Here is a 115,343-nt window from a genome sequence, read left to right on the forward strand (position 1 = left end):
CCATCCACAGGTGACAGATTGCTCCGTCTTTCCCGATCTCCCCATGCGAGGAAATCGATTATCCGGTATTAGCATTCGTTTCCGAATGTTATCCCAGTCCTGCAGGCAGGTTGCCTACGTGTTACTCACCCGTCCGCCGCTAAGCATCAGAGGTGCAAGCACCTCATCAACTCCGCTCGACTTGCATGTATTAGGCACGCCGCCAGCGTTCGTCCTGAGCCAGGATCAAACTCTCCATAAAAGAAGTGCTTGTTTAGCTCATTAAAAGCTGACTTACTTTATTCGTTTGGATCGACGTGATCCATATGTTCAGTTTTCAAAGAACTTGTCTTTCTTATATTCGCCACCGTTTCTTGCGGCGACATTTATATACTTTATCAGCTTTCGTTCTCAGTGTCAACAACTTATTTCATTCATTTGTGATGAAGTTCGTTGTTTTTCGACGCCGTCCGAAGCGACAAGAAATAATATACCACGTCGAAAACTCAATTACAACTTGTAAAATAAGACAATTGATATTCCGTCTACAAATTAGAAACCGCGAGACATAAGCCAGCATAGAGCCTGCCCATATCCCGCGGTCCATATCCTTTTATACCATTAGATGATTACTCCCCAAGCATCTGCTTGAACATCTCTTCATCTTCAATAACCGTAATGCCAAGATCCTTCGCTTTGGTCAGCTTGCTGCCCGCACTCTCACCCGCGATAACGAAGTCGGTCTTCTTGGATACACTGCCTGAAACTTTGGCCCCTAGTGCTTCCAGCTTCTTCGCAGCCTCGTCGCGCGTCATGGTCGGAAGCGTACCCGTCAGTACAACGGTCTTGCCATTAAAGACACTATCCGCTGCACCTACTGCCACTGCACGCTGTTCAGCCTCTGCTTTCACGCCATATTCGCGCATACGTGCGATGCTGCTCTTCACGAGTGGATCGGCGAAGAAGCTGACAATGCTGTCCGCAACAATCCCGCCGATATCCGGCAGCTGGACGAGATCCTCTTCGCTTGCCGCCATCAATGCATCGAGACCTCCGAAATGGTCCGCGAGCACCTTCGTCGTCGCTTTCCCCGTATTCGGAATGCCGAGCGCGAAGAGGAAGGCAGCGAGATCGCGATCCTTCGACTTCTCGAACGCTTCGAGCAGCTTCTGCGCTTTACGTTCACCGAAACGCTCAAGCTTAATCAGATCGTCAAAGGTGAGTGCGTATAGATCGGCTGGGTCGCGCACTTCACAATCTTCATATAATTGTTCCGCGGTCATAACGCTGAACGTCTCAATGTCCATCGCATCGCGGGAAGCAAAGTGCGTAATCCGTCCTATCAACTGCGGCTTGCAGCCTAGCTTATTGTTGCAGAACAGATGGGCGCCGCGCTGCTCGAGCTCCGTACCGCAAGAAGGACATTCTGTCGGGAACGCGATCTCTTGCCCTTCCTCATCATCCGCCTTCCCGAGAATCTCGGGGATGACGTCATTGGATCGACGAATGAAGACGCGAGTACCTAGCGCGTGCTTCAAGTTTTTGCGCTCGATATCGCCAATGTTATTAAGCGTACAGTTCTGTACCGTAACACCTGCGAGCTCGACAGCTTCAACACGTGCAACCGGCGTTATTTTACCCGTACGACCTACTTCCCAGGATACAGACTCGAGAACGGTTGTCGTTTCTTCCGCTTCAAACTTGAAGGCTACCGCCCAACGCGGGAACTTGTCGGTATAGCCCAGCGCCTCACGCGTGCGCATATCAACGAGCTTCACTACGGCACCATCAATGAGATAGTCGAGTGTTGGACGCATTTCGGTAATACGAGTCATTTCTTGTTCGACTTCTTCTATAGAATCGCAGTAGGTGACATATGGGTTCACCTTGAACCGATTGTCGATCAGAAACTGCTGCATTTGACGATGCGTCTCAAAGGACACGCCTTGTGCGTGACCCACATTATAGAAGAAAGCATCCAGCTTGCGCTCTGCCGTGATGCGTGGGTTCTGGTTGCGAAGTGCGCCTGCTGCTGCGTTGCGAGCGTTCTTCAGCGGGTCCTCCGCTGTTCGGTTGTAAGCCTCTAGTACAGAAAGGTTCATTATGCCCTCACCCTGCACTTCAATGAGCCCTTCTGTAAAAGGAATCGTGAGAGGCACGGAGCGAATCGTCTTCACCTGTGCTAGAATACCCTCGCCCACTACGCCATTGCCGCGCGTCGACGCTTGAACGAGACGACCTCCGTCATAGGTCAAATTGAGCGTTAAGCCATCATACTTAAGCTCAATGACATAAGAAGGTGCCGGAAGCGGCGGTTGACCCGGATTCTTCGTATTCCAGTCGCTTACTGCCTTCGTAACTCTTTGATTCCACGCACGCAAATCTTCGACGTTTTGTGCTTTGTCGAGACTCCATAGGCGGGATAGATGGCGGTGCGGGTCAAACCCTTTGAGCAACTCGCCGCCAACACGCTGCGTCGGGGAATGATCCAAGACGACGCCCGTCGATTGCTCAAGCGCAGTCAGCTCGTCGTAAAGCTTGTCGAACTCAGCGTCACTGATGGTCGGGTTATCGAGTGTGTAATAGTTGTAGCTGTGGCGTGCAATTTCGTCAGCCAGCTGCTTCATGCGCTCCAACTGCTCTGGCGCCGCGGCTCCTGCGTATTGATCCATCGATCATATCCCTCTTCCTATCGGATAGTCTTCCGTACCGTGCTTCTACTCTCTGCGTGCACGATACGGAAATGGATGTTTCCGTTCTCATCTATCTGATTAAACCTTGGTGATTGGAGCAAAAGCAGCCAGCAGCCGCTTCAGGCCGACTGGTGCCGGAAACGCGATCTGCAGCTCGGTGTCCTTATCGGTGCCTTTGACTGCAACGACGACGCCCTCACCGAATTTGGCGTGGGTGACCTTGTCCCCTGCCGCGAACTGCCGCGCTGCGCCGTCTGATGCGGCGCTTGCACCACCCGCTGCAGAACCGAGCGGCGTAGACACACGAACGCCGCTGCTGGTTGGCGCTGGCGCTGGCGTACCGCTCGGAACGACGCGCCCGGTGCCAGGCGCGCCGCCGCTCCGGTAGCCGAAGCCGCCGGACTGCGGGCTGCTAGCCGGCGAGCCGCCGGCGTTAGGCGCTGCGGCGCCCCCGCGGCGCACGGCGGACCATCCGCCTGCGGTGCCGCCGCTGAAGCCAAGCCCGCCGCCGCCGATGGTGCGGCCAGGCGAGGCGATCGTCTTCACGTCCTCCGGAATTTCTTGGAGGAAGCGTGAAGGCGGGTTCGAGTTGGTACGGCCGAAGAGCGTACGCATGCGAGCGCAGAGCAGGTAAAGCATTTTCTCCGCACGGGTAATACCAACGTACGCCAAACGTCTCTCTTCCTCCAACTCCTCATTGTCCATAAACGCACGGCTGTGCGGGAAGACGCTCTCTTCCATACCAATGATGAAGACGACTGGGAACTCCAGGCCTTTCGCGCTGTGCATCGTCATCAGAATGACTGCATCTTGCGGTTCATTATCTTCTTCATCTTTGTTCATCGAATCGATATCTGCAATAAGTGCGAGATCCGTCAAGAAAGCCACGAGTGATTTGTCTTCATTGTTCTTCTCAAACTCGAGCGTGACGGACAAAAACTCCTCGATGTTCTCGATACGCGCTTTGGACTCCAGCGTGTTCTCACGCTGCAGCTCCAAACGGTATTCGGACAGCTCGAGAATTTTCTCCGTCAGCTCCGTTACGGACAAGTAATCCACCATACGGGTTAAGTTAGCAATCATATCGCGGAATTGGATAAGTGCTGTGCGTGCCTTACCTGTTACTTCGATTCCACCGAACTCATCGAGCGTACCGAGCGCTGCAAACATGGAAATGCCGCGGCTTGCAGCATCATCTGCAATTCGGCCAACGGTTGTGTCGCCGATGCCCCGCTTCGGTACGTTCACGATCCGAGTCAAGCTAATGTCATCGTCCGGGTTGGAGATAAGACGCAGGTAAGCGAGCAGGTCCTTGATCTCTTTGCGATCATAGAACTTGATGCCGCCGACGATTTGATACGGTATATCCGATTTGATGAGAATTTCCTCGATTACACGGGACTGCGCATTCGTACGGTACAAAATCGCATGATCCGCATACTTGCGTCCTTCTTTCACATGCTTGCTAATCTCACCGGTTACGAAATAACCTTCATCGTGCTCCGAGTCCGCTTGATAGATCGTCAGCGGCTCGCCTGGTCCTTGGTCCGTCCACAGCCGCTTCGGCTTGCGTCCCCCGTTGTTGCCGATTACGGCGTTCGCTGCGTTCAAAATATTCGATGTCGAACGATAGTTCTGCTCGAGCAGAATCGTCTTCGATTCTGGGTAATCCTCTTCGAAGTTAAGAATGTTCGTAATGTCCGCCCCACGCCAACGGTAGATCGACTGGTCACTATCACCAACTACACAAATATTATGATGCTTGTCTGCAAGCATTCGGCACAGCATGTACTGCGCCCGGTTCGTATCTTGATACTCGTCGACATGGAGGTATCGGAATTTGTTCTGATAGAACGTGAGCACATCTGGCTCATCCTTGAACAATTTAATCGTCGTCATAATCAAGTCATCAAAGTCGAGCGAGTTGTTCGCGCGAAGCCGCTTCTGGTACTGTTCATACACATTGGCTGCGATCTGCTCGAAGTAATCGCCCACCTTCGCTGAGAAACGTTCTGGTGTGAGCAGTTCATTCTTCGCGCTGGAGATGGCTGCTTGTATAGCTTTCGGCTCGATTTTCTTCGTGTCGATCTTCTGTTCCTTCATAATGTTGCGAATGACGGACAGCTGATCGGCCGAGTCGAGAATGGAGAAGCTGGACGTAAAGCCGATTCGGCTAATATCACGACGCAAAATCCGCACACACATGGAGTGGAAGGTCGAGACCCAAATATCGCCGCCGGACGGGCCAACCAGCTTCGAAACACGATCCTGCATTTCTCGCGCTGCTTTATTCGTAAACGTAATGGCGAGAATGCTCCATGGAGCGACCCGCTTCTTTTCAATTAAATATGCAATGCGATGCGTGAGCACGCGCGTCTTACCGCTACCTGCGCCCGCCATAATGAGCAGTGGTCCGTCTGTCGCCTGCACGGCTTCTCGCTGCTGCGGATTGAGTTTCTGAACCGCTGCATCGATATCAATGGAATTAAACATATAATCGTTACTCCTCCGTCTATAGCTAGCTTTCCAAACGATCGATCCTACCTTCCTAAAATGATCGCTCAGAACATGTTGTTCGTATCGTTGTTCGCCTCTGTAAGTCTAGTCTAGACAACGGCGAGTGAAGTGTCAATTTCAGATTTTCCATTGTTCTGTAAGCTGCTGCGCACGAAGGACTGCCGCCTTTATGCACAAGAAAAAAACGATTCTTCCGGAACGGGAGAGCGTTGCAGCGTAACGATTGTATACGTTCTGACTGCCTGCACCTCTTGTTGTCTATCCATCCGAAAAAACCGTCTGTTGTCTTCTTTTATAGCTGCGGTCTATTGCCTATACCCCAATCTCAACAGCCTTCACCGCTTGTACAGTTGCCAGTGCAGCGTCTAAGTTGTCATAGATGACATTACCCACCACAACAGTACGGGCAGCGCGTGCCGCCTCAGCCGCTTTGTCCGGACCATCGATGCCGCCGCCGTATATCACATGCGCCTGAGACACCATCTCTGATGCCCGGCGTACGAGCGACATATCACCGAACTTACCGCTGTATTCAATATAAATAATTGGAAGACGCAATAATCGATCTGCCGCCTGTATATAGGCAATAGCCTCATCGCTGCTCAGGTTGGCATTCGCACCGCTTACGCGAGCTGCCGTAGCATCCCCGTTCATGATGAGATAACCTTCACCGACCGTAATCTCCCATGGAATGAGATGTCCAAACTCTTGAAGCGCTGCCGTCTGCCTGCCGATCAGCCATTCCGCTTGCTGCGCATTCAGTACAAGCGGGACCAAATAGTTGTCAAAGCCAGGCACTGCCGCTTCCAAACTCGTAACTTCAAGCACGCAATCGACCGCATACCTGCGAACCCGAGACATAAGCTCAACCGTATTATCATACGTAAGTCCGCTTGAGCCACCGACCATAATAGCGTCTGTGCCAGACATACATACGGCTTCAAGCACCTCGTCCGAAATTTCGCGATCCGGGTCCAGCTTGAACACATGCCGCCAGCCCGAGTACCACGCCCCGTTCATCCTGTCACTCTCCGCTTCTATAGCATAATGACATCAGTCTAGGACAAGGGGGATCCAAATGTCAAACCAAGTCAGCCTTCAGCAACCGCGGGTGAAGGGCACACCCTATCTTTCAATCAAACCCCCATTTCATAATGGGACGTATAAACTGCGTGATCGGTCTTACACATGCATCAAACATAGCCAGACTGGTGAGCTGCGATGCGACTACCCACTTCTGTACATAGGCAAATGTAATGACAAATGCCCAAATGAGCACACAGGCGTACCATATAAAATCTCTGTAATACCGCTTATGGAGCAGCGTCCTGCCTCCTATATAAAGCACGATAATGAATATCGAGGTGACTAGTATCGTCGTTGTATAGTACAAGCTATTATCTTCCCTTCTTCTGTCCCTGCTCCGTTAAGTATTGGAACGATTTGTTGCTTAGCCCCATTCGTGTAATTCGGAGGTGCACCTTCGTTTCAAGCGGAGCCTCTGCGAACACGCTGCCCCAATCCTGACTCCACTGCTTCCAAGCTTTCGGATATTTGCGATGGGCTTTCTCTGCTGCTCCGAAAACATCTGTTTTCATTTGCTGCCCCTGTTTCCATGCCCCGTCGATGATTGCTTGAAGCTGCTGTCCGCCGCTGCTCTCCAGCTTCTGAGTGACGCTGGTCTTGTACAAATTTTGAGCGCAATCCGACTCTGATAATGTACCTGAAGCATGAACCTCCGCCGTATATCCGAGTTTTCCTTCATTCAGCTTTGGTTTGAGTTTGGTTGACGACTGCTGAATGAGAATAGTGTCAAATCCGCTGTGCCCTTCCTCATCCGTGCATGGAATAGCTATCGTTGTCTGTTTCACTTCATTCCGTAAAAAACTAACCCCGAGCGACTGCTTGCGATTCATCCATCCAATCATATGGTCCTCACGCATAATGGCCAGTCTCCCAAGCTTCAGCTTGGAAGGAATGGTTGTATGGGTGAAAGCGTCCAGTGTGGACGTATCCTCTGTCCCCGAAATAAAAATTTCAGGAAGGACACCACTTTTCGCGTCACTCGTCAGGTCCATTGCCATTTGATAAACCGGAACGTTGGGCAGAATGGACGAGTTTCTGGCCTCGGACGTAATAATGTCTTTCATTCCTTCACCCGGAATGATCTGCAGCTGCATGAATTGCTCTAATATCCGCCGAGCTTTACCAGGTGTTACGAGCATACTGACCGTCTCACGAGGCCCTGAGTTACGAAAATAAACGTCCAGCAATTCATTGAAACCACGGCGTGCTACTTCCTCGCTTAGGATGACGACCCTGTTATGTGCGTAGAACAGCTTGCGCGGACTCTCGGAGTAGCTGTGCATCATGGCCTCACGAATCGATTTCCCCTTAGTCGAGTACACGATAACAGGAGATTGCGGTGTTCCTCCCCCCGTCGTTCCTACTCCGGCAGAAATCGCAGCAGGTATAAGAACCTGATAGGAAACGATCCAGTTGTGACCGTCCCAGTCAATTCCGGTTGCCGAAGTAATCGCCAGCTCATTCAGTTCGATCCGATTCCAGCAGCCCGTTGCCACAAGGCTAAGGCCCAATAAAGCGGCAGTCATCACGGCTCCACGCACGAAACGTATCATGAGGATTGCGCCCCTTTCTTGCTGTTATTCCCCCTTGTTACAAGCAAACAGAATCCGATGCATAGCGGGAGAATAATGTTGAACATGGACAAGAACGGAATACTGTCAACAATGACAAAGCGTCCGAGCTCGAGATTTCGCGTCCAAGTTACGATCGTGGTGACGATCGCAAGCAGACTGATTGAAAACAGGGTATGCCTTATGCTCTTCAGCCTGAAGGTGTATGTAATGCAATGTACGGACGCAAATAAAAACACTGACATTTTGACATACATGGTCATTCCCCAAACGGAAACTGTATAAATCTCGATTCGTTCCAGAAACTTGCCGACTTCTACAATGCCAACCATATTAAAAAGCGGATAGGACATCATACGAACGACCTCAGAGCCAAACACGCTAACGGCCATAACCGTGACGATCAGCAGCTGAGCTGCACTCCCTAGCGACCCAATGATTCCAGCTTTCATGACCGATTTCGGATTCTTCATATAAGGCTGAAGGATAAGCAGAATCGAGATTTCGGACAGCCAACCGATCGGGGAAATCGCCGCCAACCCAATTCGGGAGGTGCCCGCATCAAAGAAGGGCAGCAGCTTCTTCAGATTAATGTCGTCGAAGTTAAGCCCAACCGAGACCGGAATTACGAGAATAACCATAAACATGACTAGTGCTGCAGATCGCGCAACCGCTTCAATGCCATGAGCAATTGAGAATGCAGCTACACCAACCATAACAGCTATCAGCATGACAATTGGCGTCTCATCCAGTACCATGTCCGCAATGAAGTTAGCGAACTGTCTAACGATCATACAGAAGGAATTGAAGTAATAAACGCCAAGCAGTAAGCCCACCACCATGCCGACTATCCTGCCAAATCGATTCTCCATCCACTCAATAAACAAGAAACCCGGATTCGTTTTACATATGGCTGCAATTGTAATGGCGATGATGACACCTGCCACAGCAGCGATAAGGACAGATATCCATGCGTCGTTAGCGGCGAAACCAATCGTCACGCTAGGAATAGATAAGAGGGCTGTCGGCGTAATCGTATTGATCACAATGGCGACCGTCTGTAAGGTCGATATCTCTGGCTTCATCGCTCAAGCACCTTCCTGGTCTGGATCTGGCCGTTTGCCGCCGCCAATCCGATTCTGATTCGGAACTTGATGAGAGGACATACCGATCGGACGTTTGCGCATTGCCCACCATGGGACACGAATGAACGTGTCCTTGAGATTTGAAACAATCAATGGTGAAAACGGCAGCAGGTAAGGTTTGCCGAATGAACGGAGTCCGCACAAATGCGCCAACAACACCATTAGTCCCGACATAATGCCAAACAATCCAAACGAGCCCGCAAGGATCATGAGAACGAACCGAATGAGCCTTGCTGCAATCCCCATATTAACTGCAGGTATAACGAAGCTCGCGATTGCAGTGAACGAGACGACAATAACCATCGCCGCAGAGACAAGACCAGCTTGAACGGCCGCTTGACCGAGTACAAGTGCGCCAACGATTGAGATCGCAGGACCGATAATACGAGGCATCCGGACCCCGGCCTCACGCAATATTTCGAAGGTGATCTCCATTAGAAATGCTTCAACAAGCGCTGGGAAGGGAACCCCTTCACGCTGCGCAGCAAGACTAATGAGCAGGGAAGTCGGCAGCATTTCCTGATGAAACGTCGTAATGGCGATATAGAGCGATGGCAGCAGCATCGAAATAAAGAAGGACGTCATCCGAATGAGCCGGAGAAACGTCGATATATCATAGCGTTGATAATAATCCTCGCTCGATTGGAAAAATTTCACGAAGGTGACAGGCGTGATGAGAACAAACGGAGTGCCCGACACCATGATAACGACCTGCCCTTCTAGAATGCTCGCACAAGCTGTATCTGGCCGTTCTGTATTCTGAATCAGCGGAAACGGTGTAAACGCTTTGTCTTGAATAAATTCTTCTATGTATCCACTTTCTAGAATTGCATCAATCTCAATCTGTTCGATACGGCGATGCACTTCTTTCACAACATCATCCTGCGCGATCCCCTGCAAGTAAATGACAGCGATGTTCGTACGTGTCTCTCGTCCGACGATCTTATAGTCGACGCGTAATTTAGGGGATTTAATTATTCGTCGAACGAGTGCCGTATTCGTCCTCAAATTCTCTGTGAAGCCTTCCTTCGGACCACGAACAACGGTCTGGGAGGTTGGCTCTTCCACCGACCGACTCTCTCCGCCAGTCGTATCGATAATGATTGCTCTGAGGCTTCCATCTACAAGAATGACAGAGCTGCCCTCAAGCATCGCATATCCTACTTCCTCAACGGCCGTGGCTGGAAAGATTTTGCCGACTGCAATCGACCGCTCCATCAGATGCGTGTATAAGCTATCCGTCTCTTCTGTTGCTTGGCTGTTGGCATCTTCCAATAAACCAAGCAGCATCGTACCAATTGCAGTGCCATCCACAATGCCATCAATATAAAACAAGGCATATCGCTGATTAGGAAATGAACGATGGGTCAACGTTCGGCATACGATATCCGCTCCTCCGCCAAGGAATCGCTCAAGCCGCTCCATATTTTGTTCCAAGTCGGGAACAAGCAGCTGTTCGACATGCTGTTTTTGGTCATCGCCAGCTTGTTTATCATTGCCTGCTGTTTGCTTCTTGAACATCATCGGACTCCTTTCCTCGCTTCACGTATTGCTTCAACCTGTATTGCTGTTACCGCTGCCGCTGGCTAGCGCCGTTCGATTTGTTGCGAACTTTCTTCCGCAGTAACATGACAAGCAGCAGAACAATTGGAATGACGATTTGAAAAATCGGAAAATGATATTTCAAGTTCCTTTCAAACCCGACATTGACTTGATGCATATAACTTTTGAACCAGAAGGATCCGACATAAATGCCGATCCCAACCGGAATTGCTGCTATGCGCAGCGAAATACGGAACAAATAGGAGAATGCAATCGATGCTCCCAAATAATAAGCCGTAAGCTTCACGTATACCGCGGAAAACACAAGCAGTGACACAAGCGGATCGATTCTTTCCAAAAGATTGCTGATTTCTACGAATGTCGTTGCCTGCAACAGCGGTACGACACTCCAGCCTGCGAACTGGCCAAGTGAGGCAATCGTGATAATGTTCATCAGCGTAATAAAGAGGCCTGCGAACACGTAGCCCTTAATCGTCATCCTTATTACGACCCCATATTCATCCGCAGCGGTATAACGCCAGAACATGAGAAACAACACAACCTCCCCGAATGGGAAGGAGATAATCTCCGGAATAGCTGCATCCCACACGGGCTTGAATCCATGCTCAAGCATAGGCATCAACCGGCCCAGGTCGATCAACCCAGCGCTAAGCAGTAGAATGAACAGCACGACGTAGATCATAACTAGAATCGGAAGCAGCACTTCCACCATTCGAAAGAAGACGCCTGGTCCCCCGAGAACCGCATAGCCACCAATGAAGCATATGATCAGAATAACCATCGACAATGGTGTATCCGGCAGTAAATACATAATGGAAAGATCCGCGAACTCACGGACATTGCGAATACATTTGTAGCTGTAATAAATAACATAGATGAATCCGAACACGAAACCGATAATGCGGCCAAAATATAGCTTGAAGATCTCGATTAGATTTCGATCCGGTTCAAGCCTCTGAATCTGAAGCGTTACACAGCTAAGCAGCAGCAGCCCCGCCAGCGCGCCGACGAGTACGGACATCCATGCATCGCGATCTGCATTACCTCCCAACAGAAACAACGAGGAGCTTCCGATCAAGAACAGAATGACGGTCGAAGCCAGCTGTCTAGGGGTTATCACGGCTCGTCAGTCCCCCTCTCTGTCACGTCACCATTAATAGGGATGGCTTGTGTTTCTTACCTTCCCCCACTGATTGGAAAATGATGCACACGCAAAAAAGACAGGCAGATGTCCGTTAGAACATCTGCCTGTCTACGCTGCCGTTATTTAACCAGCTGACCGCGCGTTACTCCAAGCTGGTTGATTGCTTTCAAGCTGCGCCATACAGACGTGCCGCTAATGCGGCCAGCCAGCGCATCTTCATATAGATTCATGACCTCTTCCACTTTCTCAGCCGTTTCTTCAAGGAATTCGATTCGGAACGAGCGAACGCCCAGCTCGATAAAGTGGTTCAAGTATTCCGCACCGGATTGCTCAATTGCGTTGTAGACCGTATTACGACAGCCTTCATCGACGCGAACGGGATGGGACATCCCGATTCGGTCCTGCAGCGACGCACGCGACTCTTCGCATGGGCGGCCGCAGTTCGTGAAGTCTGTACCTTCACTCATGAATGTGCAGTATACGCAGTGCTCCGTATGGAACATCGGCAAGTGCTGATGAAGCACGACTTCCAGCTTAGAAGTATCGGAATTGCCAAGCAAATCCACCATCTGCTGAATGTTCAGATCGTAAGAAGGAGTAACTAGGTCACACCCTACTTCGGTGAACAGATTCACTGCTTTATGATTCGCGATGTTCAGCGAGAAATCACCAATCAACTGCGGGAACGGCTCGCCTGGTGGTGAGCTGGCCCGTGCACGCAGATAGTAGTAAAGCGCTCCTGTATTACGGATTAGCACAGCATCCGGCTTAAGCTTCAGGATATTGGCATGGTAGCCATTCTCTCCTGGCATATGAATACGTGGCGTAGCAAGTGCGATTGGCTTACCGGCATTGCGCGCGACTTCAATTGCTGCCGGGAACTGCTTGATGAACTCGAAGTCTGCATAAATCATCGTCGCGTTCGTCTTCACTGCTGCCTGTACCTGCTCGAGTGTTCGGCACAGCACCGTCAAATAAGGCTCTACATCATTGTCAGCGTTCGGTTTATTGCGAGATGCATCAGCGAATGTATCGACTTCATGTTTAATATAAACAGGAGGCTTCGGACGTTCTTCCGTCAGCTGCTCAACCGCTGCGCGGCGAATGCGATTCAGCTCACGAACGGGAATAATAAGCTCTCCGTCCAAATTCACTTCCAGTGTCTCAAGCTGATACAACGTTCCACCAAGTCGTCCGAGTTGATCTTCGAGCAGCGCTTTGTCCATTGGACGCTTCAGCGCCGTCTGAAGCGGTATCTCCGACACCACTTCAACCGTCGTCCCTTTCTGCACATCTGTCCACGTTGTAACCATCGGTTCGCCTGCACTGCCCGATACCGTTACGCGCATAGGGAACACACGATAAGGCTTGTCCGTCTCGAATGTAGCACGCAGACGTTTATCCAGTGCGGGATCGCTCGTCTTCCATACTTTGTCGCCAACCTTCACACGGCGAAGATCAACATCATTACGTCCAGGTACGATCTCCAGCACAACACCTTCTTGTGCTTCACCTTCAATCTTGACCCCTTGGCGGCGAAGATCATAGACGCGGCCGCCTTCTTCTTTCTTCGTCGGATCACCTGCATCAAAGACGATACCGTCTCCGCGCTTAAGCGGCGCATCAATTCGGCATATAACGGCATCACGAAGTACTCGCTCTACGCGTCCAAGATAGACACCACGGCTTTTCGGGAATGTACCATCGACGAGCTGTTTATTGTTCGTGCCTTTGAGGAAGCCATGCGTAAAGCCACGCGAGAAGCTCTGCTGCAGCTCGCGAACTTCTTCCTTCGAAGGTGCTGTTGGCAAACCGTCAAAGTAGTTGTCGATAACTTTCCGGTACTTGCTAACGACGTTCGCTACATATTCCGGACTCTTCAAGCGGCCTTCGATTTTGAAGGAAGTTACGCCAGCCTCGATAAGCTCTGGAATAATATCGATTGCAGCCAAGTCTTTCGGCGAGAGCAGATAGGCAACGTCGCCCATCGGCTTCTGTTCGCCGTCGATCATCAGATCATATGGCAAACGGCATGCTTGTGCGCATTCACCGCGGTTGGCCGAGCGTCCGCCCCACATTTCACTCGTCAAGCATTGACCCGAGTACGATACGCACAATGCACCGTGTACGAAAACCTCCATTGGCAGCTTCGCTTGTTCGCCAATCTTCTGAATTTGTTTCAGGTTGTTCTCGCGTCCAAGCACGACCCGCTCCATCTCGAACGGCTTTGTGAACTCTACCGCCTCAGGCGAAGTAATCGTCATCTGCGTCGAGCCGTGAATCGGGAAGTCCGGTGACATCTCGCGGATAAGCTTCACAAGTCCAAGATCTTGTACGATAACAGCATCTACACCTGCGTCGATACAAGATTCGATCAGTTGCTTCGCATCATTTAATTCGTCTTCAAAAACGAGAATATTGAACGTCAGGAAGCCCTTTACGCCATAGCTATGCAAGAACGCCATAATTTCAGGCAATTCATCCGTTTGAAAATTGTTTGCGCGCGCACGTGCATTAAACTTCTCTACGCCAAAAAATATCGCATCGGCTCCATTGGCCACTGCTGCCCGCATGCAATCCCAATCGCCTGCTGGAGCCAGAAGCTCAATGTCACCTCGCTGGATTTGTTTCGTCATTACGAGATCCGCCATCCTTTGTCTAACATTCTATCCTCTAAGTGTACCAGAGCAGACATACTGATTCCACCGGCAAAAAATAAGCGCCGTCCCAACTTGGAGTTGGGACAGCGCTATTGGTGAGCAAATCTTCTATTAAAGTATGCATCTCTACTAGATTAGTTGAACTTCAGCGACTCCAGCACCTTCGTTACTTCTTCTTGGTAACCTGCCGAATCATTCGCCTGACTTACCGTAAATTGAAGGACATACAGTCGGTTATTCCTCTCAATCATATAGACGGAAGACTTCAACGGTTGAGAAGCTTTTGGATAGACGACATCGATACGTTGGAACATACTGCCGTTAATGTTCACCATCACATTTTGTGAGATTTCAGCTCCTGCAGCTACCGCATCTTCATCGGTATTCAAATAGCTTGCAAGTGCCTTGTTATATTCAAGTGCGGTTGCATCTTCAATAACGTTCAAGAAAAATGTTCCATGATCCGTATAGTAGGATACAAGACTGGACTCGAAATCTTTCTCATCCGCTGTCCACGTTGCAGGCAGTTCGATCGAATAACTATACTTGTTGCTTGATTTCTTCAAGACTTGACCTTCTAGATCCGTAGCTTCTTCTATCTCGCTGAAGTTGCTGTCCACGTACTTCGTATCGATTGACAGCGAGTTTATGATCTGAGTAAACATCAATTTGGTCTTCAGCGAATCAGCCTTAATCAAATAGAAACTTACACTATATTTATGGTCACCCGCAATTAGGAAAACATCATATTCCGTAATCCAATTTTTCTTGTCCCACGTATATTCGTACTTCAGCACTTGTCCTTGACCGTTCTTCAACGTTATCGTCGATTCCTCGAAGTTACGAATGTAGTCACTTGCAAATTGCTTCTCCAGCTTCGCGCGTTCTTTTGCACGCCATTGCTCGGCTGTTTCGTTATCGACGGTCGACTTGATCGCAAAGTCGATTAATCCTTCATCAACATTAAAGAAGAGTGGTGTCGACGATTCTGTATCACGATGCCAGTTGACCGGAAGCTTCACTTCAATGCCATAATCTTCATCATGAACGGTAATGAAACCATTTACAACCTTCGTCACATCTTTCAAAGAACGATCAGATTTGTCGAATGAGAGCGTAAAGCTGTCAAGCAAGTCCTGATACTTGTTCAACGCATCACGTGAAGTTGCTTTAACACCAGACATTACGACGAAAACTCGCTTGTCCTTCTGAATGCCACGATACTCGAAGAACCAGCCGTCACGGCTCTTCGTTACCATTTTCTCATAGGACACGCCGCCTACGGAGATCGTCTTCTTCTCCATAACCAGCTCATTGTCGCCAAAGTACGTTTGGATTTGGTCGCGAAGCTCTTCCTTCGTCAGCGTGTCTTCTTCATCTTCGATACCAACGACAACCGTCGGATTGTTGGAACCGTCAGACCATACCGTCCAATCGCCATTATCGCTCTGATAAGAAAGCGACAGGTCCGTCGGATAGTTCATGCTCCAGCCATAATAGCTGTCGCCTACCTTCGTCTTGCCTGCATCCGTATCGATACCGGACGTGCCGCCTGTATTCGTGGAAGCGGCGTCACCTGCAACTTTGCCCGTAATCGTAATGAGGTTGCCGCTTGGTACAACTGTTGCTCCGAATGCTTGCGCAATGACACGCACTGGCACGAGGGTCACACTGTTTACGATCTTCGGTGCAGTCGTAAGCTTCGTCACTACACCGTTAACCTTAACTTCCTTGCTGCCGATCGTCAGAACGACAACCGTACTGTTATATTTGAGCGTAATGATCTTGTTCTTCTCAAGGTTCAGCTTAGCGCCAAACGCTTTCGTAATAACGCTAAGTGGAACAAGCGTCGTGCCATTCTCTTTCACTGGTGGTTGAATCTTCGAATCTACTCCGTTGATGTTAACGGTAGGGCTGCCGATCGTCAGCTTAATGACGACCGAATCCCCCGCAGCAGCACTTGCTGCAATAGGGAAGCATGCGAGCAGCATGCAAAGTGCAGTCATAATAACTAGCAAACGTTTGGTCATAGATAGGTATCTCCTTATAGAGGTTGTTCAAAAAGTCCGCTTTTGATCACGAAGCATCGCAGGAAGCGTATTCGGCATCGATTCTTGAATGAATCAGAGACTTCCGGTTCTCACGTAGCACATCACTACGCTCCGATCCTCATTCCCTGCTTCATCCAAGCTTCTCGGTGCTGAAAACCGACCCTTTTGAACACACACTCATTAATGAATTCAATTTACTTCTGGGTCCATGCGCTAAGCTTGATCTTCTTCGTGACGATATCACCGTCGGATAGTAACGTAATCTCGATGGACTGATCGGGTAAGTATGATTTCAACAGCTCGTTCACTTCGACAATCGAAGACACTTGGGTTCCTGCCACCGCATAAAGCTGATCTCCGTTCTGAATTCCGGCATTCTTCGCAGCATCGCTCGTTACCTTCGTAATCGTAAGCGGCTCATCTGTCGGTAATCCAACGATTGCTGACCAGCTTTCCTCCAGCTCTACACCAAGTGACGCGCGATTTACTTTACCGTACTTGGTAAAATGACTGAGGACATATTGCACGGTGTCCACTGGAATGGAGAAACCGAGATTATCCACATCATCACTGACGAATTTCATCGAGTTGATGCCAATAACTTGGCCTTTCATATTCACAAGCGGTCCGCCGCTGTTGCCCGGATTGATCGCCGCATCTGTCTGCAAGAGCTTGTAGTAGGACGAAACAGACCGATTCATGCCGCTAAGAATACCGCTTGTCGCTGTATTCCGAAGCGAGAACGATACCGGCGTACCGATTGCAACAACCTGCTCGCCAGCTTGAATCGTAAGTGGAATCGGTGCGAATGTTACAGGCTGCATTCCTGTCGCGTTAACTTTAACTACTGCAATGTCACTTGTTTCATCGATATACAGCGTCTTGCCATTGAATTGTTTGCCGTCTGCCGTAACGACGACAATGCTTGTCAAATCTTTCACAACATGAGCATTCGTTACGATTTGTCCATCTGCTTTCCAGACGAAGCCTGTACCGTGTGCAAGCGCATACCGATTGTCATAGCCCTTCACTTTGCCAATAATGCCCACAACTGAAGGTGATACTTTCTTCACAACATCCGGGATTTGATTTGCTGGCGTATAGGCATATTTGCCGCTCTTCGCGTCATAAGTCCCTGTACCTCCCAGCGCATTCGTCACTGCACTTGCTTTAACGTATACCTCACCGTTAATCATTTTGGCATCTAACGAAATTGTGTTGCTAGATGAATTGCTTCCCGCTGCCCACGCGCTGCCCGCTACGAAGAGCAACGCTGCGAAGCTTGCAAAAGCGATCCGCAGCACCGCTTTTTTCATCAAGTTTTTCCCCTCTCGCTCTCTACTTTCGCTCCTATTTTCTACCATATAACTCTACTATAACTAGGACTATTTTGACAATTAAATATATATTAAAGAATAGGTGGAAAACGAGCGTTTTCAATTCCATAATTCGACAAATGTAGGCGCAACGTCACAAACTTTCCTCTTAAATATGAAAACGCTTTAATTTATGGCTAAAACGGAGAGAAATGCAGCATTAGACAGGCTACTTCCTTACTTTGGGGCATGATATAATGGGGCCAGTTGTACGTATGACATATGAATCTACATAAATCCAAATATCGGGAGGCTGTACTTACATGAAACTTGGCGTATTCACTGTATTGTTCGGAGGCAAACCGCTGGAGGAAGCACTCGACTATATCGCTTCTAAAGGCCTTGATGCTGTAGAGCTTGGAACAGGCGGTTATCCAGGTAACGCTCATTGCGATCCTGACACTCTGCTCGCTGATGCCGGAAAGCTTCGTGACTTCAAACATGCGATCGAATCTCGCGGTCTGATGATCAGCGCACTGAGCTGTCATGCGAATCCTCTCCACCCACAGAAAGCGCTGGCTGAACCGGATGACGCTGTCATTCGCAAAACGATTGAGCTCGCTAACCGACTAGAAGTGCCAGTCGTCAATACATTCTCCGGCTGCCCTGGCGACCATGAGGGTGCTAAATATCCAAACTGGCCAGTTGCACCTTGGCCTAACGATTATCAAGATATTCTGAAGTGGCAGTGGGAAGAGAAAGTTATCCCGTACTGGTCCGAGATTGGCAGCCTGGCAGAAGCAGCTAATGTCAAAATTGGTCTCGAGCTTCATGGCGGTTTCTCTGTTCACAGCCCTTCGACACTGCTGCGTCTACGTGATGCGGCTGGCAAATCGATCGGTGCTAACCTTGACCCTAGCCATATGTGGTGGCAAGGCATTGATCCGGTACAAGCGGTTCGCATTCTCGGCCGCGCTGGCGCGATCCACCACTTCCACGCGAAAGATACGTCGATCGATCCGATCAACGTTAACGCGCATGGTATTACGGACATGCAGCCATACACGAATATGCTGGACCGCGCATGGCAGTTCCGTACAGTTGGCTTCGGCCATGACCTGAAAACGTGGGCAGACATTATCAGCGAGCTTCGCCTCGTTGGTTATGACTATGTGGTCAGCATTGAGCATGAAGACGGACTCATGTCGATTGACGAAGGCTTCTCGAAAGCCGTTCAGAATCTTCAGCAGGTGCTTATTCGTGAGCCGCTGGGCGAGATGTGGTGGGTGTAGGGGCGAAACCCCTACGGCCCCTGTTTTAAAACAGTTTACTTCAAGATTTCTACCCGCCTAAATCAGGAGTTCTACCCACCTAAATCCCCCCTGCTAGGGAGGACCCCAGGGGACTGCCGTCCCCTGGACCCCGGAAGGGGTCGTGGGATAGACAGAGACGTGATCGCGTACTTTAGTGGTAGGAGTCGCGTGCCCTCTGGGCAAGCTTATGGTTGTGCGTGGAAAGCTCATGATTTATTGCGGGACTAAGATGCGTATTATCTACAACGTGCTTGGAGTCGCGTGGGCAAGCTTATGGTTGCGTGAGAAGTGCATGAGTTAATAAAGCAAAAAGACCTCAAATTTCACTTATGAAATTTGAGGTCTTTTTGTTTGTTACTTATGTAGACCGGGCTGGTCTTATTTCATCCAGCTCTCCGTAATCATGACGTAGTCAGAAAACAGAAAAACAGCCAGCGAAACGAATGCGAATCCGATTGCAAAAACGTTCTTCTTTGGTCTTGCCATCAACAACCTTACGAATCCGATTGCAATTAGAATCGTGAATGCAAGCATGAACCAGTCGAACGCATTAATGTTGCTCGTCGACGCTGCAGCTGTTGCCGCCTCTTCTGCAAGATACATGGGATGACCTCCTTTTCGTCACACGTCACCTATCATATTCCTATGTTAGCGGCTGACGACCAGTGATGCAAGTCCCGACCGAAATCCGTAACAAGTTTGTCAACATTTTACCTCAATTGGATATAAGTTAACCATTGTTATTTCGACCCATTCTAACATTATTGTTATCTCCTGATGAAAAATCATTCAGTGTACCGACCTATTCGCAACAAAATCCGTGTATGTACAGGGCCGTTCCACTAGAGAATAGCCCCTTTTCAGGCTAGAAAATCAAATCAATCGTCACGTAGTCGAGATTGCGATACAGCAGCATCTCGGTACGACCGGTGGCTTCATCTTGAATCACAACATGATCCTTCCCGGTAGACACAATAACCCCTGTGAACGAGCGTGCATTCCACTGCGAGTTGTTCGGATATGTCATATAGAAAGTTGCCAGATTGCCTCGTACCGATTGAAGCCATCGTTGATAGCCCATCATCCGAATGCGATTGCGATTACGACGGCGTTTTTCATTCCGTCTGATCGTTCGCTTAGCCTCTCCCATCCTCCACCTCTCCTGCTCCTCCGAGTCCTCTGATGACAGCATATGAGCGCACTCCCCAACTCGTATGGACAATCCGAGCATAGCTGATGCACTTCCAGCAGATGCGGAGGTGGAATCAGTAGGCGTCAGTCCTTCAGTTCAATCCGATTTCCCTCGGGATCGATGATGACACCGATTGTTCCCCAATAGAATTGTCTAACCTTCACCTCAACGCCTCTTCGGGATAACTCTTCCACCGCAGCATCAAAATGACGTACATTGAACCGAAGAACCGTCGGGTTCTGTGATCTGAGATGCCCGTCTCATGAATATCCACAACTCATCACCTCTATTGTTCGTTGCAACAAGCATAAGCGCATTCGATTCCGAAATCGTCATCATTAAGAGGGAACTAAATTTACACTTATATACAACCTTAGTTATAGAATCTGACTGTCAGCAAAAAGAATAGCCAATCAGACTGCCGCTTCATAAGCTGCTGTCTGATTAGCTCTCGCTCATACTACTTTAACTTAATCCGCTGCACCTGCAGCTACCGATTGTTCCGTCTCACGGCGTTTGACCGTCCGTTCGCGATCGCGCTCCAGAACGGGCTTGAGATACTTGCCGGTGTACGAACCCTCCACCTTCACAAGCGCCTCCGGCGCACCGGCTGCAACGATCGTACCGCCGCCATTGCCGCCCTCCGGACCGAGGTCGATCAAATAGTCAGCCGTCTTGATGACGTCGAGATTGTGCTCGATAACGAGCACCGACTCCCCGCTGTCAACCAAGCGATGCAGCACCTGCAGCAGACGGTCGATGTCATCAACGTGCAGACCTGTCGTTGGCTCGTCAAGAATGTACATCGTCTTGCCCGTGCTGCGGCGGTACAGCTCGGCTGCCAGCTTCACGCGCTGTGCTTCACCACCGGACAACGTCGTTGCAGCCTGACCGAGCCGCATATAGCCTAGACCTACATCGAACAACGTCTGCATCTTACGATGAATACGCGGAATGTTGCGGAAGAACTCCACTGCATCCTCAATCGTCAGCTCTAGCACTTCGGCAATGTTCAGCCCTTTGTACTTCACTTCGAGCGTCTCGCGGTTGTATCGTTTGCCTTTGCACACTTCGCATGGCACATAGACGTCCGGCAGGAAGTGCATCTCGATCTTGATAATACCGTCGCCACGGCAAGCTTCACATCGTCCGCCCTTCACGTTAAAGCTGAAGCGACCCTTCTTGTAGCCGCGCACCTTCGCTTCGTTCGTGTTGGCGAATACATCGCGAATATCGTCGAATACGCCTGTATAAGTCGCTGGGTTCGAGCGCGGCGTACGTCCGATCGGCGATTGGTCGATATCGATGACTTTCTCGACATTCTCCAAGCCGCGGATCTCCTTATGCTCACCTGGACGTACCTTCGCCCGATTCAAGTCACGAGCAAGCGTCTTGTACAAAATTTCGTTAACGAGCGTCGACTTACCCGAGCCCGACACGCCTGTTACAGCCGTGAAGACGCCAAGCGGAATCTTCACATTCAGGTTGCGCAGGTTGTTCTCCTTCGCTCCTCGAATCTCGAGCCACTTGTCGGTTGTAGCACGGCGCTCCAATGGCACCTCGATAAACTTCCTGCCGCTCAAGTAAGCACCTGTAAGCGAGTTCTCATCCGCCATTACTTCAGCCGGTGTACCTTGCGACATGACTTGACCACCATGGATACCAGCACCTGGACCAATATCGATAATGTAGTCCGCCGCCATCATCGTATCCTCGTCATGCTCAACGACGATCAACGTATTGCCGAGGTCGCGCATATGCTCCAACGTCTGAATGAGTCGGTCGTTGTCGCGCTGATGCAAGCCGATACTCGGTTCGTCGAGAATGTACAGGACGCCCATCAAGCTCGATCCGATCTGCGTCGCAAGCCGGATACGCTGCGCCTCGCCGCCAGACAGCGTGCCTGCTGCACGGCTGAGCGACAAATATTGAAGGCCGACGTTCACCAGGAAGCCAAGCCGGCCATTAATTTCTTTCAGGATCAGGTTCGCGATCGTCAAATCCTTCTCGCTTAGACTTACTTCTTCGAAGAAACGCTGCGCCTCGCCAATCGAGAGTGACGTCACGTAGGCGATGTTCTTATGATCAACCGTGACAGCCAAGCTTTCCTTGCGAAGGCGGTCGCCCTTGCAGCTGCTGCATGGCTTCGCAGCCATATAGCCTTCGATGATTTCGCGCATCGCCTCGGAAGCGGTATCCCGGTAGCGGCGTTCCAGGTTATGAACGATGCCTTCGAACGCAACGAGCGCTTCCTTCCGATGACCGAAATCATTCTCATATTTGAACTTCACGAGCTCGCCGCCCGTTCCGTACAACAGCTTCTTCATCTGCTCGGACGTCAGCTCGCTAACCGGAACAGTGCGCGAAATGCCGTAATGCTGGCACACCGCTGCCAGGAACTGCGGATAATAGTTCGACGTACTGCCGGCCCATGCCTCGAACGCGCCATCTTCGATCGACTTGGACGGATCCGTCACGAGCAGGTCTGGATCGACAATCATCTTCGCACCGAGACCATCACACTCTGGGCACGCACCGAACGGACTGTTGAAAGAGAACATACGCGGGGCAAGCTCATCGATGCTAAAGCCGCATTCCGGGCAAGCCAGATTCGAGCTGAACATGAGCTCTTCCTTCTCCATCACATCGACGATAACTTTGCCTTCTGCCAGCTTAAGCGCCGTCTCAAGCGAATCGGCCAAGCGCGTTTGCACGTCGGACTTCACGACGATCCGGTCGACCACAACTTCGATGGAGTGCTTCTTGTTCTTCTCGAGCACGATCTCTTCGCCGCCGAGCTCGCGAATCTCGCCGTCAATCCGTACGCGCACAAAGCCCTGCTTCTGCACGTCCTGCAGCAGCTTCGTATGCTCGCCCTTGCGGCCGGAGACGATCGGCGCGAGAATCTGCAGACGCGTCCGTTCTGGATATTCCATAATGCGGTCGACCATCTGCTCGACCGTCTGCGACGTAATCTCAATGCCATGCTCTGGGCAGTGAGGCTTGCCGACTCGTGCGAACAGAAGCCGCAAATAATCGTAAATCTCCGTTACTGTACCTACCGTCGAGCGCGGGTTGCGGCTCGTCGTCTTCTGGTCGATTGAGATAGCCGGCGACAAGCCGTCGATGGAATCGACGTCCGGCTTCTCCATCTGACCAAGAAACTGCCGCGCGTAAGCAGACAGCGACTCGACGTACCGCCGCTGTCCTTCCGCGTAGATCGTATCGAACGCAAGCGATGATTTGCCCGAGCCGCTAAGGCCTGTAAGCACGACGAATTTGTCGCGCGGAATCGTCACGTCGATATTTTTCAAATTGTGGGCTCTCGCCCCCTTAATTACTATGCGATCGCTGGCCACTGCTGCTCCACCCTTCTATTCCCCTCTAGATAACCGTACGTCGTCCTACCCATTATATCTATCCAAAATCAGTCGCCTTCCGCACGCAGCTCCAGCAGCGCATCACGCAGCTCCGCGGCACGCTCGAACTGGAGATTCTTCGCTGCGTCTTTCATCTCGGCCTCTAGGCGCTGAATAACCGACTGACGCTCTTTCTTCGACAGCTTGCCTCCGGCACCTGTGCCGGTCAAGTAATCTGCCTTCTGCTCCGCGACCTTCGTCGCTTCGATAACATCATGTATCTTCTTGCGTATCGTCTGCGGCGTAATACCGTGCTTCTCGTTGTAAGCGAGCTGAATGGTACGACGGCGTTCCGTCTCTTTGATCGCCTTATCCATAGAGTCGGTAATCTTGTCGCCGTACATAATAACGCGTCCGTCTGCGTTACGCGCCGCCCGGCCGATCGTCTGAATGAGCGAGCGTTCCGACCGCAGGAAGCCTTCCTTATCTGCATCGAGAATAGCGACTAACGTCACCTCTGGCAAATCCAGACCTTCCCGCAGCAGGTTGATGCCGACGAGCACATGGAATGCACCCAGACGCAAATCACGCAAAATCTGCATTCGCTCCAGCGTCTTAATATCCGAGTGCATATAGCGCACCTTAATGCCAACGTCCTTGAAGTAATCCGTTAAGTCCTCCGCCATCTTCTTCGTCAGCGTCGTGACGAGCACGCGCTCATCCTTCGCAATCCGTTCCCGAATCTCGCCGAGCAGATCATCGATCTGTCCTTTCGTTGGACGCACTTCGATCACAGGATCGATAAGACCCGTTGGACGGATAATTTGCTGTACCATCTCTGGACAATGCTCAAGCTCATAAGGGCCCGGCGTTGCCGAGACATAAATCATCTGACCCGCCTTCTCCTCAAACTCCTCGAACCGAAGCGGCCGATTGTCCAGCGCTGATGGCAGACGGAAGCCGTGATCAACGAGCACTTCTTTACGCGCGCGGTCCCCGTTGTACATCGCTCGGATCTGAGGCAGCGTCACATGAGACTCATCAATAACGATTAACATATCATCGGGAAAATAATCCATCAGCGTATACGGCGTTGCGCCGCGTTCGCGGAACGTTAGCGGTCCCGAGTAGTTCTCGATGCCGGAGCAGAAGCCCATCTCCTGCATCATCTCGATATCGTAGCGCGTCCGCTGCTCCAGCCGCTGCGCTTCGAGCAGCTTGTTCTGCGAGCGCAGCTCCTCCAGCCGTTCCTCCAGCTCACGCTCAATGTTGACGAGCGCCCGCTTCATCGTCTCTTCCTGCGTTACGAAGTGAGAAGCCGGGAAGATCGCGATATGATCGCGTGTACCAACTATCTCACCCGTCAGTACGTCAATCTCGGTAATCCGCTCGATCTCGTCGCCGAACAGCTCAACCCGAATGGCACGTTCATTGTTGGCTACTGGGAAAATCTCGACAACATCGCCGCGTACGCGGAATGTACCACGGATGAAGTTAATGTCGTTGCGCTGATATTGAATATCGACCAGCTTATGCAGAATCGCATCGCGTGACTTCTCCATACCGACGCGCAGCGACAGCACAAGGCTGCCGTACTCAGAAGGCGAACCGAGGCCGTAGATGCAGGACACGCTGGCCACGATAATAACGTCGCGCCGTTCGAATAGCGAGCTTGTCGCCGAGTGACGAAGCTTATCGATCTCATCGTTAATGCTCGAATCTTTCTCGATATACGTATCCGTCGACGGAATGTACGCTTCCGGCTGGAAGTAGTCGTAGTAGCTGACGAAATACGATACGGCATTCTCCGGGAAAAACTCTTGAAATTCGCTGCACAGCTGCGCCGCCAGCGTCTTGTTATGCGCGATGACAAGCGTCGGCCGATTCAGCTTCGCGATCGCATTGGCAATCGTAAACGTCTTACCTGTACCGGTCGCACCAAGCAGCGTCTGAAACCGCTCGCCGTTCTCTACTCCCTCCACCAGCTGACGGATTGCCTCCGGCTGATCGCCCTGTGGCGTATAGCCCGACATCAGCTTGAAGGACTTATTCGATCGTTCTGCAAATTCCATGCGTATCGGTCCACCTCCCTGCTTTTTTTGCTTATAAAATGTATGGTATCGCTATAGTTAGCGAACGGGCACTCGAATGTGTGTTCCCATTCATTATATCGTTTTCCATATGCGGTTGCAATTTGAATGTGCGCATACGGGCGAATCGAACGGCATGAGAAAACCTCTATCGAGGCCTTTCGAAGATGAGCGACCGCGTTTAGATGTTGGTTTTATCGCCAATAAGAATTGGTATTTTCGAGAGACCCGAAAATACCAATTCTTATGTGGTAATAAAAGCGCGTGCCTTATGCAGCACGCGCTTGATTGATATTCGGAGAACTACTTCCCTTATTATACCGTCGAATCCTGTGCCCGCCCTGTGCCATGACTACCTTGACGCGGACCCTGACGCCCTTCCACAGATGTTCCCGGAAGATTCGAATGACCTGCATCTGCATCCGAACGACGCATGAACGGCCAATAGTTTGCTTCGCCGAACATCCGAACCATGACCGGAATGAACAACGGCAGCATAATGAGTGCATACATGAACAGTCCACATAGAACAATGGTTGCGATCTGAAGCAGCGACATAACCCCCGACGGTAGCATCGCCGCGAACGTGCCGCCCAGAATAACCGCTGCGGACATGATGACCGTCCCCATCCGTTTCATTGCCTCTAGAATTGCCTCTGTTGGCGGCAGATGACGATACTCCTTGAATCGATCCATCAAGAAAATACTGTAGTCGATGCCAAGCGCCACGAGCATAACGAAGCCGAAGAATGGCACGGCCCAGCTAACGCCCGTATAGCCCAGCCAGCGTACAAATATGATTTCCGTTACTGCCATTGCCGTATAGAACGTCACCATCAGCGAAGCGATCAAGTACAGCGGCATGACGATCGAACGGAACAGAAGAATCAATACGATTCCGATACCGATCAACATGAACATGACAGTCTTCGAATAGTCCTCATCGGAAATACCGTTCAAATCATGGTTGTAGCTCGTAACGCCGCCCACTTCATAGTGAGCCGACTCGAACGATGTACCTTGCAGACCACGTGCGACAGCCGATTTGAGCGCATCGATCTGATTCATCGTTTCCAGCTCATACGGATTGCCGTCAAAAATAACATCGAACTTCACCGTGCGGCGATCCGGCGACATATAGACGTCAACCGCTTGTTCGAACTGTTCATTCTGCGAAGCCTGCTCCGGAATGAACCAGCCCGTCAGCCCTTTGTTCGGGGAGGACGACAACTCTGTCAAATATCCTTCAGCCGAACCCAATCCGTCCGTTACCTGCTTCAAGCCGTCAACACTCTGATCGAGACCATCCGTCAGCTGCGTCAATTGGCCGTTCAGCTCCGAGAAGCCGCTTGCCAACTGCTTCTGGCCGTTAGCCAGCTGATCGAGTCCCGTCTGCATCTCTGGCAGTTTCGAGATGACAGCGCCCTGTCCTTGCGCTGCCTGATCCAGTCCGACCTGCAGCTTCGCAATGCCTGTGATGAGCGATTGCAGCCCTTGTACCAGCGCCTGCTGACCATCGGCTGCCTGCTTCAAGCCGGCATTCGCAGCGTCCAGTCCTTGCGACAAGCCAGCTAGCTGACCATTAAGCTGCTTCGTCTGCGTGCTCAACTGATCCGCGTCGGTTTGCAGCTTACGAACGGCGCCAAGCGCCTTTTGATAAGCCGCATCATTCGCGAGCTCTGGATACTGGTCGGTCAAACCACTCAGATCGGAGTCGACATCAGCAAGCCCGGATGCCAGCTTCGCCTGCTCAGATGCAATCCCAATGTAGCCAGTAGAAAGCTGCGTCACACCGTCGCCTAACTGACTGTAACTGCTCTCCAGCTGATTCGCTGCATCCGCCAGCTTCTGAGCGTTCTGGCGAACCTGCTCGAGACCAGCTTGCAGATCTTTGGCGCCAGTCGAGCCGTCTTTCATTCCTTGTTGAATACGTGTGAGCCCTGCGGACAGCTCGTTAATACCTGCTTTCAGTGCCAGTGTACCGTCCGTTAGCTTACCAGCACCGTCTGCTGCTTCTTTCAGCTTTGGCGCATTGTCGCTAAGCTGCTTGCTCGCATCCGATAGACCATCGCCTATCGTCGTCAGACCTTCACCGCTTTTGCCAAGACCATCCTGCAGTGTTCCTACTTGATCCGATACGAGGAAGTCTTCCGGCGCCTCGCCTGTCGGCCTCGTTGCACTACGAACCGTACCGACCCCTGGCACTTGCGCAAGCGCACGGCTTACCTGCTCGACAACCGCGAGCCCATTCGTGTCCCCCATAGGCGTATCCGACTGCACAACAACCGTTGTTGGCAGCGTCTCACCTGGACCAAAGCCGTCTGCGACAAGGTTGAACGCTTTGACCGAATCATATTTCTCACCAATCTCATCAAGCGAGTTGAACGAGATCGAGCCCTTGTACGCCGTAAGCGCAGGAACGATCAACACGAGGAGTATGACGAGCGCCCATAGCGGGCGTTTCAACGAAAACGAACCAACTGCCCCCCACAGCTTGCTCTCCTTGTGCTCCAGCGATCCTCTAGCCGGCCAGAACAACGCATTCCCGAATACGGAGAGGAAGAAGGGTACGAGCGTGAACAACGCAATCAGCATAACCGCTACGCCGACTGCCACTGCAACTGCCGAGCGATACAACACGAATGTCGAGAAGCCGATCGAAGCGAAGCCAACGAACACGGCCAAGCCCGAGAACAGCACCGTGCGGCCCGCTGTGCGGTATGTCTCGACAATTGCTTCGTCCCGGTCACCAAGACGAATCAGTTCCTCTTTATACCGACTAATCAACAGGATGCAGTAGTCCGTTCCTATGCCGAACAGTACCGCGACCATGAAGATCTGCGTAAAGTTCGACAATGGGAAATCCATATATTTGACGAGGTATGCGACAACCGACTGCGACGTCAGATAGCTGAAGCCGACAGCCAGCAGCGGTACAAGCGGTGCAATCGCCGAGCGGAACACGAGGAACAGAATGACGAGAATGAAGCCCACCGTAATAAGCTCCGTTTTCTTCAATCCTTCCTGAGAGCTCTGAACGACGTCCTCACCGATGACCCAGCCACCCGTTAAGTAATGATCAACCTTCACATCAGAAAGCGCCTCGTTAAGCGAATCGCTCATTTCCTTCGGAAGGCGTCCCTCCTCCTTCACCTTCACAAGCGCGATGACCGTCGCCTTATCCTTCGAGACAAGCTGACTTTCTAATTCCTTCGTCTGAAAATGTGTCGTGACCTGCGTAACGCCATACTGCTCACCGTTGTCGGTCAGCTTCTGAAGCGCCTGCTGCGCCTGCGACAGATCCTCGTCCGTCAATCCGCCTTCACGATGGAATACGACGACCGTCGAGTCGGTCTTCCCTTCCCCATCCTGCCCTTCCAAGCTGCTCAGCAGCTTAGAGGCCTCAGAGGAGGAGTAGCCGTCAGGCACGCTAATCTGCCCTTTATCCCGTACAAGATCCTCCATGTTCGGTGCGGACAACATTAGCCCAGCCGCAACGGCAAGCCACAGCACAAGCACCAGCCATTTGAACCGTAATACCGTTCTCATTCTCCTATCCCCGCCTTTCTCTGTATCTATCCTTCTTCTGACTCTGATCGCTCCCGTGCTTGAACGAGTGCAGCAGCAAGCCTCTCATATAGCTCGATAAAACCAAAAGCCTCGTCATCGGTAAAATGGCTCAAATACTGGCACAGCAGCTCCTCCAGCCTGCTATCGAACTGCCGCGTCAACCGCTCGCCTTCCGAAGTTGCTTTCAGGTAAGTGACACGTCGATCCTTCTCGTCAGGAACTCGCTCAATCAGCTTCTTATCGGACAGTCGGGTGACAATCGCTGTGATCGAGCTTTTGCCCACACAAAATACTTCCGCAAGCTCCGATGAGGTCGTACAGCCGTTCTCTCGCAAATAACGAAGCGCGAAGCTCTGATCCAGCGTCAGCTCATCAGGCAGCAGATCGCGGGTCAGCGCACTCAATCTGCGGTTAACCGTGAAGGAAGCTTCGAGGTATCGATCAATCAGCTTAGATAGTTGTTCTGTGTCCATCTTTCCACTCTCCTTTCACTATGTGTAGAACCATACGATAGTTTGTTCGACTGTCGAATGGTTTTATTATCGAATAGTTTCACTATTGAACTATATAGCAATAACCGATCCGATGTCAATATTAGACAGTGTGACAAATTAGCGAACAAATGATGCAAAAGCAAAAACCGCTCCCGCATCGCCAAAAAGACGATAGCAGAGCGGTTCTTATTTGCAGCTGTATAGAAGACAATTACTCTGCCACGAAGCGGAGCAAGGCACTGCCGAAATCATGATGGAAGCGAGGTGCAGCAATACCAGCATACATCAGCTCATCGCCGCCATACACACGGTCCGTGCCGAGCAGTCTGTAATTGAGCGCTGGATCAAGCCCTCTCAGCTTGAAGCGGCCAAGCGGCTGATGCGGCTCGTTGAGCACCTGCACATAAACGGCCATCACTTCGCGCTTATCCTTGGAGACGAACATCCAAGATGTCTCATTGCCTTCAAACGGACTGAGCAGACGGTAGAAATCACCTTGCTGAACGAGGGAGCGGAGCTCTTTGTACAAAGCGATTTGGTCCGTAACGACCGCCTTCTCTTCATCCGTGAATTTCGTCAAATCAAGCTCATAACCAAAGTTGCCCGACATCGCGACATTGCCGCGCGTCTCCAGCGACGTGATACGGCCAACCTGATGGTTCGGCACTTCGGAGATGTGCGCGCCCATCGCGCTGATTGGATAGACGATGCTCGTCCCGTATTGAATGCGCAAACGGGAAATCGCATCGGTGTTGTCACTCGTCCATGTTTGCGGCATGTAGTAAAGCATGCCTGGATCGAAGCGGCCGCCGCCGCCGGAGCAGCTCTCGAACAGCACCTGCGGGAACTTCGACGTAATCTGCTCCAGCACGTTGTACAAGCCGAGCATATAACGGTGCGCCGTCTCGCGTTGGCGATCAGCCGGCAGCAAGGCCGAACCAATCTCCGACATGTTGCGGTTCATGTCCCACTTCACATATTCGATCGGCGCGCTGCTGAGCACACCGGAAATCGTATCGATCAGATATTGCTGAACATCCGGACGGCTCATATCCAGAATAAGCTGCGAACGTCCCGTTGTCCGATGACGGCCCGGCACATGCAGGCACCAGTCTGGATGTGCACGATACAGCTCGCTGTCTGGCGAGATCATCTCTGGTTCGAACCATAAGCCGAACTGCATGCCTAGCTTATTGATGCGCTCGGCAATGTCCTCAAGACCACCTGGCAGCTTGCGTTTGTCCACGAACCAGTCGCCGAGCGACGAGTTATCGCTGTCACGCTTGCCGAACCAGCCGTCGTCGAGCACGAACAGCTCCATGCCAAGCTCGCTGCCGACCTTCGCAATCGCTTCAAGCTTATCTGCATTAAAGTTGAAATACGTACCTTCCCAGTTGTTCACGAGCACCGGACGAACCTCGTCACGGTACGTGCCGCGGCACAAGCGCGTGCGGTACAGCTCATGATAAATACGGGACATGCCGCCCAGACCCTCTGGTGAATACGCCAGTACAACTTCTGGTGCTTGGAACGTCTCTCCCGCTTCCAGCCGCCAGCCGAAATCGAACGGGTTGATCCCCATGAACAGACGGGACGTACGGAACTGATCGACTTCGACGCCTGCCAGGAAGTTGCCGCTATAGACGAAGCTAACGCCGTATACATCGCCATGATCCTCGGTTGCACCGTGTTCGAGCAATGCGATGAACGGGTTCTGGTTATGGCTGCTAGAGCCGCGACGGCTCTCGATCGACTGCATGCCTGGACGTAGCGGGCGGCGGAACACATCGCGTTCACGCGACCAGGAACCCGACAGCTGCAGCATGTCATAGCGGTCATGCTGGAAGTCTACGCTCATCGACAACGCGCGGCGCAGCTGTACCGTCTCTTCGCCTTCGTTCGCAAACGAGACCGAGCGAGTAATCGCATCAAGCGCTTCATAGACGGAGTAGGACAACGTGACAACGAGTCCTGTCAGACTGTCGCGCAGCTTAATGAGGAGTGTCACCGCCTCATCGTCGGCTTCTGTATAAGTAGCCGGCAATCCCGGAAGTGCTGGCTTGCCTTGCACAATCTCATGGAATTCGTATCGAAGGTCCGATACGGTTGTACCGTTCGCATACTGCGCTTCGAACGCCGGCGTACGGAAATCAGAGCTGCCGTAGCTTGGGTATTCATGCGGCAGCGTATCGAACGAAATTTCATTCCGGCCCGGCACGGGGTTCGGACTGAACGATGCGCGCTCTTGGCGCTCGACGAGCGTGTGAAGCTGGTTGCCGCGAACGCGGCGACCCCAATAAACATGGGATGGGTATACATCCTCGATTAGTTCGAAAGCGTAGCTTGTCTTATTCGTCTGCAGATGGAACAGCTGTTTAGATGCATCGTATTGAACTGACATAATCATGCTCCTCCTTGAGATTGCAATATGGACTTCCATTTGACATCATTAACGGACGTTATAAGTTTTATAGCACAACAAGTAAGCTTTGCCCCAAAGGGGCATGCGATTCTCTCCACCCAAGTGTACGAGAATGCGACTCTGTCCTTCCTAGGTTCCCCCTTCCGGGGTCCAGGGGACGGGAGTCCCATGGGGTCCTCCCTAGCAGGGAGGATTTAGGTGGGTAGAAAACAACAAAAAAAGAATGCCTATAATGTGTTCATTATGGCATTCTCGTATGAATTTTAGTATGGACGTTTCTCGGGTTTATATGGAGAAATGTAGCGTGAACTATAAACTGAGGATCATAACGCTACTATCGTTTCGAGCGGCGGAGCGGTGTTGAAGGTTCAGCTTCAGTTTTTGCAGATAACGTCTCATCCGAGACACGGTCTGCGGAAGTGTCACCCGTACCGCCTTCCGGCAAGCTTTCTACTACCACTTCCGAGGCTGCTGGAAGTGCGAGAGCTGCGGCTTGTTCGCGGGCTGCGAGGCTGCCGCTGCCATAGTTCAGTTCTCTTCGCTTCGTGGCGCGGCTGCGCCATAGCAAAGCAATGAACGAGCCTGGTGACGGCTCTGCATAGAAATCCGCTTTGTCGTCCGGCGCTAGGATGACGCCGAGCTGATGATGCTCGCCGGCATAACGCGACCGCTGGACGAAGCGCTGTTCGCCTTCGCGATTGAGCACCTCCAGCTTACAGAACGCCGAATTCCGGTGAAGCGCCTCGTACAGCTCTTCCTTCGTTCGAACGCGAACCCCGTTCACCTTGTGCAAAATTTCGCCGCTTTGCAGCCCCATCTGCGCTGCCGGTGTACCCGGTACTACACCAAGCACCATCAGTCCACGCTGGTCATGGACGAACAGCGGCGTGCCTTCCGATTCCCGCTTCGCACTGGACCAAATAAGCAGTTCATGCAGCAGCAGTGCAGCAATCGCGGCAACTGGCAGCAGTGACGGCAGCCACGCTGCAGCTAATGCAGCAACCGCTACCGCTGCGCTGTACCAGAGCAGCGATTTCGCCGCTAGGCGTGCCTTGTTCTCCGGCAGCTGCGAGCGCGTCCACTCGGTGAAGCCAATAACCATCGGCAGCGCCGTGAATGACCAGCTCCCGGATGACGCATGCTCGCCGCTTAGCAGCGGCAGCAGCGGTGTCCAATCCAGCGCCGCACCATCTGAGCCAGTCGGCACGAGCAGCAGCAGCGGCACTGCCCAGTAGCCCTGCAGCTGGTAGGCGCCAATCAGCTTGCCGCGTTTGCCCTCCATAAACATCGGGGTCGCGAACTTCGTGCCCTGCCGTCGAACAAGCAGCGCCTCTGCACCATGCAGCAGAGCAACGAGCAGCAGCACAGCTGGCATATCGATCGCAGCAAGCGAAGCCGCCCGCTCATTAATCCAGCCTGAGCCGTCCTCCAGATGGACGAACGTATTCAGCCATTGCAGAATGCCGAGTACCCCAGCCGCATACGCAAAGCATAAATAACGCAAACGCAGCAGCGCCAGTATCGCTGCTGTTCCCCACAGCCACATCGCAGCTTCAGCCGTGAGCTGGGCTCCTATCAGCACGGATATGCCGGACAACACCACGCCTACTGCAAGTCCCGCGACAATCGTTCTAATCAGCAGAATAGGCCATACATGCAGCCGAACACTGAATAATCGCCGTTCAATCCATGTACCACGCATATATAAAAAACCAATAATGATAACAGCTATATAATAATAAGGCTGTGCCAACGCATGCAGCACACCATCTCCAATTAATCGCAGCCATTGCAACGCTGCATCCACACGATCATCCTCCTCGTTGTTGAATGTAAACGCGTTATGCTGTCGGGCTGAACACCAACCTTACATATTTTCGACATCTGTAACGATATTCCTTCCTGTATGTAAACGATCGGTCGGCTTCGTAAACAACAGAAAAGAGCGCCTCACGGCGCCCTTCTCCAGTTTCTCGTCCAATCAACTTGCCTTCTTCAGCTTCTCACGCACAGTACCAAGCGCTTTGTTCAACTGAACATCATTCGCCGGATTGCGGATCCAAGCGACGACACCTTTCTCGATTGCATCAGCAGTCGCATTATCGACGACGCCTGTCACCGGAAGGCTCGACGATTGCTGGAACTGCCGAACAGCCTTCTCCGTCGATTCGCTGAAATAGCCATCGGTACGATCCGTCTTATAACCAAGCGCATTGAGCATATGCTGCAAGCTGCTCACGTCGTCACCGATTTGGTCCTTCTTGAGCGGCTCCGTACGGGACAGCTTCGCCGTCTTATACACCTCTGGCGCAGCGACGGCAATATCCGGCTCGATGCCTTTCTCATGCACCCATGTTCCGTTTGGCGTCAACCATTTGGCGATCGTCATTTTCACCAGGCTTCCGTCGCCCAATGACTTATCGTAGCTCACCTGTACGGTACCTTTGCCAAACGTCTTAGCACCAACCAGTACTGCTCCTGCCGACTGCTGCAGCGCCCCCGCCAATATTTCTGAAGCACTCGCGCTTCCTTCGTTAATCAGAACCGCCAACGGGTAGTTGCGTCCCGGTCCTTTCGATTCCGTCGTTTCCTTCGTCCCTTCACGATCCTCAACCTGCACCATCGTCTTGCCTTGTGCAATAAAAGGCTCTGCGATCGCAAGTACGACAGGCAGCACGCCACCTGGATCGTTACGAACATCGATGACTAGCCCCTTCATGCCTTGGTCCTCAAGCTTCTTCAGCTCTTCAGCGAAGCGCTCCGCCGTATTCTTGGAGAACTGGCGAATCTCAATGAGGCCGATGTTGTCCGTCTTCATCGAAGCGTACACCGTCTCCACATCAATATCGTCGCGAACTAGCTCTAGACGAATCGGCTTGTTGACACCGGCGCGCTGGATTTCCAGCTTCGCCTTCGTTCCTCTTGGTCCACGGATTTTCGAAACGGCATCATTCAGCTGCAAGCCCTCCAGCTTCTCGCCGTTCACAGAAAGGAGTACATCCTTCGGCATTACGCCGGCACGCGAAGCAGGTGAGTCTTTGATCGCAGAGATAACAACAACTTTGCCGTTCTCGATCGTCACCTCAGCACCGATACCGGTGAACGAACCGCCAATCGATTCGGAAAAATGCTTCGCAGTATCCTTCTCCATATAGACGGAGTAAGGATCGCCGAGCGACTCCATCATCCCTGCAATCGCGCCGTTGATGACCTTCTCGCGTTCTACGTCCTTGTAGTACTTGTCCTCGATCAAATCCATGACCGCTCCAAGCTTGGCTTCCTCCTTCTCGCTCAAGCCTTCGCCTTCAGCAGCGGCTTCACTCGCAGCGGGGATGCCTCCAAGCTTCTGCATGACCCACTTATCGGTTGCCATAAGCGTCCCAAGTACCGATATCATCATCGTCAGGACGACAAATACGGCTACTGTACGCAATTTGAAATGCATGTCTCCACCACCTTGTCTGTCCATCTCCAGCCCACTGGGGCCGCCACTATGCAGCAGCCGCACCCGGCACAACTAGTAGTATATGACAAGCTTTTCCGTTTTATTAGAAGTCATCTAACCATGCATAAACAAGATGAGCAAGCTCGCATAAAGGTTAAAACATGTGGAAACGGAGCCACGCAAGGTGGCTCCGTCTCATCAATTTTGCTTATTTCAAATAGCTTGTTGGATCTTTAGGCGTTCCGTTCACGCGCACCTCGAAGTGCAGATGGTTACCCGTCGAGTTGCCCGTGGAACCAACCTCTGCGATTTTCTCGCCGCGCTTCACGCTATCGCCGACTTTAACCTTTATGCCGCCGTTGCGGATATGGCCATACAGCGTCCACAAGCCATTGCCGTGGTCTAGAATAACCGTATTGCCGTAACCGCTTGTCCAGCCTGCCGTAATGACTACGCCGCCTTCGGCCGCATAGATGCTCGTGCCTTCTGGTGCCGCCATATCAATACCCGCATGCAGCTTCTTCGTATGATAGATCGGATGAATACGATAACCGAAGCCGGAGCTGATACGATAGGAATCCTTAAGTGGTACTGCCAGCTTGCCGCCCGTGTAGAATACGGTCTGCTTCTTCTGCTCCTCACGCTTCTTGCGCTCCAGGTCAGCCTGCTTCTTCGCCAGATCAACCATGAGCTGCTCTTGCTCTTCGCTAATGTCTTCGAGCTCTTCCATCTTCTGATTGTACTCGGCGATCAGCTTTTCCTTTGTCTTCTCCTTCTCAGCCAATACAGTCTGATAATCATCAAGCTTCGTGTACATTTCTTTCACATCGCTCAGCTTATTCTCGATTTCCACTTTCTTCTGTGCGATGAGCGCTTTATCCTTCTTGTGCTGCTCCAGCACATCTTTATCCTGGTTTACAATAGCCTGCAATGCATCGAAACGGTCCACAAAGTCCGTAAAGCTCGTTGCGCTCATTAACACATCAAGGTACGAGACAACGCCATTCTGGTACATGAGTCGCAGCCGCGACTGAAGCATTTTGTCACGTTTCTCGACGCGATCCTCTGCCTCTTCCAGCTGCTGACCTGCTTGCATCAGGTCGTCTTCTGTCTGGTCGATTTGCTTCTGAACGCCGTTCATCTGCTGCCCAACCTCATCAAGCTGCTTCAAAATTTCATTCACGGAGCTTGCAGCCTGATTCTTGAGCGCAAGCACATCTTTGCTTTCCTTCTCTGCCGATTTCTGAGTGGCAGCCGCGTCCTTGGTCTGCTTCTTTATGGCTTCCAGCTGTTTGTTGATCTCGCTGATTTTGGAGGCCGCTTCAATTTCGGGTGCCGCTGTCCCCGTCTGCCACACGGTTGCCGCTATGAGAAGCGCTGTCGTGACAGCCGTCGCCTTCTTCCACGTTCCTGACCTTTTCACGCTTGATCACCTACACCTTCAAATACTTGCGCACCGAAATGGTACTGCCCCAAACGCCAATCAACGTACCTATACCTACGAGCGTAACCGTCAACAAAAATGCAACGTCATGATATTCAACAAGCGTGATCATCGCTAAGCCTAAGTCGAACTTCGTCATTGCGATCAGCTTGACGTATCCATACAACAGCACGATCGCCGTAAGCAATGACGCACTAAATCCGATCAGCGCACCTTCAATAAAGAACGGCCAGCGGATAAACGCATTCGTCGCGCCGACGAGCTTCATAATACCAATCTCACGACGGCGGTTAAGAATGGTCACCTTAATCGTGTTCGAGATGAGGAACATAGCCGTTACAGCCAGACCTATCACGATGACGAGTCCGACATTGCGCACTGCATCCGTCGCTTTAAACAGCTTCTCGACTGTGCCTTGTCCATACTTCACGTTCATAATCGGCTTCGTCGCGTCTGAATTGTTAATGGCCTTGATCCGATTCGCAACATCTGCAATCGTCTTCGGCTCGAACACTTCGACAGTGAAGGAGTCCGGCAGCGGGTTGTTCGTCTCATCGAAGCCCTCTAGCAAATAATCGGCATCCTCGCCTAAGCTCTTGCGCAGCAGATCGAGACCTGCGTCCTTCGAGACATACTCCACACTTTTCACATCGACCATGTTACCAATTTCATTATTCAGCTTATCGATTGTCGTCTGGTCCGCATTCAGCTGCAGGAAGACACGAATTTGAACCTGACTCTCAATCTGCTGAGCAAAATGGTTTACGTTCAGCGAGAGAAGCAGGAAAACACCTAATATAAACAACGAGATGAAAATCGAAGAAGCAGACGCGAACGACATCCAGCCGTTGCGAACAACGTTCCTGACCCCTTCCCGAATATGACGAACGATCGTTCTAAATTTCATAACCGTACTCCCCTCTTGCCTCATCGCGTACGATCTCGCCATTCTCGATAGCGATGACGCGTTTACGAAGCGAGTTCACGATTTCACGGTTATGAGTTGCCATAATGATCGTCGCGCCGCGGAAGTTGATCTCCTCCAGCAGGTTCATAATGCCCCATGAGGTCTCGGGGTCAAGGTTGCCTGTCGGCTCGTCCGCTACGATAACGGACGGATTGTTAATGATCGCGCGCGCGATTGCGACGCGCTGCTGTTCGCCACCCGACAGCTGCGTCGGCAGGCTGTTGTGTTTGCCTTTCAGGCCAACGAGCTCGATGACTTCCATCGTGCGCTTGCGAATGAGCTTCTTCGGCGCTTCGATAACTTCCATGGCGAAAGCTATATTTTCAAAAACGGTCATCTTCTGCAGCAGACGGAAGTCTTGAAAGATAACCCCGATATTACGTCGTACATAAGGAATTTTGCGCGGCTTGAGCTTGCCAATGTTGAAGCCGTTGACGGAGATTTGACCTTTCGTTGGTACTTCTTCTCGGTAGATTAGCTTCATAAACGTCGATTTGCCCGCACCGGACGGTCCGACAAGGTAAACGAAATCGTTGCGATCTATTCGAACGGAGACGCCGCGGAGCGCGTGAGTGCCATCCGCATACGTCTTCCAGATATCCTGCATTTCAATCACGTTATCACATCCTGTAAGTTGTCAGCGCTACTATTTCGACAGGAATATTCGAAATCCTCTAAAATCCCGTCACATTCCGCGTTTTTAAGAATTCTAATCCAATTTCCATTCGACACGATCATTGTGCGGAAAACGTCGACCTCATGACCCCGTAAGCTCCAAAATGTTTCATGCACATCGGACAGGCCTTCCAACTTTTATTTCATTTTAGGCGCGAGCCCGCCTTGTCTACCGTAACTTCCGAACTTGTCCTTGCGTCTTACAATTATCCAATGTTTAGGGGGTTTGTGTGACAGGCTGTCCGCTTCAGTTGAAACGTTGACGAGTTCGAGGTTGAACGGGAGAAGAACGCTTATTGCTCGTTGTGTCGAGGGAGTGACGAATAGAGAACCACGCGGTGCTGCGGCAGGCCGCAGCAATCGCTTGTGATCTAAGGGAGGAGCAAACGAGGAATGAAACGAATCCATGTGTTGTTCATTATCGTGCTGGGCTTGCTGTTGGTTGCTTCTACCGGCTGGGGTGCCGTATGGATGTACGCGAACAATTCGAAGGTTCCAGAAGGCGTGACCGTTGACGGCATCCAGCTCGGCGGAATGGAAGTCGGCGAAGCCGCTTCACTGTTGACGAAATATACGGATCAGTGGGAGCAGCAGCAGACGGTCATTCAAGCCAATGATGCTGACGTATCGTCGGATTCTCGTGCATGGACGTTGAAGGAGCTTGGCTATGATGCAGACGCATCTGCCGCCATTGCTGCTCTGAAAAAGCTGCAGGAAGGCGATCTGATCGATCGTGCGCGCTATCGGCATTCCTTCGAACAGACGCTGTCCATCGACTACTCTTTTGAGCCAAAGGCGTTCGACAAGGCCATCCGCCAGCAATGGGGTTGGATTGACAGCAGCGCAACGACCAACGCCACTCGTGTCATCACAGCCAACGATCGAGTCGTCTATACGCCCTCCCATAATGCCTACCGGCTCGATGTCGATACGCTGCGCAATCAAGTAAACCAATGGGTCGAAGACTCGCAGACAACGGCAGCGACGAATGCAGCCGATCTGACAGCGCTGGGCACACGTAAGCTGGAGCTCCCGCTTCCGATCAAGACCGTCGAACCCGAGGTGACATTGGAGAAGCTCAAAGCCGAAGGCATCGACCGGATGATTATGTCGTTCACGACCGACTTCGCGAGCAGCGCGGAAGGTCGCGCCTATAATGTTACGTCCACCGCCAAGGTCTTGAATGATGTCGAGCTTGCACCCGACGAGGTGTTCAGCTATGGCAAGATCGTGGCCGCTACGGAGAAAAAATACGGCTACCGCGAAGCGCCGGTCATCCAGAACGGCAAGCTCGTTCCGGGCATCGGCGGCGGCATCTGCCAAGTATCCAGCACCCTATATAACGCCATTATCCGCGCGGGACTCGATATCGTCGAGCGGCGCAACCACTCGCTGCCGGTGTCGTATCTGCCGATCGGTCAAGACGCGACGTTCGCCAGCGGTGCGATTGACTTCCGCTTCAAGAATACGACGGGCAAGCACCTCATCATCCGTACCGTCGTTGAGGATCGCAAGCTGACAGTGAAGCTGTTCGGCACGCTGCCGGACAATGTCCGCTACGATATCGAGTCGATCACGACGAGCACGATTGAACCGACGATCCGTGAAACGGTCAGCGACACGCTGCCGCCGGGCGGGCGCCTTATTACGCAGCAGGGCAAGCAAGGCTATGTAGTTGAGACGTATCGCACGCTCGTGCGCGATGGCAAGGTTGTATCGCGCGAGCGGCTGTCGAAGGACAAATACAACGCGCAGCCAACGCTGGTCAGCATCGGCAAAGGCACGGAGCCGAGCAGCAAGCTTGGTCCAGGCGCGCCGAACGATGCGGAGCAAGCGCCAATTATTGAAGACGGCGTAGGCACTCAGGCGCCAAGCGCTTAAAGGTATAGGTAAATAAGTGCAGCCGCCCGCGTACTGTCGCGCGGGCGGCTGCTTTTATTAATGGGTGTTAATGGGTGGAGCTAAGACCTTTCAGTGTGGCTTTGGTACGCTTAATTCGTAGTGCCTGGACCTGCGAGCATTTACGTGTAGTTGAACCACACTTATCGCACCAACTCCGCTTCTTGGCGTCCGATAAGCGTAGCTATTCCCTACTTAATCAGCGATCCACAGGTCATTACGCGGTTAACAGTGACGCTAAGTGTGATCTTAGCACGCTTAATCGTTCTTTCGGAGCGTCTGCGAACAATTAAGCGTGGCTGGACCTCCTTAACGACATTACACGACCGTTACGTCTGCTGGAGTCCACGCTTGCGTGCGGCCAATTCGCGGAATTCGGCATCGAGCTCTTCGTAGCGGCCGTCGCCTTGTGCATGCTTCGCCAGTTCGCCTAGCACATAGGCAATCTGGTTGTCGAGCAGCATGAGCTGCTCTTTGCGTTCCTCTTTGCTCATAGCAGTCGTGGAGGTCGAACATGCAGCTGTGGCTGTGGGCTTCACGTCCTCTGCCGCACGCTGTGCGATTTTGTCCGTGTATTCCTTCAGTCCACTCTCCTGCTTGCTGATGGTCCCGTTGTTGAACACGAGCAGCTTGTCGCAGATTCGTTCGACGAAGTAGCGGTCATGGGAGACAACCAGCAGCGTGCCATCATAGTCGATCAGTGCCTGCTCCAGCTGCTCCCGGCTTGGCAGGTCGAGATGGTTCGTCGGCTCGTCAAGGATGAGTACGTCATGCTCCTGCATGATGAGTCGTGCCAGCTTCACGCGCGTCCGCTCCCCTAGGCTGAGGTCTCCGATTGAACGCCGAAGAATCGATTCATCCAAGCCCATGTTGGCCAGCATCGTGCGAACCGCGCTCTGCTGCTCCCGGCTTGGGAACGCATCCTCAATCATCGCTATAACCGTCTGGTTCGGCTTGAGGTCGGATACGTCCTGCGTCAAGTAAGCAATGCTTGCGGCAGGACTGATCCACATGCGGCCTGCGTCCGTCGTCTCTTGGCCGGTCATGATTCGCAGCAGCGTTGTCTTGCCGCAGCCGTTCGGGCCAAGTAGACCAATACGCTCGCCACGCTGAACGAAGAACGAGCTATTGTCGAACAACTTTCGCTCCCCAAACGATTTGTGAAGCTGCAGCGCCTCGACAATCCGTCGTCCCCGCTTCGCTGGCTGATCCCATCCGAAGCGCACCTCTGCTTCTTCCTTCGGCTTCTTCACACCTTCAAGGTCGATCTTCTCGAGCCGATGAATACGGGATTTGATCTGCTGATCCATCTTCTTCGCCTTCGAACGGTAGAACTCTTTGACGCCGGCGCGCATCTCGGCCATTTTGCCGACCTTGCCCGCCTCACGGTGCGCCTTGTCGGACCACTGCTTCAGACGCGCGATCTCATCTTGAATCTTCCGTTCGTACTTCGTCTGCTCGATATATTGGTGCAGCTGACTGGCATATCGGCGCGCTTTCTCTTCACGGTAGAACGTGTAATTGCCCGGATAGCTCGTCACCGCGCCTTCGTCAATCTCAATTGTCCGCTTCGTCGCGCGGTCGAGGAAATGCCGATCATGCGAAATGACAATGACCGTACCCTCGAAGCTCTTCAGCTCGTCGATGAGCCACTCTACGCCTTGCAGATCGAGATGGTTCGTCGGCTCATCAAGCAGCAGCACATCCGGCTTTGATGCCCAAATGTCCGCGATCGCCAGCTTCGTCTTCTCGCCGCCGCTAAGACCATCGAACCGATTCTCATCCCAATGGCGAACCTTCGCGAGCCCCAACTGACTGGTCAGCTCGAGGAAGCGCTCCGTGTCGCTATACCCTTCTCGATTCCCGCTCATTGCTCCCATGCCAGCAAAGGTGTGGACCGTATAGGAGGTCGATTGAAGCAGATAACCAATGTTCAAATTCGGACGATGCGCCCGAATCATCCCGTCATCCGGCTGGAGGCCGCCGAACAACAGGTTCGCCAGTGTCGTCTTGCCTGCGCCATTCATGCCGACAAGGCCAATCCGTTCCCCTTCTGCTATGTCGAAACTGATTCCGCTTAGCACCGTATGGTCGCCGAAGCTTTTTTTCAAATTACGTACGCTAATAAGTGTCATATGCATCCCCGCTTTGTTCTCTTTTTCAGAGGTAGTTCAAAAAGTCCGCTTGTGATCACGAAGCATGACATGAAGCATATTCGGCATCGAATCTTGAATGAAGCAGAGACTTCCGGTTCTCACGTAGCACACCACTACGCTCCGATCCTCATTCCCTGCTTCATCCAACCTTCTCGGTGCTGACAACCGAACTATTTGAACACGCATTTCTACTACTGACAAGGGCAATGACATTCGAATGAGGACAACTAACTAAGGTGAAACCTTATGCTGGGGTGGATATCAAAAAGCCGCAAGCGATAGGCTTGCGGCTCGGATAGACGAATATTGGGTGTTTGTTAGCTGCCGGTTTCCTGCCTAATGATAAGGCAAAAAAGCTGCGTCAAAACATACTGTCGTCCAAAACGAAACATCTATCGTCGTTGTTAGAACGGCGATGATCGTTTCATCTTGAGAAATCCCAAGTCTGAGTATAAGTACAAGGTGAAACTTATACTGTCTTGGTAGACCGTACGTATTATTGTCGCAATATCGGCAAGGAGTATTCTCCAACAGACACACGTATCCCTAATCCGCTCCGCCATAAGCAAAGCTCGTTGTCGTAGTTTATTCGAATTTCATAAACGACAATGAATTAGTTCCACATGATATCGAGTTGGATACCTCCTAAAGATTTGCTGTATCGTAAACATACAGCAATTAAAGTGGTTCCATCATAGCATTCCCTCTGCTCAATGGCAATACGACAACTGCATAAAATCCACAAATTAGGCAAGCTCAAAGTAAAGGGAGCGGCGGGCAAAGCCGCTCGTCATGCTTGTACAGCAGTATGGGTAGGCTGCCGCGTCAGCGCGAGCAGCGACCTACTTCTTCTTATGAAAGGCAAGCACCGTCACTACGAGCATCGCGAACGAGATCATGAGCGTCAACGCCTGATACACTTCCATCCTCCCACCCCCTTCTAGGAGGCCTCAGCCTACAACGGGCCTTCTGTACTGTTCTGCTGTCTGTTCTGCCATTATACCAACTTTCGCCTACTATGAGAACATACGTTCGTACTATTCTTATAAAAAAAGCACCCTGCCGTATAGGCAAGGCGCTCTAGATGATATTGCACGAATTAGCGGCTTTTCTCCGCAAACTCAGTTACCCAAGCGGCCGTTGCATCGAGCTCGCGCTCTGCACGGGTAATCGCATCCGTTACTTGCGGCGTTGCCGTACCGCCGTATACGTTGCGTGCGTTCACAACGTTCACGGGCTGCAGCACTTCGTAGATGCGATCATCGAACAGCGGCGAGAATTGCTTGAACTCGTCGAGCGTCAGGTCGAGCAGGTATTTGTTCTGCTGGATGCAGTACAGTACCGTTTTACCAATGACCTCGTGCGCTTGACGGAACGGCAGTCCTTTGTTAACGAGGAAATCGGCGATGTCCGTTGCGTTCGAGAAGTCTTGATTGACCGCTTGGCGCATAACGTCCTTGTTTACCTTCATTGTCGTAATCATTGGTGCGAACAGCTGAAGCGCGCCTTGCAGCGTACGAACGGTATCGAACATGCCTTCTTTGTCTTCCTGCATGTCTTTGTTGTACGCGAGTGGCAGCGACTTGAGCACTGTCAGCAGGCCAATCAGGTTGCCGTAAACGCGGCCCGTCTTACCACGAACGAGCTCAGGCACGTCTGGGTTCTTCTTCTGCGGCATGATGGAGCTGCCTGTGCAGAATGCATCGTCCAGCTCAACGAAGCGGAATTCCGTGCTCGACCAGAGGATGAGCTCTTCAGAGAGGCGCGACAGGTGCATCATGATGATCGATGCGTGCGACAAGAACTCCAGGATGAAGTCACGGTCACTTACTGCATCAAGGCTGTTCTCGTATACACGATCGAAGCCGAGCTGCTTCGCAACGAAGTGGCGGTCGATCGGGAACGTCGTTCCTGCGAGCGCGCCAGCGCCGAGCGGCAGCGTGTTAATGCGCTTGTAGCTATCTTGCAGACGCTCAGCATCGCGGCCGAACATCGATACGTACGCCATCAGATGATGAGCGAACAGAATCGGCTGCGCACGCTGTAAATGCGTGTAGCCCGGTACGATGGTATCGAGGTTCGCTTTGGCTTGCTCCAAAAGCGCCGATTGCAGCTTTTGCAGAAGATCAACGAACTCGACAACGCGCTTGCGCAGGTACAGGTGCATGTCCGTCGCAACTTGGTCGTTACGGCTGCGGCCCGTATGCAGCTTGCCGCCAACTGGACCGATATCTTCGATTAGTGCTTTCTCGATGTTCATGTGAATGTCTTCATCAGCGATATCGAATTCCCAGTCGCCACGCTTGATGCGCTGAAGTACACGGTGCAAGCCGTCCTTGATCGTATCCACGTCGTCAGCAGGCAGGATGCCTTGCTTACCAAGCATCGTTACGTGCGCGAGACTGCCTTGTACGTCTTCTTCTGCCAGCTCTTTGTCGAACGTAATCGAAGCTGTATATTCTTCAACCAGTTGGTCGGTTTTCTTCGTAAACCGGCCGCCCCAAAGTTTGCTCACTTGTCAAACACTCCTCTATGTCCTAATACGCAGAAATAAGAGTCTGCCGATGAGACCCTTATTCCTGTTTCCGTGCAAAATGATCTTATTTACGGTTTTGCTCTACACCGGACGATACTTTCAGACGAAGCGCGTTCAGGCGGATGAAGCCCGTTGCATCGCCTTGGTCGTATGCTTGCGTAGGGTCTGCTTCCATCGTCGCGATATCTGGGTTGTAAAGGCTCACTGGGCTTTGAACGCCAGCGCCGATAACATTGCCTTTGTACAGCTTCAGGCGTACAACGCCTGTTACGTTCTTCTGGCTTTCCGTTACGAGTGCTTGCAGCGCAAGGCGCTCAGGCGCGAACCAGAAGCCGTTGTATACGAGCGTAGCGTATTTTGCGATCAGGCCGTCACGAAGGTGCATAACGTCGCGGTCCATCGTGAGCGACTCCATTTTGCGATGAGCCGTGAACAGGATCGTACCGCCTGGCGTTTCGTACACGCCGCGGCTCTTCATGCCAACGAAGCGGTTCTCAACCATGTCGACACGGCCGATACCATGCTTGCCGCCAAGCTCGTTGAGCTTGTCCATAACGCCAAGCGGGCTCAGCTGCTCGCCGTTAATAGCTACGCAGTTCCCTTGCTCGAACGTCAGTTCAACATATTCGGATTGGTCTGGCGCATCTTCAGGCGATACGCTCAGGACGTACATATCTTTAACCGAGTCAGCGCTTGGATCGAACCAAGGATCCTCAAGCATGCCGCTCTCGAAGCTGATGTGCAGCAGGTTGCGGTCCGTGGAGTAAGGCTTCGCAGCGGATGCCGTTACTGGAATGCCATGCTTCTCTGCATAAGCGATCATCTCAGCGCGGCCTGGGAATTCCGCACGGAATTCTTCGTTGCGCCAAGGTGCGATTACGCTGATTTCTGGTGCCAATGCAGCAGCCGTCAGCTCGAAACGAACTTGGTCGTTGCCTTTGCCCGTAGCGCCGTGCGCGATTGCCGTTGCGCCTTCAGCACGTGCGATGTCAACCATACGCTTCGCGATGAGCGGACGCGCGATCGACGTACCGAGCAGGTATTGGCCTTCATACAATGCGCCAGCTTGGAACATTGGGTAGATGAAGTCTTGTGCGAACTCGTCGCGGAGGTCGTCGATGTAAACTTTGGATGCGCCCGTTGCGAGTGCTTTAGCCTCGAGACCGTCGAGCTCGTCCTTTTGACCGATATCAGCCGTGAACGTGATGATTTCTGCATCATACGTTTCTTTCAGCCATTTCAGAATAACGGAAGTGTCCAGACCGCCGGAGTAGGCGAGTACGATTTTTTGCTTTGCCATGATTGCTTACGCTCCTCTATATTCGATCTTATTGATAATGTCATGCCGCGAGGCGCGGAGGCGCGCTTGCAGCGAATGATTGAAGGGAAAAGCCTTACTACATGATAGCAGCCATAATCGCTTTCTGCGCGTGCAGACGATTCTCGGCTTGGTCATAAATAATCGAGTTTTTGCTGTCGATAACGCCTTCGCTGACTTCTTCCCCGCGATGCGCTGGCAGGCAGTGCATGAACAGATAGTCTTTCTTCGCGTACTTCGCCAGATCTTCGTTCACTTGATAGTTCGCGAATGCGAGCTCACGCTCTTTTTGTTCGGCTTCGAAGCCCATGCTCGCCCATACGTCCGTATAGACAACGTCAGCATTTTCGATTGCTTCACGCGGATCGCGGCACATTTGGATAACCGAGCCTGTAGATGCAGCAACAGCCTTCGTCTGTGCGACGATGTCCGGATCTGCCTCGTAGCCTTCTGGCGAAGCTACGGACATATTCATGCCGAGCTTCGCAGCGCCCATGAGCAGCGAGTGCGTCATGTTGTTGCCGTCGCCGATGTAGGCGATCTTCAGACCTTCTAGGCGGCCTTTGTGCTCAAGCACCGTCTGGTAGTCGCACAGCACTTGACATGGATGCTCGGAGTCCGTCAAGCCGTTGATAACAGGTACTGTGGAAGCACGCGCCAGATCGATAACGATCTTATGTGCAAACGTACGAATCATGATGCCATCGAGGTAACGGGACAATACTTGACCCGTATCCCAAATTGGCTCGCCACGGCCGATTTGCAGGTCGTTACTGCTAAGGAACAAGCCTTGGCCGCCGAGCTGGTAGATACCAACCTCGAACGATACGCGCGTACGCGTCGACGATTTCTCGAATATCATACCGAGCGTCTTGCCTTTCAACGGCTGGTACAACTCGCCCGCTTTCTGCTTCTTCTTAATATCAATGGCGAGGTCGATCAGATAGCGAAGCTCTTCCGACGAGTAGTCGGACAATGCCAGAAAATCGCGTCCCTTGAGTGACGCCGCCAGTTCTTCTTTCAACTGTTGCTGTTGCATTCATGTACCTCCTAAAAGCAATTTGCGTTACTGCTTTGATCAGCTTCCTGCAAGCAAATTGCTCGCTTCGAAAGCATAAACCAAGCAATTTGCGTTACTGCAACTTCATCTATATCGGTTAACTTAACCTCTTTTGTTCAGCAGCTGCGCCAAAATCGTAACCGCTTGGTCGATTTCTTCCTTCGACACGAGCAGGTTCGGCAGCAGACGAAGCACGTTTGGTCCTGCCGACAATACGAGCAGACCTTTCTCTTGTGCTTCCGTAATAATCGGAGCAACCGGCTCCGCGCATTCAATGCCGATGAGCAGACCGAGACCGCGTACATCCTTCACGAACGAGCTGTGCGTCGTCTTTGCGCGCAGTTGGTTCATCAGGTATTCCCCTTGCTTAGCTGCGCGCTCTGCGAGCTGCTCTTCAAGGATTGTCTCGAGCGTTGCCTTAACGGCTGCCGTCGCAATTGGCGTACCGCCAAACGTCGAGCCGTGGCTGCCGGGGCCAAACGCTGCACGAAGCTCTTCCTTCGCGCCCATCGCGCCGACTGGGAAGCCGCTGCCGAGACCTTTTGCCATCGTGAAAATGTCTGGCTCTATACCGTAATGCTCATGCGCAAACAGCTTGCCCGTACGCCCCATGCCCGTCTGTACCTCGTCGATGATGAGCAGCGCGCCGCGCTCGCGGCACAGCTTCACCAGACGATGCAGGTAAGCTGGATCAACTAGGAGTACGCCGCCCTCTGCTTGAACAAGCTCGAGCATAACCGCAGCCGTCTTATCCGTAACAGCCGCTTCCAGCGCAGCAAGATCATGAAGCGGAATGTAGTTGAAGCCTTCTGGCAAAGGAGCAAAGCCTTCTTTGACCTTCTCTTGGCCAGTTGCTGTCAACGTCGCCAGCGTCCGTCCGTGGAACGATTGCTCAAACGTTACGATCTCGTAGCGTCCGTTGCCCAGCACCTTCTGCTGATAACGACGAGCGAGCTTGATCGCCGCTTCGTTCGCTTCTGCCCCCGAGTTGCAGAAGAAGACTGCGTCAGCTGCACTGTTCGCCGTAATGAGCGCAGCAGCAGCCTCTTGGTTCGGAATGCGGAACAGGTTGGAAACATGCCACAGCTCGTCGAGCTGTTTCTTAACAGCTTCCTTCACGCGTTTCGGCGCATGACCCAAGTTCGTCACGGCAATGCCGCTGACGAAATCGAGATATTTGTTACCTTTGTCATCCCACAGCCAGCTGCCTTCGCCCTTAACAAGCGACATGGGATATCTGGCATACGTCGGGAACAGCGCTTCGCCTGCGCCAGACTGTCCGTTCTGCGCTGCTCCTGCAGCAGTTGGTTTCACTGCTTCGCTCATTTCAATTTCCCCTTTCCTATTGTCCCATATAAATGCCGACCTCTAAACGACCTCTACAAGTAGTACAGAGACTATCGTACGATTCGCGTGCCTACGCCGCCTTCAAGTACCGCACGCGTCAGAACGCCCGGCTCGTCGCCTTTAACGATGACAACCTCGCTGACACGGCCTTGGATACATTGAATCGCTGCGCGCACTTTCGGAATCATGCCGCCATAAATTTCGCCCGAAGCGATCATCGCTTCGATCTCTTCAACGGTTACAGTTGGCAGAACCTGCTTCTCTCCATCCACCGTCTTCAAAATGCCCGGTACATCCGTTACAACGATCATCCGCTCTACACCGAGGTGGGAAGCAACTGCGCCTGCGGCCGTATCGGCGTTAATGTTGTAACGCTGCGCAGCATCATCGATGCCGATTGGCGCGATGACCGGTATGTAGCCCATGCCCATGACGCCTTCAATAACAGCGGCGTTCACGTCCGTGACGTCGCCGACGAAACCGATATCGTCCGCATTCGCAACCGGCTTCGCTTGAATAAGCTTGCCGTCTACGCCAGACAGACCAAGCGCCTTCGCGCCGTTCTGCTGGATTTTGCGAACGATCTCTTTATTGATCCTGCCCGCAAGCACCATCTCAACAACGTCGAGCACGTCGTCGTTCGTTTTGCGCAAACCGTTCACGAACTCCGTCTCAATGCCAAGCTTGCCGAGTGTATCACTAATCGCAGGACCGCCGCCGTGTACGATTACAGGGCGCACGCCTGACTGTTGAAGCTCCTTGAGCTCTGCGAAAAATGAATTAGGCAGCGCAGCAAGCGTGCTGCCACCGCATTTCATAACAAAACGTTGTTCCATATGTCCGTTCTCCTTCGCCTTCGCTTACGTCCGGTACGCCGCGTTGATGCGGACGTAATCATACGTCAGATCGCAGCCCCATGCCGTTGCCGCGCCTTCGCCATTATGCAGGTCGACGTGAATGACGACCGTGTCGCCCTTCAGGTACTCAAGCGCGGCATCCTCGTCAAAGCCGATTGGACGCGATTGTTCCAATGTGACGATATCACCGAGGCGAATATCAACCGTCTCTGGATTAACTGGCTGGCCAGCACGACCTACAGCCGCGATAATACGTCCCCAGTTCGCATCTGCGCCGAATACAGCGGATTTCACGAGGGAGGAGCCGATAACTGTTTTCGCGATTGCTTGTGCCGAATCGTCGCTTACAGCGCCGCGCACTTGCACTTCAACGAGCTTCGTTGCGCCTTCGCCGTCGCGAGCGATTGCTTTGGCAAGCACTTCACATACGTAGCGGAGGCCTGCTGCGAATGCGTCCCATCCTGGGTGTGCTGGCGTCAGCGTCGCGTTGCCTGCAAGACCGCTTGCCATTGCAACGAGCATGTCGTTCGTGCTGGTGTCGCCGTCAACCGTAATCATGTTGAACGTCAGATCCGTCGCTTGACGAAGCAGCGTTGTCAGTTCAGCGCTTCCGATAGCCGCGTCCGTCGTAACGAAGCCGAGCATCGTCGCCATGTTCGGGTGAATCATGCCGGAGCCTTTCGCTGCGCCAGCGATGTGAACGACTTGTCCATCCAGTTCAAGGCGAACGCAAGCCGTTTTCTCAACAAGATCCGTCGTGAGGATCGCTTGATTGAAATCTGCTGCACCTTGCACGTCCGCTGCCAACTTGGCCGGGAGTTTCGCAATACCGTCACGAACGCGGTCCATTTTTAGGTTTTCGCCGATTACGCCCGTCGATGCAACCGCAATGTGCGCTGCCGGTACGCCGATTGCTTCTGCGAACTTCGCGCGCATCTCGAATGCATCAGCTTCGCCTTGCTTGCCCGTGCAAGCATTCGCGTTGCCGCTGTTGACGATTACGCCGCGCAGCAGCCCCTCTTCGCCGATGCTGTCTTTCGTTACGAGAATCGGTGCCGCTTGGAATACGTTTGTCGTGTACACGCCCGCAGCCGATGCTGGCACTTCACAAATAATCGCGCCGAGGTCATGGCGCGTTGTTTTCTTCAAACCGCAATGCAGGCCGCCGGCTTGAAAGCCACGGGGCGTCGTGATGCTGCCGTCAGCCACGATGTCGAATGCCGCTGTAAGGTTGTTTGCCATCGTTTGTGTCTCCTTTAGGATGTTATAAGTGCCTGGGTTGGTGGTGAATGGTGATGTTAGTTAAAAGGACGAGCTTGCAGACACCGCTGCGCGTGCGATACATTCTTCCAATCGCTGTTGTTCTCGGATTGTTCTGATCTTATAAATTCAGATAGGGTAACAATCCGAGTAACAAAGGCGACCACTACGTTTCTCCAGAATGTATTCGCCTGCTTCGCTCCATGCTGGTGCGCGGCACTTCAACATCCTGGGGGTTATATAGGTTGGTTGCTCCGCCGTGCTCTACGAGCGGCTTCGCTAACTTTAAACACTAGTTAGTTGGTCGTTCGCTGCATGTTGCGTATAGCCCATCAGTCGATAGCGAACAGACTAGTCTCTTACTTATGGATAAACCGGTACAAAGTTGAGGCCCAGCGTTTCGTCCCAACCCATGGAGAGGTTGAGGTTTTGGATCGCTTGGCCGGCTGCGCCTTTGACCAGGTTGTCGATGACGGAAACGATTGTTACGCGGCCCGTGCGAGGATCGACGGAGAAGCCGATGTCGCAGTAGTTGGAGCCCCATACTTCTTTCGTCTTCGGCCATTTGCCCGTGTCGCGAACGCGAACGAATTTGCGTCCCTCGTAGTATTCGCGATAAAGCTGAACAAAGTCCTCGTCTTTACGATCGCCAATAACGGATGCATACATCGTGGACATGATACCGCGTGTCATCGGCACCAGGTGTGTCGTGAACGTGGTTGTCACTGGCTTGCCAGCAATATCCGTCAGCACTTGCTCGATCTCTGGGATATGCTGGTGCTTGTTGATTTTGTACGCGCTGAAGTTCTCGTTCAGCTCCGAGTAGTGCGTGCCAAGGCTCGCACCACGGCCCGCGCCGGATACGCCGGATTTGGCATCAATAATGATCGTTGCCGGATCAATCCAGCCCGCAGCTAATGCTGGAACGAGGCCAAGCAGCGTTGCGGTTGGGAAGCATCCCGGGTTCGAGATCAGGTCTACGCCCTGCACACGGTCACCGTATACTTCTGCGAGTCCGTATACAGCTTGCGCAAGATACGCTTCGTCTGCTGGCGTTTTCTTATACCACTGCTCGTACAGAGCAGGTGATTTCAATCGGTGGTCACCGGAAATGTCGATAACTTTCAATCCCGCCTCAAGCAGCTCAGGCGTCAGCTTCGCTGCAATGCCCGCTGGTGTAGCAAGAAATACAACATCTGCTTTGGCACGAATCGCTTTCGCGTCGACACCATCCAGCAGATCGGTACGGATTTCAACCAGGTGTGGAAACCCATCTGCAATAGGTGTTCCTTCACTCGAAGATGACACTACCGACGTCACGTTGACGTACGGGTGACTGGCCAGCAAACGGATCAATTCCACGCCGCCGTAGCCAGTAGAGCCAATAATGGCTGCGTTCAATGTATGGTTGCTCATTAACGTCTCTCCCATCGTTATTGAAGCCAAATTTATGCTTGGACTTATTTCCCTAATAACCCATTGTACATGATTCCGCGTCAAAGGGAAATGAACGTTTCCGTAACTAACTTCGTATTATTATACAACCACACTAATATAAATACAACGACAAAAAAGCGGCTTTTTCCGCGCCGCTATGCGCTTTGTCGTGGTTTGTCGATCACTCCATTATACACGCCTCATTCACTCAATCTTAAACCCTTGACCAATGACCTCAGCGGTCTGGCTGATGATGACAAAAGCGCCAGGATCAGCAGATCGAATGATGGCCTTCAGCTTCGGAACCTCGTTCTGAGAGACAACAACCATCAGCACAACTCGACGTTGTCCCGTATAGCCCCCATGTGCATCGAGCTCGGTCAATCCACGATCAAGCTGTGTCAGCACGGCATCCGCCAGCTCCTCTGCTCGGTCGCTTATAATGAAGGCTACTTTGGAGAGCGCGAGCCCGGTCTGGAGCAGATCGATTGTTTTACTCGTAACAAACAATGCGATAAGCGCGTACAGGGCATTTTCCGGAGAAATCAGAATTCCCGCAAGCACAATGACAAGACCATCGAAACAGACAACGGTTATGCCGAGCGACAGCCCGGAGTACTTGTGAAGAATTTGAGCTGCAAGGTCTGTACCGCCGGTAGAACCACGTCCTCGGAAAACAAGCCCAAGACCTAAGCCAACACCAACACCACCATAGACGGCTGCGAGGAGCGGATTGTCTGTAGGCGGCGGCCAATGCGCAGTGAGCAATACGAACAATGGCAGCATAAATGATCCGAGCAGCGTCTTAAGCGCAAAACGTTTGCCCAGCAGCCACAGCCCGGCAAAGAATAGCGGAATATTAATCGTCCACTGCGTGTACGCAGGCTGGATCCCGAGTACTTGCTTGACAATAATGGATAAGCCCGAGACCCCGCCTGAGGCGATGCTATTCGGCACAAGGAACAGATTGAAGCTTGCGGCAATGATAAAAGCGCCGACCAGCAGCTGCGCAACCGCCCATACCGCTTGCGTCCGCGGATTCGCTGGTTCAGTGACGCGGCGTCGGCGGGTTCGAGAGGATTTGGTCGATTGGGGTTGATTCATGGTGTAGGTACCTCCTTGCACATATAACATATATAAGTTTGCGTCATTAACATTATGTACGTCCGTACATACAGGGGGAGCATATTACAGAAAGTCTGATGTGTATTGTGCCCAAATAAAAAAGCCTGCCTCATTTGGCAGACTCATGTTACTCAATTGAAAATTCATGCATATAGCCTGGTTCCCCATGCCCAGGAAATATGACACAATCTATAGGCAACGATTTCAGAAATGGCACCGTAATCTCGGAATACTTCTTTTTACTTCCTCCAGGCAATCTTGTAATCGTGGACTTGCCTTTAATTAGACTGTCGCCAGTAAATACAAACTTATCATCTATTCGAATACATACGCTTCCATCCGAGTGTCCCGGTGCATGTATAATCTCGATGTTGTGATTCTCCCATTCGAAACACTTATAGTCATTGAAAGTCTCATCCGATTTACAACGATATGGCTGAACACGTGCCTCTGGCAACTTTGTCTCAGATGTGTAAAAAAACAAGAGTGCATCAAAATAAGCTGAAGCATTTTTTCTAGGGTCTAACATATTTTGTGCACATTGATCGATAGCAATTACTCTACAGTCGACATTGTCTCTCATCCAGTTGATTCCGGATATATGATCATAGTGTTCGTGTGTAGGCAATATGGTTACATCTTTAATGTTATTATCCTTCAACAGTTGTAACGCATCCGCATTCACACAAGGATCAATAATGAGAGCCTTGTCATTAGAAAGCATAAGATACATTCTTGAATCTATACTGGCAAACGAGTAACTATACGTTTCGCAATCAGTAATCTGAAATAAGCATCTCACAGAAATCCATTCTCCCGAGCTCAATCGTCATTGCTCCCCAGGCTAAGCCGGAACCAAACGCAGCTAAACAACAATTATATTGGTTGTCCATCACCAATGACCCAAGGTTATGTACTATATCTATAGGTATAGAAGAACCGCTTGGATTTCCAAAGTTCTCAACCACATTCATCGGAACTTTCTCATAAGGCACTTCTAGTTTCTCCGCAAGTTTCTTGAGCATAAATTTATTAGGCTGATGAAACAAAAACCAATCAATATGCTCTTTGTCTTGATCAGCTAACTTTAGGGTTTCCTCAATCAAAGGCGGCACTTCCGTCTGTACAAAAGTAAAAACTTCCGAACCATCCATCTTCAAGTTATCGAGACTGCGTAAATTCCCGTCCTGATCCAAATCTCTCATAACAGCAGTTTCAGCTGAACTAGGTAATCTTGAACCTCCTGCCGGGATGATGAGTGCTTCTCTACGTCCACCATCATTATACATATTGAAATGGATGTCCCTTGCATTAGGGTCGTTCTCCACAACTGTAATTCCTGCAGCATCACCTATTAACGGATAACTATTTCTATCCTGCTTCGAGACCTTTTTGCTCAACGTATCCACATTAAACAAAACAACTTTTTTGTTACCCAGATGTTCCAGCAGCATAAAGGATTGCATCAACCCTTGCAAAAAACCCGCGCAGCCTTGATTCAAATCCATGCAAATAACATCGTTACTTAAATCGCAATTACCGTGTATGATGTTGCTTACATGTGGGATAAAATGGTCTGGCGTTGTCGTAACTACTACAATCGCACCTATTTCGCCCTTATCGATCAACTTCTTCTCTAACAAGTGATTCAAACCAGCTACACATAAATCCGAACTTGCCGTTGTATCTTTCACTACACGATGTTTTTCAAACCCCATTATTTTCTTCAAGCGCATTGTCTGTTTCTCGGGGAAATTATAATTGGAAACTTCGTCTTCAAAACTCACTTCTGTTGCTGGGAGCACACCAAGAATACCCGTTATTTTTTTCTTTTTAAAAACGGTTTTCATACTTCCGCCCCATTTTTTCGTATCATATTAACAATGGCTTCTACGCCCCCGAAATTTTCCGGAACAATATCGAGTGCGTCAATTGTTACATTAAATTTCTCTTCAAGCTCAGATACCAAAGAAATCATATCAAACGAATCCAATAAGCCATCCGCTATAAAATCATTACTTTGTGTATAATCAAATTCCGGACGCAGTTCAGTTAAAATCCCGAGTATTTTATCCATTGTTTTCTCCCTTGAACATCATAATAGAATCAACGAGTCCGTCTGGTGCAAAATGATATCTCTCATATTTATTGATAGCAACAACGTTACTCGACTCAACCCATAACTGACATACTACGTCTTTAGACAATTGGTCGAACTGATGCTTTAATAACCGATCCGCTACCCCTTGTCCTCTATAACGCTTGTCCACAACGAGCTGATAAAGGTAGACTAGCTTTTCTCCTAGTCTCTCGAAATAAGCGAGCCCCGCTATCTCATTGTGTTGAATAACGAGCGTAACCTCTTTATTATTTATCGCTTCTAGCAGCTTGTGTCTATTCGGAAGATGAGAAATATGGCTATCAAATTCCAAATAAAGAAGGTCCATGATTTCATCCACTCTATCTTGCGTTGCTAGTGTAACATCAGACACCTCTTCATATCGGCTCTCTGATCCAAGGCGCTTCATTCTAATCAAAGTAGAACACTTGTAAAAATTGCTGAGCTGCAATCCATTAACGATAGGGTCTACTTGTCTGTCTCTTCCAACAACATCCGCAATAATTGGCTTTCCCTTGAAATCAACTAGTATGCGTTGAACTTGTTGGAGGGATGTAAGATCAGCAGCATAGAAATACAATCGAACAAGCTGTTCTTCTTCTTCTAGAATGATGACTGTATTCTCCGCGAACCTTACGGTGACATGATCCTTATTCACCTTGCCACCCAGTTGTTGCGCAGTAAAGAAAGCATTGGTTAAGAAACCTTTACATTTGCGAATTTCACTGATTTTCTTAACCATTGTTTCAAAATCCATCACCAACCACCAGTTTCCCTATTTACTTAAAGCAACCGATCTACTCCGTTAGTTCCTTCAGTTTCAGGCGATCAATTTTTCCATTGTTATTTCTCGGAAGCTGCTCTAGCCGCTTATAAATATGCGGTATCATATAATTCGGCAGTACGCGTCCGATATTGCTCCTGAAATCAACAACCGATATATCATTGTCAAATTCATAGTAGAAAATAATCTCTTTGGTAGCTTGGCTATATACGACGCAACCGTTCTTCACCAATTTCAATGTATTGATAATCACATGTTCAATCTCGCCAAGTTCAATTCGATATCCAGAGTGCTTAATAATGGAATCCTTGCGCCCCTTAAAGATGATTTCGCCTCTGTCATTTTCCAGAACAATATCCCCGGTTCGGTAAATCGTTTCAGGGTAACTATTATTTAATGGATTTTGAACAAAAGCTGCTGCCGTTTTTTCTGGGTTATTGTAGTATCCCATAGCTAGGGAGGTTCCCCTAACACACAATTCCCCTTCCTCATTCACACCACACAACTTATCTTCCTCGTTCAGTATGAAAACATCGGTATTTTTACAAGCAATCCCGATTGGAATAGGTTCATCATCGGATAATTGTCTATCCGCAATATAATATGTACAATCCAAAGTAATCTCTATCGGTCCGTATAGGTTGATAAATTGTGCTTGTTTTAATTGTGTCCGCCAGTAATTGAATTGCTTGGTTGGAAATACCTCGCCAGCAAACCATACTGATTTCAGAGAAGACAACGGAATTCTAATCAATAGATCCATATTTGCTATATTGACCATGATCGTAGGCACCCAGAAAATATACGTCACATGATGATCTTGCAGTAATTGCAATATGCGAGCAGGAAATGCCGCTAATCCTTCAGGCACAATAACGATTGTACTTCCAAGCGCCATTAACATGCATAATTCAAAGCTGTATATATCAAAAACACTGGGAGACAGACTTCCGATAACTTCATTGTCACCAATGTCCGTCGTATGGATCGCCCACTCGGTGAAGTCGATAAAACTTCTGTGATTTAATACTACACCCTTCGGCACACCTGTCGATCCGGAAGTATTGATAATGCACAAAGGATCCGTATCTATTATCTTGCTCAATCTATTATCAAGCACATCTTGTGAGTAAGTTTCGTTGTTAAGATCAATTTGATCCACATTCAGTATCTTATCACTAGGCCAAATATCATTGAGCTTATGGATATGTTTATTATTGGTTATAATCAATTCCGGTTTAATTAACTCGATAATGTTGCTAATTCTTTGAACCGGCGTCTTTGTGTCCAAATTCATATAGGCGTTTCCACAATACATAATTGCTATATCTGATACAACCGTTTCAATTTGCTTGTCCAATAACACAGCAATCGGTTTACGAATGACTCCATCGATTACTCGGTTTATGATATTGCTCATTTTTTTCGCATTCTCTGATAATTCAAAGAAGGAAATTTTTCGTTCCCCCTCGATAACAGCAGTATTATTCGGAACTCTTTCGGATGTAGCCTTTAAATAGTTTAATAGGTTTATATGCAAAACATGAGCTCCTTTCTCAAACACATTACTCAGCTATCAAGAAGAGATCATTCATTACATTTAGCAGGAAATAATTCGTTCGCCGTTTTTCCCTTTTGTATATTCATGAACTAAATCTGCTTCTGTATACGGTTGCTCCAAAAAGTAGTGAACATTCGTCTCTATTTTGTTTCTAATTTCTCGATAAGCATCCTCTTCGGAAATACACGTAATAGGTTTAATACCAATGTGAGTCTTTTGCAACAAGCCTTTTTCTAATAAATAATCTTCGAAATAGTACGAACATGCCGGCTTAACACCCGCGCACCCCGCATACAAAATATACTCATCATCAAAATTGTTTCCACCTGCATCTATTACTGTTCCATTAAAATGCATATCAAAACGATAAGGAACTCTCATTACATCTTCTAGATAATGAATATAGGTGAAGCATTCGCCTATTTCAGCACCCATAAAGAGGAACTTCACATTGTCTTGTTGATGCAAGATATCATACGCACTGTTGATTCCAAGTGAGCTTTTACCAATGTTATCAAATAGATTGGCTTTATCCCCAACGGCGATCATGGATAAAATGGGATCTAAAGAACGCACAACGTTTGGTTGATTCCTAATGTATTCATTCAATGCTCCCATTGATGTTCTGCTATTGTTCACATCATATACTTCTTTGTTACAGAAGCTAAAAGTAAAAGAAGGGAACACCAGTGTGCCAACGTTTAATTGTTGCAGCACTTCATACAAATATCCTAAATATTTCTTTCTCTTTAACTCCGGATTTAAAGCACCAAATGCAACGTCTGTATGTACGAATAGGATATCACAGTCATGAGCACCTACTTGTTTCAGTTTATTTAAAATATCATTAGTCGTATACCAGACTCCATTATTATCCTTGAATAGTCTTACATCGTTCATAGGAATCCTCCATCTGCATACATGTTTCTACCCGTAATAAATTTAGCCATATCACTCAACAAAAATGCACATACACTTGCAATATCATTAGGCTCACCCAGCCCGAGCAACGATTGTTCTATCACTTTATTTAAATTTTCTTCATTAGAATATTCTTTAAGTGTTTCTTGCACCATCTCTGTCATGACATTACCTGCAAGTACTCCATTAACTCGTATTTCTTTTTTGGCTAATTCGAATGCCAAGCTTGTTACAGCAGCATTCATTGCTGCCTTGGAAGCAATATATCCTGTCTCATACGCGCGTGGTTGTACAGATAATATTGAAGAAATACTGACAATGCTGCCCCCGTTCGAGAATTTCTTTTTGGCATATTGTCTAACGAGTTCAATAAAAGGATAAAAATTAGTTTCCATCACTTCAGATATTCGTTTTCTGCTAAGGCTCTGCAAAGGCATTACATATGGAATCCCCGCGCAATGCACCATTCCGTTCAGCTTTGTTCCATCTTGAACCATCTGTTCGAAGAAGCGGCTCAAATCTTCTTCTTTGGCGAGATCTATAACAATAATCTGATGATTGTCACCAGTTAATTGCAGCATCGTTTCATTTAATCGTTCTTCATTACGACCACTCACAATAATCTGAGCACCGAGTTTGGATAAATAAATTGCCGTTGCTCTTCCAATGCCAGACGATGCTCCTGTAACAAGTATTTTTTTATCAGAGAAATCAAGCGGATTTAACATTGTTGCTCTCCCTAGTTTCACAATTATTAATATACCTACTCCTTACTTTAGTATACACTGCCCCCTTCATCCATCAACCCCGATCCCGCTGTTTCTATATGCATATCAAACCGTTTATGTCTTGCCTACAACGATAAGCACGGTTTCGGTCATTAATAAAGGGTGGATTTTCTCGGATAATCCACCCTTTACTATTATTCATATTCTCTTAAACCACAGAGGGTTAATTCCCCTTACTCCATGATATTAATAATATCCTGAACAGTTTTAAGCTCCTTAATTATCGCCCCAGATATTGTTTTATCAAAATGTTCATCCACTAGAGCAATCAAAGAAATGGCCGCAACTGAGTCCCAATCTGGCAATGAATCTAGCAGTGTTGTGACCTCCAACGAGCCTTGATCAAGATCCAACATATCCTCTAGCAAATTTATTTTTGTTTGCAAATCCATAGTGATGTTCCTCCCAAGGGTATCTAGTAAACGATTTCTCTTTATATTTCATTATCGACAAGAAAAATAAATAATTGAATACTTTTCGGCGAATCAAAATTTTCAATATAAGGAAAAGGCATCGAATGATCATGTACCTACACTAAAAAAAGACCTCAAACCCCACTACACCGCAGTGGAATTTGAGGCCCTTCTACTCCTGCCGAATCTGGCTGCGCAGGTATCCATCGATGAATGCATTCAAATCGCCGTCCATTACGGCGCCGACGTTACCGGTCTCCACGCCTGTACGGTGGTCTTTCACCATGCTGTACGGATGGAAAACATAAGAACGAATCTGGCTGCCCCATGCGATGTCGGATTGCTCACCGCGAATCTCAGCGAGCTGCTTCTGCTGCTCTTCGATCTTCTGCTCATATAGCTTGGAGCGCAGCATCTTCATCGCTTGCTCTCGGTTCTGAATCTGCGAACGCTGCGTTTGGCAGGACACGACGATGCCGGTCGGTATATGCGTAATACGAATGGCGGATTCCGTCTTATTGATATGCTGACCGCCTGCGCCGCTGGCACGATACGTATCTACCTTGAGATCCTCTGTACGAATCTCGATCTCGATGTCGTCATCGATTTCCGGCATTACGTCACACGAGACGAATGAGGTATGACGACGTCCAGATGCATCGAACGGCGAAATACGAACGAGCCGATGCACGCCCTTCTCCGCTTTCAGATAGCCATAAGCATTGTAGCCCTTAACCGAGATCGTAACGCTCTTGATTCCCGCTTCGTCACCATCCAAGTAGTCGAGCAGTTCAATCTTGAAGCCGCTTTTCTCTGCCCAACGCGTATACATCCGGTACAGCATTTGCGCCCAATCCTGAGACTCGGTACCTCCTGCACCCGGATGCAGCTCCAGAATGGCATTCAGCTTGTCATACGGCTGATTGAGCAGCAGCGTCAGCTCGAATTCGCCAATACGATCGACGAGCGACTGTACGCCCTGTACAAGCTCTGCTTCAAGCGCTTCATCGCCTTCCTCTTCTGCCAACTCCAGCATCGTCGCAAGGTCTTCATGGTCCGTCTCGAGCTTCTCATACTTCTCTACAGTCGATTTGACTGCGTTCAGTTCCGCGATGACAGACTGTGCTTTATCATTATCATCCCAAAAGTCCGGCGCCGTCATCTTCTCCTCGAAGTTGGCGATCATCTCCTGCTTCAGATCGAAGTCAAAGAGACCCCCTGAGCTCTTGGAGTCGCTTCGCCATCTCACGCAGGTCTTGCTTGACCTTAATGTCTATCATGGTTCGCTTCACCTCAAAATCATTGTTTCCATGCAATGCTACAAGCTATGCCTTGCATCGAACGGATGTGAACAGAGGCGGAGCGCGCGATTGATGCTCTGCACGTCCGCCATCTGTTCCATACTGTTATATCGTGTTAATGATTCACAGCTTAAATCATTGCAGCCATTAAGCTTACGTCTCATTAACCTTTATGGTCGTTAATACTTATTGGTATTAGGCTTTACCGTGGCAAAGCTTATACTTCTTACCGCTGCCGCAAGGACACGGATCGTTCCGACCGATACGGTCTTCTTCATCCTTCTTCACCGGACGCTTCTCTGCTGGTTCACCGCTGCCGCCCGATTCCGTCTGGCCCTTCGCAACCTCTTGACGCTCAAGGTTGTTCTCGACATGCGCCTTCATAATATACTTCGTGATTTCTTCTTGAATGTTCTCGATCATCTCTTGGAACATCTCGAAGCCTTCGAATTGGTACTCACGAAGCGGATCTGTACCGCCGTATGCACGAAGGTGGATACCTTGACGAAGCTGATCCATTGCGTCGATATGGTCCATCCACTTCGAGTCTACTGCACGAAGCACGACAACCTTCTCGAACTCACGCATCGTCTCTGCACCGATTTGCTCTTCACGCTCATCGTACAGCTTCTCAACTTTGCTGTAGAGCAGGTCGATGATTTCTTCTTTCTCCTTGCCCCATAGCTCTTCCTTCGTTAACGTACCCTCTTGGAGCAGGTTGCCATGCGCATAGTCAACGATTGCCTGCAGATCCCATTCCTCTGGAATGTCGCCTTCACAATGTGCAGTAACAATTCGCTCAATTACTGGCTTGATCATTTCAACGACGATGAGGCGAATGTTCTCCGACTCCAGCACTTCACGGCGCTGCTTGTAGATGATTTCACGTTGCTGGTTCATCACGTCGTCGTACTGCAGGACTACTTTACGCATATCGAAGTTGTTGCCTTCCACGCGCTTCTGAGCAGATTCAACTGCACGAGAAATCATGCGGCTTTCGATTGGCTGATCTTCATCGAAACCAAGGCGCTCCATCATGCCCATGATGTTCTCTGCACCGAAACGGCGCATCAGTTCATCTTCAAGAGACAGATAGAACTGCGAGGAACCTGGGTCACCTTGACGGCCAGCACGACCGCGCAGCTGGTTATCGATCCGGCGGCTCTCATGGCGCTCCGTACCGATAATATGAAGACCACCTAAAGCATCAACGCCCTCGCCAAGCAAAATATCGGTACCACGACCGGCCATGTTCGTTGCGATCGTAACCGAGCCTGCTTGACCAGCATGCGAGATGATCTCTGCTTCTTCCGCATGGTACTTCGCGTTAAGCACTTTGTGCTGAACGCCGCGCTTCTTCAGCATCTCCGATACGCGCTCAGAGTTCTCGATCGAAACGGTACCGACGAGGACCGGCTGGTTGTTCGCGTGGCGTTTGACGATTTCCTCGACAACCGCCTTGAACTTGCCGTTCTCCGATTTGTACACGACATCCGGCGTATCCTTACGGATATTCGTCCGGTTCGTCGGAATTTGAACGACCTCGAGGCCGTAAATTTTCTTGAACTCTTCTTCCTCTGTCTTCGCCGTACCGGTCATGCCGGCCAGCTTGCGGTACATACGGAAGTAGTTCTGGAACGTAATCGTCGCGAGCGTCATGCTCTCGTTCTGAACTTTGATCTGCTCTTTCGCTTCAATCGCTTGGTGCAGACCATCGCTATAACGACGACCAGCCATCAGACGGCCCGTGAATTCGTCGACGATAACAACTTCTTCATCCTGAACGACGTAGTCAACGTCGCGCTTCATAATATTATGCGCTTTGAGCGCTTGTTGGATATGATGGTTAAGCAGAACGTTCGCATGGTCGAACAGGTTCTCGATAGCGAATGCTTTCTCCGTCTTCTCAACGCCTGCTTCTGTCAGCGTAACGTTACGCAGCTTGATATCGATCGTGAAGTCCTCTTCCGGCTTCAGACGCGAAACGAAACGATCCGCTGCAAAATACATTTCCGTCGATTTCGCAGCTTGACCGGAAATAATAAGCGGTGTTCTTGCTTCGTCGACGAGGATGGAGTCCACTTCGTCAATGATGGCGAAGTAAAGCGGACGTTGAACCATTTGTTCCTTATAAAGAACCATATTATCGCGCAAATAGTCAAAGCCAAACTCATTATTCGTACCGTACGTAATATCACAAGCGTATGCTTCTTGCTTCTGTGAATGCGACAGACCATGCAGGTTACAGCCAACCGTCAAGCCAAGGAACTCGTAAACTTGACCCATGAGCCCGCTGTCACGCTGAGCCAAGTAATCGTTGACCGTAATAACGTGAACGCCTCTGCCGAGCAGCGCATTCAAATAAACCGGAAGTGTACCGACGAGTGTTTTACCTTCACCGGTTTTCATCTCCGAGATTTTACCTTCGTGCAGAACCATGCCACCGATCAGCTGTACGTCAAAATGACGCATGCCAAGCGTACGCTTCGCCGCTTCGCGAACGGTAGCGAATGCTTCAGGCAGCAGGTCATCTAGATCTTCGCCCTTCTCTAGACGCGCTTTGAACTCTACTGTCTTCTCACGCAGTCCTTCGTCCGACAGTTCTGTAAACTGTGGCTCTATTGAGTTAATCTGCTCGACGGTGCGCATCAAACGCTTAATCTCGCGCTCGTTCGCATCGCCAAATATTTTTTTCACCAATCCGAGCATCGGCAACCGCCCTTCCTTTCATCGTAACCCGTTTCTTCAATACAAGTCGAACTCAACTCATGCCAATCGTCTGGTCTTAAGCTGCCGCTGAAAGAACAGATGACGACCGTTGCGCTTTCTCTTAATGCATAAATTGTAACAGTTTGTGAACCTTGTCGCAATGAGCCGAAGAGCGTTACCAATATTGCCATAAGAAATAATTCATCCTATATAGATGGAAACGCCCTCTTTCGAGGTTCAATGGCATAAAAAATGCACCCCCTAGAATTTTATTGGATAACCTATGGGTGTAATCCAATGTCTATTCTAAGGGGTGCACTTCACGTGTATAGAACTTCATCTTCACTAATCTAATAACAATCGCTTGATATGACGCTTAAACCGCATACAATACTGTGTCAGTCCAGTTATTACTGTAATGTCTTAGATAAAACTTATAATTCGGCACCAGACTTTGAAGATATAATTGAATTTCCAATATATCTTCCAATTTATGATACACACAAACTGCCAATCTAGGATGATGCTTGATGATCGTTTCACGCGCACCGCGCAATGCTTCCAATTCTGCACCCTCAATATCCATTTTGATAAACGTAGCACGAGCGCCCTGCAGCACACTGTCTATGCTCCTTACATGGATCGAGGTTGCTCCTCCGGAATCAATTAAAGAACCTACATCTCCTCTAGCGTCAAACTGCAATCTATCATCACAGCTCCACGCGCCTGCATTCAGAAGTTCAATATTATGAATCTGTTCTTGATTGATGATAGACTGACAGTTTCGGAAGCTTGTCGGATCAGGCTCGAATGCATAGATTTTGTCGTAGTTCCCGCCACACCACTCTCTAAAAAGCAATGATGTCTCACAATCGTAGCAACCTGCATCAATAAATACTTCATTTGGTTGAGGAGTCATGATAGGCGCTTCGAAATACTGATTCTTAGTATCCCATTGAAATTGTGGACCTCGATTAAATTGTGGGCGTAAATCTTCAAATATAATTTGATCCACAGGGAATCCGGACATCTCTAGCTCTTTATAGACCTCTTCATAAATAAGCGGAGAACTGATCACAACGTAATCATTCTTATGATTAGCCATCAATTCTTCAGGTGAAATAACCGGCAAATTACAAAATATGGTCCCGTGCTTGTTGCTGTCTTTATCACAAACAGCATGCCAATCTACCTTACCAAAGAACAGATCGAGTAGATATCTGCAGTACCAACCTGCACCATAAATGATTAATCGTGCGTTATCCAGCTCGTTAATTCTCCGTAATCGCTCTCCAAATAACTTCGATATTGAGTCTTTCCCTGTAAAACTAGGACTCAATTCAACCATATCAACTAAATACTTATGACTCTTCGTTAAATTATATTGCATTCGAGCAACAAAAAGAGCTCTGGAAAGAGGATCCGCCAAATTAGCATAAATCTCCTGAGACAACTTAAAAAAACGATTCATTTCATTTACTCCTGTCATAAAAAGATCCTCTCTGCTTCATGTCGGCCAACTACGTTACGCAAAAAGTCGGACAATTGCTCTATGCTTCGACCGAAATGCAACTCTTTTTTTACTCTATCGTCGTAGAGATAGTACTTAATTAGCTGGGCAACATGTTTTCCAAATTGCGCCTCTTGCTCTGACGTGAACCCATTTTTCAAAGCTATATTAATCGTCTCTTCAATATTTTCCAGCGTAAATGCCTCATAACTACAGCCCTTTCCTCTAAGCTGTGTATACCCCAACATTAAGGTAGGACGACGGCGTATCGAGGAAACATAGCCTGTTTGAGATAATATCGTAATCGTTAAATCGGATAAATCAACCATATCATTAATATCAATATCCGATACGACAATTGTATTCTCAGGAATCGCTCCCGCTACATCCTTATTTAAGATAAGCATCAGGGGATGTGGCTTATAGATGAAGTTCCAGCCGTTCTTTTCTGCCAATTTAGCTAAATAAACTGCCGCCTCGTTACTCGATTTAAAAATCGGAGAATGACTTTCTTTCGTTTCATGTGTATAAGGATATAACCCCGATTCAAAGTCGTTTTGACCTGCATAGAAAATAATTGGTTTACTCGAATCGATTTTTCCCAACAATTCATTCTTCATGTTGTTAATAGGCTGAATATTTCGATTAAGCTTCGATTTACGAAGTAGTTGAAGAACTCGTTCTGCTTCGTTAAGATCTTTGTCGTTAACATCGAGATTTTTGAAATTCTCCCAGTGCTTCGCGGGATAACTTTCTCCCATTTGACCGAGATTCTCGACAACAAAGGTTCCTGGTAGTGCTCCAAACTCCATAAAGAGAGGCGTGATTCCATTCTTCATAGACAAGTTAGTAAAAACATGATGTAAGGCATGGAATTTGTTCCAGAGAATAATTGCCTTAGGTTTATAACTATCTATCAATTCTTGAAAATACTTAGAAGCCCAATACAAGAGAACCTCTGCATAACCATCACCCATTTCCGGATGACGTGTTTTAAGATTATCTATTGCTTCAGCTAGATACTCATTCTTTTCAATCGCGCTAACTACTTCTTTCGTCATTACTAACCGTTGCCCTTTAACATAACGGTTTTTCCCAAATAATGTAGGTGTAATAATAAAATCAAACAGAATTTTAGCTGCAGTTCTTGCTCGACCCACGTACGTCGCTTCCGAAAGAAGCACAAAGTTAACATCTGGCATATCAATAGACAATTTATTCAAATAATCACATATGCCTTTGTCGTAGCTAACCATATCGCCCACAATTAAAATATTATCTTTACTATTATCAATAACACCATTACTTATATTGGATATAGCTGAGTTAATATCCTTAATAAAACTATCAGTAAAAAGCTCGTCCTTATTCTTAAATTTTGAATTGAACCAGGTTCCATAAACATCTTGTATGTCAGCTGAAATAATAGCACTATCAGCGAAGTTAATATCCTTCAATAACATAGCATCACTTTTGGATGGTTTCTTAAGAAAATCAACGAGTAAATAATAGAAAGGTAGTCCATCCAAGTTTAAACTTCGCAGATCATCCTTAAATAATGCAATAAATTCTTTTGATAATTCAATAACGCTCTCTTGTATTGAAGTTATCTTAGTACTAATGACACTCGTATCTTGACGATAGTACTGCGGTCCGGATGAATCATAAGCCGCGTGTATTACTGAACTTTCTTGAACACTAATAATATCTTCAAGTAACGGGGACAAAATCTGCGTCTCATGCCGTATAGCATAGTCATACTCAATAAATGTTTTTAATTTGTAATTTATTTTCGAGTAACTATTGATCATTGGCAGCGAAAGGATGTGATACCCGATATTATCAATCTCAAAACGATCTTTGATAAGCCTACTTACACTTCCACGATAGCCGACATCAAAAATACCTAAACGCTTCTCTCCATCTAGTACATGCAAACAATATGAATCAATGTCCCTCATTCTTTTTTTCGCATTTTCAATAAAGAAAGGTTCAATTTCTTTGATTACTTTTATATATTCATCCACATTCCCTATTGCGGTTATGCTGTTGGGGAATCCATGTTTCTTAAAGGTTCCTAATACCAAACTGCGCTCTTCTGGATCTGTGATCAGCAATCTAGTCTTAATAAATGAATCAACAGTCATTTTGGGACTCGGCGGTAAATCAATTAGTGCTTTATAAAACCCATTAGATTCATGAGCGTAGTAATTATACCTCATTGCTCTAGATAGGTAGATTATCGATGTCTGGGGGGCGTTAGGGTAAACCTCTTTGAGAAGTGTATAAATCTGTAATGGAAGATATCCATCCCGGTATACAAAGTTGATAGTATCAAGTTTTTCTACAAGCGCATCTTCCAGCATCCACTTCGTATAGCTCAATAAAAAAGGACCAAATAATATAGTGCCAAAATTGGAAATGTCATTCCCGACTATGGAATTAGTATTAAACGGATGGTATGGATCATCAAAAAGGGAGTTTGCAATGAACCCTACCATAAAAGAATTATCTGAAGCATGTAAATAACGAGATAAAGAATTAAGTATCCGTTTACTCTTAAAAATGCTAATTGGACTTGGCGTATGATATGCATTTATATTATTTTTTTTTGCTTGATCAATATCTGCTTCCTTATTATCTCCTATATGTACGATCTCTTTAGGCGAAATATTTCGGGCTTCAAAGTCAGCTGCCATTTTCTTAAACAGTCTTCCTGAACCCTTCGAGAGTTTTTCGTCAGATGATAAATAAAGCTTCGAAAACCCTGTATATCCATTTTTGTTTAGTACTTTAATTAAAAACTCCTTAGGAAGATACATATCGGAAGTAATGATTACTTCTTTACCAGCTTGAATCGCAGCATGAAATATCTCTCGAATAGTCTTTCTTGCGTACAAATAATCATATTCGACCTGTAACTCCGTCTGTTTTAACAATTCTATTTCGTCCGCACTAAATTTATATAAATTAGAAAACTCTCGATAAATATCATCGTAGGTAATATCATCTTCATAATTGGGCCTATTCAATCTTGCGACTCTCTCTGCCATCATTCGCATTTCTTTGAACTTTATATCCAAATTTGTCCTGAAGGAAACTATTTTAAATAAATTAACCGGCGATACAACTGGCCTAACGAGCAGCGTATCAAAAATATCAAAACTTACCACTTTGATGTCTGGAGAAGTAACAACCTTCAAAATCTGCATCGTTTTTTTGTTCATCGTTAATTTCCTCCCCTTCTCCCTGCGGCATAAATCTGCTCAATCATCTGCATCACGTACAACGCATCATCTATTGTTCCGTTTCTTAAGGGTTTAGCACCCGTTAATACATCATGGAATTCCTTGATCTCTATGTCCCAAGAAAAGTCTTCGGTGAAACACAACGTATGTTCTGACGGCCTTCCAAGCTTGCCCGTCTTAGCGTTCAAATCTTTTCTGTAATATGTTAATCTCTCTTCTCCGTAACTTCTTGTCGAGGTAATTAATCCATCAAGTACGACACAACCGTTCGTACACACAATATCCAAATTAAACCGATGATGCCACTGGGTAGCACTAGAATGCAACGATGCTATTTGACCTCGATCGGTTTCAAAGATAGCAAAAGCATTGTCTTCTACCTGAATACCGCTCCATGCAAGAGTGTCTACAACGCTCTTCACTGAAGAAAATTCACCTAGGAAATAATGCATAAGATCAAGCATATGAATCCCTTGATCTAACAAAATCCCTCCGCCTGACAACTCGGCATCATTGCGCCATTCACTCTCGAAGTTTACGGTTCCCGCCTTACCGTATACACCTCTAGCGCATATAATATCCCCCAACAAACCAGAGTCAACTAACGCTTTAGCCTCAATAATCGAGTTATGATATCTATGATTAAAACCGAATTTCAGAATGCGGCCACTTGACTCCAATGCCGCTTTCATCGTCAGCGTATCCGCAACATTTCTACCAGGAGGCTTCTCCGAGAATACGTGGTACCCTCTCTTTAATGCGCTGCAAACGATTTCAGGAATAAATGCGTTATATGTGCAGACAATTACTGCATCGAGCTCAACGCTCTCTAGACACTCCTGCCAATCGTGGAATTTACGTTCCGCAAATCCGTCAAGATTGCTGTCACGCGTATCACATATAGCTACAATTTCAAATCCACCATGACGCTTAAGCGCATCGTAACGAAGCCTCCCCATTCTCCCCATTCCGATAATAACTGTTTTCACTTTCCTGTCCATTACGTCACTTCCCTTTGCGCCACAACTTGTGCGAATGAACTCATCCCGCTCTTTTGAATAAACCTCTGGAATTCGGATAACGTATTCTGATCACCATGTTCCAATAAATACTTCACGAACAAATTGTCTTTGTGAATCCCTTCAAGATTACTTTGAACATACTGAAGATCCATTAAACCCGGAGTGGAAATTTCAAGAACCCGATACCCTGCATTCTTCAAAACGATCTCAATACCCGACTTTGACAGAAGAAGATTATGCTCAAATGGATAGATGTTGTTAATGTTTTGTTGTAAAGTCAAGATATCGAACCCCGTGCTTACTCTAGTACTTAAGAATAGCAACCCTTCTTGCTTTAAGGATTGACCAACCTCGATCAGATCCCTTACAGGATCCACGGATTGTTGAATATTATTTAAATACAAAATAACGTCGGCTTGTCCAATCGGATTGTTAGGATTCGAATAATTCATTGCTATTGAATTTCTAAGCTCATATTGTTTACAAATGTTTGAGCCCTTAATTTTATCGATAAGCGCATAATATCTATTACCATAGTCGATAACATCAAGATCGCGGTTTCTTTCCAAATATCGATAAGTTCTGAACTTGATCCAGTCCAACAATTCTTCCCAACTGGTATCTCGTCTAAGTGACGCATCAGATTGATAAGACTCGGATAGGCGATAATCGATTAAATCCTGATTCTGCTTATACGCAGTTACTACAGCCGCAGAAATGAAATTAAATATACTCCAACAAGACTCACATCTATAGTAAGGGATTTCCCATACTTTACTGAACACAATACTCTTATCATGATTGCATATTGGGCATTCTTTAATTTCATCATGCTCATTAACCTGATGGTTGCGTACGAATTGCTCTGCTATGCCCTTCTCATTGTTCAGATGCAGCTCATTATGGATCGGGACGTTGTTATTGTTAAATTCGATATAATCATAAGCCTTTAGCATAGTAATCCTCCATTAACGCCGCATTTGCAAAACATTGGCAAATACACTTGTTTTCCTGGAGCAATTCAAGCTTAACGGAACCACCCGCAGCTTTTGTAATGGCTACACCAGCAGCAACGTCCCAAATCATGATCCCATCCTCGAAATAAGCGTCAATAGCTCCATTCGCAACAAATGTACTCATCAACGCCGCGGCACCCAACATTCTAGTCTTCTTGAAATACTGGACTTTGCGAATATAGTGTTGCAAACCATCCGTGGAATAGTCTCCAAAAACAGGGAATCCTGTCGCCATCACCGCATTTTCTGTTTTTGATACTTTGGATGGGCTGATTGTTTTACCGTTCAAAAATGCACCTTGTCCCACTACACCATAATAGAGTTCTGATTTAGCGAATCTATTAATAACCCCTAATATGGGACCTTCCTCATTACTTAGGGCTATTGAGACGCAGGATAACTCACTCATCCCTTTGAAATAATTACTTGTCCCGTCGATCGGATCGACAATCCAAACGTACTTTTGTTTCTCTCCGATAAAACCACTCTCTTCCGATAAGATCGGAATCCCGGTCGTTTTTAAAATGTCAATGATGATTTTCTCACTTAACCGATCAGATGATAATTTGATATCTCTTGCATCGCGGCTATCCACTTCTATATTTTCTCTTAATAGAAGAAAATCTCCAGCTTTCCGAGCAGCCTCCAGCGCAACTTGAAGTTCGTCTTTATACATCATTCAAATCCCTCAAAATGTTATAAACCGCCTCTTGCTCCATTTCCTCTCTGCATCGGTCGATATAGGTGGCGGTATGAGGCGTGAGCAAAGCATTATCTAATTCCGTTAATTTCCCTCTGTACGGCTCCTCCGAATAAACATCAGACCAGTACCACGAGACAGCTCCAGTCTGCAACGCTTCAACCAATGCTTCTTCATTAATCAATAAGCCTCTTGCGCTGTTCAAAATCACGACGCCTTTCTTCATTTGCTTAATAGCTTCCTTCGTTAACAATTCATCTGCTCCAGAAGCGTGCAACGATACGATATCTGCAACTTCAAGTCCCTTATTCAGACTTTCTAGTGAGATATTGGACTGGAAAGGATCATAAATCATAATATTAGCTCCGAATGGCTTCAATAGTTCAGCGAATTTCCTGCCTACTCGTCCATATCCAACCAAAAGAACATTTCGATTACGTAGAGAGAAGCCTATTCTTTTTTGCCAAACTTTATTGTGCATATCTTTATTAAGCTGAATGAGTTCTCGACTAATTGCTAACAACGCCGTCAGCACCATCTCGGCCACGGCTTCGCTAGGCGCATCTGGCGTATTCGAAACATTAATCCCTCGCTTTTCAGCAGCTTGCACATCGACATTCTCCATACCGATGCCAATCCTCGCAATGGCTTTTAACTTTGGACATTCACGGTAGACTTCTTCGTTCAAAGTCTCTAATCCAGCTAATAGGCCATCCGCATCCCGCAGATGCTCAATAATCTCAGGAATATTCATTTTACGACCAAATGGATTCTTGACTACCTCAATACCCTTCTCCAAAAGGATATTGATGGCTTTATCACTTTGTGCTGCAAACGATGAAGCTCCAACGACGATTTTCAATGTCTGCCCCCCATGTACATATCTAAGAATAGATCTAACCAACAATGTAATAATACAGCGTGAGCGGACTCAACTAGTCCATATTTGTCACCAGGTATATAGAAATTAAGATCACCCATACTTCTTGATTTGTTATCGTGAGACTTGCCGGAGAGCGTAATGACAAAAGCTTCTTTCTTTCTTGCCACTTCAATAGCTTTAATGATATTCGGCGAATTACCCGATGAAGAAATTGTAACCAGGACATCGTTAACCGATAAAAGTCGTTCGACTCTACAACTGAAAATATGTTCGAATGAGAGATCGTTGCCGATTGCCGTTAAATGAGCAGTTTCCGAGCTTGTGAACGTCGTGATTCTAGCGTTCTGAAAACAGTCATGAGAGAAGTGCTCAGCCATCGTTGCGCTTGCACCGTTGCCTGCAAAAAAAATACAACCGTTATCTTCATCACGAACTTTCTTCGCTTTTTGAGCCCACCTAATAAGTCCTTCGTCATTATCCACAACTTGGCCCGATCGATCCGTAACAATCATGCCCTCTAAAATACTTTTAATTTCCCCAATATATCTCGCATAGTATTTTTCCATTATTCGAAATACCTCTTTGACTGATGTAGTTCATGTCTTGCCCGAAGGGTTCCTTCTGCGATTCTCCAATCTTCCTCTGAATCCAAATCACACGATTCGTCTTTAGGGATCGAATATAATCCCAACTTTCCGCCGAATACAGGATTTTCACCTCTAGCCTGCATGCTCAGGAAATGTTCTCTTCTCCACGCCGTAAGTGACCACACGACCTTACAAATCGGTGGTAGCAGTTGACTATTAATCTTCTCTTTGAGCGAAAACGTTAATGGTTTATCCTCAAAGAAGATTTCCGCTTGTTCCTTGATCACAGATAGTACCGTATCAAAATTATTTTTCTTTATGTAATTGATAAATCCTTCGATTGTCTCTGATCTTAGCAGTGGAGATGTCGTGTTCACCATAACGACATAATCGCAATCATGCTTCAAAAGGAATTCATTAACGAACTCTCGGTTTGTAGCGGAGTCGTTAGCCAGTTCATCTGGTCTCTTGTGAAATTGAGCTCCCAGCCTTTGAGCAATTTCACCTAATGTATCGTTCTCCGTGTTCACCCATACGCTGTCAAAAGATTCGTTTCCGAGAGCAAGATCAATAGCATATTGAATCAATGGCTTATCGCCCAAATATCGAACATTCTTTTTTATAATTCTCTTCGATCCCATGCGCGCCGGAATCATGCCTGTAATTTTATAATTGTTCATATACACCCAGCTTCACTTTTATTACGAATTTCTTAATCGCTTGAGGAACATCTCCGACCGCTACTTGCGGCTTATGCGCTTCATGTGGGAATATCAATGCGAAGTAGCCTGGATCTACAGAAACCCTCGTAATAGGACAAGCATCTTCCGTCTTGAAAAATACTACATCCTTATCCAAGCTGTACTCGTCTTTAACTTTTAAACGATCTCTTTCGAAAATATCAATTCCCTCGGAACCTACCAGGACTGATTGAATATCAATATATTGATTATGTGCTTCAATCGCGCAGTTTTCACGTAGAGATGTGTTATAACTCATCACTCTTAAAAATACATTTTCTCCATCTATATCGAATTTCGCATCTACGCTATCAGCGTTAATATTCTCTAGACATTTTGAGATTTGTGCGTATAGAGGTTTAGGCAAATAGTTCGATAGGTTGTCCAACTTGTCAAAAATCACTTTCAATCACTCTCCAAATGTTTCGATTGCTCATGTTAGTCCATAAGAAGTTCTCAATGCTTCTGTAATTCAAAATAACGGTTCGTAAATTCATCAACCAGTGACTCGTGTTCAAAATAATCCATCTCTCGCACAGTATAACATTCTCGCAACGAACGGATTAACAGATCTGGTACTTCTAAACTTACATTTAGCGCTTGACGCATATCAAGCTTCGTCTCACGGAAGTAATCAAGCAACGCCTGCTGAGACTCTTGCAGGTACTCTAATTGCTCAGTTGTCCGATGTTCAGTTGCAAAGACAGGTCGCCCCGCTTCATCGAACGCTTGCAGCGAAGGTTCGAAAGACGTCAAGATGTTCTCCATAAAGAAGTAGTCATCAAGCAAGTTCCAACTCGACTCATAAATATTTCGAACCTCGAATAGCGTCTCAATCTTTATATCGGCTTTGTACCCGCCACCACTTTGGATTCGGGCAAAATAAAGTCCCTGCAACTCACAATCAACGATGTTGGATAGTGCTTTCTGACACGTTCCTGACGACACAAAATCAAAAAAACCGACTCGTGCACCAGTAGGTATGCCAAGTGTCTTCCAATATTGCAGATAGTATTTGCGTGCAATATCCGCTTCTCGCAAGATCGCATCTCTATGCTTCAGCACATAGGCTGCATCACCCTCATTTTCACGCCGCTGAATCTCGACTGGCATCAGCCGAAATCTGCTGCGAAGCATGTCCTCCATTGATCCTGAATAAGCAAGCGACGCCGCAAATACAATATCTTCATCCGTATGAATACCCGCCAGTACAGCAGTTGCCCTCGATATATAGAGATACTGAGTCTGCGGCAAATCAGGAATAGTCTTTCGTACCTGTTGACTAATGCGCTCCATTATATATCCGTCTCGCGCACCGAGCAAAATACGCTCTAGTTTCAGTTCCTTTGCCTTAGCGATCATCCAGGAAAAGAACCGATAAACGACTGGCGCCACAAACGAATAGGTCATCTCATATGGACTGCCTACTCGAAATTTGCCCTTCGTCGCCGCGAACAGAAACGGATCATTCAATTGGCAACTAGTGAATTCACCGATCATTAAGCGATTATTAAGCGTAGCATCATACTTCAACAGCTCATTCGCATAGCTATCTTCCAGCATGTTCAAAGCGCTCTGAACATGGAACGTATCTTCAATACCGTAACTCTTGGCTGCATGTATGTCCGCTTCTATATTGTCCCCAATATGAACAATAGTTCGTCCCGCAAATCGCTCTCGTAAGATACTATACAGCCCATTCGACTTCGTAACCCCAAAGTCACAAGATACTAACAAATGACCCGATTGCACACGAATGCCCAGCTCAGCTAATAGGGGTTCCAGAATTATCACCGGCAAATACATATCCGAAACAAGAAACACTTCTTTACCCTGTGCAACAGAAAATCTGAATATTTCACACATTTTTTCCCGGCGAACTAGATGTTCTGCTTCAACTTGAATCTCTAGTTGTTGCAACTCACGCTTGATATCATTAGAAAAGCCGAGCCATTGCTGGATCCGATCATAGATCACATCTATCTTCGGATTCGGTCCCTCATTGTACAACTCTCGCTCCGCCTTGATCCGTAACTTAGTAAATTCCCCGTCCCATTTGCCAGTTACTCTTATTCGATCTTCAACAATCTCGAATATATCTTGTGGATACAATGTTCGCCGCATAACAAGTGTGTCGAATACATCGAAGCTCACGACATCTGCATGCGCAATCTTCTCACGCAATCGTTGTTCCGTAATCTCATTGTACGAATCCAACGCTCTCGTCTCATCGTTTGCATTGCCCAGCAAATTCCCGTTGACATCATATACATAAATACAATTGGCCGCACACATTTCCGCAATTCGCCGATATATAATCCGCACATTGTTACTTCGAGCCACAATCACAATGGCATCGACGTTCATCTCGGCAACCTCATCTACTGTAAGGACTAACTTACCATAGATAGTCTCCCCTGCCCGCGCTTCGTCCATCAGCCCCACAATGTCAAAGTTGGTAAAGTGTTCAACAATATGCCGTGTGTTCGGTCCTATACCATAGATCGCTAAGCGACGATTAATGAACGCACCAAAGTGCGTCTGGAATGCATTTATTATGTATTGCTTCTCATCCACCATACCGAATATCATCTCACTTATATGCCAAGAATTTGTTGATTCTCGATTGCCTCATGCAGCGCTCGGAAAATATAAAAGTCCGTTGGCGTTGTGATCTTCATATTATTAGGCGGACTCTTGACCATGTGCATCTCTACGTTGAATAAACTTAGCAGATGTGCTGAATCAATCGTCAGCATTCCTTCATTATGTGCACGCTGATAATACTCCCAAATCAATGCGAATCGAAAAGTCTGTGGTGCTTTAGCCGTATACATACTAGCACGCCGAGGAACGCCATCGATCTGATCGCCATTGCTGCTCTGAATAACACTCTCAATCGCAGGCTCCACAGTAATCGCCGTGCCGTGCATCTTCGCTTTCGCGATGTTCGTAGAGATCAATTCTTTGGTAATCAGCGGTCGCACGCCATCATGAATTAACACGATGTCATCCGCCTGACAAACTACCGTCAGCGCCCGCAGCCCCCGATAAATCGAATCATGCCCCGTCTCACCACCTGGCACAATCTGACTTACCTTCTCTATGTCATACCGTCGTAATAACAACTTTAATTCATCAATCCAGCTACTTAAGCAGACGACTACGATATTATCAATCTCTGGATGACGCTCAAAATGCTCCAATGTGTACAAAATGATCGGTTTGCCGTGCAACTCTAGGAACTGCTTCGGACGTGCATACGTGTTCATTCGTTGCCCCGTTCCACCTGCGAATATCAACGCTGTATTCATGCCTACCCTCCAATGACATATTCATAGATAGCCTGCCCTACTGTACCATCCAAGTGACCAGCAACTTCACGCGCACATTCAATCTGCTTCTTCGCTTGGGATAAGGCAAACGGTAGCTCGTCCAAGTCTACAACGTAATCCAAGTAAGTCTGAATACCTGTGTATGATTCAGGATATATAAATTTCTGCAGGTTGCTCCATTCAGGAGCATTTATTTTTAAACTTTCTCGTCTACGATTATTGACAATCTTCTGATCCTGCTCGTCTACCCATAAATTTTGAATTCGACACTGAGCATTGATCGTATCGAAAACAACGATTCGCCCGACTGTAGCCGCGTAAATAAAATCACCATCTAACGACACTTGTATATATTTGTAACGTTCTTTATTTACAGCATCTGTCAATTCACTGACGGTAGTTACTTCGCCTGTTGTCGGGTTCAATCGAAGCGCCATGTTCGCCTCATAAGGAAGCAACCACACGTATCCACCAGCATAGACAACATCTAGAAAATTCAAGATTCGACCTGAAAGGAATGCATCAGGGAATACAACTTTCTTATATTTCTGCGTATACGGATTCCAGCGAACCATATAGTTCTGATTACGTGCAGCTAGCCAGTAATTCGTTCCATCGAAACAAACACCAGCAAATCGCTCGTCGGCTTCTCCAACTTTCACAATTCGACTGTCCAACGTCTCCGCATCGAGAATCACTAATTCGTTCGATCCCCACAAAGTCATAACTAACTCTGTGGCGTTCGACGCCACACTCGACGCCAACAATCTACCAAAATCAAAGGTTTTATTCCACTGTAGATAATAAGGGGAATTCTCTGCATTCAGTTGCGTATGAGCCACCCAATCTGTTATATCATCCCGTTCACCCGTATTGAGGTTATATCGAATAATAGCTGGATACGTAATCGGAATGAGGAAAAGGTAATGTTCATATCGAAAAACGCTTTGGAAAAATCCCTTTTCACGCGGATGTAACCAATTTAAGCGCGGCGCTGTGCCTAATGCAGTATGTTCAAACGATTGGTGTTCAATATCATACGCAGCCATCTGCTCTGCCAAATACGGAGCAAAGTATAATTTATCCTGATACTGTGTCATCCCGACATAAAGCGACCGGCTATTCTCTTCATCGAAGCTGCCCACATACTTCGGCTTCATCAATGCCCTATCCATACAGAATAGACCATTAAAGTCCCGAGCTGTAAACCAGATATGTTGTTTATCCACATACATGCTCTGCAGTAATAAAGTATCCAGTGCAGGGCGAAAATATAAATCTTGCATCATCACTGGCTTACCCGTAGATAGATACAACGGCCCTAGCGATCCACCGTCACCATAATACGCATCGGAAATCGCAATCGAACGGTGCAAGTCGGCAGTATCGTCGTAAATGCCAAAACCTAGCGATTGGTATTCCTCAACGATACTCAGATAGTCTTTCAACAATTGCGGGCGCATAGCTTTATAGCTCTCACCATTGAGGGGATGCGGACGCCACAGCAAGACGACATCATCTCGGTTCTTGAAGCTATCAAACACGTAGCGCAGCTTATGCAGAACGTGTTCATTACCCTCAAGCAAAGCTGTGATTGAAGTGTTGTACAGAACAACCTTCTTCCGCGTACCGTCTGTCCGCTCAATCAACTTTTGCCAGTCATCTGGAACAACACAGTCCTCACGCTTTGTATTGATTACTTTATCGAACTTCGGCGAACCGAGCGCAACAATTTTCTCTTCCATATTGCCAAAGCGGCCGACGCATTGATTCGCTTGTTCATATCGCTTAAGCACTCGAAGGTAAGTCTGCCTGATTTTGTCCGATTGCACGATCACCCGGTCGGCATACAAGACTCCCGCGCATTTGCAGAAATGTTCATCCACATCGTCCATGCTTACAAAATACGGGACGTAGACAAGCATATCCGTCAGATCCTTGAGCCGCTTGCTGAAGAAGTTGGGGTGAACCATCGTCACTAAGTTTGTGTCATCATAGGGGTTGATCGTGACGATGACGTCTGGCCGACGCTCATCGATCTTATAGCTTTGCCAATCCGTAATCGGCACATCGTCCGGGAATTGATCGCCCTCGTAGTGCATCTGTCCGAGCGCGCCGCCCGGCAGTCTGTCAAAGTAAGGGATCGGCACGACGTAAGCGTCGCATTGCGGGTCTTCCTTCGCTGCCAGCCAAATGGATTCGCAGCTATCCCACATACTGGCCTTATAGGGGAGAAACGCAATCTCGATTTTTCTCTGTCCAAGCTCGGTTTTGACACTATCCTCAATCTGTCGTAGCTGATCCTGCAATGCCATGATATGTGGGGTGCTATCGCCACCATTGTCGACTTCAACGCTTGCAAGATAGAGAATATCACAATAATTTTCCAGCAGGGACACCGTTTGGGTGTCCTCGCCTTCATATTTCTCGATATACTGACCGATATGAATGGCGAATTCCTGACAACCTGCCAGAAGCCCTACGAACGCCTGCGTATTCAATTCAGAATGTAATCGCGTGAACTTCAGCTGCGCTTCGCTTAACGTCTTGATGAGTTCCAGCACTTGCTCTTGATGATACTTCCTCATTTCGTTACCTCCAACTCATCATACTCTTAGCCCATTTGAAGCTTCATGCCAATCCGCGATCATTCGCTTGTACATCTCCACGAGTCCGTACTGAGCCTTCCAACCGAGCTGTGCCATCTTATCCGAGCTCAATCTCATTGTTACATCGGGGGCGTATCCTTGCTTAGCGATGTCGGATGGTCTGTCCACTTTAACAGCTACGCTGCTACCACTAACCTCACTTGCGACCAACTCCGCCATCTCCCGAATGGTCATGCTCGTCTCCGGATTGACAATGTTATATGTCTCACCGTCCTCGCCCTTCAGCAGCAATAGTATCAACCCGCGAATCGCATCGCTGATATAACAATAATTACCGCGCGACTTCCCCTCCGTATGTAGCACAATATCCGTACCCGACATTGAACTGCGAGCGAACTGTGCGAAAATTCGGGGATCGTCATTTGAGAATCCTGCACCAAAAGTTTGTGCCAAACGAGCCAGCTTGATCGGCGTTCCGTATTGAGCGAAGGAACAGTTGCACAGACATTCGCACATTCGCTTACTCTCCGGGTAGCTGCTTCTCGGGCTTTGAAGATTGATATACCCCAGATCATTCTCGGTCACCCAATCAAGGGAAGGGTCTGTCAGTCCGTACACTTCCATCGAAGACAAATATACTATACTCTTAGACTGCTTGTCCTTCGCGAGTGTCAAGATATTCGCCGTGCCTCTTATTGCAGTTTCTATCACGCCTACCGGATTAGCCACCATCTCGACTGACCGCGTCACCGCTGCGCCATGAATGATATAATCGGCAGGCCCATCTATATTCAAAGGATTTCGGATGTCGTGTTCCACAAACTTGACATTGTTCATCTTGCCAAAAAGCATCCTGGCTCTGTCTACGTTCCTACCAAGCGCCCAAATATGAAGACCGAGCCCATGCCTTGTATCAGCTTCAGATAATGCTTGAACGAGGAGAGCTCCGATAGCTCCGGTCGCACCAGTAATTAGAATTACGCGATCACGCAATTCTCCCCATGGTACATTTCGATCCGTGACAATTCGGTCTATATCCTCTAATAAAACTTGCGACAATCTGTTCACGCCCCCTGGATCTCACAATACGTCGTCTCTCTAGCATACACTACTGTAATTATATCGGCTTAACCTAGCACATACTTGATATAATTCTGTCTCGACAGGAACTTCTGGATAGTTGCCTCCATGAACTGCAACCCATTCTGGAAGTTGTCATTTAAGTACCAATAGATCCCTATATAAAAGCCCCATGCGGGGCTTATCATTTAACGATCAAACTTTCTGCAAAACCAGTTCATACCCAAAGGAGGCTGCGAATCGGTAATATTCTTCCGCCTTCGCTCCGATAGCTTAAAACCCCTTCTCAGCAAGAGAAGGGGTTTTTATTAGTCATTTATTTGATTACTATCATTAACTTTGCTCAATAAGTCCATATCTGCCGTCATGGCGTCTGTAGACAACATTCACTTCCTTGGTATCCGCATTCGCGAAGACGAAGAAATTATGTCCAACCATATTCATCTGAAGGATCGCTTCCTCCACATCCATTGGCTTTAATGTGACTTGCTTCGTACGGACAACCTCGAAGTCTTCCTCCTCCTCCAATACACGTGCCGCTGATCCCGAATCCTTAAAGAAGGTACGGACGCCGCTCTCATTGCGGATCTTACGGTTAACTTTCGTTTTGTGCTTCCGAATTTGACGTTCCAGTTTGTCCACTACTTCGTCAATCGAAGCATACATGTCCTCACTCTTCACTTCAGCCCGCAGCATAACACCTGTAAGCGGTATCGTAACTTCTACTGCGTGATATCCTTTGGTTACCGAGAGGGTAACGTTTGTTTCGGAGGTGATTGGTGCTTCAAAATACTTTTCCAGGCGGCTGATCTTCTTCTCGACGTATTCGCGCAGCGCTTCCGTCACTTGGATGTGTTGACCTCGAATGTTGTATTTCATGGGGCACTCCTCCTTTACTTGTTCTTATTATAACATATGATGAGAGCCTCGAACATAAGTATTTTCTGTTATTTGTGAATTTTCTGAATTTTTATTTTGTTATTTTGTCATTTTCCATGTAAAAAGAGGACGAACGATGTCACCCTTCCACTATTTAGCTCGAATTATGGTCGATCTGCTCTCTGAAATCGTAATCAATCACCGTCGCATCTGCTTCACCATCAAACTCCGGGTAAATGCTGTGCTTAACAACTAAATATTAGGTTAAATTGTAAAGACATGAAAAACCCCGGGTCCCCCGGGGTTTCGTCGCTCATGTCTGGTGTGGACACCATCTATGAAGTTGGCTTATAATAAGCCGATAATTACAGTTTAACTACGTTTGCAGCTTGTGGACCACGTGCGCCTTCGACGATGTCGAATTCTACAGCTTGGCCTTCTTCCAGCGTTTTGAAGCCGTCAGCTTGGATTGCGGAGAAGTGTACGAAAACGTCGCCACCTTGTTCCGTCTCGATGAATCCGTAGCCTTTTTCTGCGTTAAACCATTTTACTTTACCTTGCATGCATAACATTCCCTTCATCTTCAAATAGCTGTGTCCGGCCTTGATGTTAGGCCCACAACACGAATATAACTCGACTTCATATAATTGTCAAACATTTTTTTGAAAGCGAATACATTGACTGGAATCTTACATTTCTTTCATTGTAAACGCTACTTCCTTAACGCTATCAATTACATCCTCTACATCCTGATCGGTCATAGAAGGATATAACGGCAGTGTTAGCGCAGTATTATAATATTCCTCGGCATTAGGACAGTCGACATTCGCATAGCCCAAGGAACGATAATACGGCTGTTTATAGATCGGAATGTAGTGAACATGCACCCCAATAAGGCGATCTCTCAACTCTTGAAAAGCCCGATTTCTACCTTCAATGAATTGCTGTTCATCCCATCTCAAAATATACAGATGCCAGCTCGATTCTGCATTAGGATGCTGATACGGAACGATCAGCCCCTCCATGCTTGAGAATGCTTCCGTATAACGAGCGGCTATTGCTCTTCTGCGTTGGACAAAACGATCCAGCTTATCCATCTGGGACGCGCCTAGAGCCGCCTGCATATCCGTCATCCTGAAGTTATATCCCAGTTCGATCATTTCGTAATACCATGGACCATCATTTTGCTGCATCAGCGCTGCATCACGAGTCATGCCATGACTTCTAAAGAGCTGCAATTGCTTGTAATAATGCTCGTTATCCGTCACGATGACTCCGCCCTCGCCAGATGTAACATGCTTGACGGGATGAAAGCTAAACATCGTCATGTCCGCATACTGTCCAACTTTACGACCGGAATAGGTAGCACCTAGAGAGTGTGCCGCATCTTGTATGACGACAAGTCCGTGATCCTGCGCAATCTTGGTAATCCGATCAATCTCCACAGGTTGGCCGGTGAAATCTACAGGTATAATCGCCTTCGTCTTGGCTGTAATTGCAGATGCCAAACGGTCAGGATCAATATTGTACGTATCCAGCTTGATATCGGCGAATACAGGCCGCGCTCCCATGTACAGCGCGCAATTGCTGCTGGCAAGAAACGTAATCGGCGTCGTGATGACTTCATCTCCAGGACCTACGCCCGCTGCAAAACAAGCCGCATGCAGCGCAGCCGTACCGTTACAGAACGCTACTGCATATCGCGCCCCCACGTAATCGGCTACTTTCCGCTCAAAACGATCTATAGCAGGACCTTGCGTAATAAAGTCACTTCTCAGCACATCAACAACGGCTTGAATATCATCTTCGTCTATCGCCTGCTTGCCGTATGGCAGCATTGCAGTTCTGGCTATTCGTGTAGTCTCCATCGCTCAGCCGCCCTCTCACTTATATCAGGTCTGTTGAAGTAATCCAGCTCTCGGTCCGTGCAATGCCTTCTTCAAGCGATACAGCCGGCTCCCAGCCCAATAGCCGCTTGGCCTTGCTGTAATCGCACAGCAGCTTCTGAATCTCGCTCTGTGGATGGATATGCTCCACATGCTTAATTCTGCTCTCGTCTCCAACGATGAGCTTAGCCAAATCATTGACCGCGATATCTCTTCCAAGGCCAGCGTTGACGATTTCGCCGTTGACCGCATCGGAATAGCCCGCCTCTACGACAAAACGTGCGCAGTCTTCGACGTACAGCAGATCGCGTGTCTGCGTCCCTTCGCCATAAATGTTCAGGTCTTTGCCGGCGAGCTTGTTTTTAATGAAGATAGCGACGACGCCGCCTTCGCCGCCTGTCTTTTGAAACGGTCCATATGTATTGAAAGGACGAATGACGACAGTTGGAAGACCGTATGCGTAATAATAAGACAACACCATATTTTCCGCCGCGATCTTGGCCCCTGCGTAAGGGGATGCCGGCTTGATCGGGTGCGCTTCGCTAATGCCATTCTCGTCGGCGCAGCGATCATACACCATGCACGTGCTCATGAAGACAACCTTAACGTTATGCTTCCGAGCCTGCTCCATGACATAGAAGGTTCCGACTGTATCATTGTTAAATGTCGTTCTTGGATCATCAATGGAATCCTGCACGTTAATCGAGGCGCCAAGATGATAGCAAATCTCAAATTCATGCTCATCGAATAGACGGCTAAGCAATGCCTCATCCATAATCGAGCCATGAATAAATGTCTTCAACCCGGAATGCTGACGAAATTCGTCAATATTCGCCTCTCTCCCGTTAGAGAGGTCATCCAGAATCCATACGTTATGTCCATCATCCAACAGACGCTTAGCAACCCATCGTCCTATAAATCCGGCCCCGCCGGTAAGTAAAATGTTCATTGGCTAATCCTCCTGCACCCGCTAGTACTTATAATAAGTCCCACGATATCGGTGTTCCCACTTTAATGTCCTTAACTGCTGTTCTTCCAAGCACTAAATCGTAATACTTCGGCTCCAAGCCGCTTCCCGGACGAATGATGCGAACATTGTCCTTCGTGAAGACATCACCCTTCTTCATATCCGTGCCTACATACAGCGATCGTCTGCCTTCTAGCTTCTCGCCAGCCGTTACCCCATAATGAATCGATCCGATCGACTGCCATGCCCGCTCCGATTCCTCCACCAGCATCTTCATCTCTGCTGGCTCCAGTGAAAAGGCCGAGTCAACTCCACCTTCAGCGCGTGATAAAGTAAAATGCTTCTCAATGACTCGTGCACCCAAAGCGACACTCGCCACGGCAACACCTATGCCCAGCGTATGATCGGACAGGCCGATCTCGCAGTTAAATAGCTCACGCATATGAGGAATCGTCGCCAGGTTCGAGCTCTCCGGTTTCGCCGGGTATGTACTCGTGCACTTCAACAGCACGATTTCCGGACAGCCATTTGCTTTGGCCAGACGCACCATCTCATCGATCTCACTTACTGTCGCCATACCAGTGGATACGATAATCGGCTTACCGGTTTGCGCTACTTTCTTCACGAGTGTATGATCCGTCATTTCAAATGAAGCTATTTTGTAAAAAGGTACATCCAATGTCTCGAGAAAATCAACAGCTGTATCGTCAAATGGCGTACTGAAGCCGATGATACCCAGCTCCTTGCAGCGCTTAAAGATCGGCTCATGCCATTCCCAAGGCGTATATGCCTGCTGATACAGCTTATACAAGGACTGTCCATACCACAGACTACTAGGGTCGCTTATAAAAAACTCACCCTCATTAATATCCAACGTCATCGTATCCGCTGTATACGTCTGAATCTTCAATGCTTGAACCCCGCTTGCTGCAGCTGCTTCAACGATTGACAGCGCTCTCTCCAACGATTGATTGTGATTGCCAGACATCTCCGCGATAATGAATGGTCTGTCTGTCTTATTGAACAATGTGGACATTGTTATTCTCTCCTCCAGTTGAATTGGCTGCTTCATGATTACGCTGTGTAGAAAAACTCACGAAGACGGTCCCTTTTAAGTTTCCAATCCTCATAGAACAAGGACATAATAACAAGATCCTCGTACTTCCCATTTTTGAACACATGTTCCTTCAGCAGTCCTTCTTTCGTATATCCGAACATTCCGTGCAATTTAATAACTCGCTTGTTAAATGCAAGTACATAGCCCCACAACTTACGTAAACCAACCTTCTCGAAGGCATACTCTATAGTAAAATACTCAAGCGCAAGCCCCGCCTCCACAGGCAGATTATCTTGTTCGCCTAAATACAGTCCAGAAGAACCTGTAGCATCTCTAGCATTCAAATCCACATAATTGATATAACCGATTGGTCGCCCTTTGTATTCGAAAATAAAATGGGCTGGATGATCCAGCTTCGCTATCCGCTTGAACCATGCCTCATGCTCTTCCCAAGTGATGATAGTATCCGTGAACATCTTGGATCGTACATGCTCAGCATTTCGCCAATCCAGCACCATCTTCAAGTCATGCTCTGACAGGGGGCGCATGCGATAATCTCCAATAATCAACGTGCATATCCCTCCGTTTATAATTTCAATGCGTGCGTCTGTACAGTCTAAGCTTGTAACCTACTCACCCAATTTCTTTTGCTCAATATGAGCATTGAGCAATTCCCACTCCGGGTGACGGTCTAGCAATTCCAACGCATCTTCCAGAGTAAAATCGTTCTTCTCTTTATATAAATGTTCAATAATTCGCTTAATCAACTCGAAGTCTTCAGACGTGTCTACCGTCCAACGATGTCTGCTGCAATCCTTCGAGTAGGCCTCATTAAACAACGTGTACCGTGTGCCCCGATATACGATGAATGGTGTAACATGTTCCCGTTCGAACGCTTCCTTAGCCTCGAGGAACGCTTCCTCCAATGCCTTGAACGTGAACACTTCCGTATCCATCCCTCTAGGATAGGTTCTAATTCCGAGACCATTAGCTACAAAGTCGTAGTTACCCTCTTTAAACAATCGAATGGCACGATCTATAACGTCCGGATCGATAACTGGGCAGTCGGAGGTCACCCTTACGATTGTATTAGCACCATATTGTTTAGCCGCATAATAATAACGTGATAGCACATCATCCTCAGAACCTCTACTGTATCGAACACCTAGACGCTTACACAATTCTACTATCGGATCATCAGTATCGTTATCTGTGGTAGCAATAATAATACCGTCCGCCAATGTCACCCGCTTCAGCCGCTCGATCTGGTATTCTAGCAGCGGCTTATCCAACACTTCCAGAAGTACTTTTCCTGGCAATCTTGTCGATGTCATTCGCGCTTGTACGATAATAAAAACGCTCATTTTTGCTCCCCACTTTTCAATAGCAATTAGCTACATATTTCGACAGGATTTTCGTTTCTCCTGTCACTTCAACTAGTAAATCGATCCCAACTGTCATCTACTTGCGATAAAATACAGCCTCAATGTCTTTTATTGCTGCCGTTCCATCGGTCTGTACCAACCGTCTAGCCTTCATCCCCATCTCTTTAACGAGTTCTGGGTGATTATAGACATAATCCATATGGGCACCGAGCTCTGCACTGCTAATGTCTCCATGCCAGCCCAGGTTCATGAAAGCACCATATGGGGCTAATTCCTCCACTCCCTCTCGTTGATTCTCAGCGAGAGCAATAACCATGGCAGGCAGCCCTAAGTAACAGCGCTCCCAAGTGGTAGCACCTCCGGCTCCAATTGCGAAATCAGCCTTTTCCATCAATTCAGCCATATAATCTACTTGATAGTAGTAATTCACACCAGGCATATTCGCACATCTAACTTCAATCTGATCCTTATTCGCATTACCCTGACCGACTACCACATCGTACGCAATATCCTGCCGATTAAGCATCTCTATTGCATCTAACGTCTTTATCGTCTCATTAGTAGGGTCGCTTCCGCCGAAGAAGACAAGCACTCGATGAATCGTGCCATCCCGCGCTCTTCTTCCAAACAGCGGATTCCTAAATTCCTCTCTTAAGAGAAGATAGCGGGGTCCAAGCAGTCGAATGCATGGATCCGGTACGAGACCATCGTATCGGCTATCCATATCAGCATGAAAGTTCTGATCTAGCAGCGCATCACAATCGTGATGTCGATTGGCCATGTCATCGATTACGAACACTCGCTCAGCATATGGACGTATTCCCTTTTCCCACTCCTCATCTAGGGCGTAATGATCCACAACCAGCCAATCGATTGTATTAAACTGCCTAAGCAGTTCTTGCGTATAAACTAAATCCTGCATCTTATCCCGTTGCAACGCTTCAACGAATCCTTCCACAGACGAGGCTTCAGGCGACTTTATGAAGGGCAACATATGTACATCATACCCATGAGCAGCTGCTAGACTTGCTAGGTGGCCCGGCAACTCCCGACATATAAAGCTGACTTCAGCGCCAGTCTTACGCAGCCGCTCCGCCAATGTTAGGCAGCGCATTATATGTCCTGCTCCAATCATCGTTGCAGAGTCTACCCGAATCATCACTCTCATTTCTTCACGACCCTTACCTCATTAATTCATATCACTGCCGCTTCCTATGTCTTATCATTATCGGCGGTGTATCAGGCTTTCATTAGAAATCGGCTGTATTCCCCAAACAATTAGTCCCTTAGTCTCAAGCATGTCTACACAACGAAAAGGCCTCCGTCAGCTCTATGTGACGGAGACCACAATAGTTCGTATCATTCAACTGTTCCCTAATCTAAATCGCCATAAAATGATTCGTCTTCTGATTGCCAAGCAGTTCATTGTCTCGCAATAAGCGACGTACCGCTTCCTTGGAGATGCAAGGCTCACTATGTGAACTATAGCTTTGTACAATAGCCGGATTGCCGCCGTAATTCTCAGGCTTACTAACGAATTGATTCGGTATGACGAACATCTCCGGCAGCTCGATCGCATGAGACGACTCTTCTTCCGTCATCAGTTCCTCATACATTTTCTCACCTGGACGCAAGCCAATCTCCTCAATCCGAATAGACGATGGCAGAATGCCAAGCTGTCTTGAGGTTTCCTCCACAATGCACTCTGCTAAATCCTGCAAACGAATAATCGGCATCTTCAGAACGAATACTTCCCCGCCTTGCGAAATCATCATCGCCTTGATCGTTAGTTCCGTCGCCTCCCGCTTCGTCATCATGAAGCGGCTCATATCCTTGCACGTCACCGTAATGCGAGACTGCTCTACAATCTGCTTCTGGAATAACGGGATAACGGAACCCCTTGACCCCATTACATTCCCGAATCGAACAGCCGAGAAGATGGTCTTGCTCGCACCTCCATAGTACTGTGCAGCAGCGATCAAACGCTCTGCCATCAATTTGGAAGCGCCATATGTATTGGCAGGTGCAATGGCTTTGTCGGTACTCGTAAATACGGTCTTCACAACGCCGCAATCAATCGACGCTTGAATAACATTCTGAGTTCCCAATATATTCGTCTGCACAGCCTCAAATGGATTATATTCACACGAAGGAACATGCTTCATGGCAGCGCAGTGAAACACATAGTCAATATCTTGCATTGCTCTTTTTACACGTTCAAAATCTCTTATATCACCAATCAAGTAGCGGATATTATCATACGCCCGATAAGTCTGTTGCATCTCGAACTGCTTATATTCATCACGGCTTAATATACGAACGACCTTGGGATTGTCTTTTAATACAGTGGACATAATGGATTGGCCGATCGTTCCGGTCCCACCTATTATTAAAACTCGCTTGTCTTTAAAAAAGCCATTCATCAGACGATCCCTCTCTTCTGGATGATATACCGCTCCATCCGACGTCTTTTCCTTTATATCGGACGGAACGCGCCAGAATATAAGACAAGCCGTCAGGAAATAGTCCCGACGGCCTGATACAAATATAACCAGTATACAAGATTAAGCGAGTTGGAATGCGGACGCCACCCTCGTGCGGGCCTCTACGGCGATTGTCATCAATTCCGGAACGCACTCAGACATTGTCGCGAGCAGAGGACTCATCGTGCCGTTATAAAAAGTAACCTGCTCCTTCAAAGAAACAGCGGCAGTCAGCTTGGGCAGCTCCACCTCGAACTGCTTCAGCTCGGCACGGCATGCTCTCAGCCACAACGCTTTGAACGGACTGCTTTTTGTAACCCGCTCCCAAGTGCTATCAATCTCTTCTATCGTTTTCTGACATTTATTCGGCTGCATACGGACGAGCTGTGGCAGCTTCTGGATTTGCCGTTCAATACCTTTCACGATCCGGCCGTACTCCTGCAGCTGTTCCGGCAGCTTAACGACTCGTTCGATAATAACCTTCACACGTGCTGCATCATAACCTTGGAGGTCCGAGAGCGCATCGGCGACAAGGTCTTCATTGACCAATTGGTCCTGGAGGCGCTGCAGCACTTCCTCCATCGACTGCCATACCGTATGCTTAATCTTGGCTCCTTGTTTGCTCGTATTGACGAATGAAATGTTAGTGAATAATTCCAATAACTGCTCGATATTGTGCAGTGTTAGCTTCATGCCTTGATCCGTCCGGTTTATTGTACCCCGAACGCTCTCCACCTGCAGCTCCGCCTCGCGAACCACTGCTACCGTAGCCTGCTCGGGCAAATGTTTCGCGCCGGGCGCATACATGTTGTCGCTCGGGTAGGACAGATCCTGACCGGTGAACACAATTTCCTTGCAGCCCATATAAATCGCGGCTTGAATAGCGGTGCCTGTGACGGAATGGCTCGACCGGAACACCGTGTCTTCTGTCGTAATACCCATCAGGTACTGTAGTACGGTGTCTCCCTCTACGTGAACATGAATCGACCGACCGGCACGGCCTTCGATGATCCGATGCTCGATAATCGGCGCATAAAGCATTGGAATATGATCAATTGGCAGATCCTTGAACACATTATAGTTCGCTTCGGTACCATCCACTGCTACGATTAAATGCGGCTCGATGCCAAAGTGCAGCAGCGATTGAATCGTCGAGCCAGCTGCAATAATAAGAGCATGCGCCTTCAGCTTCCGCAAGCTTTCGATATCCTGCTCTAGGGAAGGGCCCGCACCGACGACAACTGCCGTCATTCCTTTGTATCGGTCTTGTAATCCCTGGATAGACGGCGTCGTCAGTACCGAGTTTATATTGTACATCCCGTTACGCGTCCATGTAATCCCGTATTTATTATGATTAAACAAGAAGTTAGCATAATGCGTACATGTCGTCCAAGCATCTTGAACGAACGCATCGTGATGCGCTTGAAACAATTTCTTGTATACCGGTAGCGCAACGACCTCCGGCTCGCCCTGCTCATGGCTGAACCGCTCGAGCAATTCCTCCTGCCGGTCGGTTCCCATACCTACGACAAGCGCGCCTATGTTTAACCCTTCTATTAAGCTTGCCATGTCGATCGCGTAGAGCGCATGGAGAAAAATTTGCTCGTCAGGCTCATACAAGTACAGCCGGTGCTCTGGATACTTAGCTGCGTAATGCCGGACCAAATAGCCAAACCCGATGCCGTACATTAATATTTTCGATTTATGCTCAACCTTGCCGGCAAGCAATTCAACCCACCGGTCCGCTTCATGAGCAGGATCGAAGCCGCTGTGCAGCTGAACCGTCCGTTGCCCATCCTTCAACAACGATAGATTCGGCATCGCATTACGTGCGTAACTGAACCGATACCGCGCAGCATCGCATATAACCGCCCTCATCCGATCATGAATCTGCGGATAATATCGGTTCAGAAATCGCATATTCGCGTCAAAACGTCGCTCTCTTACCGATTCCAGCTCTCCCAGCTCGGCAATCAGCTCTTGCAGCAAAGGAATCCACTCGTACTTGATAACATCCCCTGCGCCATCATAATCCTCTTCATCGACACAAACATTCATGGCCTTAAATTTATCATTAATGGCATTAACGGCACGCGAAAGCGGCATCGTCAACAGCTGCAGACCGGTATTATCCCCCTGCAAGCTATCGAGTACAGCATTCACCGTTTTATACAAATCGTCCATGCCCTCTACAATTTCGCCAAGTTGCCGCCACGTCTCTTCTGTCACCGGCTCGTAGAGCAGCGTGGCAGTGGTATCACAAGCCTCGGCAAGCTTCGGAAGAAACACAACGATCTCTTCCATAATCTCTTTCAATTGATTCTGGTCTGTCATTGTCGAACCTCCGTTTCGCTATTAAGCTCCTGCTCGGCCAGCACTTGCTTCGACTCTACGCAAGCTTTCCGCTGTAATGTCCATCAGCTCCGGCGTTCGATTGAGCATGTCTCGGATAAGCGGCTGCATAATTTCGCGGGCCAGCCCCGCTTTCTGGATCATTTTTGATTCCTTCGTCAGCTCCGGAAGATCCCGTTCGAACCGGTTGAGCTCATTACGATAGAGCAGCATATACAATGATTTGAACGGGAGGCTGCCAACTACCTTTTTCCATTCCCGGTCTATATCATAAAAGAGGTTTAAGCATTTGTTTGGATTCGTCCGGCTTAACTCCGCTGCTTGCACAATGCAACGGTCAATCTGCCGAAGCTGCTCCTGGCAGCGTTTCAATTGCTCCGGCATCTCCTTGATCCGGCTGCGAATCTGTTGAGCGCGGTTAACGTCGTATTTATCTAGTTGCGCCAGCTGCTTGGCTACCTCATCATTCTCAATTATAAATGCCTGCATCCGTTCCAGCACGCTTGCCATTGGCTCGAAGTCGGCATTCCTAATCTTTGCCCCCATACTGGACGTATTCGTAAACTTCACTTCAGGATGATCCGCCAGTAAATCTTCAATATCGGCCAGCGTCGTTCTCATGCTCGTATTCGTACGATTAAATGTGCCCTTGACATTCTCAACCGTCTCGGTCGCTCTCCCTAATACTGCATCGCTCGCTTCCTTATTCACATGACGAGCCCCCGGTGCATAGAAGTTATCCCCCGGGAACGAAAGGTCCTGCCCCGTAAACACAATCTCCTTGCAGCCCATATAAATCGCTGCTTGAATCGCAGTCCCCGTTACGGAGTGGTTAGGCGCAAACATGGGATCGTCTGGGGTCAGCTCCATGATGCGCTGGGTGACGACATCATTCGTTAAATGAACATGGAGCAAGTTATTTTTCTGCTCGTCAATAATCCGGTACTTAATCATCGGTGTGTACAGCAGCGGAATGTGTTGAATATTCAGCCCTTTGAACGCATCGTAGTTCGGCTCGCCGCCGTCCATTGATACAATCAGATGCGGCTCTACCCCATAATGGAGCAGCGACTGTATGGTAGATCCAGCCGCGATAATAAGCGCATGGTTTTTCATCCTCCGCAGCAGCTCGATATCTTCCGCCAAGGATGGGCCAGCCCCTGCAATAACAGCCGTTTTGTCGGCAAACCGGTTCTTAAGCCCTTTAATAGAAGGACTCGTTAGCGTTGCCGCCAAATTGTACAGCGTATTGGATACCCATTCGCTCCCAAATTTATCGTACAGTCGAACTGAACCTACATAGTTCAAGATGGCAAGCTGCGCGTCCGCCGAGAACGCATCCATATCGCTGCTATTCAATCGGTAGTACGGCGGGAGCACGACAATTTCCGGCTCGCCCTTCATATATTTCAGGAACCGATAAAACATCCGGTCCCGCTGATGTTTCTTCGTACCGACGACAAAGTCATAGGCGTTCAACCGGGTGAAAAGCGACTCAAATTCGATAACGCGCATCGCAGCAAGTACCATCTGCTCGTCCGGTTCATAAATCGACAGCTGATGCTCAGGGAATGCCTTTGCATAAGCAAGCGCATGATAGCCCAGTCCAAACCCATACATCATAACGCCGGCTTTTCCTGCCACTTTAGCAGTTATTGTATCGACCCAACGGCTCGCCTCATGCTCCGGCTCATACTGGCTGTATAAATACCGACGCTTGCCGTCTTTGTCCATCCAGCTTATGTTGGGACTGCCGTTGCGACTGAACGCGTTCGAATAGCGTTGGTTCTCCGTAACTGTCTCAACAATCTCTTGATAGGCACTAGGAAAACGTTCCTTGAGGAAGTACAAATTCGCTTGAAAGCGACGCTCTTTCACCGCTTCTTCCTCTCCCATATCGATGGCAAGCTGACGGAACAGAGGAAGAAGCACAAACTTAAGTGTATCGCTGGCACCGACGCCATCCTCTTCGTCCACGCAGCTGTTCAACTGTTGAAACAACTCACTTAATGTTATATTGAAACGCTCGATACGAGGCGCCAGCGCCTGATACTCAGCCGCCTTAACCAGATCAGCGTGTATGGAATTCAACGTGCGGTACAGATCGTCCATCGCTTGTACAACCTCGCCGAACTGCTGCCAGGAATGGTCCGTCATCGTCTCGTAAAACAATGGCTCTACGAGCTCGCAAGCCTGAATCAAGTTCGGTAAAAACTGTTTGACTTCTTCTACAATTTCTTTTGTCTGATTCACCAATTGCTCCATCTTCATGCCTCCCCAGGTTGTTATCCTTTATATCGGTCTACTCCGCGCTGCATATGATATCGAGTTTCTTCCTGGATAAAAACTCAAACCGCCGGCACACGGTCCGACGGTCTGACATCTGACTCTCTATTTTCTTTTATCGAAGAAGAAGCTCCCCGGCGTATACGCATACTGATACATTTTCCTCTGCTGCCGAGACTGCGCGATATTTTGCAAACCACGAGACGCTTCTCCCTTCAACGCCAGCATTCGTGCAACGATGACGGAGTCAAACTCGCCTATTTGACGCAGCAACTGCTTCTCATCTTCAGAAGGCCCTGACGATTGCTTCACTTCCAGCAGCGTCTGGTCGCGCAGTTCGACCAAAGCAGTCCATTCCATATATTCGACCGTTTCCAACCGGTTCACCAGATCCATGGTCTTCTCATGAAGCAGGATAATCGATTCGGTCATTATATGGAACCTGCTTCCTTCATGAGCCCGCCCGCCGTTTGTTTAACTGCCTGCTTCCAGGCGTCGCGAAGCTCCGACAGATGCTTCACCGCTTCAGCGGCCATTGTCTCATCCTTCTTGACATTAGCTTGAATGAGAAGGTGCAGTAAATATTCATAAATACGAAGCAAATCTTTAGCGATGTCATAATCGTGATTAAGCGCCGCGATCAGCTCATTGACGATAGCCTGTGCTTTAATTAAATTCGTGTTGGCCGCTTCGTAGTTTCTGCTTTTAATCCCTTCCATTCCCGACTTCGTGAACCGGATCGCTCCCTCATACAGCATAAGCAATAGCTGGCCGCTGCTGGCTGTCTGGACGGATGATTGCTGATAGATCTTATAGGGCGAGTTTAACAAACCGTTCACTCCTTTTAACTGCTGCTAGTTAAGCTTGAAAATGCCGACGCTTGGCTGTTATATTTGCTAATGGCTGTTTCCATTGCACTGAACATCTTATAATAATAGTCTTCTAGATCGTCGAGACGATCCTGCTCCCGTTCTTCGCGGCTCTTCATATCCCGGATTTGGCTGCTGAGCAAGGAGTTTTCTAGGAAGGTCGCTGTCGTATCGGTACTCGTTGTAGATGTGCCTGCCTTCGTTTGCATGCTTTTCAGAGCGTCCATTGCAGAGTCCATCATTTTGGCGAATACGCCAGATGTTTTGCTTGAAGGGGATGTGTCAGAACTTTTCGCCGAAAACAAATTGACGACTTTATCCGGATCCGACTCCAATGCTTCCGTCAGCTTAGTTTCGTCCAATATGAGCTTGCCGTTCTCAGAGTAGCTTCCCGTCGTAATGCCGATACCGCCTGCTACGAGAGAAGTTGCCGCCGTCCGGAACTCCGAGAGCATCTTGCTCAGCGTACTGTCGCTATGCAGCGTCCCGCTTCTCGCCTTGCTCTCCCACAGCTCGATCTCGTCGTCCGACATTTCTTCCTTCTCATCGCTGGTCAACGGATTGTAGTCGTAATATTTCTTCTCTGATAACTCAGAGTTGATCGAGCTGATCAATGAGTTGTACTCGCTCACGAACGACTTAATCGTTTCGACGATTTTAGCCGTGTCCCGCGTTGCCGTAATCGTTGTGGAGCTGTCAGTAGCTGTTTTGTTCTTAGCCGTGAAGGTGAACCCGTTAACGGAGAACTTGTTGCTGGCCTGCTCAGCCAGCTGGACGCCGTTGACAGTGACTTTGGCATTAACGCCCTTATAAGTCGTTTCGTCCGCCGTCACAGTGTCGCTGTCAAATCCGGATACGCTCAAGCCATCTGCGCCGGTATTCGTAGCTGTTATCGATAGTTGCCCATTACTATAAATAGCCGACGCTTTGTACGTGCCCGTACTCTTATTAATGGCGTCCGCCAAGTCAGACATTGTCTGCCCTGCTGTCATTGTGATTTTTTGACCATTAATAGTAATGTCCGTATCTGTCGCAAACGAAGTCGTGCCGCTCTTGAAGCTATAAAGATAGCTCGATGAGGTCGCTACCTGATTCACTGTAACATTCAACGTTCCTGAGGCGGAAGAAGAAGTCGAATTAATAGTCAAAGCGCTAGTATCGCCGCTAACCTCCGACGTCTTCGCGCTAATCGCGCTGGACAAGTTAAAAGAGGCCAGCTTGTTATTCCGGAAATCGACGATCTTCGCCGCCATCGACCGGTAATCCTCCTGCTGCCACTCTGTCTTCGTTCGCTTCTTCACCATGTTGTCGTACTTCGTCTTCTCAGCCTTCATCAGCTGTTTAACCAAGCTGTCGACATCAAGGCCCGATGAAAGACCCGTTATTCTCGTTGTTGTCATAGGTGTTATCCTCCCTCCATTAAACCTTGTGGTCGAGCAGCAGTCCGTTCAGCTCCATCATCTTAGCAGCCATATCGAGCAACTTCTCTTCCGGAATTTCACGCAGCACCTTGCCTGACTCTTTATCGAGCACCTTATAGACGATATGGTTGGTCTCCTCGTGAACCGTTCGCTCTACCTTCGTATCTTGGCCTTGCAGCGATTCTAAAACGGACTTGATATCCGAGGTCAGCCGTTGCTCACGGGAGCCCACCGCCGCAACAGCAGCTTCGTTCCCGTTTGGTTCACTCTTAGCCGTACTGTTATCTTTCGCCGGCGCGCTACCTGTAAGATTCTCCGTTGTATATCCCGCCGTGGTATTAATTGATGAAATATTCATCGTCATCCCTACCACCTCGATCGTCATGTTCTACTCCTTATTATCGGACCGTTCTAATCGCTTTGTTAGACTTCGTCTTCAATTAATACTGAAAGAATGCTTAATATATAGAAAAAAGAGGCCTCAGATAAACTAAGGCCTCTTCTCTTCGAAAGACTACTATTGGAGCAGGGACAGAACGCCTTGTGGCTGCGAGTTCGCTTGCGACAGCATCGATTGGGATGCTTGGAGCAAAATGTTGTTCTTCGTCAGGTTGACCATCTCGCTTGCCATGTCTGTATCGCGGATACGCGACTCGGAAGCCGACAGGTTCTCAACCGTTGTGCCCAAGTTGTTCGACGTGTATTCAAGACGGTTCTGAGTCGCACCAAGCTTAGCGCGCTCCGTCGAAACGCTCTTGATTGCATCTTCGATGTTAGTCAGGGTTTTGGAGGAACTCAGACCTTTGAAATCAGTATTATCGACACCAGAAATCTTGATCGTTTGAGCAGCGTCGTCGGATTTGATCGTAACGTCGGACGTAATGTTGATACCGTTGAATTTCGTATCCGTCATGATTTTGTCGATCTGCGATCCGAGTTGATCCAACTCGAGGTTAATGTTCGAGATATCGCTCGAGCTGTACGTACCGTTCGACGCTTGAACCGTCAGTTCTTTCATACGTGTCAGCATGGAGCTAACTTCGTTCATAGCGCCCTCAGCCGTTTGTACGAACGAGATGCCGTCTTGAACGTTGCGTTGCGCTTGCTCGAGACCACGGATTTGACCGCGCATTTTTTCGGAAACAGCGAGACCTGCAGCGTCGTCCGCTGCACGGTTGATACGGAGACCGGAAGACAGTTTCTCCATGTTTTTAGCTGCTGCATTGTTGTTCAGCGCCAGGTTGCGCGTCGTGTTCATAGCCGTAATATTGTGGTTAATACGCATTGTAAAATTCCTCCCTGAATGTTTGAATAGTCCCGCATCCTTGCGGTAAAGCGATATTAGGTCGGCCGCCCTTTACCAGCTCTAATGGTTATATCGGTAAATATAGCCGATTGTTTAACCCTATTTTTCATTTATTTTTTAAAATTTTATATTGCTTGGTTAGCTCGGCAATCGAGAGCTCCGGCTTCAGCGATTCCTGATTCGATGTTGCAGTCGTCAGGTACAGTTCCTTCCGCAGCACCCCTACTTCTTTGGGCGCCGTTATGCCGATTCTGACACCGTCGGCGGATACTTCCAGCACAGTTAGCTCAATATCACTGCCGATCATAATCGTTTCGCCTTTTTTGCGGCTCAGCACCAGCATTATATTTCCTCCTTCGCTTCGACGGGAGAGAGAGGAAATAGGCGATGCCGCGTCGTATACGCCGTGTCCTGCAAAATGACCTGAGCAGCTGCCCGGCTAGCGGTATTCCAGACGATCGGCGCAGCAAGATTCACTGTTGCATGCTGTACGTTATCCTTGACTGTAGCGAGGTTTAGAACACGTACGTTCTCGAAGGTCGGCTCTCCCAGCTCCTTCATCGCATGCTCGGGAAGCGTGAATGAATATTCAGGGAAAAAGTCGAACGGGGACACCGCAACGAATACAAGACTCCCTTCCTCCACCGATTGCACATAGTAGAATGGGCTGTCCTCCAGCGGCACAATCATATACCTCTTGAAGTCAGCGAAGCCCGGAATACCGCTGCCGAATGTTAACACTTCTTCCTCGTTGATGGCCATCTCTCCTAAGAAGGACGTCTGAATGAACATCGCATAACCCCCTAAACCATTAAAAATAGAAAAAGCTGCAGCCTGTACTGCCGCAGCTATAGCTTTTATTCTAACTTATAAAATCGACAAGCGTTGAGGAAATAATCTGGGCGCCAACCTTCAGTGCGGCATTGTAGGTTGCCTGCGCCGACGAATAACTCGTATACAGCTGATCGATGTCGGCATCTTCGGTTTCCGATTGCATTTCCGTCAAGTTACTACTAATGCTATCCAAACGTTCCTGCATCAATTCAGCACGATTTGTTCTCGCGCCGACCTCCGACCGGGCGTTAATGATCTTATTCGTTCTATTCTCGATATTGTCAAGCTCCGCAGCCGCAGCGGTCGTATCGCCGCTGGACAATGCAGTATTCAAGCGATCGAAAATCGAAAATACATTGTCCGTCGTGCCCGCCGCGTCCGCGTCTCCGAATACCTCGCTGGCATTCAGGTTGACGTTCATCGATATGCCCTCGCCGATCGGATAAATGATCGAGCCGCTGTCGGCGGATACCGACTTGGCGTCCGTGCCGTCTGCATAAGGCTTGGTGCTCGTCGCTTCGCCGTTGAATATGTATTTGCCGTTAAACCGGGTATTCGCGATATCGACCATCTGCTGCTTGAGCTGCTGAAGCTCTTCGTTGATCGCTGCTAATGACGAGTCCGTATTCGTTCCATTGGAAGCCTCGACGACAAGCTCCTTCACCCGCTGCATAATTTGCGTCGACTCATCCAGCTGCGTATCGTATTGATCGAGCAGCGAAACAGCGGAGTTGGTGTTGCTCTGGTATTGCGAATTGGCGGAAAGCTCCGAACGATAACGCAGCGCATACGTAATGCCCGTCGGATCGTCGGACGGTTTGTTGAGCTTCATTCCCGTCGACAGCTGATTTTGCTGCTTGATCATCTTTCCCAGATTGTTGTTCAAATTCGAAATCAGCTGCGACGTAGCCATGCTGTTCGTTACGCGCATCGACATCTCGTCAACCTCCTAAAGTTCTGTATTCGCTCCGTTAGAGCCCGACTCTGCCCGTGCCGTTAATTAGCTTCTCCAGCGTCTCGTCGTACGTCGTCATAAATCGAGCGGCGGCATTGTAGGCGTTCTGAAATTTGACCATATCCGACATTTCCTCGTCGAGCGACACGCCGCTCTCAGACTGGCGGCTGCTGTCGACCTGGTCTACCAGCGATGTCGAGTTCTCGTATTGCCGCGTCGCTTCCTGGGACTGGATGCCGACCGCTCCAACCATCGTAGTGTAAAAGCTTCCGATTGTCGTGTCTGTAATCGAACCGCCGTTGGCCGAATCATCAAACGAGAAATTCGTGTTCTGAAGCTCAGACATCAGCAGCGCCAGCGTGTTGTTACCCGCGACGACTGCCAGCCCCGTTGTCGTTGTAGACGACCGCATCGATGCGGCGATTTTATTGCTGTCTGCCTCAATATTCGGATTGACTCGAATGCTCGCAGCCGTTATTTCCGTCGCACCGGATGTCGTGTCATATGTGAAAAAGTCCTGCCCTGATGTCAGCGGCGATTCCAGCGTATAGCCAAGCTTATGCAAGCCGTTGATGCCTTTGACTGTAACAACCTGATCCGCGGTCGTCGTAGCGCCATTATAGTAAGAGCCTGACGGAATGGTCACCTGAATCTCGCCTTCAGCCATCGTCTTGGCGATCAGGTCAAGCTGGCTCTGGTAATCCTTTACGTACACGTCCCTCGATACGAACGTCCCGAAAATTTCGCCGTTGCTCAAATCGCCGGAGGCGTAGGCCGCCGTAAGGGTATCGGCCGTCAATTCGTTCGGATCCGTTCCTTCGACCAATGTGATATTGCCCATCGTTATCGTATAGCCGTCGCTAGTATCCTGCACAGAGACGTTTACAAGCTTAGACAATTGGTCGGTATACAAATCGCGCTTGTCACGCAAATCGTTGGCATCATCGCCGGTCGCCTCGATTTTTTTAATCTGGCCGTTCAACTGAGCGATCGATTCCAGCAAGGAGTTCGCATCGGCCGCCTTCGTTGTGATGCTGCCCGTCAAATCGTCGCTCAAGTCTTGCAATTGAGAGCTCATTTGGTTCAAGGAATCAGTCAGTGCGACCGCATTCTGTATAACCAACTGCCGGTTCGATGTGTTCTCCGGATCGGTGCTAAGATCGGACCAGGATGACCAGAAACCCTCAATGACGGTTCGAAGCCCCGTATCCGAAGGCTCGTTCATCACGGACTCCAGCTTATTCATCGTATCCGACTGCACTTCCCAGCTTCCGAGATATTTGCTTTCGTTGCGGAACTGTTCATCCAGAAAGGCGGTCCGAACACGGGTGATAGCGGTCGCCTCGACACCGGTACCAAGCTGACCGGCCGCGGTCGATTTGCTCATGCCGTAGGCTTCCATTGAGCTTGTCGACTTAATCGTCACGCGCTGGCGTGTATATCCTTCCGTATTCGCGTTAGCAATATTATGTCCCAGCGTGTTTAGCGCCGTCTGCTGTGTGGTTAGGCTCCGTTTAGCCGTTTCAATGCCATGAAAGGTTGAAACCATTCACCATCATCCCCCTTTATCGTCTACGATCGTATTTCGAATAAGTTGTCTGTCCGTATCCCGTACTCATTGGATTCTTATAAATATAATTCTCGCTCGGGTCCTCCACGAGCAGCCCGATGGAATAGTCCAGGAAAGAAAGCGACTGCTGGATGAGCTGCTGGTTCAGTTCGTTCTTCCGCTTCAACTCGGCGAGCAGATCTGTCAGCAGTCGATGATATTGCGTCAAGGCAACCTTCTCGTCCGCATTCGTTACTGCTTTGATCAAATCACTGAGCTTACCAAGCCGATAATGCGATCTCATATTAGAGAAAAAAATGTTCGTATGCGTAAAACGAGAAACTTCAAGCTCCTCTGCACGTTTCACCAGCTTGCGTTCCTGCAGCATGATCGCGTTCAGCTGCTGCACATCATTGCGTACAAGCATGGGTGTCTTCTCATCCGCGAGCTGGATCAGCCGCTCGTAAACCTCGGACTGCTTCTGCAATATCTCAATGATTACTTGTACTGACATGACTGTGTCACCCGCTTCTAGTTCTTATTCCGATACAGGTAAGGAAGCAGCTTCTCTGCCAGCTTGCCGGCCTCTACTTCGTAGGTGCCCGTCGATACTTGATCCTTCAGCTCATCGAGCTGGCGTTGACGCTCAGGTGATTTCGTGCCTTCAACGTTCTGCGATTGCAGCATCTCCATCGCCTCAGAGGAGATTTGCAGGTTGTCCCGCTTCTGCGTGCTATTCGTCTGAGCAGCGCGCACATCGCTTTTGTTCCGGTATGGATTGATGGCTCCTAGCCGCTGAGTTTCATTGATTTTCATATTAATCGCTCCGTTCACTGACGCCTGAAAATAAAACAGGCCGATAATCAACTAATTGTATTATCGGCCAGTGTATTGGATTTTTTTATAGAAGGCAAAAAGTGTATAAATGATCAGCTCTGGTCGCGTCCATAGGTCTGATAAGTTCCGTTGCCTTGTTTGCTTGCAAAGCTCGATTTGTCCCTATCACCATCGCGATTCATCTTGTTAATATCTTTCATCAGTCGCGAGCGGCAGGATTCGCACAGGTTGCCATCACGGACTAGGTTGCTGCACGTCTCACATGGATAGCCCATATTCGGTGCATCCAGTAGGGAAATACGGCCTTCACGTATGAAGCGCGTAATCTGAACGATGCTGACCTCCGTCGCTTCAGAGAGCTCATAGATGGTAGCCCCACGGTTTTTGCGCAAATAGTTCGCACATTGCTCATACTTCTGATCCAATTCCTTGATGCAAGCCGGGCACAGATCACGGACATTCTTCGTGTATAGTCTGCCGCAGCGAGGACAATTGTCTATATTCATTATTTCATCCCCTTTGGCCCATACGGCCGCTTCGTTTTGATTAGCCCTATTTTAACGCAGATGAATGGTATTTTCATAGCTTTTTTCTGTCGATTATCCATTAATGGTGTCGAATCGTTAGGATCGTGCGAGTGTAACGGCGTAAAACTCGACCTGCAACTGTGGTGAAAAGCTGCGAAACGATTGCCAAAGTACTGCCGCACAAGCTTCGATCGTACTGCCTGTTGTATAAATATCGTCAACAATAAGGAGGCGAATCGGCCCGCGTCGGATGGTGGTAGAAGGATGGCAGGATCGATTCATAGATGTGTTAGGAGATGCTATATCTAACATTCGAGAGATAAAGGAACGAACCGCAGCAGCATCAGCTTCAAAAAGACCATCCACGCTCTGCAGCCTTGCTTGGCGAGATTGCAAACTTTTTTTCTCCGAATGTCTTGTTCGAATGAGCAGATCTGCTAAAGCAAGCTTTCTTCTTGCGCATAGCAGCGCAGCTAACCGCTCTGCCTGATTGAAGCCGCGCTCCAGGAGACGATCTGGGCTGACAGGGACGGGGATCACAGCATCCCAGCGATGGGAGGGCACTCTGTTTCGCAGTTCACGATCAAGGCGGACGAAAGCAATATCCAGCATATCGCTGAGCGGATGCACCAGCCGTTCGTCGCCGCGATACTTGAACAACGCGAGCCACTCTCGGACGGATTCATCGTAGCGCACCGCACTCCGGCTCATAATGAAGTGGGCATCACTTCTTCGCAGGCAATCTGGACATGGATCCGGACGACCGCATACGGCACAGGCAATATGCTCAATCCAAGGGACGACGGACGCACAGGTGCGGCATAAACGATTTAATTGTGCATCATGCGGCAGAGCCGCTCGTAGAAAAGGAGCTGGCGCCGCCATTCGGGCTGGCGCTCGGCATATCGGACATGGTGAATGCGCTTCGCTGAGGAGGTCGCCTAGCTTGCCAGCTATCGCGCGCAAAGTAGGGATGATAGGAAAATGGGGTATCGGCATTTGAATCAGTGCCCCCTTTAGGAATATCGTGAACGGCAATTGGCTTAGCTCTTATTGCGGGAGCAGATAGCCATTTTTCTTGGCTTCCCGGTTCATGCTTTTAATCTGGGCTATCGCACGGCGTTGTGATTGATTGCTCGTCGAAGCGAAGAAGTAGACCCGGCCATTCGGATCATCCTTGGAACGGCCCGCGCGCCCGGCCATCTGGACGAGTGATGCTTCATCGAACAGCTTGCCGTCCGCATCGAGGATAAAAACGTCGCTGAACGGCACGGTTACTCCCCGCTCCAGAATTGTCGTTGTGACAAGCACTCGGAACTCGCGGTTGCGAAAAGCTAGTACATGCTGCGGACGCTCAGCGTCCTTCGAGGACGTCGCCCCGATTGGAATACCAGGGAGAGCGGTACGCAGCAGTTGAGCAAGCGGCTCGGTATGACGGATCTGCTGGACGAAGACGAAGCATTGCGCCCCTCGGGCTAAGGATGAGGTGAGACGAGCGAGCAATAATCGCGGAAGCTTGTGCTTGGCCAATAGCTCAGCAACACGCGGCATCCGAATTTGTTGCGGCACAGGCAGTGGATGTCGGTGAAACCGTACTGGCACGCGGGCACAACCAATCTGCCCCTTTCGTACAGACTTCTGCATCGCGCGAGGCGGTGTCGCCGACAAGAGAATCACGGCTCCACCTGGAACACCCGCCTTGGCCGCGGCGTAATGCAGCTGGGGATCACCATGGTAAGGAAATGCATCCAGCTCGTCGATAATGACGAGATCGAAGCGCTCATGAAAACGAAACAGCTGATGCGTCGTAGCAATCGTAATATCGCCATCCTCCCATCGCTGCTCACTGCCTCCGTATAGGGTGACGACGGCTGCACCAGGGAATGCACGACGAAGTCGTGGGTCCAGCTCAAGCACGACATCTCGGCGCGGCGTGGCGATGAGAGCACGACCTCCAAATGAGAGTGCCGCTTCTATAAGCGGGAATACCATCTCGGTCTTGCCTGCGCCAGTCACAGCCCAGATGAGAAATTGAGAGACCGAGGGCGCGCTGGAAGGCCGGCTTGACTCGGTATCTCGTGTATGTGATGACGTGATGGGTTGAGTGTCGGGAATATCAGCTGTTGAAAGAGCTGCCTGTTGGTTTAATGATGCACAGATAGTTGGCTGAGAAGCAGAATGATGCGTAATAGACCGTGCAGGTGCCCATCGTGATGGCGCATTCTGATTCGTTGAGGAAGAATGTCGTACCCCACCCAGCCGAGGCAGCACGTAGCTCAGCGCCGCCTCGGCTGCGGCCTGCTGCGCGGGACTGAGCCCCCACCGCGCAGCGAACGCCGCCGGCGCGTGCATGCGATGCGCACGCGACGCGGCCAAACCCGGCGCCGCCCCAGACATGGCGGCGCCTTGCGCGTCTGCGAGGCCTGCCTCGCCTCCACCATGGATGAGCAGCCCGCATTCGCGGCTGCGCCCCATGGTGAGGCAGGCCTCGCAGTACGCGCAAGCGGATGAACCGCACGCTGCGCATGCCGTGCGGTTCATCCGCGCTTCGCCGCTGCCGCAGCGCAGGCAGCGACGGCGCCAAGGGCGCCCGCGCCGCATCGGCGCGGGAAGCAGCAGCCGGCCAAGCGGCGAAGCCGTCGGCTGCTGCGGTGCGACGGCGCATCGCAGTCGCACGAGGCCGCGAAGCGCGGCCCATTGGAGCGCGGGTGCCAGCGCGCTCCAGCCGCCGGCGGCGACCGCCTGGCATGCTGGCGGTCCAGCGGCGAGCAGCTCTTGCGCTTCGCTAAGCAGCGCGGCACGTCCATACAGCCGTGCTGCTACCGCCCGCACACACTCCTCCTCGACAAACCCTATATTTTTCCCATTTTGCCCCGCACCGCGCTCTCCGAATACAACCCTCTCTGTCCGGCCGTTCCCCTTGTCGACATTCATCTCCCCGCCAGCCTCAATGCCTCCCGCAACTTGAGCTGCCTTCACAAACTCCCGCAGCGCCGCACGTTCCTCCAGCTCTCGCCCTCCATTCTCCTCTGACCAACGAACAGCCGCCTCCTCAGCAGCGCTCAATGGCAGCGGTGTGCGCCATACATGCATGACGATGCTCTCTTCTCGTTCCCTTCCACCGAACTTTCTTCCCCCTTGAACCTTTCTTCGCTCCTCTGCTTTCCTTCCCCAATATACCTTATCCGCCTCTAAAGCGATCGACCATCTCGCCGACCAGCATCCGTCTACACCAATCAAATAAAGCTGTACCCTCACCTCTGCTCCCCCTTCGATCGATCCCCTCAATCTCCTCGAAACGCAAAAAAAGCACCCTCCCCCGCCCGATTCGGCGAAAGGAGTGTGCTTCACATCCTCACAACGCTATGTTGTTCATCCATCAACTTTATAGTGACATTGTAAAGCAATTCCACCTAAACACGCAAGCGTATACAAGGACGGCACCACTTCGGCTTATCTTACCATCAGAACAAGGGCAGTTTCGCCAGATCCTCTGGACGATTGAGATCTACAAACACCGCATGGTTCGCCCTCGCCGTCGGCTCTCCCGCACTGGCGAAATGCGTTCCACGGTCCAGTCCGCTGGAGCGCAGCACCCGATGCTTCTCCGGCGTTACGGACTCAACTGTACATCCGTCCTTGGCGGCAAAATGTCCAACAATCGCAAACGTTTCATCCGATGAGCCACAATCTACAACGGTAACTCGGACATCTGTACCCGAGCGATGAGCAAACCAGTTGATGGAGCGGAGAAACCACTCCATACGCGTCGCCTCGTTACGTGCATACAATACATAATGCCGGCTTCGGCTCGCATGATTGCTTCTGCCATAATAACGGATTAGGTGCACCGACAACGCCGCAAGCACGTAGCTGCCGAGTACAAGCGCAATTAATGATATCATCTCGGCCACCTCCTTTATGAGGTCGTTCAAAAAGTGCCCTTTTGATCACGAAGCATCACAAGGTCTATTCGGCATCAGGTGCTGAAAACCGACCTTTTTGAACACACACTTTATGACGACAATATATGCGCCGCACCGCCCATCGGTTACGGGCGAACAGGACAACAATCGGCGAGAATGACCATTTTCGGCTTATTCCGTTCGTTTGAGCGTTCCTCTATATGCAGTGATGGTCGTGCAGGTTCGCACTTACGCTCGCATCATTTAACTCCCCCTCCTGACTTCTTCACCTATCACAAACAACAAAAACCGTTCCCGGACAAAGCCGAGAACGGTTTTTCATCATATCTTCATTTACTTCATTTATAATTTCAATTAGAGAGTAACCCAACCGAATTTAATCGAGTGGATAACAGCTTGCGTACGATCGTCAACTTCCATCTTTTGCAAAATGCTGCTGACATGGTTCTTAACTGTCTTCTCGCTAATGAACAGAAACTCACCAATCGTCTTGTTGCTCTTGCCTTCGGCCATCAGACGAAGCACTTCCGCTTCACGACGCGTCAGCGGGTTATCTTCGCTTGCGATGAATTTCACGCCAGGCTCCTTGCTTGCTGCAGCAGCCGACACCGCACCCATCTCATCGAGATAGGTCATACGGCGCAGTTGGTTGATCAGCTTGCCCGTCACCTTCGGATGGATATACGAGTAACCATTCATGACAGAACGAATTGCATTAATGAGCGCTTCGGCCTCCATATCCTTCAGCAGGTAGCCAGTCGCTCCTTTACGAAGCGTCTCGAATACGTAGCTTTCGTCGTCATGAATCGATAGGATAATGACTTTAATCTCAGGGAACATATCACGCAGCCGCTCGGTCGCGATGACACCGTTCTCAATCGGCATATTGATATCCATGAGTACGATTTCAGGCAGCGTGTGATTGCAAAATTCAAGCACTTGAATGCCGTTATGGCACTCTCCGATAACTTCGATGTCGTCTTCCATATTCAATATGCGCTTCAGACCTTCGCGAAACAGCTGGTGGTCATCTGCGATAAGCAGCTTGATTCTTTTCTTCTCGCCTGGGGCTTTCTGTTCCATCGTCATGTTACTCCTTTCTATCCTGTACATTAATGGGAATTAAGATCGTGATCTTCGTTCCCTGATTTTTATTTGATTCGATCTCCATCCTCCCCTCCAGCAGCTCGACGCGTTCTCTCATTCCGATTAAGCCGAAATGTGCTCCATTGGTAGTTATCGGCTCCTGCTGGTCAACTTGAAAGCCAACCCCGTTATCCGATACAACAAATTTCACCAATTGAGCCTGATACGTCATCTCGAGGGACACATACGTCGCATTAGCATGCTTCATGACATTCGTGAAAGCTTCCTGGACGAGTCGATAGATGCCAGCCTCCATTGCCGAAGGCAATCGCATTTCTCGGCCGACGGTCTCGAAAGTGGTTCGAATCCTCGCTTTTTCCTCAAAGTCCTGCACATACTTACGCAACGTTGGGACTAATCCTAGATCGTCCAATGCCATAGGTCTCAGATTGAAAATGATTTTTCGAATCTCTTCTAAGCCGCTGCGCACCTGTGCCTTCAAGTCTATTAATTCGTGTTGCACCATTTGAAATTCCTGCTTTACAATCATTCTTTCTGCAATTTCCATCCTTAGAACTAGGTTCGCAAGCGACTGGGCTGGGCCATCATGAATGTCGCGTGCCATCCGCTTCCGTTCCTCTTCCTGCGCAAGAATGATTTTGAGTCCGATCAACTGGCGGTTCTTAGCCGATTCAAGAATTCGCGTCACATGATTGAGGTCACCCGACAAGTATTCGAGTACGACGTTAATCTGCGAATGAATCGTCTGTGCCCGTTCAATCGACAGATCAACGTTCTTCACTCGCTTCTGAAGCTCGTCGCGGCGCGCCTTCAACTGCTGCTCCTTCTCGGCGACTACAATTTTTTCAATTTGAATCTGCGTTGCCTTCTCGTAGGCAGCCTTAATGTCTTGCTCATTATATTTGACGAAATCGCGGCTCACTTCGGTCAAGCGAATGCGCGCCAACCGATACTGTCGTTCCAGCTCGTCCGCCTTATCAATAATATCGGACGCTTCTTTAATAACCGTATTCAGCTCAAGCTCCAGCATCTGCAGCTCATGGCGCGCTGATTCGCAAATTTCGAATATTTGTACTTTGCTGTCTTCCATGACATTAATCGCATTACTAATAATCTGATTAATATCATTAATCCGATTGTCCATATGTGCATCGGTTTCCTTTCTACGACGAAAGCTGCTTCAATTGTGGTAACTGCTACTATTATAGCAAATTTGCTTCTTTCCAAGGAAACCATTTTCATGCGCGTAAGTGGCAATCTTCCTTTAGCTATCGCCTATTGTACCGTGACGGATTTCGTTGCACCATCCCAATTGACCGAAAGTCCCAATTGCTCGGAGATCAGCCGCAACGGTACCAATGTGCGACCATCGCGAATAAGTGGAGCCGCTGGCGCTGGTTGCCGGCTGCCGTTTGCAATCATCTCGGCGCTGCCGATCTGAAGCTCGAGCAGCTTGTCGCCACGAAGCACCGTTACTTTCTTACTCGTCTGATCCCAGGCTACCTCTGCCCCCATGGAATCTGCAATGAAACGAAGCGGAAGATACGTAACACCGCTTAGTACAATTGGCGCTGTATCCAGCTTAACCGCCGCTCCATTAACCGTTGCTGATTTCTTATCAATGGTCAGCTTAATGGCAGGACTCGTAAGCTCTGGTACAACTGGCGGATAAAGCATCTGAATATCGTCGAAGGCGATTGCCCCCGTTGCAGCGCGCTCATCCTGATCCTGTGCAATATTCGCAACGTAGATCCGCTTGATTGTCAGCGGTGCCGTCAAACCGTAGGACGATAGATCGATCGTCAGCGTCTTCCAGCCAGACCAGTTAATGGACTTCGCCAAATCCACATACTGCAGCTTACCCGCTCCATCCTTCACTTCCATCCGCAGCCAGTTGAAGCTTTGATCGCCGTACACATCAAGCTGCATACCAGTAGGGGAGCCGCTAACTGACTTACCTGTACCATTCAGAACGGCATATGCTGCAAGCGTCTTGCCATTGCCAATGCCGCTTGTGAAGTCATAGGATAGCTGCAGCGCCTTCGATGTTTCTTTGCCTTGGAGACCACTTACGATGGCAACTTTGCCCGCTGCGCCATCTGTTCCTTGGAACGTAATGCCATATCCAACATTCTCGAACGACTCCCACATTGTAGGAGCAGAGCCCTTCGTCAGCGTCAACATAACCGGATAACCGTCATAGCGTGCGATCGCATAGCCTGCCGCTGCGCCGTCGTTCACACTTGTAATCGAAATGACGTTGCTGCTTGTCGTTGCTTTAAACCCTTTGAACTCCCACTTAATCGATTCGGGAGGAACTGTCAAATTTAGTCCGTCTTTCGTCGTAATTTTGACATTTGCCGTTATATTCGTCCCAGCTGCCAGACCAGCTGCTGATGCGTCAATAGACATAGATGCAATCTGATCCGCTCCGATGACCGACACGGCCGATTCGCCCGTAATACCCGACGATGTAACGGTCACTGTACCCTTACCGCTCTTTAGCGCAGTGAACGTATTGCCTGCGAACATGCCGATCGACCCAGCAGACTTCCATGTCTGCTGCAGCGCGCTTGCATCAACCGGGTTGTAGTAATTGTCATAAGCCTTCAGGCTAAAGGTTGTTGTCTGACCGATAAACAACGTGCTTGAGCCGCTTGGCACTAGCCCTTTCAGCGTACCTTGCGGCGCCGTGCTGAACACACCGATACCATTGGCTACCGGACGCAGGTATGTACCGCCCGTCGTTGGATGTGTCACCTTCAGTGCAAACTCACCAAGCGGTCGTTCTACCATCGTAGTGGAACCGCCGCCATCGAGGTTGACGCCTTTCCATACGCCAAGCCCAACCATTGCTTCCTGCAGCTCCTTCAGCGACATGCCGTTGCGGGTCGACGTTCCTTCCGCTGTGAAGAGCAGTACTTTCTTCGCATCCTTCGTATAGCCAACAGCCGAACGATACACATTGCTGCCGCCGCTCACGCCTGTAATATCGCGCGAGAACGTCGCGGCTTTGCCCTGGTCTACAAGAATCGTATGCCCGCCAACCATCATCTGCATGGAGGAAGCGTCGATCTTCGCACCTGTCGTCTTCGAGACGAGATTATAGTCCGACGTTACAGCGGAGCCGACTGTCAGATGCTCACGAACAAACTGCGCAGCCGTACCATGCGCACGCAAAATATAGCCGTCTGCCGGCGGCTGGACGGTCAGCGACGTACCATCCGAAATTTGCTGCACGATGCCACCTGACACAAGCACCTCAGTTGGCGTTGTGCTGCTGTCCTTCGGATGAGTGTCTGCTGCCCAGGAATTCGTGTACAAGTAGATTGCGTTCTTGTGGCTTGGCTGCTTGTCCGGCTCTGTTGTGTACGCCGATTCGTTCATTCCTGCAATCGGAAAGGTCGTTCCGTCTGCAGCCGTTACTTTGCCATCGAAGCCATACAAATCGATAGAAGGTACTTTATCTTTGGAAACGCTGAAGGCATACATGCCCTGCAGCGCCATTGGTCCTGACATGAGCGTTCCGCTCGTAATTTGCGGTCCCATCGGCGAGCCCTCCGAAGAACTGCCCGTCTGGAATACGTCAGCGTTGATTGCTGCGATGGCGCCGCTTTCCTTCGCCATATTCAGTACGTTATTCAAGCTAGCGACCGTGTTGTTCTTCCCGCTTATTGCGTTCAATTGTACATAAGGATTCGTCAGATCGATCTCGATCACATGAATGTTAACCGTTCCGCTGCCCTTAGTCGGCGACCATACATAATCGACCCGCTTCACGCCAGAAGCGATCATCTCCTGCTTCTGCTGCGTCAGCTTGGCATTGGCGGTCTTTATCTCAACAGCTGCCTGCGTCGTTTGTGTCTGCGATTGCGTGGTATCTGCCGCGTAGATGACAGCTCCTGATTGAAGCGGCTGAAGCAGCAGTACGCCCCCTAATGCTAGAATGACAAGTTTCGATACGCCACGTGTTGTTGTCGTCTGAAGGGTCTTGTTGTTCATGACCATTTTTTTACACAACTCTCCCATCCGTAAAGTCTATTAATTATAGACTATGAAACGGGCGAAAAGTTACAGGCGATAGAATAACTCTATTAACCGATTCCTCTTACGAAAAATCGTCTATCAACGCGCTTGGCAGTTGATTTTTCACAAATAAAAAAGATCTCCTCCAGATCGTCTACCGATCCGAAGGAGATCACCGTACAAGCTGTACCTATGTCTGGAGGAATCCAACGTAAGTCAGCATCCGTTGGATCATAATCGTCGCTTCTGCACGCGTCGTATTCGACAGTGGTGCAAACGTCGTCGACGTTGTACCTGTAATCAAACCTGTGTAGACGGATTTCGCTACGTCCTGCTGTGCCCATTGGCTAATTGACTTCTTATCTTTGAAACGCTCCAGATAAGTAGATGTCGTCTGCGGCAGCGTAACAGCGCTGCCTACATATGACACCGCACGATTGAGCATTGCTGCTGCTTCCTGTCTCGTAATGTAGTCGTTGGGCTTGAATGTGCCATCCGAATTGCCCAGTACGATACCAGCCTTGGATGCTGCACCGATATATGCGGCGAGAGCCGTGCTAGTATTCACATCAGAGAATGCGGCTGCAGCGGCTTTGTCGCCGGCCAATCCAAGACCACGAGCGATAAACATTGCAAACTCACCACGTGTAATTGGCTTGCTTGGCTCAAACTTCGACGTGCTGCGGCCCTCTACAATATATTTGTTCGCCATGAGCAGAATGCTCGTGTTTGCCCAGTGCGTTCCTGTATCACTGAACGTCACATTACCTTTAATAACGGCGAAGCTGCCGTTCACTTTGTTCATAAAGGTTACTTTCGAGCCACTGCCCTCTGCTGCTACCTGCGTTGGCACGTAGGAGAGAACACCTGTTGCCGGATCTACCCATACGACAGCCGTCTGACGGCCATTCAGTGATGTTGTCGTCGTGACGCTGCGTGTTACGTACTTCGTGAGATCCGTCCATTCCTTCGTTGTGCCACCGGCTGTTACATCAAGCTCGAAATAAACCGGGTTCACATAAGTGACCGCACCTGTACGGTTAATCGCACTTGTCAGGCTGTATGATAAGCTTGCGGTCTTGTCGATCTTAATCAACAGATAACCGGTTGTGCCGCCGACGCCTAGAGCCTTAACGATTTGCGTGTAATCCAATGCAGCGCAAGGGATTTCGTACGTGATATCCCCATACTTCACGGTGAACGTTGGTGTACCGCCAACGTTTTTCGCATTTTCCAGCGCCTGCAGCGGTATAGCAGCTAGACCTGCCTTTTCTGTATCACTGATGTTCAACTGTACCTTCGGCGCAGTCGAGTTGATTGAGCGAGCTGCTGTATACGCATTGTTCAGGCTTTCTTCAAGCACTGTGTATTGAGTAGCATACAGGCCGCCCGGAGACATAACGGAGCTGGTCGTATAATGGTCGCTTTGAAGAAGAATTGCCCCTTCTGGTGTCGCATCGAATGCTCCGCTTACAGTGTCCGATGTCGTCTGGTTCGACACAACGAGATCGCTGAACGAACTAACCAACACACTGGATGTGTTGCGTAAACCACTGGAGTCAGACGCATAGCTTACGGTTACCGTCGCATTCGCAGGAACTGACGTATATAACGTCAACGTTACGGCATAACTGCTTACCTGCACGTTAGCAACTGGACTTACAACGCCTGCAACTTTGACCGTGAACTGGCTGGTCTTCGGAACATAAGACGTGTGCAGCGTTTCGGTGAAATAAAGTGTCAACGTCGTGTTAATGACAAACGCTGATGCTATTGTTGATGTGCTGCCTGTGTTAGTCGCCTGTACGCTGCTGAAGCTGCTTGCTAAGTTACCGTTCAAATCCCGCAGTGCCACTGAGCCTGGAACATACGTGACAAGAACCGTCGACATACTCGCCAAAGAGCTCGACATCGCTAGCGTCACTTCATTATTCGAAACCGTAACCGTACTGATCGTCTTCGCGACACCGTTCCCAATAACAGAATAAGAGGATTTCCCGGGAACGTACGAGTCACTCAGCCCTTCATTATACGTAAGAGTAACGTTCGATCCACTCACCGTAATGGACTGAAGTACTGGAGCGGTCGTATCGAGCACGTTGCTAATATAAAAATCGGTAAATGCCTGCACCGCATTGCCGTTGACATCATAATACGGATATGAACCTGGCGTATAGCTTACCGATACCGCTGAACTCGATGAGACTGAAGCGTTCAATGTAATATACATGATCGTTCCCGATACAGTAACGCTTGAAATCGAAACAGATGAACCTTTGACCTTTACTTTGATTTGACTATAGGCATAGGTGCTTGGCGTAGCCAATTGCGTATTAAACGTAAGCGTAATGGTTTTACCACTGAGTACACCGCTAACCGGTTTAGGAAGTGTCGTACTTAACGTATTCGTCACCGTCGTTCCTGATAGGTTCGCCGCAGCATTCCCTGATAGATCCTGCAGCGGACGAGTCCCTTTGGAATAGGTAACCTTAACTACTTGACCGTATATCGCGCCGCTTGCCAGCGTCAACGTAACGGTCTTGCCAGACACCTGAACGAGCGTAACCGCACGCGACTCATCGTTGACCGTTACATAATAGTTGCCTGTCGACGGAACCGATGTTGAATCTAACTCCTCATTGTATGTCAGTAGAATGGCAGAAGAGCCTGACATGACGGCACTGCTCAGCGTTGGCGCTGTACGATCGCTTCCGACCGTGCCGAATGCCCATTGCACCGTGTTCTGAATCCCTGCGAATTTGTTGCCAGCTAGATCGGCCACTGCATCCTCATCCAGTTCTACATAATAACTGACCGAAGCAGTCAAATTCGAATCCGGTGTCAAAATGAGATTTCGTGGTTCATCCGGATCCAGCGATAAAGTCGCTTTAACCGCGCCTGATGTTGTACTAGCACGATGAATAATCGCACTATCAGTGCTTTGAAGCAGCTGAATTGGCTCATTGAAAGTAATGATCAGCTTGGAATTGATCGCGACATTGTTCGCTCCATTCACCGGAGACAATGTCGAGATAATAGGAGCAGTCGTATCCGCCGTTACGCGGAAGCTCCACCCTGTCGTTGTCGATATGCCCGCATAATAATTGCCTGCCAAGTCACGGAACGCTTGTGAGCTAATTTGGACATAATACGAGGTATTCGTTACGAACGCATTGTGATCGATCGTAATCGTATTTGTACCCCCGCCTTTAACGTTCGAGGCAGTAATAGAAATCGTCTGGAAAGTCGCATTCGTACTGCTATTCTTAATGACAATGCTGCCACTGCTCTGATAAACCGGCTCATCGAACGTAATCGTCAGACTGTCTGTCGTTGAGGCCGTAACCGAACTGGTTGCAGGCGCTAGAGTGGTTACTTTAGGCGCCGTTACATCGGCGCCAGCGTTCGTCGAGAACGTCCAATCCGACGCATTGCTGATTCCTTGGTAGACAATACTACCGGATACGAATGCACCTGCATCAATGAGCACATAATAGCTTTTACTTGCTTCAAAAGAAGTGTGTCGAATCGTGATTACATTCTGACTGATTGTTACTGCCGATGAAGTAACCGCGATCTGTTGAAATTGCGAATTATCGCCAATGCGCTTGATCGTAATGTTACCCGTGCCTTTGGTTAAAGAGGATACATTCGTTACAGTCAAGACTAGCTCG

The 115,343-nt window shown here is 49.1% G+C and carries 88 protein-coding genes, 1 rRNA gene and 1 pseudogene (1 of these 90 running past the window's edge); 2 read left to right on the forward strand and 88 right to left on the reverse strand.

Annotated features, from left to right (window positions below):
- From DFQ01_RS00005 to DFQ01_RS00060, 12 genes are all read right to left on the reverse strand, one after another.
- Positions 1–241, reverse strand: a 16S ribosomal RNA gene (locus DFQ01_RS00005); the annotation flags it as partial.
- A 367-nt stretch (positions 242–608) separates the two neighbouring features.
- Positions 609–2,651, reverse strand: coding sequence for an NAD-dependent DNA ligase LigA (gene ligA / locus DFQ01_RS00010; protein WP_110041828.1), 2,043 nt, complete (start codon positions 2,649–2,651; stop codon positions 609–611).
- 99 nt (positions 2,652–2,750) lie between these two features.
- Positions 2,751–5,165, reverse strand: a complete 2,415-nt coding sequence (pcrA, locus tag DFQ01_RS00015; RefSeq protein WP_110041829.1) for a DNA helicase PcrA — start codon at positions 5,163–5,165, stop codon at positions 2,751–2,753.
- A 336-nt stretch (positions 5,166–5,501) separates the two neighbouring features.
- A complete protein-coding gene (gene pcrB / locus DFQ01_RS00020) occupies positions 5,502–6,209 on the reverse strand; it encodes a heptaprenylglyceryl phosphate synthase (protein WP_110041830.1) in 708 nt (235 codons plus the stop codon).
- A gap of 112 nt (positions 6,210–6,321) precedes the next feature.
- The gene (locus DFQ01_RS00025; protein ID WP_110041831.1) at positions 6,322–6,582 is read right to left on the reverse strand and encodes a hypothetical protein; all 261 of its coding nucleotides are present in this window, start codon (positions 6,580–6,582) and stop codon (positions 6,322–6,324) included.
- Between the two features lie 4 nt (positions 6,583–6,586).
- Complete coding sequence (locus DFQ01_RS00030; protein ID WP_245946459.1) at positions 6,587–7,828, reverse strand: Ger(x)C family spore germination protein; 1,242 nt, start codon at positions 7,826–7,828, stop codon at positions 6,587–6,589.
- Positions 7,825–8,931: a GerAB/ArcD/ProY family transporter gene (locus tag DFQ01_RS00035; RefSeq protein WP_110041833.1), complete on the reverse strand. Its 1,107-nt coding sequence runs from the start codon at positions 8,929–8,931 to the stop codon at positions 7,825–7,827. The genes DFQ01_RS00030 and DFQ01_RS00035 overlap by 4 nt, the downstream gene beginning before the upstream one ends.
- A 3-nt stretch (positions 8,932–8,934) precedes the next feature.
- A complete protein-coding gene (locus DFQ01_RS00040) occupies positions 8,935–10,515 on the reverse strand; it encodes a spore germination protein (RefSeq protein ID WP_110041834.1) in 1,581 nt (526 codons plus the stop codon).
- A gap of 46 nt (positions 10,516–10,561) precedes the next feature.
- On the reverse strand, positions 10,562–11,674 hold the full coding sequence (locus DFQ01_RS00045; protein WP_110041835.1) for a GerAB/ArcD/ProY family transporter: 1,113 nt from the start codon (positions 11,672–11,674) through the stop codon (positions 10,562–10,564).
- Positions 11,675–11,817: 143 nt separating this feature from the next.
- Positions 11,818–14,334, reverse strand: a complete 2,517-nt coding sequence (locus DFQ01_RS00050; protein WP_174812865.1) for a U32 family peptidase — start codon at positions 14,332–14,334, stop codon at positions 11,818–11,820.
- Positions 14,335–14,492: 158 nt separating this feature from the next.
- Entirely contained in the window at positions 14,493–16,388 is a 1,896-nt protein-coding gene (locus DFQ01_RS00055) for a stalk domain-containing protein (protein ID WP_110041837.1), read from the reverse strand.
- 215 nt (positions 16,389–16,603) lie between these two features.
- The gene (locus DFQ01_RS00060; RefSeq protein WP_110041838.1) at positions 16,604–17,725 is read right to left on the reverse strand and encodes a S1C family serine protease; all 1,122 of its coding nucleotides are present in this window, start codon (positions 17,723–17,725) and stop codon (positions 16,604–16,606) included.
- A 323-nt stretch (positions 17,726–18,048) separates the two neighbouring features.
- Between DFQ01_RS00060 and DFQ01_RS00065 the strand changes: the two genes are divergently transcribed.
- On the forward strand, positions 18,049–19,017 hold the full coding sequence (locus DFQ01_RS00065; protein ID WP_110041839.1) for a sugar phosphate isomerase/epimerase family protein: 969 nt from the start codon (positions 18,049–18,051) through the stop codon (positions 19,015–19,017).
- A 399-nt stretch (positions 19,018–19,416) separates the two neighbouring features.
- Here the strand turns inward: DFQ01_RS00065 and DFQ01_RS00070 are convergent, their stop codons facing one another.
- From DFQ01_RS00070 to ftsE, 13 genes and pseudogenes are all read right to left on the reverse strand, one after another.
- A complete protein-coding gene (locus tag DFQ01_RS00070) occupies positions 19,417–19,641 on the reverse strand; it encodes a hypothetical protein (RefSeq protein WP_110041840.1) in 225 nt (74 codons plus the stop codon).
- 262 nt (positions 19,642–19,903) lie between these two features.
- Entirely contained in the window at positions 19,904–20,230 is a 327-nt protein-coding gene (locus DFQ01_RS00075) for a spore coat protein GerQ (protein ID WP_245946460.1), read from the reverse strand.
- An 83-nt stretch (positions 20,231–20,313) separates the two neighbouring features.
- Positions 20,314–20,445, reverse strand: a pseudogene (locus tag DFQ01_RS32055) (VOC family protein); the annotation flags it as partial.
- Positions 20,446–20,700: 255 nt separating this feature from the next.
- Positions 20,701–23,589 (reverse strand): excinuclease ABC subunit UvrA, encoded by a 2,889-nt coding sequence (gene uvrA / locus DFQ01_RS00080; protein WP_110041842.1) that lies wholly within the window; start codon positions 23,587–23,589, stop codon positions 20,701–20,703.
- A gap of 68 nt (positions 23,590–23,657) precedes the next feature.
- Complete coding sequence (uvrB, locus tag DFQ01_RS00085) at positions 23,658–25,661, reverse strand: excinuclease ABC subunit UvrB (protein WP_110041843.1); 2,004 nt, start codon at positions 25,659–25,661, stop codon at positions 23,658–23,660.
- Positions 25,662–25,994: 333 nt separating this feature from the next.
- On the reverse strand, positions 25,995–29,228 hold the full coding sequence (locus DFQ01_RS00090; RefSeq protein ID WP_110041844.1) for an MMPL family transporter: 3,234 nt from the start codon (positions 29,226–29,228) through the stop codon (positions 25,995–25,997).
- 26 nt (positions 29,229–29,254) lie between these two features.
- Positions 29,255–29,722: a MarR family winged helix-turn-helix transcriptional regulator gene (locus DFQ01_RS00095; RefSeq protein WP_110041845.1), complete on the reverse strand. Its 468-nt coding sequence runs from the start codon at positions 29,720–29,722 to the stop codon at positions 29,255–29,257.
- A 232-nt stretch (positions 29,723–29,954) separates the two neighbouring features.
- Positions 29,955–32,144 (reverse strand): alpha-galactosidase, encoded by a 2,190-nt coding sequence (locus tag DFQ01_RS00100; protein WP_110041846.1) that lies wholly within the window; start codon positions 32,142–32,144, stop codon positions 29,955–29,957.
- A 355-nt stretch (positions 32,145–32,499) separates the two neighbouring features.
- Positions 32,500–33,972 carry a PDZ domain-containing protein gene (locus DFQ01_RS00110; protein ID WP_110041848.1) on the reverse strand — a complete coding sequence of 491 codons (1,473 nt, stop codon included), beginning with the start codon at positions 33,970–33,972 and terminating at the stop codon, positions 32,500–32,502.
- Between the two features lie 174 nt (positions 33,973–34,146).
- Positions 34,147–35,610, reverse strand: a complete 1,464-nt coding sequence (locus DFQ01_RS00115; RefSeq protein WP_110041849.1) for a S41 family peptidase — start codon at positions 35,608–35,610, stop codon at positions 34,147–34,149.
- Positions 35,611–35,818: 208 nt separating this feature from the next.
- Positions 35,819–37,033 (reverse strand): murein hydrolase activator EnvC family protein, encoded by a 1,215-nt coding sequence (locus DFQ01_RS00120; protein WP_110041850.1) that lies wholly within the window; start codon positions 37,031–37,033, stop codon positions 35,819–35,821.
- 10 nt (positions 37,034–37,043) lie between these two features.
- Positions 37,044–37,961, reverse strand: a complete 918-nt coding sequence (gene ftsX, locus DFQ01_RS00125) for a permease-like cell division protein FtsX (protein WP_110041851.1) — start codon at positions 37,959–37,961, stop codon at positions 37,044–37,046.
- Positions 37,951–38,637, reverse strand: coding sequence for a cell division ATP-binding protein FtsE (gene ftsE, locus DFQ01_RS00130; RefSeq protein ID WP_110041852.1), 687 nt, complete (start codon positions 38,635–38,637; stop codon positions 37,951–37,953). Before ftsE ends, ftsX begins: the two co-directional genes overlap by 11 nt.
- Before the next feature lie 452 nt (positions 38,638–39,089).
- Here ftsE and DFQ01_RS00135 point away from each other — a divergent pair, with 452 nt between their 5' ends.
- Positions 39,090–40,577: a VanW family protein gene (locus tag DFQ01_RS00135; protein WP_110041853.1), complete on the forward strand. Its 1,488-nt coding sequence runs from the start codon at positions 39,090–39,092 to the stop codon at positions 40,575–40,577.
- A 347-nt stretch (positions 40,578–40,924) separates the two neighbouring features.
- On the opposite strand, the gene abc-f is transcribed toward DFQ01_RS00135, so the two are convergent.
- The 63 genes from abc-f to DFQ01_RS00450 all read right to left on the reverse strand — a co-directional run.
- A complete protein-coding gene (gene abc-f, locus DFQ01_RS00140; protein ID WP_110042352.1) occupies positions 40,925–42,730 on the reverse strand; it encodes a ribosomal protection-like ABC-F family protein in 1,806 nt (601 codons plus the stop codon).
- Between the two features lie 863 nt (positions 42,731–43,593).
- On the reverse strand, positions 43,594–43,677 hold the full coding sequence (locus DFQ01_RS32060; protein ID WP_219993687.1) for a putative holin-like toxin: 84 nt from the start codon (positions 43,675–43,677) through the stop codon (positions 43,594–43,596).
- Positions 43,678–43,850: 173 nt separating this feature from the next.
- Positions 43,851–45,266 (reverse strand): argininosuccinate lyase, encoded by a 1,416-nt coding sequence (gene argH / locus DFQ01_RS00145; protein WP_110041854.1) that lies wholly within the window; start codon positions 45,264–45,266, stop codon positions 43,851–43,853.
- Between the two features lie 85 nt (positions 45,267–45,351).
- A complete protein-coding gene (locus tag DFQ01_RS00150; protein WP_110041855.1) occupies positions 45,352–46,587 on the reverse strand; it encodes an argininosuccinate synthase in 1,236 nt (411 codons plus the stop codon).
- A 97-nt stretch (positions 46,588–46,684) separates the two neighbouring features.
- Positions 46,685–47,644: an ornithine carbamoyltransferase gene (gene argF / locus DFQ01_RS00155; RefSeq protein ID WP_110041856.1), complete on the reverse strand. Its 960-nt coding sequence runs from the start codon at positions 47,642–47,644 to the stop codon at positions 46,685–46,687.
- 123 nt (positions 47,645–47,767) lie between these two features.
- The gene (locus tag DFQ01_RS00160; RefSeq protein WP_110041857.1) at positions 47,768–48,991 is read right to left on the reverse strand and encodes an acetylornithine transaminase; all 1,224 of its coding nucleotides are present in this window, start codon (positions 48,989–48,991) and stop codon (positions 47,768–47,770) included.
- Positions 48,992–49,062: 71 nt separating this feature from the next.
- Positions 49,063–49,848, reverse strand: coding sequence for an acetylglutamate kinase (argB, locus tag DFQ01_RS00165; RefSeq protein ID WP_110041858.1), 786 nt, complete (start codon positions 49,846–49,848; stop codon positions 49,063–49,065).
- A gap of 24 nt (positions 49,849–49,872) precedes the next feature.
- Entirely contained in the window at positions 49,873–51,111 is a 1,239-nt protein-coding gene (gene argJ / locus DFQ01_RS00170) for a bifunctional ornithine acetyltransferase/N-acetylglutamate synthase (RefSeq protein ID WP_110041859.1), read from the reverse strand.
- A 381-nt stretch (positions 51,112–51,492) separates the two neighbouring features.
- Positions 51,493–52,545 carry an N-acetyl-gamma-glutamyl-phosphate reductase gene (gene argC / locus DFQ01_RS00175; RefSeq protein ID WP_110041860.1) on the reverse strand — a complete coding sequence of 351 codons (1,053 nt, stop codon included), beginning with the start codon at positions 52,543–52,545 and terminating at the stop codon, positions 51,493–51,495.
- Positions 52,546–52,770: 225 nt separating this feature from the next.
- A complete protein-coding gene (locus tag DFQ01_RS00180; protein ID WP_110041861.1) occupies positions 52,771–53,670 on the reverse strand; it encodes a YitT family protein in 900 nt (299 codons plus the stop codon).
- Positions 53,671–53,818: 148 nt separating this feature from the next.
- A complete protein-coding gene (locus tag DFQ01_RS00185) occupies positions 53,819–54,415 on the reverse strand; it encodes an MBL fold metallo-hydrolase (protein WP_174812866.1) in 597 nt (198 codons plus the stop codon).
- A gap of 52 nt (positions 54,416–54,467) precedes the next feature.
- On the reverse strand, positions 54,468–55,541 hold the full coding sequence (locus DFQ01_RS00190; RefSeq protein WP_110041863.1) for a 3-oxoacyl-ACP synthase III family protein: 1,074 nt from the start codon (positions 55,539–55,541) through the stop codon (positions 54,468–54,470).
- Positions 55,538–55,768: an acyl carrier protein gene (locus DFQ01_RS00195; protein WP_110041864.1), complete on the reverse strand. Its 231-nt coding sequence runs from the start codon at positions 55,766–55,768 to the stop codon at positions 55,538–55,540. The genes DFQ01_RS00190 and DFQ01_RS00195 overlap by 4 nt, the downstream gene beginning before the upstream one ends.
- The gene (locus tag DFQ01_RS00200) at positions 55,761–56,567 is read right to left on the reverse strand and encodes a GNAT family N-acetyltransferase (protein ID WP_110041865.1); all 807 of its coding nucleotides are present in this window, start codon (positions 56,565–56,567) and stop codon (positions 55,761–55,763) included. Before DFQ01_RS00200 ends, DFQ01_RS00195 begins: the two co-directional genes overlap by 8 nt.
- Before the next feature lie 40 nt (positions 56,568–56,607).
- Complete coding sequence (locus tag DFQ01_RS00205) at positions 56,608–58,134, reverse strand: amino acid adenylation domain-containing protein (RefSeq protein WP_110041866.1); 1,527 nt, start codon at positions 58,132–58,134, stop codon at positions 56,608–56,610.
- Positions 58,135–58,194: 60 nt separating this feature from the next.
- A complete protein-coding gene (locus DFQ01_RS00210) occupies positions 58,195–59,055 on the reverse strand; it encodes an AAC(3) family N-acetyltransferase (RefSeq protein ID WP_110041867.1) in 861 nt (286 codons plus the stop codon).
- Positions 59,052–59,804, reverse strand: a complete 753-nt coding sequence (locus tag DFQ01_RS00215; RefSeq protein ID WP_110041868.1) for an SDR family NAD(P)-dependent oxidoreductase — start codon at positions 59,802–59,804, stop codon at positions 59,052–59,054. Before DFQ01_RS00215 ends, DFQ01_RS00210 begins: the two co-directional genes overlap by 4 nt.
- Before the next feature lie 233 nt (positions 59,805–60,037).
- The gene (locus DFQ01_RS00220) at positions 60,038–60,256 is read right to left on the reverse strand and encodes an acyl carrier protein (RefSeq protein ID WP_110041869.1); all 219 of its coding nucleotides are present in this window, start codon (positions 60,254–60,256) and stop codon (positions 60,038–60,040) included.
- Between the two features lie 193 nt (positions 60,257–60,449).
- Positions 60,450–61,557 (reverse strand): peptide chain release factor 2 gene (prfB, locus tag DFQ01_RS00225; RefSeq protein ID WP_110041870.1). Its coding sequence is split into 2 segments (ribosomal slippage): positions 60,450–61,484 and positions 61,486–61,557, totalling 1,107 coding nucleotides; the frame shifts between segments, so codons are not numbered across the junction.
- 216 nt (positions 61,558–61,773) lie between these two features.
- Positions 61,774–64,287 carry a preprotein translocase subunit SecA gene (gene secA / locus DFQ01_RS00230; protein ID WP_110041871.1) on the reverse strand — a complete coding sequence of 838 codons (2,514 nt, stop codon included), beginning with the start codon at positions 64,285–64,287 and terminating at the stop codon, positions 61,774–61,776.
- 376 nt (positions 64,288–64,663) lie between these two features.
- The gene (locus DFQ01_RS00235; protein ID WP_110041872.1) at positions 64,664–65,776 is read right to left on the reverse strand and encodes an FkbM family methyltransferase; all 1,113 of its coding nucleotides are present in this window, start codon (positions 65,774–65,776) and stop codon (positions 64,664–64,666) included.
- Positions 65,773–69,024, reverse strand: coding sequence for an HAD family hydrolase (locus tag DFQ01_RS00240; protein WP_110041873.1), 3,252 nt, complete (start codon positions 69,022–69,024; stop codon positions 65,773–65,775). Before DFQ01_RS00240 ends, DFQ01_RS00235 begins: the two co-directional genes overlap by 4 nt.
- A 2-nt stretch (positions 69,025–69,026) precedes the next feature.
- Positions 69,027–70,046 carry a Gfo/Idh/MocA family protein gene (locus tag DFQ01_RS00245; RefSeq protein ID WP_110041874.1) on the reverse strand — a complete coding sequence of 340 codons (1,020 nt, stop codon included), beginning with the start codon at positions 70,044–70,046 and terminating at the stop codon, positions 69,027–69,029.
- A complete protein-coding gene (locus DFQ01_RS00250) occupies positions 70,046–71,023 on the reverse strand; it encodes a hypothetical protein (protein ID WP_110041875.1) in 978 nt (325 codons plus the stop codon). The genes DFQ01_RS00245 and DFQ01_RS00250 overlap by 1 nt, the downstream gene beginning before the upstream one ends.
- The gene (locus DFQ01_RS00255) at positions 71,007–71,762 is read right to left on the reverse strand and encodes an inositol monophosphatase family protein (protein ID WP_110041876.1); all 756 of its coding nucleotides are present in this window, start codon (positions 71,760–71,762) and stop codon (positions 71,007–71,009) included. The genes DFQ01_RS00250 and DFQ01_RS00255 overlap by 17 nt, the downstream gene beginning before the upstream one ends.
- A complete protein-coding gene (locus DFQ01_RS00260) occupies positions 71,752–72,645 on the reverse strand; it encodes an NAD(P)-dependent oxidoreductase (RefSeq protein ID WP_174812867.1) in 894 nt (297 codons plus the stop codon). The genes DFQ01_RS00255 and DFQ01_RS00260 overlap by 11 nt, the downstream gene beginning before the upstream one ends.
- Positions 72,642–73,232 (reverse strand): SIS domain-containing protein, encoded by a 591-nt coding sequence (locus tag DFQ01_RS00265; RefSeq protein WP_110041878.1) that lies wholly within the window; start codon positions 73,230–73,232, stop codon positions 72,642–72,644. Before DFQ01_RS00265 ends, DFQ01_RS00260 begins: the two co-directional genes overlap by 4 nt.
- Complete coding sequence (locus DFQ01_RS00270) at positions 73,232–73,933, reverse strand: acylneuraminate cytidylyltransferase family protein (protein WP_110041879.1); 702 nt, start codon at positions 73,931–73,933, stop codon at positions 73,232–73,234. The genes DFQ01_RS00265 and DFQ01_RS00270 overlap by 1 nt, the downstream gene beginning before the upstream one ends.
- The gene (locus DFQ01_RS00275; RefSeq protein ID WP_174812868.1) at positions 73,920–74,396 is read right to left on the reverse strand and encodes a NanQ anomerase/TabA/YiaL family protein; all 477 of its coding nucleotides are present in this window, start codon (positions 74,394–74,396) and stop codon (positions 73,920–73,922) included. Before DFQ01_RS00275 ends, DFQ01_RS00270 begins: the two co-directional genes overlap by 14 nt.
- A 53-nt stretch (positions 74,397–74,449) precedes the next feature.
- Positions 74,450–76,573 (reverse strand): hypothetical protein, encoded by a 2,124-nt coding sequence (locus DFQ01_RS00280; protein ID WP_110041881.1) that lies wholly within the window; start codon positions 76,571–76,573, stop codon positions 74,450–74,452.
- Positions 76,574–76,590: 17 nt separating this feature from the next.
- Positions 76,591–77,307, reverse strand: a complete 717-nt coding sequence (locus DFQ01_RS00285; RefSeq protein WP_110041882.1) for an IspD/TarI family cytidylyltransferase — start codon at positions 77,305–77,307, stop codon at positions 76,591–76,593.
- Positions 77,308–77,309: 2 nt separating this feature from the next.
- Positions 77,310–79,916, reverse strand: coding sequence for an NHL repeat-containing protein (locus DFQ01_RS30935; RefSeq protein ID WP_181394733.1), 2,607 nt, complete (start codon positions 79,914–79,916; stop codon positions 77,310–77,312).
- Positions 79,917–79,934: 18 nt separating this feature from the next.
- Positions 79,935–81,005, reverse strand: a complete 1,071-nt coding sequence (locus tag DFQ01_RS00295) for an NAD-dependent epimerase/dehydratase family protein (protein WP_110041883.1) — start codon at positions 81,003–81,005, stop codon at positions 79,935–79,937.
- 345 nt (positions 81,006–81,350) lie between these two features.
- Entirely contained in the window at positions 81,351–81,896 is a 546-nt protein-coding gene (gene hpf / locus DFQ01_RS00300) for a ribosome hibernation-promoting factor, HPF/YfiA family (protein WP_110041884.1), read from the reverse strand.
- Between the two features lie 365 nt (positions 81,897–82,261).
- A complete protein-coding gene (locus DFQ01_RS00305; RefSeq protein WP_110041885.1) occupies positions 82,262–82,459 on the reverse strand; it encodes a cold shock domain-containing protein in 198 nt (65 codons plus the stop codon).
- A gap of 126 nt (positions 82,460–82,585) precedes the next feature.
- Positions 82,586–83,764, reverse strand: coding sequence for a UDP-4-amino-4,6-dideoxy-N-acetyl-beta-L-altrosamine transaminase (pseC, locus tag DFQ01_RS00310; protein WP_110041886.1), 1,179 nt, complete (start codon positions 83,762–83,764; stop codon positions 82,586–82,588).
- 19 nt (positions 83,765–83,783) lie between these two features.
- Positions 83,784–84,731 (reverse strand): dTDP-glucose 4,6-dehydratase, encoded by a 948-nt coding sequence (locus tag DFQ01_RS00315; RefSeq protein ID WP_110041887.1) that lies wholly within the window; start codon positions 84,729–84,731, stop codon positions 83,784–83,786.
- Between the two features lie 28 nt (positions 84,732–84,759).
- Positions 84,760–85,785, reverse strand: a complete 1,026-nt coding sequence (gene pseI, locus DFQ01_RS00320) for a pseudaminic acid synthase (protein WP_245946461.1) — start codon at positions 85,783–85,785, stop codon at positions 84,760–84,762.
- 38 nt (positions 85,786–85,823) lie between these two features.
- On the reverse strand, positions 85,824–86,375 hold the full coding sequence (pseH, locus tag DFQ01_RS00325) for a UDP-4-amino-4,6-dideoxy-N-acetyl-beta-L-altrosamine N-acetyltransferase (protein WP_110041889.1): 552 nt from the start codon (positions 86,373–86,375) through the stop codon (positions 85,824–85,826).
- Between the two features lie 60 nt (positions 86,376–86,435).
- A complete protein-coding gene (locus tag DFQ01_RS00330; protein ID WP_110041890.1) occupies positions 86,436–87,170 on the reverse strand; it encodes a cytidylyltransferase domain-containing protein in 735 nt (244 codons plus the stop codon).
- 97 nt (positions 87,171–87,267) lie between these two features.
- A complete protein-coding gene (gene pseG, locus DFQ01_RS00335) occupies positions 87,268–88,359 on the reverse strand; it encodes a UDP-2,4-diacetamido-2,4,6-trideoxy-beta-L-altropyranose hydrolase (protein WP_110041891.1) in 1,092 nt (363 codons plus the stop codon).
- 211 nt (positions 88,360–88,570) lie between these two features.
- Positions 88,571–89,614 (reverse strand): SDR family NAD(P)-dependent oxidoreductase, encoded by a 1,044-nt coding sequence (locus DFQ01_RS00340; protein ID WP_110041892.1) that lies wholly within the window; start codon positions 89,612–89,614, stop codon positions 88,571–88,573.
- A gap of 141 nt (positions 89,615–89,755) precedes the next feature.
- Positions 89,756–92,008, reverse strand: a complete 2,253-nt coding sequence (locus DFQ01_RS00345) for a motility associated factor glycosyltransferase family protein (protein WP_110041893.1) — start codon at positions 92,006–92,008, stop codon at positions 89,756–89,758.
- A gap of 21 nt (positions 92,009–92,029) precedes the next feature.
- On the reverse strand, positions 92,030–94,291 hold the full coding sequence (locus DFQ01_RS00350) for a motility associated factor glycosyltransferase family protein (RefSeq protein WP_174812871.1): 2,262 nt from the start codon (positions 94,289–94,291) through the stop codon (positions 92,030–92,032).
- Between the two features lie 126 nt (positions 94,292–94,417).
- Entirely contained in the window at positions 94,418–94,744 is a 327-nt protein-coding gene (locus tag DFQ01_RS00355; RefSeq protein ID WP_110041895.1) for a hypothetical protein, read from the reverse strand.
- A complete protein-coding gene (gene fliS, locus DFQ01_RS00360; protein WP_110041896.1) occupies positions 94,744–95,142 on the reverse strand; it encodes a flagellar export chaperone FliS in 399 nt (132 codons plus the stop codon). The genes DFQ01_RS00355 and fliS overlap by 1 nt, the downstream gene beginning before the upstream one ends.
- Positions 95,143–95,156: 14 nt before the next feature.
- Positions 95,157–96,581, reverse strand: coding sequence for a flagellar filament capping protein FliD (gene fliD / locus DFQ01_RS00365; RefSeq protein WP_110041897.1), 1,425 nt, complete (start codon positions 96,579–96,581; stop codon positions 95,157–95,159).
- A 19-nt stretch (positions 96,582–96,600) separates the two neighbouring features.
- A complete protein-coding gene (locus DFQ01_RS00370; protein ID WP_110041898.1) occupies positions 96,601–96,987 on the reverse strand; it encodes a flagellar protein FlaG in 387 nt (128 codons plus the stop codon).
- A gap of 132 nt (positions 96,988–97,119) precedes the next feature.
- Positions 97,120–97,887, reverse strand: a complete 768-nt coding sequence (locus DFQ01_RS00375; RefSeq protein WP_110041899.1) for a flagellin N-terminal helical domain-containing protein — start codon at positions 97,885–97,887, stop codon at positions 97,120–97,122.
- Between the two features lie 127 nt (positions 97,888–98,014).
- Positions 98,015–98,251 (reverse strand): carbon storage regulator CsrA, encoded by a 237-nt coding sequence (gene csrA, locus DFQ01_RS00380; protein ID WP_110041900.1) that lies wholly within the window; start codon positions 98,249–98,251, stop codon positions 98,015–98,017.
- Positions 98,251–98,700, reverse strand: a complete 450-nt coding sequence (gene fliW, locus DFQ01_RS00385; RefSeq protein WP_110041901.1) for a flagellar assembly protein FliW — start codon at positions 98,698–98,700, stop codon at positions 98,251–98,253. Before fliW ends, csrA begins: the two co-directional genes overlap by 1 nt.
- Positions 98,701–98,770: 70 nt before the next feature.
- Positions 98,771–99,679 carry a flagellar hook-associated protein FlgL gene (gene flgL / locus DFQ01_RS00390; protein WP_245946462.1) on the reverse strand — a complete coding sequence of 303 codons (909 nt, stop codon included), beginning with the start codon at positions 99,677–99,679 and terminating at the stop codon, positions 98,771–98,773.
- Positions 99,680–99,713: 34 nt separating this feature from the next.
- On the reverse strand, positions 99,714–101,246 hold the full coding sequence (gene flgK, locus DFQ01_RS00395; protein ID WP_110041902.1) for a flagellar hook-associated protein FlgK: 1,533 nt from the start codon (positions 101,244–101,246) through the stop codon (positions 99,714–99,716).
- A 16-nt stretch (positions 101,247–101,262) separates the two neighbouring features.
- Positions 101,263–101,760 carry a flagellar protein FlgN gene (locus DFQ01_RS00400; RefSeq protein ID WP_110041903.1) on the reverse strand — a complete coding sequence of 166 codons (498 nt, stop codon included), beginning with the start codon at positions 101,758–101,760 and terminating at the stop codon, positions 101,263–101,265.
- A 17-nt stretch (positions 101,761–101,777) separates the two neighbouring features.
- Positions 101,778–102,062, reverse strand: coding sequence for a flagellar biosynthesis anti-sigma factor FlgM (flgM, locus tag DFQ01_RS00405; protein ID WP_110041904.1), 285 nt, complete (start codon positions 102,060–102,062; stop codon positions 101,778–101,780).
- Positions 102,063–102,175: 113 nt separating this feature from the next.
- Positions 102,176–102,589, reverse strand: a complete 414-nt coding sequence (locus DFQ01_RS00410; RefSeq protein ID WP_110041905.1) for a TIGR03826 family flagellar region protein — start codon at positions 102,587–102,589, stop codon at positions 102,176–102,178.
- Between the two features lie 117 nt (positions 102,590–102,706).
- Complete coding sequence (locus tag DFQ01_RS00415) at positions 102,707–103,609, reverse strand: ComFC family protein (protein ID WP_174812872.1); 903 nt, start codon at positions 103,607–103,609, stop codon at positions 102,707–102,709.
- Between the two features lie 51 nt (positions 103,610–103,660).
- Positions 103,661–105,868, reverse strand: a complete 2,208-nt coding sequence (locus DFQ01_RS00425; RefSeq protein ID WP_245946463.1) for a helicase-related protein — start codon at positions 105,866–105,868, stop codon at positions 103,661–103,663.
- Positions 105,869–106,074: 206 nt separating this feature from the next.
- Positions 106,075–106,515, reverse strand: a complete 441-nt coding sequence (locus tag DFQ01_RS00430) for a glycosyltransferase family protein (RefSeq protein ID WP_110041908.1) — start codon at positions 106,513–106,515, stop codon at positions 106,075–106,077.
- A gap of 375 nt (positions 106,516–106,890) precedes the next feature.
- A complete protein-coding gene (locus DFQ01_RS00435; protein WP_110041909.1) occupies positions 106,891–107,619 on the reverse strand; it encodes a response regulator in 729 nt (242 codons plus the stop codon).
- Positions 107,620–107,626: 7 nt separating this feature from the next.
- Positions 107,627–108,787, reverse strand: coding sequence for a sensor histidine kinase (locus DFQ01_RS00440; protein ID WP_110041910.1), 1,161 nt, complete (start codon positions 108,785–108,787; stop codon positions 107,627–107,629).
- A 131-nt stretch (positions 108,788–108,918) separates the two neighbouring features.
- Positions 108,919–111,651 carry a stalk domain-containing protein gene (locus DFQ01_RS00445; protein WP_110041911.1) on the reverse strand — a complete coding sequence of 911 codons (2,733 nt, stop codon included), beginning with the start codon at positions 111,649–111,651 and terminating at the stop codon, positions 108,919–108,921.
- A gap of 208 nt (positions 111,652–111,859) precedes the next feature.
- On the reverse strand, positions 111,860–115,343 hold the 3' portion of the coding sequence (locus DFQ01_RS00450; RefSeq protein ID WP_110041912.1) for an Ig-like domain-containing protein. Its footprint extends 851 nt past the window's final position; the window shows 3,484 of its 4,335 coding nt (coding positions 852–4,335); the start codon falls outside the window, past its right edge — the gene reads right to left on this strand; its stop codon occupies positions 111,860–111,862.

The organism is Paenibacillus cellulosilyticus, from assembly GCF_003182255.1.
GTDB lineage: Bacteria > Bacillota > Bacilli > Paenibacillales > Paenibacillaceae > Paenibacillus_T > Paenibacillus_T cellulosilyticus.

Excerpts from the sequence above, each read along its gene's own strand:
- ligA (WP_110041828.1), bottom strand. The coding sequence starts at position 2,651 with ATGGATCAATACGCAGGAGCCGCGGCGCCAGAGCAGTTGGAGCGCATG.
- pcrA (WP_110041829.1), bottom strand. The coding sequence starts at position 5,165 with ATGTTTAATTCCATTGATATCGATGCAGCGGTTCAGAAACTCAATCCG.
- pcrB (WP_110041830.1), bottom strand. The coding sequence starts at position 6,209 with ATGAACGGGGCGTGGTACTCGGGCTGGCGGCATGTGTTCAAGCTGGAC.
- DFQ01_RS00030 (WP_245946459.1), bottom strand. The coding sequence starts at position 7,828 with ATGATACGTTTCGTGCGTGGAGCCGTGATGACTGCCGCTTTATTGGGC.
- DFQ01_RS00035 (WP_110041833.1), bottom strand. The coding sequence starts at position 8,931 with ATGAAGCCAGAGATATCGACCTTACAGACGGTCGCCATTGTGATCAAT.
- DFQ01_RS00040 (WP_110041834.1), bottom strand. The coding sequence starts at position 10,515 with ATGATGTTCAAGAAGCAAACAGCAGGCAATGATAAACAAGCTGGCGAT.
- DFQ01_RS00050 (WP_174812865.1), bottom strand. The coding sequence starts at position 14,334 with ATGACGAAACAAATCCAGCGAGGTGACATTGAGCTTCTGGCTCCAGCA.
- DFQ01_RS00055 (WP_110041837.1), bottom strand. The coding sequence starts at position 16,388 with ATGACCAAACGTTTGCTAGTTATTATGACTGCACTTTGCATGCTGCTC.
- DFQ01_RS00060 (WP_110041838.1), bottom strand. The coding sequence starts at position 17,725 with ATGAAAAAAGCGGTGCTGCGGATCGCTTTTGCAAGCTTCGCAGCGTTG.
- DFQ01_RS00065 (WP_110041839.1), top strand. The coding sequence starts at position 18,049 with ATGAAACTTGGCGTATTCACTGTATTGTTCGGAGGCAAACCGCTGGAG.
- DFQ01_RS00070 (WP_110041840.1), bottom strand. The coding sequence starts at position 19,641 with ATGTATCTTGCAGAAGAGGCGGCAACAGCTGCAGCGTCGACGAGCAAC.
- DFQ01_RS00075 (WP_245946460.1), bottom strand. The coding sequence starts at position 20,230 with ATGCTGTCATCAGAGGACTCGGAGGAGCAGGAGAGGTGGAGGATGGGA.
- uvrB (WP_110041843.1), bottom strand. The coding sequence starts at position 25,661 with ATGGAATTTGCAGAACGATCGAATAAGTCCTTCAAGCTGATGTCGGGC.
- DFQ01_RS00090 (WP_110041844.1), bottom strand. The coding sequence starts at position 29,228 with ATGAGAACGGTATTACGGTTCAAATGGCTGGTGCTTGTGCTGTGGCTT.
- DFQ01_RS00095 (WP_110041845.1), bottom strand. The coding sequence starts at position 29,722 with ATGGACACAGAACAACTATCTAAGCTGATTGATCGATACCTCGAAGCT.
- DFQ01_RS00100 (WP_110041846.1), bottom strand. The coding sequence starts at position 32,144 with ATGTCAGTTCAATACGATGCATCTAAACAGCTGTTCCATCTGCAGACG.
- DFQ01_RS00115 (WP_110041849.1), bottom strand. The coding sequence starts at position 35,610 with ATGCATTTCAAATTGCGTACAGTAGCCGTATTTGTCGTCCTGACGATG.
- ftsX (WP_110041851.1), bottom strand. The coding sequence starts at position 37,961 with ATGAAATTTAGAACGATCGTTCGTCATATTCGGGAAGGGGTCAGGAAC.
- DFQ01_RS00135 (WP_110041853.1), top strand. The coding sequence starts at position 39,090 with ATGAAACGAATCCATGTGTTGTTCATTATCGTGCTGGGCTTGCTGTTG.
- abc-f (WP_110042352.1), bottom strand. The coding sequence starts at position 42,730 with ATGACACTTATTAGCGTACGTAATTTGAAAAAAAGCTTCGGCGACCAT.
- DFQ01_RS32060 (WP_219993687.1), bottom strand. The coding sequence starts at position 43,677 with ATGGAAGTGTATCAGGCGTTGACGCTCATGATCTCGTTCGCGATGCTC.
- DFQ01_RS00150 (WP_110041855.1), bottom strand. The coding sequence starts at position 46,587 with ATGGCAAAGCAAAAAATCGTACTCGCCTACTCCGGCGGTCTGGACACT.
- argF (WP_110041856.1), bottom strand. The coding sequence starts at position 47,644 with ATGCAACAGCAACAGTTGAAAGAAGAACTGGCGGCGTCACTCAAGGGA.
- DFQ01_RS00160 (WP_110041857.1), bottom strand. The coding sequence starts at position 48,991 with ATGAGCGAAGCAGTGAAACCAACTGCTGCAGGAGCAGCGCAGAACGGA.
- argB (WP_110041858.1), bottom strand. The coding sequence starts at position 49,848 with ATGGAACAACGTTTTGTTATGAAATGCGGTGGCAGCACGCTTGCTGCG.
- argJ (WP_110041859.1), bottom strand. The coding sequence starts at position 51,111 with ATGGCAAACAACCTTACAGCGGCATTCGACATCGTGGCTGACGGCAGC.
- argC (WP_110041860.1), bottom strand. The coding sequence starts at position 52,545 with ATGAGCAACCATACATTGAACGCAGCCATTATTGGCTCTACTGGCTAC.
- DFQ01_RS00180 (WP_110041861.1), bottom strand. The coding sequence starts at position 53,670 with ATGAATCAACCCCAATCGACCAAATCCTCTCGAACCCGCCGACGCCGC.
- DFQ01_RS00185 (WP_174812866.1), bottom strand. The coding sequence starts at position 54,415 with ATGCTTTCTAATGACAAGGCTCTCATTATTGATCCTTGTGTGAATGCG.
- DFQ01_RS00190 (WP_110041863.1), bottom strand. The coding sequence starts at position 55,541 with ATGAAAACCGTTTTTAAAAAGAAAAAAATAACGGGTATTCTTGGTGTG.
- DFQ01_RS00195 (WP_110041864.1), bottom strand. The coding sequence starts at position 55,768 with ATGGATAAAATACTCGGGATTTTAACTGAACTGCGTCCGGAATTTGAT.
- DFQ01_RS00200 (WP_110041865.1), bottom strand. The coding sequence starts at position 56,567 with ATGGATTTTGAAACAATGGTTAAGAAAATCAGTGAAATTCGCAAATGT.
- DFQ01_RS00210 (WP_110041867.1), bottom strand. The coding sequence starts at position 59,055 with ATGAACGATGTAAGACTATTCAAGGATAATAATGGAGTCTGGTATACG.
- DFQ01_RS00215 (WP_110041868.1), bottom strand. The coding sequence starts at position 59,804 with ATGTTAAATCCGCTTGATTTCTCTGATAAAAAAATACTTGTTACAGGA.
- DFQ01_RS00220 (WP_110041869.1), bottom strand. The coding sequence starts at position 60,256 with ATGGATTTGCAAACAAAAATAAATTTGCTAGAGGATATGTTGGATCTT.
- secA (WP_110041871.1), bottom strand. The coding sequence starts at position 64,287 with ATGCTCGGATTGGTGAAAAAAATATTTGGCGATGCGAACGAGCGCGAG.
- DFQ01_RS00235 (WP_110041872.1), bottom strand. The coding sequence starts at position 65,776 with ATGACAGGAGTAAATGAAATGAATCGTTTTTTTAAGTTGTCTCAGGAG.
- DFQ01_RS00240 (WP_110041873.1), bottom strand. The coding sequence starts at position 69,024 with ATGAACAAAAAAACGATGCAGATTTTGAAGGTTGTTACTTCTCCAGAC.
- DFQ01_RS00245 (WP_110041874.1), bottom strand. The coding sequence starts at position 70,046 with ATGGACAGGAAAGTGAAAACAGTTATTATCGGAATGGGGAGAATGGGG.
- DFQ01_RS00250 (WP_110041875.1), bottom strand. The coding sequence starts at position 71,023 with ATGCTAAAGGCTTATGATTATATCGAATTTAACAATAACAACGTCCCG.
- DFQ01_RS00255 (WP_110041876.1), bottom strand. The coding sequence starts at position 71,762 with ATGATGTATAAAGACGAACTTCAAGTTGCGCTGGAGGCTGCTCGGAAA.
- DFQ01_RS00265 (WP_110041878.1), bottom strand. The coding sequence starts at position 73,232 with ATGGAAAAATACTATGCGAGATATATTGGGGAAATTAAAAGTATTTTA.
- DFQ01_RS00270 (WP_110041879.1), bottom strand. The coding sequence starts at position 73,933 with ATGAACAATTATAAAATTACAGGCATGATTCCGGCGCGCATGGGATCG.
- DFQ01_RS00280 (WP_110041881.1), bottom strand. The coding sequence starts at position 76,573 with ATGGTGGATGAGAAGCAATACATAATAAATGCATTCCAGACGCACTTT.
- DFQ01_RS00285 (WP_110041882.1), bottom strand. The coding sequence starts at position 77,307 with ATGAATACAGCGTTGATATTCGCAGGTGGAACGGGGCAACGAATGAAC.
- DFQ01_RS30935 (WP_181394733.1), bottom strand. The coding sequence starts at position 79,916 with ATGAGGAAGTATCATCAAGAGCAAGTGCTGGAACTCATCAAGACGTTA.
- hpf (WP_110041884.1), bottom strand. The coding sequence starts at position 81,896 with ATGAAATACAACATTCGAGGTCAACACATCCAAGTGACGGAAGCGCTG.
- DFQ01_RS00305 (WP_110041885.1), bottom strand. The coding sequence starts at position 82,459 with ATGCAAGGTAAAGTAAAATGGTTTAACGCAGAAAAAGGCTACGGATTC.
- pseC (WP_110041886.1), bottom strand. The coding sequence starts at position 83,764 with ATGGAGACTACACGAATAGCCAGAACTGCAATGCTGCCATACGGCAAG.
- DFQ01_RS00315 (WP_110041887.1), bottom strand. The coding sequence starts at position 84,731 with ATGAACATTTTACTTACCGGCGGGGCCGGATTTATAGGACGATGGGTT.
- pseI (WP_245946461.1), bottom strand. The coding sequence starts at position 85,785 with ATGTCCACATTGTTCAATAAGACAGACAGACCATTCATTATCGCGGAG.
- DFQ01_RS00330 (WP_110041890.1), bottom strand. The coding sequence starts at position 87,170 with ATGAGCGTTTTTATTATCGTACAAGCGCGAATGACATCGACAAGATTG.
- pseG (WP_110041891.1), bottom strand. The coding sequence starts at position 88,359 with ATGAGAGTGATGATTCGGGTAGACTCTGCAACGATGATTGGAGCAGGA.
- DFQ01_RS00340 (WP_110041892.1), bottom strand. The coding sequence starts at position 89,614 with ATGAATGGCTTTTTTAAAGACAAGCGAGTTTTAATAATAGGTGGGACC.
- DFQ01_RS00345 (WP_110041893.1), bottom strand. The coding sequence starts at position 92,008 with ATGACAGACCAGAATCAATTGAAAGAGATTATGGAAGAGATCGTTGTG.
- DFQ01_RS00350 (WP_174812871.1), bottom strand. The coding sequence starts at position 94,291 with ATGGAGCAATTGGTGAATCAGACAAAAGAAATTGTAGAAGAAGTCAAA.
- DFQ01_RS00355 (WP_110041895.1), bottom strand. The coding sequence starts at position 94,744 with ATGACCGAATCGATTATCCTGCTTCATGAGAAGACCATGGATCTGGTG.
- fliD (WP_110041897.1), bottom strand. The coding sequence starts at position 96,581 with ATGACAACAACGAGAATAACGGGTCTTTCATCGGGCCTTGATGTCGAC.
- DFQ01_RS00370 (WP_110041898.1), bottom strand. The coding sequence starts at position 96,987 with ATGACGATCGAGGTGGTAGGGATGACGATGAATATTTCATCAATTAAT.
- DFQ01_RS00375 (WP_110041899.1), bottom strand. The coding sequence starts at position 97,887 with ATGCGTATTAACCACAATATTACGGCTATGAACACGACGCGCAACCTG.
- csrA (WP_110041900.1), bottom strand. The coding sequence starts at position 98,251 with ATGCTGGTGCTGAGCCGCAAAAAAGGCGAAACGATTATGATCGGCAGT.
- fliW (WP_110041901.1), bottom strand. The coding sequence starts at position 98,700 with ATGTTCATTCAGACGTCCTTCTTAGGAGAGATGGCCATCAACGAGGAA.
- flgL (WP_245946462.1), bottom strand. The coding sequence starts at position 99,679 with ATGTCGATGCGCGTAACGAACAGCATGGCTACGTCGCAGCTGATTTCG.
- flgK (WP_110041902.1), bottom strand. The coding sequence starts at position 101,246 with ATGGTTTCAACCTTTCATGGCATTGAAACGGCTAAACGGAGCCTAACC.
- DFQ01_RS00400 (WP_110041903.1), bottom strand. The coding sequence starts at position 101,760 with ATGTCAGTACAAGTAATCATTGAGATATTGCAGAAGCAGTCCGAGGTT.
- flgM (WP_110041904.1), bottom strand. The coding sequence starts at position 102,062 with ATGAAAATCAATGAAACTCAGCGGCTAGGAGCCATCAATCCATACCGG.
- DFQ01_RS00410 (WP_110041905.1), bottom strand. The coding sequence starts at position 102,589 with ATGAATATAGACAATTGTCCTCGCTGCGGCAGACTATACACGAAGAAT.
- DFQ01_RS00415 (WP_174812872.1), bottom strand. The coding sequence starts at position 103,609 with ATGCCGATACCCCATTTTCCTATCATCCCTACTTTGCGCGCGATAGCT.
- DFQ01_RS00430 (WP_110041908.1), bottom strand. The coding sequence starts at position 106,515 with ATGATATCATTAATTGCGCTTGTACTCGGCAGCTACGTGCTTGCGGCG.
- DFQ01_RS00435 (WP_110041909.1), bottom strand. The coding sequence starts at position 107,619 with ATGGAACAGAAAGCCCCAGGCGAGAAGAAAAGAATCAAGCTGCTTATC.
- DFQ01_RS00440 (WP_110041910.1), bottom strand. The coding sequence starts at position 108,787 with ATGGACAATCGGATTAATGATATTAATCAGATTATTAGTAATGCGATT.
- DFQ01_RS00445 (WP_110041911.1), bottom strand. The coding sequence starts at position 111,651 with ATGGTCATGAACAACAAGACCCTTCAGACGACAACAACACGTGGCGTA.